Source organism: Plantibacter sp. Mn2098, assembly GCF_049319745.1.
Classification (GTDB): domain Bacteria; phylum Actinomycetota; class Actinomycetes; order Actinomycetales; family Microbacteriaceae; genus Plantibacter.
In genome coordinates this window covers 1-112,472 of sequence record NZ_JBMOUH010000002.1, presented here as the reverse complement: position 1 = coordinate 112,472, position 112,472 = coordinate 1, and the positions used below count along the sequence as shown (strand labels likewise).

General features: G+C 67.7%; 111 protein-coding genes, 1 pseudogene and 2 riboswitches (1 of these 114 running past the window's edge). Of the genes and pseudogenes, 87 read left to right on the top strand and 25 right to left on the bottom strand.

Features of this window, described 5'->3' with window-relative positions; genetic code table 11:
* On the top strand, positions 1-1,268 hold the 3' portion of the coding sequence (locus ACL9RL_RS03335; protein WP_422778796.1) for a glycerophosphodiester phosphodiesterase family protein. It extends 604 nt beyond the left edge of the window; only the last 1,268 of its 1,872 coding nucleotides appear in the window; the start codon falls outside the window, past its left edge; it ends in the stop codon at positions 1,266-1,268.
* Between the two features lie 25 nt (positions 1,269-1,293).
* Here the strand turns inward: ACL9RL_RS03335 and ACL9RL_RS03330 are convergent, their stop codons facing one another.
* Both ACL9RL_RS03330 and ACL9RL_RS03325 read right to left on the bottom strand, forming a co-directional pair.
* Positions 1,294-1,629, bottom strand: a complete 336-nt coding sequence (locus ACL9RL_RS03330) for a hypothetical protein (protein WP_422778795.1) — start codon at positions 1,627-1,629, stop codon at positions 1,294-1,296.
* A 144-nt stretch (positions 1,630-1,773) separates the two neighbouring features.
* The gene (locus ACL9RL_RS03325) at positions 1,774-2,235 is read right to left on the bottom strand and encodes an SRPBCC family protein (protein WP_422778794.1); all 462 of its coding nucleotides are present in this window, start codon (positions 2,233-2,235) and stop codon (positions 1,774-1,776) included.
* Between the two features lie 166 nt (positions 2,236-2,401).
* Between ACL9RL_RS03325 and ACL9RL_RS03320 the strand changes: the two genes are divergently transcribed.
* Positions 2,402-2,851 (top strand): helix-turn-helix transcriptional regulator, encoded by a 450-nt coding sequence (locus ACL9RL_RS03320; protein WP_422778793.1) that lies wholly within the window; start codon positions 2,402-2,404, stop codon positions 2,849-2,851.
* Between the two features lie 10 nt (positions 2,852-2,861).
* Entirely contained in the window at positions 2,862-3,272 is a 411-nt protein-coding gene (locus tag ACL9RL_RS03315; RefSeq protein ID WP_422778792.1) for a VOC family protein, read from the top strand.
* 337 nt (positions 3,273-3,609) lie between these two features.
* On the opposite strand, the gene ACL9RL_RS03310 is transcribed toward ACL9RL_RS03315, so the two are convergent.
* Positions 3,610-3,855, bottom strand: a complete 246-nt coding sequence (locus tag ACL9RL_RS03310; protein WP_422778791.1) for a ferrous iron transport protein A — start codon at positions 3,853-3,855, stop codon at positions 3,610-3,612.
* A gap of 147 nt (positions 3,856-4,002) precedes the next feature.
* The gene (locus tag ACL9RL_RS03305; RefSeq protein WP_422778790.1) at positions 4,003-5,505 is read right to left on the bottom strand and encodes an SDR family NAD(P)-dependent oxidoreductase; all 1,503 of its coding nucleotides are present in this window, start codon (positions 5,503-5,505) and stop codon (positions 4,003-4,005) included.
* Between the two features lie 124 nt (positions 5,506-5,629).
* On the opposite strand from ACL9RL_RS03305, the gene ACL9RL_RS03300 reads away from it, so the two are divergent.
* Positions 5,630-9,247, top strand: coding sequence for an SNF2-related protein (locus tag ACL9RL_RS03300; RefSeq protein WP_422778789.1), 3,618 nt, complete (start codon positions 5,630-5,632; stop codon positions 9,245-9,247).
* Between the two features lie 53 nt (positions 9,248-9,300).
* Here the strand turns inward: ACL9RL_RS03300 and ACL9RL_RS03295 are convergent, their stop codons facing one another.
* Positions 9,301-10,278, bottom strand: coding sequence for an SDR family NAD(P)-dependent oxidoreductase (locus tag ACL9RL_RS03295; RefSeq protein WP_422778788.1), 978 nt, complete (start codon positions 10,276-10,278; stop codon positions 9,301-9,303).
* Positions 10,279-10,370: 92 nt separating this feature from the next.
* On the opposite strand from ACL9RL_RS03295, the gene ACL9RL_RS03290 reads away from it, so the two are divergent.
* Complete coding sequence (locus ACL9RL_RS03290) at positions 10,371-11,345, top strand: arsenic resistance protein (protein ID WP_422778787.1); 975 nt, start codon at positions 10,371-10,373, stop codon at positions 11,343-11,345.
* A gap of 205 nt (positions 11,346-11,550) precedes the next feature.
* Here ACL9RL_RS03290 and ACL9RL_RS03285 read toward each other — a convergent pair whose 3' ends face one another.
* On the bottom strand, positions 11,551-11,823 hold the full coding sequence (locus tag ACL9RL_RS03285) for a hypothetical protein (RefSeq protein WP_422778786.1): 273 nt from the start codon (positions 11,821-11,823) through the stop codon (positions 11,551-11,553).
* Positions 11,824-11,977: 154 nt separating this feature from the next.
* Positions 11,978-12,077: riboswitch (glycine riboswitch) on the top strand.
* A riboswitch (glycine riboswitch) is annotated at positions 12,078-12,180 on the top strand. It abuts the riboswitch before it with no gap.
* A gap of 83 nt (positions 12,181-12,263) precedes the next feature.
* Between ACL9RL_RS03285 and ACL9RL_RS03280 the strand changes: the two genes are divergently transcribed.
* Entirely contained in the window at positions 12,264-13,661 is a 1,398-nt protein-coding gene (locus ACL9RL_RS03280) for an L-serine ammonia-lyase (protein ID WP_422778785.1), read from the top strand.
* 8 nt (positions 13,662-13,669) lie between these two features.
* On the opposite strand, the gene ACL9RL_RS03275 is transcribed toward ACL9RL_RS03280, so the two are convergent.
* Positions 13,670-14,842 (bottom strand): hypothetical protein, encoded by a 1,173-nt coding sequence (locus ACL9RL_RS03275; RefSeq protein ID WP_422778784.1) that lies wholly within the window; start codon positions 14,840-14,842, stop codon positions 13,670-13,672.
* Between the two features lie 310 nt (positions 14,843-15,152).
* Here ACL9RL_RS03275 and ACL9RL_RS03270 point away from each other — a divergent pair, with 310 nt between their 5' ends.
* Positions 15,153-15,512 carry a hypothetical protein gene (locus ACL9RL_RS03270; RefSeq protein ID WP_422778783.1) on the top strand — a complete coding sequence of 120 codons (360 nt, stop codon included), beginning with the start codon at positions 15,153-15,155 and terminating at the stop codon, positions 15,510-15,512.
* A gap of 43 nt (positions 15,513-15,555) precedes the next feature.
* Here the strand turns inward: ACL9RL_RS03270 and ACL9RL_RS03265 are convergent, their stop codons facing one another.
* The 3 genes from ACL9RL_RS03265 to ACL9RL_RS03255 form a co-directional block, all read right to left on the bottom strand.
* Positions 15,556-16,449, bottom strand: coding sequence for an SDR family oxidoreductase (locus tag ACL9RL_RS03265; protein WP_422779206.1), 894 nt, complete (start codon positions 16,447-16,449; stop codon positions 15,556-15,558).
* A 104-nt stretch (positions 16,450-16,553) separates the two neighbouring features.
* The gene (locus tag ACL9RL_RS03260) at positions 16,554-16,769 is read right to left on the bottom strand and encodes a hypothetical protein (RefSeq protein WP_422778782.1); all 216 of its coding nucleotides are present in this window, start codon (positions 16,767-16,769) and stop codon (positions 16,554-16,556) included.
* Entirely contained in the window at positions 16,766-17,044 is a 279-nt protein-coding gene (locus ACL9RL_RS03255; RefSeq protein ID WP_422778781.1) for a DUF2795 domain-containing protein, read from the bottom strand. The genes ACL9RL_RS03260 and ACL9RL_RS03255 overlap by 4 nt, the downstream gene beginning before the upstream one ends.
* 170 nt (positions 17,045-17,214) lie before the next feature.
* Here ACL9RL_RS03255 and ACL9RL_RS03250 point away from each other — a divergent pair, with 170 nt between their 5' ends.
* Together ACL9RL_RS03250 and ACL9RL_RS03245 are read left to right on the top strand one after the other, a co-directional pair.
* Positions 17,215-17,643, top strand: coding sequence for a DUF1761 domain-containing protein (locus ACL9RL_RS03250; protein ID WP_422778780.1), 429 nt, complete (start codon positions 17,215-17,217; stop codon positions 17,641-17,643).
* Positions 17,643-18,470 (top strand): SDR family NAD(P)-dependent oxidoreductase, encoded by an 828-nt coding sequence (locus ACL9RL_RS03245; RefSeq protein ID WP_422778779.1) that lies wholly within the window; start codon positions 17,643-17,645, stop codon positions 18,468-18,470. Before ACL9RL_RS03250 ends, ACL9RL_RS03245 begins: the two co-directional genes overlap by 1 nt.
* A 62-nt stretch (positions 18,471-18,532) precedes the next feature.
* On the opposite strand, the gene ACL9RL_RS03240 is transcribed toward ACL9RL_RS03245, so the two are convergent.
* Together ACL9RL_RS03240 and ACL9RL_RS03235 are read right to left on the bottom strand one after the other, a co-directional pair.
* On the bottom strand, positions 18,533-19,495 hold the full coding sequence (locus ACL9RL_RS03240) for an aldo/keto reductase (RefSeq protein WP_422778778.1): 963 nt from the start codon (positions 19,493-19,495) through the stop codon (positions 18,533-18,535).
* A gap of 46 nt (positions 19,496-19,541) precedes the next feature.
* Positions 19,542-20,585 carry a helix-turn-helix transcriptional regulator gene (locus ACL9RL_RS03235; protein ID WP_422778777.1) on the bottom strand — a complete coding sequence of 348 codons (1,044 nt, stop codon included), beginning with the start codon at positions 20,583-20,585 and terminating at the stop codon, positions 19,542-19,544.
* Positions 20,586-20,707: 122 nt separating this feature from the next.
* Here ACL9RL_RS03235 and ACL9RL_RS03230 point away from each other — a divergent pair, with 122 nt between their 5' ends.
* The 3 genes from ACL9RL_RS03230 to ACL9RL_RS03220 all read left to right on the top strand — a co-directional run bounded on the left by ACL9RL_RS03230 (position 20,708) and on the right by ACL9RL_RS03220 (position 22,801).
* Positions 20,708-21,160 carry a VOC family protein gene (locus ACL9RL_RS03230; RefSeq protein WP_422778776.1) on the top strand — a complete coding sequence of 151 codons (453 nt, stop codon included), beginning with the start codon at positions 20,708-20,710 and terminating at the stop codon, positions 21,158-21,160.
* Positions 21,161-21,351: 191 nt separating this feature from the next.
* A complete protein-coding gene (locus tag ACL9RL_RS03225; protein ID WP_422778775.1) occupies positions 21,352-21,549 on the top strand; it encodes a hypothetical protein in 198 nt (65 codons plus the stop codon).
* A 253-nt stretch (positions 21,550-21,802) separates the two neighbouring features.
* Positions 21,803-22,801 (top strand): SDR family oxidoreductase, encoded by a 999-nt coding sequence (locus ACL9RL_RS03220; RefSeq protein ID WP_422778774.1) that lies wholly within the window; start codon positions 21,803-21,805, stop codon positions 22,799-22,801.
* Here ACL9RL_RS03220 and ACL9RL_RS03215 read toward each other — a convergent pair.
* Complete coding sequence (locus ACL9RL_RS03215; RefSeq protein ID WP_422778773.1) at positions 22,798-24,438, bottom strand: AMP-binding protein; 1,641 nt, start codon at positions 24,436-24,438, stop codon at positions 22,798-22,800. The genes ACL9RL_RS03220 and ACL9RL_RS03215 overlap by 4 nt on opposite strands.
* 187 nt (positions 24,439-24,625) lie before the next feature.
* Between ACL9RL_RS03215 and ACL9RL_RS03210 the strand changes: the two genes are divergently transcribed.
* On the top strand, positions 24,626-25,528 hold the full coding sequence (locus tag ACL9RL_RS03210; RefSeq protein WP_422778772.1) for a hypothetical protein: 903 nt from the start codon (positions 24,626-24,628) through the stop codon (positions 25,526-25,528).
* A 117-nt stretch (positions 25,529-25,645) separates the two neighbouring features.
* Here the strand turns inward: ACL9RL_RS03210 and ACL9RL_RS03205 are convergent, their stop codons facing one another.
* The 3 genes from ACL9RL_RS03205 to ACL9RL_RS03195 form a co-directional block, all read right to left on the bottom strand.
* Positions 25,646-26,419, bottom strand: coding sequence for a DNA-formamidopyrimidine glycosylase family protein (locus tag ACL9RL_RS03205; protein ID WP_422778771.1), 774 nt, complete (start codon positions 26,417-26,419; stop codon positions 25,646-25,648).
* Between the two features lie 71 nt (positions 26,420-26,490).
* On the bottom strand, positions 26,491-31,317 hold the full coding sequence (locus ACL9RL_RS03200; protein ID WP_422778770.1) for an ATP-dependent helicase: 4,827 nt from the start codon (positions 31,315-31,317) through the stop codon (positions 26,491-26,493).
* A gap of 52 nt (positions 31,318-31,369) precedes the next feature.
* Positions 31,370-32,014, bottom strand: a complete 645-nt coding sequence (locus ACL9RL_RS03195) for an alpha/beta hydrolase (protein ID WP_422778769.1) — start codon at positions 32,012-32,014, stop codon at positions 31,370-31,372.
* Positions 32,015-32,204: 190 nt separating this feature from the next.
* Here ACL9RL_RS03195 and ACL9RL_RS03190 point away from each other — a divergent pair, with 190 nt between their 5' ends.
* The gene (locus ACL9RL_RS03190) at positions 32,205-32,774 is read left to right on the top strand and encodes an NUDIX hydrolase family protein (RefSeq protein ID WP_422778768.1); all 570 of its coding nucleotides are present in this window, start codon (positions 32,205-32,207) and stop codon (positions 32,772-32,774) included.
* Between the two features lie 131 nt (positions 32,775-32,905).
* Here the strand turns inward: ACL9RL_RS03190 and ACL9RL_RS03185 are convergent, their stop codons facing one another.
* From ACL9RL_RS03185 to ACL9RL_RS03165, 5 genes are all read right to left on the bottom strand, one after another.
* Positions 32,906-33,313 (bottom strand): DUF3052 domain-containing protein, encoded by a 408-nt coding sequence (locus ACL9RL_RS03185; RefSeq protein WP_422778767.1) that lies wholly within the window; start codon positions 33,311-33,313, stop codon positions 32,906-32,908.
* Between the two features lie 157 nt (positions 33,314-33,470).
* A complete protein-coding gene (locus tag ACL9RL_RS03180) occupies positions 33,471-33,962 on the bottom strand; it encodes a GNAT family N-acetyltransferase (protein WP_422778766.1) in 492 nt (163 codons plus the stop codon).
* A gap of 244 nt (positions 33,963-34,206) precedes the next feature.
* Positions 34,207-35,802: a DEAD/DEAH box helicase gene (locus tag ACL9RL_RS03175; RefSeq protein ID WP_422778765.1), complete on the bottom strand. Its 1,596-nt coding sequence runs from the start codon at positions 35,800-35,802 to the stop codon at positions 34,207-34,209.
* Positions 35,803-36,175: 373 nt separating this feature from the next.
* Positions 36,176-36,370 (bottom strand): hypothetical protein, encoded by a 195-nt coding sequence (locus ACL9RL_RS03170; RefSeq protein ID WP_422778764.1) that lies wholly within the window; start codon positions 36,368-36,370, stop codon positions 36,176-36,178.
* A 9-nt stretch (positions 36,371-36,379) separates the two neighbouring features.
* Positions 36,380-36,682: a hypothetical protein gene (locus tag ACL9RL_RS03165; protein WP_422778763.1), complete on the bottom strand. Its 303-nt coding sequence runs from the start codon at positions 36,680-36,682 to the stop codon at positions 36,380-36,382.
* A gap of 141 nt (positions 36,683-36,823) precedes the next feature.
* Between ACL9RL_RS03165 and ACL9RL_RS03160 the strand changes: the two genes are divergently transcribed.
* The 4 genes from ACL9RL_RS03160 to ACL9RL_RS03145 are packed head-to-tail and all read left to right on the top strand — an operon-like array spanning position 36,824 to position 38,788.
* Positions 36,824-37,300, top strand: a complete 477-nt coding sequence (locus ACL9RL_RS03160) for an EVE domain-containing protein (RefSeq protein ID WP_422778762.1) — start codon at positions 36,824-36,826, stop codon at positions 37,298-37,300.
* Between the two features lie 38 nt (positions 37,301-37,338).
* Positions 37,339-37,974 (top strand): 2-phosphosulfolactate phosphatase, encoded by a 636-nt coding sequence (locus ACL9RL_RS03155; RefSeq protein ID WP_422779205.1) that lies wholly within the window; start codon positions 37,339-37,341, stop codon positions 37,972-37,974.
* A gap of 9 nt (positions 37,975-37,983) precedes the next feature.
* On the top strand, positions 37,984-38,286 hold the full coding sequence (locus ACL9RL_RS03150; protein ID WP_422778761.1) for a DUF427 domain-containing protein: 303 nt from the start codon (positions 37,984-37,986) through the stop codon (positions 38,284-38,286).
* 52 nt (positions 38,287-38,338) lie between these two features.
* Positions 38,339-38,788 (top strand): DinB family protein, encoded by a 450-nt coding sequence (locus ACL9RL_RS03145; RefSeq protein WP_422778760.1) that lies wholly within the window; start codon positions 38,339-38,341, stop codon positions 38,786-38,788.
* Between the two features lie 61 nt (positions 38,789-38,849).
* Here ACL9RL_RS03145 and ACL9RL_RS03140 read toward each other — a convergent pair whose 3' ends face one another.
* From ACL9RL_RS03140 to ACL9RL_RS03130, 3 genes and pseudogenes are all read right to left on the bottom strand, one after another.
* Entirely contained in the window at positions 38,850-39,425 is a 576-nt protein-coding gene (locus ACL9RL_RS03140) for a DUF1697 domain-containing protein (RefSeq protein WP_422778759.1), read from the bottom strand.
* A gap of 112 nt (positions 39,426-39,537) precedes the next feature.
* A pseudogene (locus ACL9RL_RS03135) lies at positions 39,538-40,014 on the bottom strand (SprT-like domain-containing protein); the annotation flags it as partial.
* An 88-nt stretch (positions 40,015-40,102) separates the two neighbouring features.
* Entirely contained in the window at positions 40,103-40,954 is an 852-nt protein-coding gene (locus tag ACL9RL_RS03130; protein ID WP_422778758.1) for a spermidine synthase, read from the bottom strand.
* Between the two features lie 412 nt (positions 40,955-41,366).
* On the opposite strand from ACL9RL_RS03130, the gene rpoB reads away from it, so the two are divergent.
* From rpoB to ACL9RL_RS03115, 3 genes are all read left to right on the top strand, one after another.
* Entirely contained in the window at positions 41,367-44,858 is a 3,492-nt protein-coding gene (gene rpoB, locus ACL9RL_RS03125; RefSeq protein WP_422778757.1) for a DNA-directed RNA polymerase subunit beta, read from the top strand.
* A gap of 45 nt (positions 44,859-44,903) precedes the next feature.
* Entirely contained in the window at positions 44,904-48,785 is a 3,882-nt protein-coding gene (locus ACL9RL_RS03120; RefSeq protein WP_422778756.1) for a DNA-directed RNA polymerase subunit beta', read from the top strand.
* Positions 48,786-48,999: 214 nt separating this feature from the next.
* On the top strand, positions 49,000-49,887 hold the full coding sequence (locus ACL9RL_RS03115) for a hypothetical protein (RefSeq protein ID WP_422778755.1): 888 nt from the start codon (positions 49,000-49,002) through the stop codon (positions 49,885-49,887).
* A 29-nt stretch (positions 49,888-49,916) separates the two neighbouring features.
* On the opposite strand, the gene ACL9RL_RS03110 is transcribed toward ACL9RL_RS03115, so the two are convergent.
* The gene (locus ACL9RL_RS03110; RefSeq protein WP_422778754.1) at positions 49,917-50,738 is read right to left on the bottom strand and encodes an amidase domain-containing protein; all 822 of its coding nucleotides are present in this window, start codon (positions 50,736-50,738) and stop codon (positions 49,917-49,919) included.
* Between the two features lie 286 nt (positions 50,739-51,024).
* On the opposite strand from ACL9RL_RS03110, the gene ACL9RL_RS03105 reads away from it, so the two are divergent.
* The 66 genes from ACL9RL_RS03105 to rimI all read left to right on the top strand — a co-directional run.
* Complete coding sequence (locus ACL9RL_RS03105) at positions 51,025-52,092, top strand: hypothetical protein (protein WP_422778753.1); 1,068 nt, start codon at positions 51,025-51,027, stop codon at positions 52,090-52,092.
* Positions 52,093-52,103: 11 nt separating this feature from the next.
* Positions 52,104-52,595 carry a DUF6121 family protein gene (locus ACL9RL_RS03100; RefSeq protein ID WP_422778752.1) on the top strand — a complete coding sequence of 164 codons (492 nt, stop codon included), beginning with the start codon at positions 52,104-52,106 and terminating at the stop codon, positions 52,593-52,595.
* 85 nt (positions 52,596-52,680) lie between these two features.
* A complete protein-coding gene (locus ACL9RL_RS03095) occupies positions 52,681-53,322 on the top strand; it encodes a hypothetical protein (protein ID WP_422778751.1) in 642 nt (213 codons plus the stop codon).
* A 225-nt stretch (positions 53,323-53,547) separates the two neighbouring features.
* Positions 53,548-58,065 (top strand): FtsK/SpoIIIE domain-containing protein, encoded by a 4,518-nt coding sequence (locus tag ACL9RL_RS03090; RefSeq protein ID WP_422778750.1) that lies wholly within the window; start codon positions 53,548-53,550, stop codon positions 58,063-58,065.
* A gap of 155 nt (positions 58,066-58,220) precedes the next feature.
* Positions 58,221-58,511: a WXG100 family type VII secretion target gene (locus tag ACL9RL_RS03085; RefSeq protein WP_422778749.1), complete on the top strand. Its 291-nt coding sequence runs from the start codon at positions 58,221-58,223 to the stop codon at positions 58,509-58,511.
* A 103-nt stretch (positions 58,512-58,614) separates the two neighbouring features.
* Entirely contained in the window at positions 58,615-58,911 is a 297-nt protein-coding gene (locus ACL9RL_RS03080; protein ID WP_422778748.1) for a hypothetical protein, read from the top strand.
* A 10-nt stretch (positions 58,912-58,921) separates the two neighbouring features.
* The gene (locus tag ACL9RL_RS03075) at positions 58,922-60,577 is read left to right on the top strand and encodes a hypothetical protein (RefSeq protein ID WP_422778747.1); all 1,656 of its coding nucleotides are present in this window, start codon (positions 58,922-58,924) and stop codon (positions 60,575-60,577) included.
* A gap of 2 nt (positions 60,578-60,579) precedes the next feature.
* Entirely contained in the window at positions 60,580-61,083 is a 504-nt protein-coding gene (locus tag ACL9RL_RS03070) for a hypothetical protein (RefSeq protein ID WP_422778746.1), read from the top strand.
* Complete coding sequence (locus tag ACL9RL_RS03065; RefSeq protein ID WP_422778745.1) at positions 61,080-61,841, top strand: hypothetical protein; 762 nt, start codon at positions 61,080-61,082, stop codon at positions 61,839-61,841. The genes ACL9RL_RS03070 and ACL9RL_RS03065 overlap by 4 nt, the downstream gene beginning before the upstream one ends.
* A complete protein-coding gene (locus ACL9RL_RS03060; protein WP_422778744.1) occupies positions 61,816-62,670 on the top strand; it encodes a PP2C family protein-serine/threonine phosphatase in 855 nt (284 codons plus the stop codon). Before ACL9RL_RS03065 ends, ACL9RL_RS03060 begins: the two co-directional genes overlap by 26 nt.
* A gap of 11 nt (positions 62,671-62,681) precedes the next feature.
* Positions 62,682-64,025, top strand: coding sequence for an FHA domain-containing protein (locus tag ACL9RL_RS03055; RefSeq protein WP_422778743.1), 1,344 nt, complete (start codon positions 62,682-62,684; stop codon positions 64,023-64,025).
* Between the two features lies 1 nt (position 64,026).
* Complete coding sequence (locus ACL9RL_RS03050; RefSeq protein ID WP_422778742.1) at positions 64,027-65,724, top strand: protein kinase domain-containing protein; 1,698 nt, start codon at positions 64,027-64,029, stop codon at positions 65,722-65,724.
* A gap of 60 nt (positions 65,725-65,784) precedes the next feature.
* Positions 65,785-66,504, top strand: coding sequence for a hypothetical protein (locus ACL9RL_RS03045; RefSeq protein ID WP_422778741.1), 720 nt, complete (start codon positions 65,785-65,787; stop codon positions 66,502-66,504).
* A gap of 71 nt (positions 66,505-66,575) precedes the next feature.
* On the top strand, positions 66,576-71,834 hold the full coding sequence (locus ACL9RL_RS03040; RefSeq protein ID WP_422778740.1) for an Ig-like domain-containing protein: 5,259 nt from the start codon (positions 66,576-66,578) through the stop codon (positions 71,832-71,834).
* A 58-nt stretch (positions 71,835-71,892) separates the two neighbouring features.
* A complete protein-coding gene (locus ACL9RL_RS03035; protein ID WP_422778739.1) occupies positions 71,893-72,861 on the top strand; it encodes an AAA family ATPase in 969 nt (322 codons plus the stop codon).
* Entirely contained in the window at positions 72,858-74,210 is a 1,353-nt protein-coding gene (locus tag ACL9RL_RS03030; protein WP_422778738.1) for a DUF58 domain-containing protein, read from the top strand. The genes ACL9RL_RS03035 and ACL9RL_RS03030 overlap by 4 nt, the downstream gene beginning before the upstream one ends.
* A gap of 11 nt (positions 74,211-74,221) precedes the next feature.
* Positions 74,222-76,711 carry a transglutaminase domain-containing protein gene (locus ACL9RL_RS03025; RefSeq protein WP_422778737.1) on the top strand — a complete coding sequence of 830 codons (2,490 nt, stop codon included), beginning with the start codon at positions 74,222-74,224 and terminating at the stop codon, positions 76,709-76,711.
* Positions 76,712-76,767: 56 nt separating this feature from the next.
* The gene (locus ACL9RL_RS03020; protein ID WP_422778736.1) at positions 76,768-77,406 is read left to right on the top strand and encodes a spermidine/putrescine ABC transporter substrate-binding protein; all 639 of its coding nucleotides are present in this window, start codon (positions 76,768-76,770) and stop codon (positions 77,404-77,406) included.
* Positions 77,407-77,501: 95 nt separating this feature from the next.
* Positions 77,502-78,710: a hypothetical protein gene (locus ACL9RL_RS03015; protein ID WP_422778735.1), complete on the top strand. Its 1,209-nt coding sequence runs from the start codon at positions 77,502-77,504 to the stop codon at positions 78,708-78,710.
* 325 nt (positions 78,711-79,035) lie between these two features.
* Positions 79,036-79,410, top strand: coding sequence for a 30S ribosomal protein S12 (rpsL, locus tag ACL9RL_RS03010; RefSeq protein ID WP_347867121.1), 375 nt, complete (start codon positions 79,036-79,038; stop codon positions 79,408-79,410).
* Complete coding sequence (rpsG, locus tag ACL9RL_RS03005; protein ID WP_422778734.1) at positions 79,410-79,880, top strand: 30S ribosomal protein S7; 471 nt, start codon at positions 79,410-79,412, stop codon at positions 79,878-79,880. Before rpsL ends, rpsG begins: the two co-directional genes overlap by 1 nt.
* A gap of 93 nt (positions 79,881-79,973) precedes the next feature.
* Positions 79,974-82,088 (top strand): elongation factor G, encoded by a 2,115-nt coding sequence (fusA, locus tag ACL9RL_RS03000; RefSeq protein WP_422778733.1) that lies wholly within the window; start codon positions 79,974-79,976, stop codon positions 82,086-82,088.
* A 138-nt stretch (positions 82,089-82,226) separates the two neighbouring features.
* Positions 82,227-83,417: an elongation factor Tu gene (gene tuf, locus ACL9RL_RS02995; RefSeq protein ID WP_422778732.1), complete on the top strand. Its 1,191-nt coding sequence runs from the start codon at positions 82,227-82,229 to the stop codon at positions 83,415-83,417.
* Between the two features lie 175 nt (positions 83,418-83,592).
* The gene (locus ACL9RL_RS02990) at positions 83,593-83,808 is read left to right on the top strand and encodes an antitoxin (protein ID WP_422778731.1); all 216 of its coding nucleotides are present in this window, start codon (positions 83,593-83,595) and stop codon (positions 83,806-83,808) included.
* Positions 83,809-84,394: 586 nt separating this feature from the next.
* Positions 84,395-84,703, top strand: a complete 309-nt coding sequence (gene rpsJ / locus ACL9RL_RS02985; RefSeq protein ID WP_022895514.1) for a 30S ribosomal protein S10 — start codon at positions 84,395-84,397, stop codon at positions 84,701-84,703.
* Positions 84,704-84,725: 22 nt separating this feature from the next.
* Positions 84,726-85,382, top strand: a complete 657-nt coding sequence (gene rplC, locus ACL9RL_RS02980) for a 50S ribosomal protein L3 (RefSeq protein WP_422778730.1) — start codon at positions 84,726-84,728, stop codon at positions 85,380-85,382.
* A gap of 4 nt (positions 85,383-85,386) precedes the next feature.
* A complete protein-coding gene (gene rplD / locus ACL9RL_RS02975) occupies positions 85,387-86,052 on the top strand; it encodes a 50S ribosomal protein L4 (RefSeq protein ID WP_422778729.1) in 666 nt (221 codons plus the stop codon).
* Positions 86,049-86,348 carry a 50S ribosomal protein L23 gene (rplW, locus tag ACL9RL_RS02970; RefSeq protein WP_422778728.1) on the top strand — a complete coding sequence of 100 codons (300 nt, stop codon included), beginning with the start codon at positions 86,049-86,051 and terminating at the stop codon, positions 86,346-86,348. Before rplD ends, rplW begins: the two co-directional genes overlap by 4 nt.
* Before the next feature lie 28 nt (positions 86,349-86,376).
* Complete coding sequence (gene rplB, locus ACL9RL_RS02965) at positions 86,377-87,216, top strand: 50S ribosomal protein L2 (protein ID WP_422778727.1); 840 nt, start codon at positions 86,377-86,379, stop codon at positions 87,214-87,216.
* A 12-nt stretch (positions 87,217-87,228) separates the two neighbouring features.
* A complete protein-coding gene (gene rpsS / locus ACL9RL_RS02960; protein WP_064296700.1) occupies positions 87,229-87,510 on the top strand; it encodes a 30S ribosomal protein S19 in 282 nt (93 codons plus the stop codon).
* A gap of 26 nt (positions 87,511-87,536) precedes the next feature.
* Positions 87,537-87,932, top strand: a complete 396-nt coding sequence (gene rplV, locus ACL9RL_RS02955) for a 50S ribosomal protein L22 (RefSeq protein WP_422778726.1) — start codon at positions 87,537-87,539, stop codon at positions 87,930-87,932.
* Positions 87,932-88,720 (top strand): 30S ribosomal protein S3, encoded by a 789-nt coding sequence (gene rpsC / locus ACL9RL_RS02950; RefSeq protein WP_422778725.1) that lies wholly within the window; start codon positions 87,932-87,934, stop codon positions 88,718-88,720. Before rplV ends, rpsC begins: the two co-directional genes overlap by 1 nt.
* Before the next feature lie 2 nt (positions 88,721-88,722).
* The gene (gene rplP, locus ACL9RL_RS02945; RefSeq protein ID WP_422778724.1) at positions 88,723-89,142 is read left to right on the top strand and encodes a 50S ribosomal protein L16; all 420 of its coding nucleotides are present in this window, start codon (positions 88,723-88,725) and stop codon (positions 89,140-89,142) included.
* Positions 89,142-89,483: a 50S ribosomal protein L29 gene (rpmC, locus tag ACL9RL_RS02940; RefSeq protein WP_422778723.1), complete on the top strand. Its 342-nt coding sequence runs from the start codon at positions 89,142-89,144 to the stop codon at positions 89,481-89,483. Before rplP ends, rpmC begins: the two co-directional genes overlap by 1 nt.
* Positions 89,484-89,485: 2 nt before the next feature.
* Entirely contained in the window at positions 89,486-89,806 is a 321-nt protein-coding gene (gene rpsQ, locus ACL9RL_RS02935; RefSeq protein WP_422778722.1) for a 30S ribosomal protein S17, read from the top strand.
* Positions 89,807-89,841: 35 nt separating this feature from the next.
* On the top strand, positions 89,842-90,210 hold the full coding sequence (rplN, locus tag ACL9RL_RS02930) for a 50S ribosomal protein L14 (RefSeq protein WP_056008123.1): 369 nt from the start codon (positions 89,842-89,844) through the stop codon (positions 90,208-90,210).
* 3 nt (positions 90,211-90,213) lie between these two features.
* Positions 90,214-90,573 (top strand): 50S ribosomal protein L24, encoded by a 360-nt coding sequence (gene rplX / locus ACL9RL_RS02925; protein ID WP_422778721.1) that lies wholly within the window; start codon positions 90,214-90,216, stop codon positions 90,571-90,573.
* Positions 90,573-91,157, top strand: a complete 585-nt coding sequence (gene rplE, locus ACL9RL_RS02920; protein ID WP_422778720.1) for a 50S ribosomal protein L5 — start codon at positions 90,573-90,575, stop codon at positions 91,155-91,157. Before rplX ends, rplE begins: the two co-directional genes overlap by 1 nt.
* Positions 91,158-91,309: 152 nt before the next feature.
* Complete coding sequence (rpsH, locus tag ACL9RL_RS02915) at positions 91,310-91,708, top strand: 30S ribosomal protein S8 (protein WP_422778719.1); 399 nt, start codon at positions 91,310-91,312, stop codon at positions 91,706-91,708.
* Between the two features lie 6 nt (positions 91,709-91,714).
* A complete protein-coding gene (gene rplF / locus ACL9RL_RS02910) occupies positions 91,715-92,251 on the top strand; it encodes a 50S ribosomal protein L6 (protein ID WP_422778718.1) in 537 nt (178 codons plus the stop codon).
* A 2-nt stretch (positions 92,252-92,253) separates the two neighbouring features.
* Complete coding sequence (gene rplR / locus ACL9RL_RS02905) at positions 92,254-92,613, top strand: 50S ribosomal protein L18 (RefSeq protein ID WP_422778717.1); 360 nt, start codon at positions 92,254-92,256, stop codon at positions 92,611-92,613.
* A complete protein-coding gene (gene rpsE / locus ACL9RL_RS02900; RefSeq protein ID WP_422778716.1) occupies positions 92,610-93,314 on the top strand; it encodes a 30S ribosomal protein S5 in 705 nt (234 codons plus the stop codon). The genes rplR and rpsE overlap by 4 nt, the downstream gene beginning before the upstream one ends.
* On the top strand, positions 93,314-93,499 hold the full coding sequence (rpmD, locus tag ACL9RL_RS02895; RefSeq protein ID WP_422778715.1) for a 50S ribosomal protein L30: 186 nt from the start codon (positions 93,314-93,316) through the stop codon (positions 93,497-93,499). Before rpsE ends, rpmD begins: the two co-directional genes overlap by 1 nt.
* Positions 93,499-94,125: a 50S ribosomal protein L15 gene (gene rplO, locus ACL9RL_RS02890; RefSeq protein ID WP_422778714.1), complete on the top strand. Its 627-nt coding sequence runs from the start codon at positions 93,499-93,501 to the stop codon at positions 94,123-94,125. The genes rpmD and rplO overlap by 1 nt, the downstream gene beginning before the upstream one ends.
* A 93-nt stretch (positions 94,126-94,218) precedes the next feature.
* Positions 94,219-95,544: a preprotein translocase subunit SecY gene (gene secY / locus ACL9RL_RS02885; RefSeq protein ID WP_422778713.1), complete on the top strand. Its 1,326-nt coding sequence runs from the start codon at positions 94,219-94,221 to the stop codon at positions 95,542-95,544.
* Positions 95,541-96,176, top strand: a complete 636-nt coding sequence (locus tag ACL9RL_RS02880) for an adenylate kinase (RefSeq protein ID WP_422778712.1) — start codon at positions 95,541-95,543, stop codon at positions 96,174-96,176. The genes secY and ACL9RL_RS02880 overlap by 4 nt, the downstream gene beginning before the upstream one ends.
* Complete coding sequence (gene map / locus ACL9RL_RS02875) at positions 96,157-97,029, top strand: type I methionyl aminopeptidase (RefSeq protein WP_422778711.1); 873 nt, start codon at positions 96,157-96,159, stop codon at positions 97,027-97,029. The genes ACL9RL_RS02880 and map overlap by 20 nt, the downstream gene beginning before the upstream one ends.
* A gap of 29 nt (positions 97,030-97,058) precedes the next feature.
* Complete coding sequence (locus tag ACL9RL_RS02870; protein WP_422778710.1) at positions 97,059-97,949, top strand: aminodeoxychorismate lyase; 891 nt, start codon at positions 97,059-97,061, stop codon at positions 97,947-97,949.
* A gap of 204 nt (positions 97,950-98,153) precedes the next feature.
* Positions 98,154-98,375 carry a translation initiation factor IF-1 gene (gene infA / locus ACL9RL_RS02865; RefSeq protein ID WP_017885304.1) on the top strand — a complete coding sequence of 74 codons (222 nt, stop codon included), beginning with the start codon at positions 98,154-98,156 and terminating at the stop codon, positions 98,373-98,375.
* 82 nt (positions 98,376-98,457) lie between these two features.
* Positions 98,458-98,571 (top strand): 50S ribosomal protein L36, encoded by a 114-nt coding sequence (gene rpmJ / locus ACL9RL_RS02860; protein WP_021759549.1) that lies wholly within the window; start codon positions 98,458-98,460, stop codon positions 98,569-98,571.
* A 146-nt stretch (positions 98,572-98,717) separates the two neighbouring features.
* Positions 98,718-99,092 (top strand): 30S ribosomal protein S13, encoded by a 375-nt coding sequence (rpsM, locus tag ACL9RL_RS02855; RefSeq protein ID WP_422778709.1) that lies wholly within the window; start codon positions 98,718-98,720, stop codon positions 99,090-99,092.
* Between the two features lie 42 nt (positions 99,093-99,134).
* Positions 99,135-99,533, top strand: a complete 399-nt coding sequence (rpsK, locus tag ACL9RL_RS02850; RefSeq protein WP_055821293.1) for a 30S ribosomal protein S11 — start codon at positions 99,135-99,137, stop codon at positions 99,531-99,533.
* 127 nt (positions 99,534-99,660) lie between these two features.
* Entirely contained in the window at positions 99,661-100,650 is a 990-nt protein-coding gene (locus ACL9RL_RS02845; protein WP_422778708.1) for a DNA-directed RNA polymerase subunit alpha, read from the top strand.
* 50 nt (positions 100,651-100,700) lie between these two features.
* Positions 100,701-101,252 carry a 50S ribosomal protein L17 gene (gene rplQ, locus ACL9RL_RS02840; RefSeq protein WP_422778707.1) on the top strand — a complete coding sequence of 184 codons (552 nt, stop codon included), beginning with the start codon at positions 100,701-100,703 and terminating at the stop codon, positions 101,250-101,252.
* Between the two features lie 186 nt (positions 101,253-101,438).
* Positions 101,439-102,470, top strand: coding sequence for a GNAT family N-acetyltransferase (locus ACL9RL_RS02835; protein WP_422778706.1), 1,032 nt, complete (start codon positions 101,439-101,441; stop codon positions 102,468-102,470).
* A 31-nt stretch (positions 102,471-102,501) separates the two neighbouring features.
* The gene (gene truA, locus ACL9RL_RS02830; RefSeq protein WP_422779204.1) at positions 102,502-103,434 is read left to right on the top strand and encodes a tRNA pseudouridine(38-40) synthase TruA; all 933 of its coding nucleotides are present in this window, start codon (positions 102,502-102,504) and stop codon (positions 103,432-103,434) included.
* A gap of 356 nt (positions 103,435-103,790) precedes the next feature.
* Positions 103,791-104,237 (top strand): 50S ribosomal protein L13, encoded by a 447-nt coding sequence (gene rplM / locus ACL9RL_RS02825; protein WP_422778705.1) that lies wholly within the window; start codon positions 103,791-103,793, stop codon positions 104,235-104,237.
* Positions 104,238-104,268: 31 nt separating this feature from the next.
* Positions 104,269-104,754: a 30S ribosomal protein S9 gene (gene rpsI / locus ACL9RL_RS02820; RefSeq protein WP_422778704.1), complete on the top strand. Its 486-nt coding sequence runs from the start codon at positions 104,269-104,271 to the stop codon at positions 104,752-104,754.
* 22 nt (positions 104,755-104,776) lie between these two features.
* Positions 104,777-106,138, top strand: coding sequence for a phosphoglucosamine mutase (glmM, locus tag ACL9RL_RS02815; RefSeq protein ID WP_422778703.1), 1,362 nt, complete (start codon positions 104,777-104,779; stop codon positions 106,136-106,138).
* Positions 106,139-106,295: 157 nt separating this feature from the next.
* On the top strand, positions 106,296-107,249 hold the full coding sequence (gene coaA / locus ACL9RL_RS02810) for a type I pantothenate kinase (protein ID WP_422778702.1): 954 nt from the start codon (positions 106,296-106,298) through the stop codon (positions 107,247-107,249).
* A 77-nt stretch (positions 107,250-107,326) separates the two neighbouring features.
* Positions 107,327-109,174, top strand: a complete 1,848-nt coding sequence (gene glmS / locus ACL9RL_RS02805; RefSeq protein WP_422778701.1) for a glutamine--fructose-6-phosphate transaminase (isomerizing) — start codon at positions 107,327-107,329, stop codon at positions 109,172-109,174.
* 71 nt (positions 109,175-109,245) lie between these two features.
* Positions 109,246-109,605 (top strand): holo-ACP synthase, encoded by a 360-nt coding sequence (locus ACL9RL_RS02800; RefSeq protein WP_422778700.1) that lies wholly within the window; start codon positions 109,246-109,248, stop codon positions 109,603-109,605.
* Positions 109,602-110,783, top strand: a complete 1,182-nt coding sequence (alr, locus tag ACL9RL_RS02795; protein WP_422778699.1) for an alanine racemase — start codon at positions 109,602-109,604, stop codon at positions 110,781-110,783. Before ACL9RL_RS02800 ends, alr begins: the two co-directional genes overlap by 4 nt.
* Complete coding sequence (gene tsaE / locus ACL9RL_RS02790; RefSeq protein WP_422778698.1) at positions 110,780-111,262, top strand: tRNA (adenosine(37)-N6)-threonylcarbamoyltransferase complex ATPase subunit type 1 TsaE; 483 nt, start codon at positions 110,780-110,782, stop codon at positions 111,260-111,262. The genes alr and tsaE overlap by 4 nt, the downstream gene beginning before the upstream one ends.
* Before the next feature lie 9 nt (positions 111,263-111,271).
* Positions 111,272-111,889: a tRNA (adenosine(37)-N6)-threonylcarbamoyltransferase complex dimerization subunit type 1 TsaB gene (gene tsaB / locus ACL9RL_RS02785; RefSeq protein WP_422778697.1), complete on the top strand. Its 618-nt coding sequence runs from the start codon at positions 111,272-111,274 to the stop codon at positions 111,887-111,889.
* Positions 111,886-112,472: ribosomal protein S18-alanine N-acetyltransferase (gene rimI / locus ACL9RL_RS02780; RefSeq protein ID WP_422778696.1), on the top strand; the 587-nt coding region annotated here is incomplete at its 3' end. The genes tsaB and rimI, both read left to right, overlap by 4 nt.

The window sequence follows — 112,472 nt, the reverse complement described above, 5'->3', positions numbered from 1 at the left end:
ACCTCACGGGGGCGGGCGCTGCGGCGGGGGAGGGGACTGCCGCTGGCAAGGGGCCGCGAACGGGCGCCGACACAACGATCCTCGGCGCGATGCGGCACAGTTTCTCCCGCACCTGGCGGTTGCAGGGGTGGCTCGCCGTGGTGATCGTCGGGACGGGGGTCGCGGCGACGGTGGTCGTCGCGGTCGCAGCGGCCATCGGACTCGTTCCCGTGCTGGTCGGTTCTGGCGCCGGGGCCGGAGCAGCCGGCGCGACTGGCGCGACCCTCGCCGTCCTCGACATCGTCCGCTTCCTCGCGACCGGCATCGGTGCCGCATTCCTCTCCTTCGTCTTCGTCGCCGTCGACCGGATCAGCGACGGCGAGCCGGTCGCCATCGTCAGGACCCCGGCGACGGGACGCGGTGCACACATCGCCGTCGCCGTCATCGTCACCGCTGCGGTCCTGCTCGCCGTGCCCCGCGTCATCGAGAGCGCCGACGCGGCACCCGCTCCGGGAGCCGCTGCGTCGACGGCCGTCATCGCCCACCGCGGGTACACGGCCGGCGGGGTGGAGAACAGTCTCGAAGCGTTGCAGGCCGCCGCTGCCGCCGGCGCCGACCGCGTCGAACTCGACATCCAGGAGACCTCTGACGGCGGATTCGTCGTCATTCACGACGTGTCGCTCGCCAGACTCGCCGGCGACCCGCGATCGGTGTACGACCTTACCGAGGCGCAGGCGTCGGCGATCACGATCCGTCAGGACGGGTTCACCTCCCACATCCCCACCTTCACCGAGTTCGTCGCCGAAGCCGACCGGCTCGACATGCCCTTGCTCGTCGAGGTCAAGCCGCACGGCCGCGAGCGATCCGGATTCGCGGCGCGCGTCGTCGAAGAGATGAACCGCCTCGATCCGGCGCACCGCGACATCGTGCAATCGCTCGACCGTGGGCTCATCGAAGAAATCGCCGCGATCGATCCGCTGCGGCCGACGGCGTTCGTGGTCGGGCTCCAACTGGGCGATCTGCCCCAGAGCGCAGCCGGTGCGGTCGTCATCGAGGACTGGTCCTACTCGGATTCGATGCTGTCGGTCGCGCACCAGGCGGGGCGCGGCCTGTATGTCTGGACGGTCGACGATCCCCAACTGATCGGCGACTACCTGGCGAGGGGCGTGGACGGGATCATCACCGACGAGGTGGCATCCGCCGTGACCCAGCGTCGTCTGCAGAGCGCGATCACCAACCCGGTCAGCATCTATCTCAAGCAGGTGTCGCGGCTCATCCGCGTCGGCTGAACTGGGCGTGCGCGTGGGCTCGTGGTCAGGTCCGCGATGCCTGCAAGCTGCCGCGGAGGAACGGGAGCCACGGTGCGCGGTAGACGAGTGACACTGGGGCGGCGGAATCTGTCTTTGTATTCACGTCCGCGTCGGCCCCCGCGACCGTCGCGCTCGCCTCGCCGAACCGCCACATCCGGTTGTAGAGGTAGACCTCGATCGTCGTCGCGTCCGGGGACCGGAGCTGCCAGGTGCCGGTGCCCCACTGCGCGGGATGCCCGCGCCCCTCGAACACGACCGTGGGCTTAGGGAACCAACCGAGCCAGGGCTTCCTGAGGGTCAGTTCGATTCTGCGGGGCGACGCATCGGCGTTGGGGGTCACGGACTCAGCATATGGGGCGCCGGATGCTGGCAGAGGCGGGCGGGCGGTGGGCGGCCCATCGGCCGGCACCTAGGCTGGCTCTTCGGCCGACACCTCCTCCGGGCAGCGGCTTACCGACGCGCGACGAAGCCGCAGTCGTCTCGATCAGCGCTTCGCGAGCTCCCGTTCGATCCCGCTGAAGACTTCGCCCTCGCCCTCCAGGATGCGCGGCAGGAGGCCCGTTGCGAGCAGGGCCCACGGCAACAACTGCTGCGGGAACCGGCCGGCGAAACTGGCGCCGAACACGAGCCGGTCGATCACGAGCGTCCCGCCGTCGACCGCTTGCAGTGTGTACCCGGACGTCTGGGTGATGCCGCGTTGGCGCCCGCGCATCCGGTATCTGGTGGGGAACTCCGCTTCGATGACGGTCCACTCGACCCGGTCATCGTCGCACTCCGGGCCGTGCTGCTCCACCCACCGCTCCCCGACGGCTCCGACGAACGATGCGGGCCCCTCGATCGTGACCGGGTGATCCTCGAGCTGGATCCGCGGGTCGACGAGCAGCCGCCAGATCTCGGCAGGTTCGGCTGCGAAGGTCTCACTCGTCTCGATGCTGCGGTATGCCATGCGTTCCCCCGTCGGTCGGTCCAGGTCTGTCCCGGCCGCCGTCGATCGGTGGCAGCCGTCTCGGTCGATGCCGGTTGGAGCCGACATCGCGCCTCCAGCAGTATGCCCGGAAGCACCGTCATCGATCCAGGTGCTCCGCCGGGAATCTGGTGGTACCGTCGAGCACATGACCCCGGAGGATCTCGCCGATCTCGCGCATCTGCGTCGTGCGCGCGACCTCATCGACCGCGAGTTCGCCCGCCCGCTCGACGTGCCGACGATCGCCAGACGCGCCCTTATGTCGCCGGCGCACTTCTCCCGCCGCTTCAAAGCCGCATACGGGGAGACGCCGTACAGCTACCTCATGACCCGCCGCATCGAACGCGCGATGGCGATGCTGCGTGCCGGGACGAGCGTCACCGACGCATGCTTCGCCGTCGGCTGCACCTCGCTCGGATCGTTCAGCTCGCGCTTCAGCGAGATCACTGGGGAGACGCCGACCGCCTACCGGGCGCGCACGCATGAGGCGGTCGTCGCGATGCCGGCGTGCGTCGCGAAGGTGACGACGCGGCCCGCGCGTGGCGAGGCGCGTCCATCGAGCAGGAATCGAGAAGCGACGCCTGGCAGCGCTGCTTAGAGTTGCTGCCATGAGCATTCAACTGCAGTACGTGAACATCACGGTCAACGACACCGATGAGGCGGTCGCCTTCTACCGCGACGCCCTCGGCTTCGAGGTCCGCAACGACGTCGCCTCTGGCGGCTTCCACTGGATCACCCTCGGCAGCGCCGCCCAGCCGGGCATCGAGATCGTCCTGTCGACGCCGCACGCCGGCCGGTCCCAGGCCGACGGCGACGCGCTCCAGGAGCTCCTCACGAAGGGCGTCCTGCCGAACATCGTGTTCCGCACCGACGACCTCGATGCGACATTCGAGCAGGCTCGTGCGGCCGGTGCCGAGGTGTTGCAGGAGCCGATCGAACAGCCGTGGGGTCCCCGCGACTGCGCGTTCCGCGACCCCTCCGGCAACCTCGTGCGGATCTCGCAGGCGCCTGCGGCCTGACGTCCGACATCGCCGCTCGTCCCCGAGCCGAGAGTACTGACGCCACCGTCATAACTCCTTCAAATCGCACCGGTTGATCGATGCCTTCCGCGGAATTCCGCGGATCTGCCGTCGGCGCGGGGTCGAATTGAAGGAGTTGTGACGATCTGGCTGCGGATCCGAGAGAGGGGCCGAAGCGTCGCGGATGTTCGCAATTCCGGAACTCTGAAGCAGTTTGTGACCCCTCGGGGCCGAAATCCGAGGATTTTCGCGAAATCGGCTTGAGAGTTCCGGAATTCTGGACAGAGGACAACCAGTGGGGGCCGGTGGGCGAGGGGATAGGAGCGGGGCGGGCGAGCTAGCGCGGGAGCGGGGGACGACGCGTGCGCGGGGCAGGTGGCGGCGGCACCGGCTTGGCTGCGATGACGGCGGCGAGCTGGACGGTCGCAGGACCGCGCTTCGTGTCGATGACGCAGACCGAGGCGTCGCAGGACAGCAGATCGCCGAGTGCGTCGGTCGCCCCGTCGCCGAGGTGATACCTGACCACAACGCGGGTACCGATGTCGGCGGCACGCAGGTACGCGACAGCGTCAGCTCCCAGCACGGTCAGCTCCCAGACCGACGGCGCTCAGCACGTCAGGGCTCAACACGTCAACGCCCAACACGTCAACGCTCAGCACGGCGGTGCCCAGCTCGGTGAGGCGAACACGTGCGTACTCAACACATCGGCGGCGGGCATCGGCGGCGCGCGTCACCAGGAGGACGGCGCGTAGTCCTTGAGGAAGACGCCGAAGAGCTCCTCGCCGGCCTCGCCGCGGACGATGGGGTCGTAGACGCGGGCGGCGCCGTCGACGAGGTCGAGCGGTGCGTGGAAGCCCTCCTCCGCGAGGCGCACCTTGGTGGGATGAGGCCGCTCATCGGTGATCCAGCCGGTGTCGACGCTCGTCATGAGGATGCCGTCCGTCTCGAACATCTCCCGTGCGCTCGTGCGCGTGAGCATGTTGACGGCGGCCTTCGCCATGTTCGTGTGCGGGTGTCCCGGACCCTTGTATCCGCGCCCGAAGACGCCCTCCATCGCGGAGACGTTGACGACGTAGGTGTGCTTCGACGGCGATGCTGCGAGCTGGGGCCGCAAGCGGCTCACGAGGATGAACGGCGCCGTCGTGTTGGCCAGCTGCACCTCCAGCATCTCGAGCGGATCGACCTCTTCGACGTTCTGGGTCCAGCTGTTGACGTGATCGTGGTCGGGGAGGAGGCCGCCGGCGTCGATCGCCGTTCCAGCGGCCAGACGCTCGAGCGAGGACGAACCGGCCGACATCGCCGCCTCCGTGAGCGCCTCGGCCTTGGCGGCAGCGGCCGCGAGGATCGGGTGCGCGGAGACGGAGGCCGCGAGCGACAGCGGGTGCTGGTCGTTCGTGTGGCCGAAGGTGACGAGCTCGGGGAGCGGGCCGTCCGGCAGCGGAGCGAGCTCGGCGTCGACGAGCGGCTGGTAGGAGCCCTTCGTGCGGCGGACGGTCTGCGCGGCGTTGTTGATCAGGATGTCGAGTGTGCCCTGCTCCGCGACCGAGTCGGCCAGCGCGATGACCTGGGCCGGGTCGCGGAGGTCGATGCCGACGATGCGAATACGGTGCAGCCAGTCCGCGGAATCGGGAAGGGCGGAGAAGCGGCGGACGGCGTCACGTGGGAAGCGGGTCGTGATCGTCGTGTGCGCGCCGTCGCGGAGGAGGCGGAGGGCGATGTACATGCCGATCTTGGCCCGGCCGCCCGTGAGGAGCGCGCGCTTCCCAGTGAGGTCGGTGCGTGCATCCCGCTTCTTGTGGCTCATGGCCGCGCAGTCAGGGCAGAGCTGGTGGTAGAACGCGTCGACGAGCGTGTACGGCTGCTTGCAGATGTAGCAGTTGCGCGGCACGAGGAGCTCGCCGGCGACGGGCGCCTCCGTGCTGGTAGAGAGCGGGATGCCGCGCGTCTCGTCGTCGATGCGGTCCGGTGCGCCCGTCGCGGTGGCGGCGATGACGGCGCGATCGGCGTCAGCGATGGCCGCCCGCTTGCCGAGGCGGCGCTCCTTCTTGACCGCCTTGAACATCTTGGCGGTCGCACGGCGGACCGTGATGTAGTCGGGGTGCTCCTCGTCCATGCCGGCCATGTACTCGAGGACGCGCAGCGTGGTCTCGAGATCGGTGGCGTCGATGCCGGCGCCGAAGTCCTGGACGGACTCTGGAACGGACTCGGAAGCGGCGTCGGGCGAGGAAGTCATTGCTTCATTCTACGATCCCGCGGTGCGGGCGGGATCGGGGCCGCGGGCTGTGGACAGATCGTGATCCATCCACAGGCGACGGGCAGGGGTCGACGTGTCGGCCTCGCGTGAGAGCATGGGGAACATGCCAGCCGAAGCCTCTCCACTCGTCGATGTCACCGACATCGTCCGGATGGTGGGGCGCGCGGCGTTCGACCGCGGACGGCACTACGCCAAGGACGGCAACGTCACTGCTGTCGACTGGGACCCGGCCACCGAGCGGGTCACCGGACGCGTGTTCGGGACGGCGATGCTGCCCTACATCTGCCACATCAGCCTCGGTCCGCAGGTCAATGGGTTCGCCAAGATCGTCCGGAGCGACTGCGACTGCCCTATGATGGGCGATTGCAAACACGTCGCGGCGACGCTCCTCAGCAGCAACGCCGCCCGCCTGCGAGAAGAGGGGAGCACCGACAGGTGGACGCTCCCGGGGCGAGCGGCCGGTCGGGGAACGGCGGGCACAGCCGCGCGCGCCGCCGCTGATTCGCCCGAGTTCGCCGCAGCGCTCGACGACCTCGCGGAGCGCATCCAGGCGAGGCGTCCGCTGTACAGCGGCGATCACGATCCGGATCCGCTCGACTTCTCCTCCGCCAGGGCGATGACGGGGTGGGCGGAAGACCCTCTGCCTGAGCCGGAGCCGCCCAGTTGGCGCACCGTCGTCGGCGCTCTTGCCGCATCACCGGGAACCGGGAGGCCGGCCCAGACGACACCCATGGGGCTGCAGTTCGAGGTCAGGGAGATGTCCCCACGATCAACCGAGCGGTGGCGCGGACCCACGACGGTCACCGCGAAGGGGGAACCTGATCCGTTGCTCGCGCGGAGGCTCGCGGTCCGTCCGGTCATCCGCAAGGAGACGGGGAAGTACGTCAAGGCGAACGTGACCTGGGCGTCGTTCGCGCATCAGAGCAACCGCCTCGGTTTGATGCCGGAGCACCATCGGTGGTTCACCCAGTTCCAGGCGCTGCACCGCGCCACCCGCGGTGCGTACACCGGGCAGGAGAGCGACTGGCTCTTCCTGGACGACTTCCACAGTCCCATCCTGTGGCATCTGCTCGCGGAGGCGGCCGAGATCGGCGTCGCCCTCACGGTCTCCGGCAACGGCAAGGGCCGTGTGACCGTCGCAACAGACGCGACGGTCAGACTCGATGCAGCGGTGGACGACGACGGCACGCTCGTCCTGTCCCCGGCCACCTCCGTCGACGGCCTCCCCGTGGACCCGTCCACCTCCGGCACGATCGGCGGCCACGGCCTCTACAGCTACCGCCTCGCTCCAGAGGTGGACATCGTCATCGCGCCGACGACGTCGCCACTGACCGCTGAGCAACGCGCACTGCTCGGCCCGACGACGCCGACGACGGTGCCGCCGGGGGAAGTGGAGGAGTTCCTCGTCGACTACGTGCCGAAGCTCCGCCGCGCGATCGAGCTGACGAGCGACGACGGCTCGCTGCCGCTGCCCGAGATCGTCCCTCCCGTCCTCGTCCTGACCGCGGCCTACGGCGCGAAGCACGCCCTGCAACTCGACTGGTCCTGGGTGTACGCACCCGATCAGGCCGTCGCATACGTGCCGGTCGACCGCCTGGGCGCACCGGCAGCGGACGGCGACGACGAGGTGCTGCGTGACGTCCGAGCCGAACTCGAGGTGCTCGAACGGGTCGGGGAAGCCCTCGACGCCGCCGCCGCGCTCGCCGCGCACGATGCTGCCGAAGGCGCGGCTCCGCTCGTCGGATTGACCGACCGGCCGGGCCCCACGAACACGAGCCCGTCCGTCGCCTGGCCGCCGTCCGGCCGGACGAACCTCCGTGGATACGACGCCGCCGTGTTCAGCGAGCACACCCTCCCGGTCATCCAGGGGGTCGACGGCGTCAGGGTCGACATCGTCGGCACCCGCCCGGAGTACCGGGAACTGCGCGGAGACCCCCACCTCACGATCACGACGGTCGAAAGCGATCAGCGGGACTGGTTCGACCTCGGCATCGTGGTCAACCTCGCCGGGTACCGCATCCCCTTCGGGCCGCTGTTCAAAGCCCTGTCCAAGGGCGAGAAGAAGCTGCTCATGGTGGATCACACCTATCTCTCGCTCGACCATCCGTCCTTCGACCGCCTCAAGGAACTGCTCGAAGAGGCCGGGGCGCTCCGCGAATGGGAGGCCACCGGCCCGAAGATCAGCCGGTACCAGGCGAGCCTGTGGGACGAGTTCGAAGACCTCGCGGAGGAGACGGTCCAGGCGGTCGCCTGGCGCGACGCCGTCGCTGGACTCAACGACCTCGAATCGGTCCCGGAGACACCGATCCCGGTCGGGCTCGATGCGAGCCTCCGCCCATATCAACTCGAGGGATTCCACTGGCTCGCGTTCCTCTGGGAGCACCGGCTCGGTGGCATCCTGGCCGACGACATGGGGCTCGGCAAAACGCTGCAGGCGCTCGCGCTCATCGCGCACGCTCGGCAGACGAGTGAGCCGGAAGCGCCGCCCTTCCTGGTGGTCGCACCCACATCGGTCGTGTCCAACTGGCTCGCCGAAGCGGGCAGGTTCACGAGGGAGCTCACGGTCCGGACAGTCTCCACAACGGAGGCGAAGGGCAGGACGAGTCTCGCCGAGATCGCTGACGGCGCCGACATCGTGGTGACCAGCTACGCGCTCTTCCGCCTCGACACCGAGCGATACCGTGCCATGAACTGGTCCGGGCTCATCCTCGACGAGGCCCAATTCGTCAAGAACCACCGAGCCAAGCTGCACGAGTGCGCCATGGCCATCGACACCCCGTTCAAGCTCGCCATCACCGGCACGCCACTCGAGAACGACCTCATGGAGCTGTGGTCGCTGTTCGCCGTCGTCGCCCCCGGGCTCTTCCCCTCGCCGCACCGATTCGCCGAGCGATTCGTGCGCCCCATCGAGCGGGAGATCAACACGGTCCTGCTCGCGACGCTCCGCCGGCGGATCAGACCGCTCATGATGCGCCGGACGAAGGAGCTCGTCGCCCCGGAGCTGCCGCCGAAGCAGGAACAGGTCCTGTACGTGGATCTCGCGCCGAAGCACCGCAAGCTCTACGACACGGTCCTCCAGAAGGAGCGGCAGAAGCTCCTCGGGCTCATCGAAGACCTCGATCGCAACCGGTTCATCGTGTTCCGATCCCTCACGCTGTTGCGGATGCTGAGTCTCGACGCGACCCTCGTCGACGAGGAGTACGCCGGCATCCCGTCGAGCAAGCTGGACACACTGCTGGAACAACTGGACGATGTCATCGCAGAGGGGCACCGCTCGCTCGTGTTCAGCCAGTTCACGACGTTCCTCAAGAAGGCAGCCGAACGGCTCGACGCGCAGGGCATCGCCTACGAGTACCTCGACGGTTCGAGTCTGCGCCGCCCGGAGATCATCGAGCGGTTCCGCGGCGGTGACGCGCCCGTGTTCCTCATCAGCCTCAAGGCCGGCGGGTTCGGCCTCAACCTGACCGAGGCGGACTACGTGTTCCTGCTCGATCCGTGGTGGAACCCCGCCTCGGAGTCGCAGGCGATCGATCGGACCCATCGCATCGGCCAGACCGGCAACGTGATGGTCTACCGGCTCGTCGCCCGCGGCACGATCGAGGAGAAGGTCATGGCGCTCAAGGAACGCAAGTCGAAGTTGTTCGACGCCGTCCTCGACGACGACGCCGTCTTCAGCAGCTCCCTCTCAGCCGATGACATCCGCGGGCTCCTCGAGGCTTAGGCGCCTCGACGAGCCCGCGGAGTGCCGGAGATCAGCCGCAGATCAGCCGCAGATCAGCCGGCGAAGGCGTTGACGCCGGTGCGCTCCGCCGACAGCGCCCAGAGACGTTCCGCCTCAGCCGGATCGATGGCGTGCGCCGAGACCCCCGAGGCCGGGGCGACGGCCTCCGCAGCCGGCACAGCGACCTCGACGTCCTCCAGGAACAGCCCGCCGAGCCCGTCGAGTTTCGGCGACGTCGCAGCCCACACCTGGGTCGCTGCACCCTGCTCCGGCGACTTGAATGCGGGGTTCGTCGGATTGCCGTCCTCATCCATCCAACCGGCGGCGACCATCTCCTGGCGCGGGAGGTGCCGCTGCAGTGGCGTGAGGATCCCGCCGGGGTGCACCGAGAACGCGCGGACGCCCTCCGCCTTGCCCAGCTCGTCGAGCTGCAGGGCGAACAGGGCGTTCGCGGTCTTCGCCTGCCCGTACGCCGCCCACTTGTCGTAGCCGGTGGTGAAGTCGATGTCGTCCCAACGGATGGCGGAGCGATGGTGCGCCGACGAGGAGGTCGCGATGACACGAGACGACCCGCCCTTGACGACGGCCGGCCACAGCAGGTTGACGAGGGCGAAGTGTCCGAGGTGGTTCGTGGCGAACTGCAGCTCCCAACCAGGACCGACGCGAGTTTCCGGGGCGGCCATCACACCGGCGTTGTCGATGATGATGTCGATGCTGCGGCCAGAGGCCAGGAACCGCTCGGCGAACGCGCGCACGCTCGCCAGGTCGGAGAGGTCCATCTCGTCCACCTCGACGTGTTCTGCGGATCCGTCGATGTCCGCGAGCTCTTCGCGGGCGGCTTCGACGCGGCGTGCGGGGACGACGACGTCTGCGCCGGCGCCGACGAGCGCACGGACGGTCTCCTTGCCGAGGCCGGAGTATCCGCCGGTCACGATGGCGAGCTTGCCGGTCAGATCGATGCCCTCGAGGACCTCTGCGGCCGTGGTCGAAGCGTCGAATCCGGAGCCGATGCGGTGTTGTGTACGTGTCATGTCGGCCAGACTACGACTTCGAGCGCACTCGCAGTCAACGGGTTTGCGGGCGACGGAAGGCCGCAGGGTTCGGCAGTCCCTAGGCTGTGGGGATGCAGCGGATCGTCACATGGTGGGACCGACGGCAGATCCCGCTGTATCTCGCGGCGATCGTCCTCGGTGGGGTCGTCGGCCTCGTCGCGCCGTCGTCCGCGCCCGGGCTCGCGGCATCGATCAATCCCGCGCTCATCCTGCTCCTGTTCGCCACGTTCCTCGGCGTGCCGCTCACGATGATCGGCCGTGCGTTCCGGGACGGGCGCTTCTTCGTCACGGTGCTGCTGGTGAACTTCGGGATCGTGCCGATCGTGGTGTTCGGACTGTCGCGCTTCGTGACCGACGACCGTGGCTTGCTCATCGGTGTCCTGCTGGTCCTGCTGACGCCGTGCGTGGACTACGTCATCGTGTTCACTGGCCTCGCCGGCGGTGCGCGGGACCGGCTGCTCGCGGCGGCGCCCGTGCTGATGCTGCTGCAGATCGTGCTGCTGCCGGGCTATCTCTGGCTGTTCGCCGGTGCCGACGCCGTCGCGCTCGTGGAGGTCGAGCCGTTTGTGGAGGCGTTCCTGCTGCTCATCGTGGTGCCGCTCGTCGCGGCTGCGATCGTGCAGGCGGTGGCCGGGCGATCCGCGATCGGTGCAGGCATCATGCGGGTGATGGAGGGCGCGATGGTGCCGATCATGATGCTGACGCTCGCGGTCGTCGTCGGGTCGCAGATCGCCGCGGTGGGTGAACAGGCGGTTGCCCTGTTGCGGGTGGTGCCGCTGTTCGTGGCGTTCCTCGTGGTGATGGTGGTCGTCGGTGCGCTCGTGTGGCGCCCGGCCCGACTCGACGCGCCGGCCGGGCGGGCACTCGTGTTCAGCGGTGCGACGCGGAACTCGCTGGTGGTGCTGCCGCTCGCGCTCTCGCTGCCGACGTCGCTCGCGATCGCTCCGCTCGCGGTGGTGACGCAGACGCTTGTGGAACTCGTCGGCATGGTGGTGCTCGTGCGGGTGGTGCCGAGGATCGTGGGCCCTTCGAGACCCGGTCGCTGAGCGTGACCCGGTCACTGAGCTTGTCGAAGTGACGACTGCGCGGGGTCGGGCCCTTCGACAAGCTCAGGGACCGGGGGTGACGACTGCGCTGGTTCGGGCCCTTCGACAGGCTCAGGGACCAAGTCCGGTCGCTGAGCGAGACCCGGTCACTGAGCTTGTCGAAGTGTCGACAGGCCCAGCGACCGGGCCGGACCGGGCCTGAGCGCTAGTGCTTGTGGTGCCCGTGATGCGGGATCTGGCTCTCGTCTGGACCGGGGTTCGTGATCGTCGCGGTCTCCTCGGCCTCCGCGTCGTCGATCGCTTCGTCGTGCGGGCCGGGGTTGTTGATGCTCGGGTTGGCGAGCGCCGCCTCGTCGACGGCTTCGTCGTGCGGGCCGGGGTTGTTGATGCTCGCGTTCGTGAGCACCGCCTCGTCGACGGCTTCGTCGTGCGGACCAGGGTTGTTGATGTCTGCGTTCTCGAGGTTCTGATCGCTCATGTCGACTCCTTCGTCGCCCGCGCATCAACGTCGGCTCCAGCAGCCGCCGATCGTACGGGTCTGGCACCAGGCTAGAGCGTCGCCAGCGGGACTTCCAGGCATTCTCCGACTCTGCACGATCGTGTATCGTGCACAGCACAACATCACACGCCTTCGAGCAGCTGCGGGAGAGTTCCGTCCTGCATCATCGGGCGGGCGCCGTAGGAGCAAATCCTCCCCGGGAATCTCTCAGGCCCCTGTACCGCAGCAGCTCGGCGACTCTGGAAAGCAGTGACGATCTCGTCGCTCACCGACGGTGCAAGCGTTCTCCCGCCAGGGGATCGCGGAAACTCTCAGGTCCGATACAGAGCGGGGAGGGACTCGACCATCGGTCGCGCACCAGCGCGCCACAGCATCGGAGTTCCCATGACCAACGCACCAGCATCCCGGGTGGCGGCAGCATGACCATCAGCGTGTTCGACCTGTTCTCGGTGGGCATCGGTCCGTCGAGTTCGCACACGGTGGGGCCGATGCGCGCCGCATCCGTGTTCGTCGACGACGTCCGTGACGCTGGTGTCCTCGATGCGGTGGCCGCGCTCGACGTCGACCTGTACGGTTCGCTCGCCGCGACGGGACGTGGACACGGCACGATGACGGCTGTGCTGCTGGGGCTGGAGGGGTACCGTCCGGAGGAGATCCTGCCGGAGGAGGTCGAGGAGCGTCTCGGGGCGCTCGCCGCGACGGGGACGCTGCGGTTCGGCCGCGGTGTCTCGCTGCGCTTCGCGGTCGACGACATCGCGCTGCACCCGTTGACGGTCCTCGAACGCCACACGAACGGCATGCGGTTCGCCGTGCGGGACGCTGTGGGCGAGGTGCTCCACGAGGCGGTGTTTTACTCGGTCGGCGGCGGGTTCGTGGTGCGGGAGGACGGGACGCCCGTTGCGAGGACTGGCCCGGTCGTGCCGGACGCCGCTGTGCCACTGCCGTTCCGCACGGCGGCGGAGCTGCTCGGCCACTGCCGGGCGGAGGGTGTGCCGTTCAGCGGGGTGATGCTCCGGAACGAGCTCGTCACGCGCTCGGAGGACGAGGTGCGCAGCGGGCTCCTGCACATCCGCGACGTGATGGAGGCGTGCAAGAACTCGAGTCTGGAACGCACCGGGCCGCTGCCAGGCGGTCTCGACGTGCGGCGACGCGCGCCGGCGTGGCACACCCGCCTGCGTGCTGAGGACCCGGATCGGGATCCGAAGTTCTGGCAGGAATGGGTGAACCTCGTGGCGCTCGCCGTCAACGAGGAGAACGCGTCGGGAGGCCGGGTCGTGACGGCGCCGACGAACGGTGCGGCCGGCATCATCCCGGCGGTCATGTTCTACGCCACCCACTACGGCCCCGGCATGGATGCGGCGACGCCGGAGCAGCGGGACGAGGTCGTCGTCCGGTTCCTGCTCGCCGCCGGTGCGGTCGGCGTCCTGTACAAGGAGCAGGCATCGATCTCCGGTGCGGAGGTGGGATGCCAGGGCGAGGTCGGCTCGGCATCGTCTATGGCGGCCGCCGGACTCGCCGAAGTCCTCGGCGGGACGCCTGAGCAGGTCGAGAACGCGGCCGAGATCGCGATGGAGCACAACCTCGGGCTGACGTGCGATCCGATCGGCGGGCTCGTGCAGATCCCCTGCATCGAGCGGAACGCGATCGCCGCAGCGAAGGCGATCAACGCCGCGAAGATGGCGCTCTGGGGCGACGGCACCCATCGGGTGTCCCTCGACGAGGTCATCGTCACGATGCGCGAGACGGGCCGCGACATGTCGTCGAAGTACAAGGAGACCGCGTTGGGCGGGCTCGCGGTCAACGTCGTGGAGTGCTGACTCTGCCCTCACGGCCGGGCGATGATCGCCTCCGCAGCTGCGATTGCGGCGTCGTGCGCCGAGACGGGTGAGTCCTGCAGAGCGTTCGTCGTGACGTCGATGCCCTGACCGTTCAGGCTGAAGAGCACCTGGCACTGCTGGTCGTTGACCCCGCACCACAGGATCGCGGTGTCCGAGGACGGCAGACCGGTGAGCTGCACGGCGGCCTGCGTGCTGCCGGTCGGGATGTTCGACAGGATCTTGGGCGCGATCCACGCGCCGCCGGGCACGGCCGTGATGGTGAGGGGTGCGATCACGGCGCTCGTTCCGACCGGGCCGTACACGCAGCCGAGGGCGCCGATGTCCTGTACAGCGACCGTCTGGACCGACGGCAGTTTCTGCGGTTCCTGCGCGACGTACCCGTCACCGGCATCGCCGTTGTCGCCGCCGAGCGCCGTCGCCGCGGCGTCGGTCGGGAGGAGCGCGTCACAACTGGAGGCGACCGGCTTCGCCGACGTCGGCGGGGTCCACGCAGGTGCGGGCTCGCCGGCGGACGCGAGTCGATCGAAGAGTGAGGTGAACGCGGGTGTCGCGTGTGCGAAGGTCTCGTCCGGCGACCCGAGCGACGTCGTTGTGAGCTGTGCGCCCGGGTTGTAGATCAGGATCTGCACCCAATTCGAACCGACGAGCGCGTTTGCGCGGCAGCCGATGTCGCCGCAGGATGCGAACGCCTTGGTCGTCCCGAAGTCCCGTGTGTCGGTCGCTTCCGCATCGTCCTGCCACCCGGGGTTCCAGGTGGACGCTGCGTCCGGGAGCACCTGGACGACCATCCGCGGCGCAGGGTAGGTTTCGGTCGTGATGGTCGGGCTGAAGTTGTCCGGTTCGACCGTCCACTGGCAGACGAGGCCGCCAGCGGCGGTGACGGCGATGTCGTCGAGGCTCGCGTGGTCTGCTGTCGAGGGCCAGGTGACGAGCGTCGCCGGTGCCCGCAGTGCCTCGGCGGCGTCCGTCGTGGAGACGAGGTCGTCGCAACCGAGCGGCAGTCGGAAGGTCGGGGCGGCGAGTTCCGAACTGGTGGATTCGGTCGTCGGAGCGCTGGAGGTCGGGCTGCTCTCGGGGGTGGTCGGCGCCGTGCACGCGCTCAGCAGGACCGCGAGGACGAGCGCCCCGCCGATGCCGATGCCGCCTCGGACAGCGAGCATTCCCCTCGATCGTGCAGCCGACATCGCAACCCCTTCGCCGTGGGTGCGTGTCGCACCAGGCACAAGCTGGCAGGACGCCCGACTCCCGCGCGAGCGTCCCGAGCGCGGGACAGCGGATTCCCAGCGGGTGCGGGAGTCGCGGTCGTTTCCGCCGACCGGGACCTGTTTCCGACATCTGTCGGCATCTTGTGGTGTCGGGTGCTCGAAGGCAACCCGACCCGTACGATTGGTCCGTGCCGAGAGGCTCACGCGCACGGTTGCGGGACGCATCCCGCGGCCGAGCGCCATTCCAACGAGTGAGGAACATCCCATGGGCAGACTGATCTACGGCAGCTCCGCGCGAGAGCTGGAACTGGACGACCGCACGCTCGCCCATGTCAAGTCGATCACGGTGATGAAGCTGCGCCGCAACGAGTCCTTCACGGTGTCGTGGCAGCGCGGGGAGGACTCCGGCGGCGGTCGCGTGTCGATCTGGGTGCACCCGTCGATCTCGCTGCAGTTCGAGTTCGACGACGAGAACCGGCCCGAGCTGAATCGCGCGTGGCTCGAAGCCATGATGCAGGAGGCCAACAAGACCGGCGACCTCCGCATCGGCCCGGAGGTCGACGACGCCGCGAACGGACAGGCTGCCGCGCACACGGGTTCGATCAAGACCGTCAAGCCTCGCTGACCGTCCCCGCTTCTGCGGCTCGGTCGCTTCTGCGGCCCGCCCGCTACGGCGTCGGCGAACCGCCGTTCACGTTGAGCGTCTCTCCCGAGACATAGCTCGATTCAGCCGAGGCCAGGAACACGTAGGCAGGGGCGAGCTCGGCCGGCTGACCGGCCCGTCCGAACGGCGTCGCCTGACCGAACGCCACGATCTTCTCCTGCGGCTGCCCGTCCGACACCTGCAACGGCGTCCAGATCGGTCCGGGAGCCACGGCGTTCACCCGGATGCCACGCTCGGCGAGCTGCTGCGCGAGTGACTTCGTGAAAGCGTTGATCGCCGCCTTCGTCGAGGCGTAGTCCACGAGGATCGGTGACGGATTGTAGGCCTGGATCGATGTTGTGTTGATGATCGTCGACCCGGGGCCGAGGTGCGGCAGCGCCGCTTTTGTGATCCAGAACATCGCGAAGACGTTTGTGCGGTACGTCTGCTCGAACTGCTCGTCGGACAGGTCCTCCAGCCGTTCGGAGTACACCTGCTTGCCGGCGTTGTTGACGAGCAGGTCGAGTCCGTCCAGCCCGTGCACCGCCTCGTGGACGAGTCGCCGGCAGAACTCCGGATCACTGATGTCGCCCGGTATCCCGATCGCCTTCCCGCCCGCAGCTTCGATGAGCGCGATGATCCGCTCGGCGTCCTCCTGCTCGGCCGGGAGGTAGGAGAGCGCGACGTCCGCCCCCTCCCGCCCGAACGCGAGCGCCGTGGCCGCCCCGATGCCGGAGTCCGCTCCCGTGACGAGCGCCTTCCGTCCGAGCAGTCTGCCCGTGCCGCGGTAGCTGTGCTCGCCGAGGTCGGCCCGTGGCTCCAGGTCCGCGTCGAGTCCCGGCTCCGGCTGGTGCTGCTCAGGCGGTGCGATCCGCTGGTAGCGCTTGGTCGGGTCGTCGAAGCTGTACTGGTCGATCACCATGTGATGGGCTGCTCCTCAGGGTCGTCGCGGCACCGGTGCGGGCCGCGTCAACCGAGGCTACGAGCGCGAGCGGCGGATGGGCGAGGGGTTGACAGCACACGTCAGTCGTTGCCGTAGAGCCGCGTGAGCGCGCGGTCGAGGGTGGGGAACACCCCGAGGTGCGCGTCGAGTCCGTCATGCACGTGGAAGCCGTCTGCGTCCTGGGTGACGACGCCCGCGACGTGGTCGGTGCCGGTGAAGCGGACCTCCCAGAGACCGGTGGAGGACGGGACGACGTCGAACCCGAATTCCTCGGGACCCGGGTGCCGCGTGGTCATGGCGGGCCGCCGACCGAACGGTTCCGATGGGCGGCCTCGATGGCGCGCAGGACGTGGAACGTCCCCTCGTAACTGTGCTCGGGCAGGGTGCGGAGCGAGTCGACGTCCGCTTGCGGGAGGCGGTCCTCTGCGGCGATGCGGAGGAGGTCCTCCCGCGTCGCAGGGTAGTCGATCGTACGGAGCGACGCGGCGAGTGCCGCGTCGACGCCGACGTCGAGTTCAACGTGCCCCGGTGCATCGGCAGCACCGGGAAATATGTTGGTGTCGGGGGACATGCCGCAAGTCTCGGATCAGGCGGCAGCGCGCGCCAGGTCTTGATTTTTCCTGCAGGTGGTGGATGGGTGCCGACCGAGCGTGCAGCGAACGGGGATTCCCCCTGCCATCGGCGCCGCCACGACGATACACTCGGACGCCCGCACCAGTTGCGGCGTCGAAAGGACCGGTCATGCTGGAGATCAACTACTGGACCGTACTGCTCGCGACCGCGTCGAGCATGGTCGTCGGATCGATCTGGTACACGCCGAAGGTGTTCGGCAACTACTGGATGAAGGCCGCGAACGTCACCCCGTCCGGCGACGCGAAGGACGCGATCCGTCCGATCCTCGTGACCGTCGTGGTGAGTTTCGTGACCGCGTGGGTGCTCTCGGCCGCCGTGTTCGTGGCGTGGAGCTTCTTCGGCGGCAGCTTCCTCGCCATCGCGCTCCTCACCGGCCTCGCCCTCTGGGCGGGATTCACCGCAGCGCGCTTCATCACCCACGACGCGTTCGACGGGAGACCGACGGGCCTGACGGTGCTGAACGTGGCGCACGAGTTCGTGACGATCATGATCATGGCGGTCATCATCGGCGTGTGGCCGCCGGCCGGATCCGTCTGATGGTCGGACGCACGATCGTCGTCACCGGGGCGAGCGACGGCATCGGCGCCGCCGCAGCTCGATCATTCCGGACGGCTGGCGAGCACGTCGTCGTCGTGGGGCGTTCACCCGCGAAGACACAGGCCGTCGCGGAGGAGATCGGTGCGGACTTCCTGCTCGCCGACTTCGCGGAGCTGGCCCAGGTCCGACGCCTCGCGGACGAGCTGCGCGAGCGGTACGACCGCATCGACGTCCTCGCCAACAACGCCGGCGGCATCTTCGGGGCCAGGACGACGACTCAGGACGGCCACGAGCAGACCTTCCAGGTGAACTACCTCGCGCCGTACTTCCTCACGACGCTCCTGCTGGATCGGCTGATCGCCTCCGAGGCGACCGTCATCAACACCTCGAGCGCCGCGAGTCGACTGTTCTCGAAGCTCGACATCACCGACCTCGACGCCGAACGGTCGTACCGGGCGACGAAGGCCTACGGCAACGCGAAGCTCGCGCAGGTGCTGTTCACGCGCGAACTGCAGCGCCGGCACGGGGCCGACGGGATCTCCGCAGCGGCGTTCCACCCCGGCGTCATCGCGACGAACTTCTCGAACTCGCCGGACGGCGCGATGCGGCTCATGTACGGGACCGCACTCGGCAGGCGGCTGATGACGACGCCCGTGGAGGGCGCCGACACACTGTTCTGGCTCGCCGAGACGCAGCCGGGCATCGACTGGACGCCTGGCGAGTACTACGCGAAGCGGGCCGTCGCACGATCCGGCCGGCAGGCATCGGACCAGGCGCTCGCTCGTGAACTGTGGGATCGCAGCGCGGAGATGCTCTCCGGCCACTGAGCGCTGCTGCCGCTGGCCACTGAGCGCTGCTGCCGCCGGGCACTGAGCGCTGCTGCCGTTGGTCACTCCGTGACGGGGCGTGGCCCTGCGACGAAGCGTGCGCCGAACCCGCCGGTCGGCAGGACCTCCGCGATGCGTGCCAGGTCGGCCGCGTCGAGCGTGACGTCCAGCGCCCCGAGGTTCTCCTCGACGCGGCGGGCCGAGCGTGTGCCGGGGATCGGGACGATGTGCTCGCCCCGCGCAAGGAGCCAGGCGAGTGCGAGCTGCGCGACGGTCGCGCCCTTCGACGCCGCCAGATCGGTCAGCTGCGCGGTCGCGGCGACGTTCTTCTCGAAGTTCCCCGGCTGCCAGCGCGCGTCCCTGCGGCGCAGGTCGTCCTCGTCGTAGTCCGCGGCCGGTTTCGCGGTGCCGGTCAGGAATCCGCGGCCGAGCGGGGAGTACGGGACGAACCCGATGCCCAGCTCGTCGAGCGTCGGGAGCACCTGCTCCACATCGCGCTCGAACAGCGAATACTCGCTCTGCAGCACCGAAACCGGCTGCACCGCGTGTGCGCGCCGGACGGTCTCGGCATCCGCCTCGCTCAGCCCGAAATACCTCACCAGACCGGCATCGATGAGTTCCTTCACCGTGCCGGCGACGTCCTCGATCGGCACCTCAGGGTCCACACGGTGCTGGTACAGCACGTCGATGTGGTCGACTCCGAGGAGGCGGAGACTCTTCGCGGCGACCTCGCGGATGTGCTCCGGTCGGCTGTCCCTGCCGTAGTCGGGGGTGAAGCCGAACTTCGTCGCGAGCACGATCTCGTCGCGGAAGCTCCGCACCGCTCGTCCGACGATCTGCTCGTTCTCACCCCAGCCGTAGAGTTCCGCCGTGTCGAAGAACGTCACGCCGAGCTCATGCGCCCGGTGGATCGCGGCGATGCCCGCCTGCTCGTCGCCCGGTCCGTAGGCGACGGAGATGCCCATCGCGCCGTATCCCAGTGCTGAGACCTCGAGGCCCTGCCGGCCCAGTGTGCGATGCTGCATGGTGTTTCCTCCGACCTGAATCCACCCGAGTGGGCGCAGAACCAATCTATGCCTGCGCCGCCCTGCGTGCCGTCGCGATGTTGCGCTCGCCGAGCCTGGCGAACGCCTCGGCGAGTGCCGGCGGGCCGACCACGTCGATTTCGGTGTCGAAGCGGCCGAGGGACGCGGCGAGGGCAGCCCAGGACCAGGAGCCGACCGTGTAGCGGCATCGATCGGCGCCGGCCTCCTCGACGATGCCGTCGCCGGCGAAGGGGAGCACAGCGCTCGCCGGCTGATGCAGGATGACGGTGCCGGTGCACGGCCAGGCGTCCACCCGGTCGGATCCCTTGAACCGGGCGGAGACGTACGCCCGCGCGTCGCCGCCCGGGATCTCCCGCGGCACGAATCTGGGGCCGCTCGGGGTCCGCGGGCTGATGCGGTCCGCACGGAAGATCCGCCACGCGTCACGGTCGAGATCCCAGGCGAGGAGGAACCAGCGGCCCTGGGAGGTGATGAGGTGGTGCGGCTCGACACGGCGGGGCGGGACTGGGTCGGCTGCGCCGGGTGTGGTGCGTGCGGCATCCGGGGCGCGGCCCTCGCCGGTGCTGCCTGCGTCGATGCGGCGGCTCGCATAGTCGAATCGGAGCACCTCATGGGCACGAACGGCGGCCGACAGCGCGATGAGCACCTCGGGTGGGACGGACGTTGCCTGGGCGTCGCCCGGGCGGGGGACCGCATCGAATTCGAGGATGTCGAGACGATGCTGCAACCGGGACGGCATCACCTGTCGAACCGTGGTGAGTGCACGCAGGGCTGCCTCCTCGATACCGGCACCCGTGACGGTCGCCGCCTGCAGTGCGAGCGTCAGCGCGACGACCTGTTCGTCGTCGAACAGCAGCGGGGGCAACTCATTGCCGGCGTCCAACCGGTACCCGCCGTCCGGCCCCATCGTCGCCTCGACGCGGTACCCCATCTCCCGGAGACGGTCGACGTCGCGCCGGACCGTGCGATGGCTGATCTCCAGCCGCTCGGCGAGGAGGGCGCCCGGCCAGTCCCGTCTGGTCTGCAGGAGCGACAACAGCGTGAGCAGCCGGGAGGTCGTTGTCGTCATGCCGCCAGAATACGTCGAATGGAGGACCGAAACTGTCCTAGACGGGTGTTTGAGTGGGTGTTGTCGGGAATCAGCCCGGCACGTGCACCATCTCTCACATCTCTCAGCACCGAGGAGCAGTCATGACCATCAAGACGACCACCCACCTCAACTTCCGCGGCGACGCCCGTGCGGCCCTGGAGTTCTACCAGTCCGTATTCGGCGGTCGGATCACCATCGCCAGTTATGGCGACTTCGGGATGCCAAAGGACGTCCCCGGCGCCGACAACGTCGTTTTCGGGCAGGTCGAGACCGACGAGGGCTTCCGCGTGATGGCCTACGACATCCCGGGGCCGGCCGGCGAATCCGCACCCGCGGCCGGTTCGACGCGTCGTGAGAACGGGACGACCGTCACGGACCAGCCGTTCTTCGTGTCCGTCCGTGGCGAGAGCCTCGACGAGGTCGAAGGGTACTGGGCGGCGCTGTCCGTCGGCGCGTCCATCGTCGAGCCGCTTGCCGCGTCCGCGTGGAGCCCCGGGTTCGGGATGCTCACCGACGGCTTCGGCGTGACCTGGATCCTGGACGTCGCGGCCTAGCCCGCGCTGCAGCCGGTCCCTGAGCTTGTCGAAGGGCCCGGTGTTGCAAGACGTCAGCCTCCCGGTCCCTGAGCTTGTCGAAGGGCGCCCTTCGACAAGCTCAGGGACCGGGCTTCGACGTGCGGAGTGGATGCCGGGCCCTTCGACAGGCTCAGGGACCGCGGGCCTCGCACGCCGCGTAGGCTGAAGCGGTGCCTGACGACTCGACCCCACGACGCGGACGCCCGGAATGGTTCGGGTGGCTGATCCTCGCTGGACTCCTCGCCGTCCTCGCGCTCGTCGCCCTGCTCATCGGCGGTCCGGAGACGCCCATCCTCTGGGGCATGGTGTCCGGCGTCCTCCTCTCGCTCGTGATCGCCGCCATGACGGCGTTCCGCTCCAAGCGCTGACACCGGGCGGAGCCCGTCCACGCCGTTCCGCAACCCCTTGAACAGGGGATGCCCCGGACGTATCGTTGGGCAACGCGGGTGGTCCTCGCCCACTCCTCGGTCTGAGCCAGGCATGGTGCCCTGGCCGAATGCATCGAAGAACCCGGGACGCCCACGGCGCGGGCGGTCAGGTCAGGGCGGCCGCCCGCGCTCCTTCCCCCAGGTGTCGTCGTGCGGCTTCTGTCGATGGGCGGTGGCATGCCAGGATGAGCGCATGAGTGCGAAACGAGTTCTGTTCCTGGGCGGCAGCGGCGTCATCAGTTCGGCGTGTGTGACGCGTGCGGTCGCGGCCGGGCATGAGGTGACGGTCCTCAATCGCGGGCGGTCCACATCGCGAGCCCTGCCGGACGGCGTCGAGGCGCTACAGGCGGATGTCGCCGACCAGGCGGCCGTCACCGGTGTGCTCGGCGGCCGGGACTTCGACGTCGTCGCACAGTTCCTCGCGTTCACGCCGGACCAGGTCCAGGCGGACGTCGCCCGGTTCAGCGGGCACACCGGCCAGTACGTCTTCATCAGCTCGGCGTCCGCGTATCAGACGCCTCCCGCCCGGATCCCCGTCATCGAGTCGACCCCGCTGCGCAACCCGGAGTGGCAGTACTCGCGGGACAAGATCGCCTGCGAGGACGTGCTGGTGGCCGCGTATCGCGATGCCGGCTTCCCCGCGACGATCGTCCGCCCCTCGCACACCTACGACCGGATGCTCATCCCCACGATCGGCCACTGGACGGACATCGCCCGCATGCGGGACGGCAAACCCGTCGTTGTACACGGCGACGGGACGAGCCGGTGGACCATCACGCACAACACCGACTTCGCCGTCGGGTTCACGGGGCTGCTCGGCCGACCGGACGCGATCGGTGAGGCGTTCCACATCACGGGAGACCATGCGCCGACCTGGAACGAGATCTACACCTGGATCGGGGCTGCGGCAGGCGTTGAACCGGAGCTCGTCCACGTGCCGTCGACGACCATCGCCAGGGCCCTGCCGCAGCTCGGACCGGGGCTCCTGGGCGACAAGGCGCACACGATGATCTTCGACAACAGCAAGATCAAGGCGATCGTGCCTGAGTTCCGCACGACGGTGCCGTTCTGGGTGGGGGCGGAGGAGATCGTCGACTTCTATGACCAGCACCCGGACCGACAGGTCGTCGATCCGGGGCTGGACGCGTCGTTCGATCGGCTCATCGCCGCGCAACTCGCGGTCGGAGCCTAAGCGCCGGAGGCCGTGGTCGGAGCCGCTGCCTCGGCCGCCGCCCGCGCCGCGGCCTCAGCGGTCCGCAGGTCCTTGCGCAGGATCTTCCCCGACGCGGACTTCGGGACGGCCTCGATGAACTCGACCCGTCGGATCTTCTTGTGCGGTGCGACGCGTTCCGCGACCCACGCGATGATCGCCTCCTCGGTCGGGGCGGTACCTGCCTGCACAACGAGGAACGCCTTCGGGACCTCCTGCCCGTCATCGTCCGGGACGCCGATCACGGCGGCGTCCGCGACCTCGGGATGCGTCAGCAGGAGCGCTTCCAGTTCGGCCGGCGCCACCTGGTAGCCGTGGTACTTGATGAGCTCCTTGAGCCGCTCGATGATGCGCACCGTCCCGTCCCCCGAGACCGTCGCGATGTCGCCAGTGTGCAGGAACCCGTCGGCGTCCAGGGTCTCCTTCGTGGCCTCGTCGTTGCCGAGGTAGCCCACCATGATGTTCGGGCCGCGGCAGAGGAGTTCGCCCGCGACGCTCACCCCATCCGAGCCGACCGCCGGATACTCGACCTCTTCGCCCGTCTCCGGGTCGATGATCTTGCAGTCCATGTTCGGCAGGGTCAGCCCGACCGAGTCGAGCGACATCCCGCGTGCGTCGAGTGGGATCGCGTGGCTCACGGGGCTCATCTCCGTCATCCCGTAACCCTGCCGGACCCGGCAGTGCAGACGTGCATGGACCGCGTGCGCGAGGGCCGCGTCGAGCGGGGCGGCGCCGGAGAAGACCGTGTGGATGCTCGTCAGGTCGTACTGGTCGACGAGCGGGTGCTTCGCGAGCGCCACGGCGATGGGCGGCGCGATGAAGATGTACGTGCAGCGGAAGTCCTGGATGATCCGCAGGAACTCGACGAGGTCGAACCGCGGCATCGTGATGAGGGACGCCCGCTTCGACAGCGCGAGGTTCAGGAGCACCGTCATCCCGTAGATGTGGAAGAAGGGCAGGACGGCGAGGATGCGGTCGTCCGGGACCATGCCGAGCTGCGGGCTCGACTGCTGCACGTTCGCGACGAGGTTGCGATGCGTGAGCATCACGCCCTTCGGACGGGCGGTCGTACCGGAGGAGTAGGGGAGGACGGCGAGGTGGGTCGCGGGATCGAATGACACGTCCGGGGCAGGCGTACCCTCGGAGAGGAGGTCGCGGAGGGATTCGTGGCCCTCGAACCCGTCGAGGACGATGATGCGGTCCTCGCCGATCCCTGCCTCCGCGGCCGCCGCCTTGGCCTGCTGGAGCAACGGCGACACGGTGAACAGCATCGTCGCCCTGGAGTCCCGCAACTGTCCGGCGATCTCCTCTGCCGTGTACAGCGCGTTGATCGTTGTCGCGGTCGCCCCCGCGCGGAGGATGCCGTGGAACACGACCGCGAACGCCGGGGAGTTGGGGGAGTGGAGCGCGATGACATCGCCGACGGAGGCCCCGCGGGCCGCGAGGGCGCCGGCGAGCGCGTTCACCTGCCGGATGAGCTGACGGTACGTCGTCTCAGCGCCTGAGCCTCCGTCCACGAGCGCGACCCGGTCGAGGTCGACGGCGCTGATCGAGCCGAACAGGAAGTCGTAGATGCTGAGGTCTGGCACATCCACGTCGGGCAACAGGCTGCTGAACACGAGTATCTCCTTTGACGTCGTGAGGTGAGGAGAGTCTATGCCGGTCTCCCGTCCTTTCCGCGAGGGGAGGCGCATTGTCCCCCGCGGGCTCCCTGGACGACGTTTCGCCTCCCCTCGCGGAAGCGGAAGCGGAAGCGACTGGGACGAGCTGGCCGGGACCGGGCGATGCCACGGCTAGGCTGGCAGCGTGAACGCACCAGCCCCCATCCTCGGCCTCCTGCTCGACGTCGACGGGCCGATCGCCAGCCCGATCACCCGCACGATCAACATCCCGAGCATCGCAGCAGACCTCGCGGCACTCGCCAACGCCGGTATCCCGATCGCCTTCAACACGGGTCGCAGCGATGCGTTCCTGCGCGAGGTCGTCGTCCCACCGCTGCAGGCCGCCGGCCTCGCGGACGGCGTCCGCCTCTACGGGATCTGCGAGAAGGGCGCCGTCTGGTTCCGGTTCACGGCTGACGGCATCGACGAACTCCGGGTCGACGAGACCGTCGCATTGCCGGAGGGATACCCGAAAGCGGTCGAGCGCATCGTCGACGAGCGCTACTCCGAGACCGTCTTCTTCGATTACACCAAGCGCGCGATGGTGTCGGTCGAGCAGCACCTCGATGTGAGCCCGGAGCAGTACGCGGCGGTCCGCGGACACTTCGACACGGAGGCGCGCACCGAACTCGCGAGCCACGGCGTCGGCGTCGAGCACGGCCACGACCGCTTCCCCGATGCGGCCGGGCTCGTGCAGTACCGCATCGACCCCACGATCATCTCCACGGACATCGAGTCCTCACGCCTCGGCAAGGACCTCGGCGCCGAGCGGGCGTTCGAACTCCTCGAAGTCGATGGGGGACCGCTGCCCATCTCCTGGCGCACGATGGGGGACTCCCGCACCGACTACGCGATGGCCGACTGGCTGCACGAGCAGGGTCACCCGGTTGCGCACGTCGACGTGCGGCCAGCGGACGGTGTGCCGGACAAGCCGTACCCGGTGCTCACCCACCCGACGCTCATCCACGACGAGGCCGGGGCGTTGTACCTGGCCAGGTGGGCTGCGATGGTGCGTGGTGAGGCGACGGACGACGACGAGGTTCTGTAGCGTCTGGCCCTTCGACAAGCTCAGGGACCGGTCCTCCCCGTCCGCCCCGGTCACTGAGCTTGTCGAAGTGCCCTCGCCCGGCCCCATCGCCCGGTCACTGAGCTTGTCGAAGTGCCCTCACCGCTGGCACGACGGACACCAGTAGGTGTCCCGCAACGCCGTCGGATCCGCCCCCAGCTTGCCGCGCTTGATGCGTGTGCCGCACCGCAGGCATCGCTGACCGTCCCTGGCGAACACCCACGTCGTCCGCCCCGGCCGGGTGTCTCCCGTTGTGACCCGCACCTGTCGGTCGCGGTTGGCCGTGATGAGCCGATGCCCGAGCCTGACGGCAGCGGGCAGGTCGACCTCCGCCGTCGGTGTGGTTGGCAGGATGCCGCGCAGGAAGCACAGCTCGTTGACGTACTCGTTGCCGAGGCCGGCGAGATTGCGCTGGTCGAGGAGCGCGACGTGGATCTCCCGCGGGTCGGATGCGAGCCGTTGGACCGCGACCGCCTCATCCCAGTTCGGACCGAGCAGGTCCGGTCCGAGCCACCCGAAATGCTCTTCGTCGTCCGCGGTGGGGAACAGTTCCACAACGCCCAGGTCGAATCCGACCGTGATCCACTCCCGCGTCTCGATGACCGCCCGCGCCTTCCAGGCCGGCTTCCGCCATCGCTCGCCCGGTCGGTAGACGTGCCACTGGCCCTCCATCTTGAGGTGGGTGTGGAGGGTGTCCGAGCCGATGTGGTGCAGCAGGTGCTTCCCGCGCGGGATGACGTCATGGATGATGCTCCCGGTGAGGTCGGCGGTCGCGTACGCCGGCACACGCAGGTCGAATCCGGTGACGATCTCGCCGCCGATCGCTTCGCGCAGTCGTCTGGCCGCCTGATAGATCGTGTCGCCCTCAGGCATGTTCGACCTCCTGCACCGTGGCCCCCGCCCATCGTGCCGACGTCGTCGTGCGGCACGTTCTGGACCTCAGCCTACCCACGGCGCAACCGGAGGCCGCGTGGCGTCTCCTGGAATCCGGCCGTTCGGAGGGCGACACCGGTCGGGGTGCCGAGGACGAACTCGCCGTTGACCTTCTCGACGGCGAGGTGCTCCACCCGCCCTGAGCGCACGGTCTCCGCGAGGGAGCGTCCAGCCGCTGCGAGCACCTGCTCGTCCGAGACGAAGGTGAGGACGGTCTTGCCGCCGCGTTCGAGGTAGTGCACGAGTGCGCCGTCGACGAGGACGACGAGTGCGCCGGCCTTCCGCCCGGGGCGATGCTTGACCCCGGTGACGTCTGCACCGGGCCACGAGAGTGCGGCGCCGTACGGGTTGGCCGGGTCGGTGGCGGCGAGTGTCACGGTGTCGAGGGCTGGCGTCTCGTCGGTCCTGGCGAACGTCCGCAGCCGGTCGACGGTTCCCGATGCGGAGAACTGTGCGCCGCCGAGCCGTTCGACGAAGTAGCCCCGCCGGCACCGCCCGTTCTCCTCGAAGCGGTTGAGCACGCGGTACGCGAGCGCGAACCCGCCGGCGACGCCCTCGTTCATGACGGACCCGCGTGTGACGACGCCGTAGCGCTCCAACAGCGTCTCGGCGGTCGCTGCGGCGCGGACGGTCGCGTCCTGTTCTGCGAGCGGGAGGATCGACCAGCGTCCGCCGAGCGTCGGCGTAGCGCGGGTGGCCATCGTGGGCCGTTGCATCGCCCGTCCGCGGTACATCCTCGCCCTGGGCGTCTGCCGTTGGACGCGGTGCGCCGATGTCCCGGTGCCCGTGCCGACGAGCGTGCGCAGTGGCGCGAAGGTGTCGTTGGTGATGAGGCCGCCCCAGACCAGTTCCCACAGGGCGTCGACCAGGACGGTGTCGTCCGTGGAGCCGACGGCTTCTGCGAGCTGCCGGAAGAAGTACGCGCCGCCGCCCCCGAGGGTCGCGAGGAGTTCCGTCTGCAGGGCGTCCGGCACGTGGTCTGCGGCGATCGGGAGGGTGAGCGGCGCGGTGTCCGAGAGGTGCAGCGCCACCCATCCGTCGTTCCCGGGCAGGGTTCCCCCACCGGACCAGACGACCTCGCCCGTCGCCGTGAGCTCGTCGAGCATGGCCGGGCTGTAGTCCGCGACGCGCGACGGCAGGATGAGCGACTCCCATGCCGATGCGGGAATATACGTCCCGGCCAGTTGATCGATCACCGCGGCGACGCCGTCGATCCCGCGCAGTGATCCGTTCACGTGCTGCCACGAGGGCAGGAATCTGGCGAACGCCGCCTGGTCGACGGGTTCGACCTCGTGGCGGAGCGCGGCGAGCGAGCGGATGCGCAGGCGGCGCAGGACCCCGGCGTCGCACCACTCCCCGGTGTCGCGTGGATCGGTCGACTGGTCACCCCGGCCGGCGGGGAGGAACTCGCCGCGGACGACACGGCCGGCATCGGCGAGCCGCGTGAGCGTCTGGAGGACCACGGCCGTTCCCAGCCCGAACCGTCTGGCTGCTTCGCCGGTCGTGAACGGACCGTGGGTTCTGGCATGCCTGGCGATGAGGTCCCCGAGCGGATCAGGCACCGGCTCGGTGAACGCGACCGGGATGCCGATGGGCAACGGCGTGCCGAGGGCGTCGCGCAACCGGCCGGCGTCCTCGATGACCGCCCAGCGGTCGACACCGGCGATGGGGACGCGGATGATGCGCTTCGAGCGGTCGAGGGTGGCGAGTGCGGCTTCGGCTCCCGCCAGATCCGGTGGGGCGTCAATCGCGCCGTCCGGGGACACCTGGAGCACGTCGAAGGTGCACCGATCGGCGATCTCTGCGGCCGTGAGCGGACCGAGGAGCCGCAACAGGTCGGTGACGCCCTCGACGCCCTTCATCTTGCGATCACCCGTCAGGCGTTGCAGTTCGAGCTCGGTCAGCTCGATGACGCCCGGGTCGAGCAGCTCCCGCAGCTCCACCCGTCCGAGCAGCTCGCCGAGCATCGTGCTGTCGACCGCGAGCGCCGCCGCCCGCCGCTCTGCCAGCGGGCTGTCGCCCTCGTACATAAACGCGCCGACGTACCCGAACAACAGGGAGCGGGCATAGGGCGACGGCTGGTCGGTCGTGGTCTCGACGATGCGGATCGTGCGTGCCTGCAACTCGCGGGCGATGGCATCGAGCGCTGGCAGGTCGTAGACGTCCTGCAGGCACTCGCGGACCGTCTCCAGGATGATCGGGAACGTCGGGAACTTGCGTGCGACTTCGAGCAGCTGCGCCGACCGCTGGCGTTGCTGCCAGAGCGGGGAGCGCTTCTGCGGACTGTAGTTGGGCAGGAGGAGCGCCCGCGCGGCGCACTCGCGGAATCGCGAGGCGAACAGTGCCGACCCGCCGACCTCCTGCGTCACGAGGGCGTCGAGTTCCTCTGGTTCGAAGACGAACAGTTCCGCGCCGGGCGGTTCCGATTCGGTGTCCGGCAGCCGGACGATGATGCCGTCGTCGCTCGCGATGGCCGAGCCGTCGACGCCGAGACGCTCCTGGACGCGTGCGCCCACCGCGAGCGCCCACGGTGCGTGCACACGCATGCCGTAGGGGGAATGCAGGATGACCCGCCAGTCGCCGAGCTCGTCGCGCGACCGTTCCACCACGAGCGTGGTGTCGCTCGGGACGACACCCGTCGCTTCCTTCTGCTCCCGGACATAGGCCAGGAGGTTGGTGACGGCTCGTTCGTCGAGGCCGGCGGCAGAGAGGCGTTCGACGGACGTGGTGCCGGTGGTGTCCAGGCCACGGACGAATGCGCCGATGGCCCGCCCGAGTTCCGCAGGACGTCCGATGCCGTCGCCCTTCCAGAACGGCAACCGCCCCGGTTGGCCGAAGGCAGGGGTCACGAGCACGCGGTCGTGCGTGATCTCCTGGATGCGCCAACTCGTCGCGCCGAGCGCGAAGACGTCGCCGACGCGGGATTCGTAGACCATCTCCTCGTCGAGCTCTCCCACGCGGGCCCCGGCCGACGCGGCCTCGCCCACCATAAACACCCCGAAGAGTCCGCGATCCGGGATGGTGCCGCCGCTCGTCACGGCGAGGCGTTGCGCGCCCGGCCGTCCGGTGAGGGTGCCGGCATCGCGATCCCACACGATGCGCGGCCGCAACTCGGCGAATTCGTCCGACGGGTACCGTCCGGCGAGGAGGTCGAGGGTCGCCTCGTACGCCGAACGCGGCAGGCCGGCGAACGGCGCGCTGCGCTTCACCGTGGCGAACCACGCCTCTGCGTCCAGATCGTCGAGCGCCACGGCCGCGATCGTCTGCTGGGCGAGGATGTCGAGCGGGTTCGCCGGGATGGAGATGGACTCGATGAGTCCGGCCTCCATCCGCTCAGTGGCGACGGCCGTGCTCACGAGGTCGGCCCGGTGCTTGGGGAAGAGCACACCCCGGGAGATCTCGCCCACCTGGTGGCCGGCGCGGCCGACGCGCTGGAGGCCGCTCGCGACGCTCGGTGGGGATTCCACCTGGATCACGAGGTCGACCTCGCCCATGTCGATGCCGAGTTCGAGGCTCGACGTCGCCACCACGCAGCGGAGGCGGCCGGACTTCAAGTCGTCCTCGATGCCGGCGCGCTGGTCCTTCGAGACGGAGCCGTGGTGGGCCCTCGCGAGGAGATGCTGCTCGCCGTCGGAGTCGGAGCCGGCGTCGGAGTCGCCATCGCGGTTCGCGGCGTTCGCTAGGGTGGTGGCCGACCCTCGCGTCTGACCGCTCTGCGCCATCAGCTGCGCGGGTGGCCGCCCGGCACCAGGGGAGACGAGCTCGGACTCCGTCATCCGCGCCTCGTAGATCTCGTTGAGTCTGGCGGTGAGCCGTTCCGCCAGGCGTCTGGAGTTCGCGAACACGATCGTGGACCGATGCGCGAGCACCCGATCGACGATGGCCTCCTCGACGTGTGGCCAGATGCTCCCGACCCGATCCTCCCCACCGCCGGCGCTGCCATCGCCGTTCGGGGTCGGACCGGTGAAGCCGCCGCCGGAGCCGGCCTCGTCCGGCGCCCCTGGGTTCGACATCCCGGCATCCGGATTGGTCATGTCGTCCACCGGGACGACGACGCGCAGGTCGAAGGTCTTCGCGGCCGGCGGCGACACGATCTCGACCGGCGCGAGGCCGCCGAGGAACCGGGCGACCTCCTCGGCCGGGCGGACCGTCGCCGACAGGCCGATGCGCTGCGCCGGGCGCTCCAGCATGGCGTCGAGCCGTTCGAGGGAGACGGCCAGATGGGCGCCGCGTTTGGTGGACGCGACGGCGTGGATCTCGTCGATGATGATCGTGTCGACGGTGGACAGTGTATGGCGCGCTGCGCTCGTGAGCATCAGGAAGAGCGACTCCGGCGTGGTGATGAGCACATCGGGCGGGTCCTTGACGAGTGCGCGACGGTCCGATGCCGGAGTGTCACCCGATCTGACGCCGACGCTCACGTGCGGCGGCTCGACGCCGAGCCGTCTGGCGGCTTGGGCGATGCCGACGAGTGGCGTCCTGAGGTTGCGCTCCACGTCGACGCCGAGGGCCTTGAGCGGCGAGATGTAGAGGACGCGTGTGCCGCGCGTTGGTGCTGCGTCGGCATCCGCGGTGGTGCTGTTGCTCGTGCCGCTGCTCCCGTGGGCGGCGGATTCCCGCTGACGTTGCTCGTCCTGCTGGTTCTGCGACATCAACCGGTCGATGGACCACAGGAACGCGGAGAGCGTCTTGCCGGAACCCGTCGGCGCGACGACGAGGGCGTGCGCCCCGCGGGAGATGGCGTCCCACGCGCCGGCCTGCGCCGGGGTGGGCGCGACGAATGCCCCGCGGAACCACTCGCGGGTTGCGGGGGAGAACCTCTCCAGCACGTCGCTCATGGGACCATCATCCCCGACCCCACCGACACACGGCCCCGAGTGGGCGAATCCGTCAGAGCTGGCGGTCGATGAAGGCGCGGATGTCCGCCAGCTCCTGCTCGCTCACCGAGTGGCCGAGGCCCTCATAGATGCGACCGGACAGGGTGGAGTGGGACGGCAGCCAGTCCGTGGTGCGGAACACGGCTGCTTCCGGGATGACCTGGTCCGTTGTGCCCCTGCCCCAGAACACTGGTGGCTTGCGCACGGCGAGGTCTGCGTCGCCGGCGACCTCCCCTGACGCGACGAATCCGGACAGCACAACGCCGTAGGAGAACCGCTCCGGCGCGAGCCGCATGAGCTGCAGCGTGAGCGACCCGCCCTGGGAGAAGCCGAGCAGACCGATTGATGTCGGCTGGACGTCGAGCGCGTCGATCCAGTCGAGCACGGCGCGGGCAGCGCCCGTGACGCCGACGGGTGACGGGTCGCCGGGGAGATCGAGCGGGTACCAGGAGTTGCCGTCGACCGGCCACGATGCACGCAACGGGGCACGGAGCGATGCGATGACCGGCTCGAGCGGAAGATACGCGGCGAGCCCGAAGAGATCGCCCTCGTGCGAACCGTAGCCGTGCAGCAGGAGTAGCAGAGGTCTGCCCTCGCGATCGGCCGGGGAGGCGGACCAGAGCACGGCGTCGGCGTCGATCGTCTGGTCGTCGGTCATGGGTTCCTCCCTGATGCGCGGTTCGTGACCCTCCATGGTCGCACGGGCCGCCGACGCGCCGTCATCCGTGTGTCGGAGGCCCCGGGGGAGGCCCCGGGGGAGGCTCCTCCACAGCGATCGCTTCCTGCGCGCTCTCCACCGATCGCGCGGTCGATGCCCGCTTCCGACCAGCATGGGGTAAGAAAGAACCATGAGCGTTCGCACACCTGACCCCACACCGGAGCCCGACCTGCCAGGGGACTCCAACCCGGGTTGGCTGTCGGACATGGAGCTCGAGCAGATCAGGCGCAGACTGCCCCTGCTGTACGTCGAGGCAGTGCCCGTCCGGGTTGACGGCGTCGGCGTCGTCACCGAGGTCGGTGTGCTGCTCAGGGCCACCGCGCTCGGAGAGATGACGCGCACACTCGTCTCCGGTCGGGTGATGTACGGCGAGACCATCCGCGACGCCCTGTTCCGTCACCTCGAGAAGGACCTCGGGCCCATGGCGTTCCCGTTGCTGCCGGCGTCCCCGGTGCCGTTCCAGGTGGCGGAGTACTTCCCGTTGCCCGGGCTGTCGCCGTACTCGGACGATCGCCAGCACGCCGTGTCCCTCGCGTACGTCGTGCCCGTCACCGGCACATGTGAGCCGCGTCAGGACGCCCTGGAGATCACCTGGATGACGCCGGAGGAAGCCAGCAGCGATGCGGTCGCCGCCGAGATGGAGGGCGGCCGAGGCACGCTGCTGCGTGCGGCACTCGCCTCCGTCGGTCGCCTGCGCTAGTCGAGTCGCGCTAGTCGAGTCGCGCTCTCCCGCGCCCATCGGTCTGCGGCAGCGCGATGCGCTCGCGGCACAGACCCGCGCTCATCACTCCGGAGCCCGGTCGCTGAGCTTGTCGAAGCGCGGACGCACCGCTACTGGCGCGTGCGATTCTCGATACGCCACACGAGTTTCAACGCCGACCAGTCCTCGCTGAGCGCCGCGACCTTCACATCGACCAGTCCGCGTTCGAGCGCGGTGTCCCGGATGAGGTTCTCCGTGACGTCGCTCACGTGGCCGGCGGCCTTCCGCGGCCACGCGATCCACAGCGCCCCGGCGGGGAAGACACGTTCGCGGAGGGAATCGATGTCGGTGAGGACGTCATCGGCGCTCGTCACGAAGGCGATGAGCACGTCGGCGGGCCCGTCGTCGGTGACGAGCGTCGCATCGGTCGGATCGGCATCGAACCGCCATCCGGCCGGAGTGCGATGCAGCGCGAGTCGCACACCCGGCTTGATCCCGAGCTTCTTCGCCTGAGGACTCCCCGAATAGCCGACGGTCATCGTCCGCACCTCCCTCGCCCAGCTCATCTGAGTGTGCACCAGCGCGATGCGCTCGCGCCAGCGCGGTGTGGGTGCAACCCGCGCTCGCGAGCGTGGGGCGCGCGTGCGCGAGCGCATCGCGCTCACCGCCGACCCCAGCGCGGCGTGGGGCACAACGTCAGCGGGTCAGACGGACCTCGTGGATTGTCTCGCCGAGGAACGGCTCGGTCCGGTCCCCGCCGTCCGGCGTGAAGCCGTTGCGCTCGTAGAAGCGGTGCGCACGCGGGTTGTCGGAGGCGACCCACAGGAATGCCGGCTGGGTGCCGATCGCCGCATCGAACAGCTGCTGCCCGATGCCGGTGCCGTGCCAGGCGTCGAGGAGGTAGATGAAGTAGAGCTCGCGTTCGTCCGGCTTGTCGTCGTCACGCGAGGGTCCTGAGCCGGAGAATCCGACGATCTCACCGTCGACGAGCGCGGCGAAGTGCGTGTACTCGGGACCTTGTGCAGCCCAGTGCGTCCACAGTTCCGCCATCCGGCGTGGGGAGAGCTTGGCGAGTGTGGCCTCGCTGATGAGGTGGTCGTAGGTCTCGTGCCAGCAGGTGGCGTGGACACGACCGAGTGATTCTGCATCGACGTCACGGATGGGTCGAACAACGGCGTTGGCGTTCATGCAGCGACCGTACCCCGGGCGCCCGCGCATCCAAAATCCGCCGGTTTCGGGAAATACGTGAGGCCAGCCGCAATACGCGGCTGGCCTGCAGTATTTCCTGAACACGGCGGATCAGGGGAAGCACACCGAGCAAGGCTCGACGAGCTGTGCACCCGACGATCCGGCTCAGCTCGATTCAGAAGCGGAGCGCCCGGGAGAACTCAGCACAGAGAGCTCAGCTCAGCTCAGCTCAGAGCAGCTCAGATCAGCTCTGCGCCCGACGGTTGGTGCGGGGACGCGAGGTCGATGCCGGAGCGCCGGAGTTCGACGCGTAGCCCGTGCTGTAGTGCGCACGGCTGCCGCCGGTCGACGCTGCAGCACCGTCGCGAGCACCGGAACGCGAGCCGCCCGAGCCACCTGAACGGCCCTGGCCCTGCGAGCCGCCGGAGCGACCGCCCTGCCCCTGTGCCGCACCGGAACCGCCGGAGCCACCGGCCGGACGACCGCCACGACGACCGCCGCCGCCCTGGCCGCCACGGCCTTCGCCGCCGCCCTGGCCACGGCCTTCTCCGCCACGACCGCCACCGGCGGAGTCGCCGCGGGCCGCACGCTTGCGCTGTGCGTTGGCGCCCTGCGAGCGACCGCCGCCCTGCGGCTCGGCCTGGCGCGGAGCCGGCTTGACGTACGCTGCGACCTCGCCGATGAGCTCGACGACGGGAGCCGACGTCGCGGTCACTGCCTGCGGGGTCACGGTGATGGCCGCCTTGCGGAGGAGGGACTTGAGGTCGCTCATCTGCGCGGGGAGCGCGATGGTGACGACGTCTCCGGCGCTGCCGGCGCGAGCCGTACGGCCAGAGCGGTGCAGGTATGCCTTGTGCTCGGTCGGCGGGTCGACGTGGATGACGAGCTCGACGTCGTCGACGTGCACGCCGCGGGCGGCGACGTCGGTTGCGACGAGGACCTTCGCGGTGCCGGCGCTGAACGCGGCGAGGTTGCGGTCACGGGCGACCTGCGACAGGTTGCCGTGCAGGTCGACGGCCGGGATGCCGGACTCGGTGAGCTTTTTGGCGAGCTTCTTGGCGTGGTGCTTGGTGCGCATGAACAGGATGCGACGGCCGGTGCCGGACGCGAGCGCCTGGATGAGGTCGTTCTTCGACTCGACGGACGGCGTCGTGAAGACGTGGTGCGTCATCGCGGCGACGGGGGAGTTGGCCTCGTCGACGGAGTGCAGCACCTCGTTCTGCAGGAACTTGCGCACGAGCTTGTCGACGCCGTTGTCGAGCGTCGCCGAGAACAGCAGGCGCTGTCCGCCGCGAGGCGTCTTGTCGAGGATGCGGGTGACGACGGGCAGGAAGCCGAGGTCTGCCATGTGGTCGGCCTCGTCGAGGACGGTGATCTCGACGGCTTCGAGGTTCACGAAGCCCTGCTTCATGAGGTCTTCGAGACGGCCGGGGCACGCGATGACGATGTCGACGCCGCCGCGGAGGGCCTCTTCCTGACGCTTCTGCGAGACGCCGCCGAAGATCGTGGTGGTCTTCAGACCGTACGCGTCGGCGAGCGGCTGCATCACGGCTGCGATCTGCGTCGCGAGTTCACGCGTCGGTGCGAGGACGAGGCCGAGGGGACGACCCGGGCGACGCTTGCCGCCGGCGAGTGCGCCGCCGAGGCGGGCAACCATGGGGATGCTGAACGCGAGGGTCTTGCCCGAGCCGGTCTTGCCGCGGCCGAGGACGTCGCGTCCGCCGAGGGTGTCCGGGAGGGTGTCGATCTGGATGGGGAACGCCGTGGTCTTGCCGTCCTTGGCGAGGGCGGTGACGATGGGCGCCGGGACGCCGAGGGCGTCGAAGGTGATGTCTGGCATGGTTGTGTCTTTCAGGCACGGCCGCGCAGGCAGACGAGCGGATGCCTGGTGGCAATCCGCTGGCGTCGTCGCTGCGTGGGGAGTGGCGAAGGCGCAGGATCGCGCATCCGTTCGCCGTATGAAGTGTCATCGACCCGAGATCCGTGGCGCTGCGTGCGGTTGGCGTTGTGCGGTTTGCACGGTGCGATCCGGCGCATCTCGGGGAGAGAGGGAGCGTTCTACGACGCAAGCGGTGGATACGCCCAGTGGCGCGGAACACCCGCAAGTGTTCCCAGTCTAGCGCACGGGGTGTGAGTTCGCTGGGGAACCCGGTTCCAGAAGCGGCGACGGTCGCGCGACCGAGGGCTGAACAGCGCGCCGATCTCGCGACGGATCAGACCGCCGTCTCGTCCTCCGGCAGCGGCGGGTCGAACGCCCACGTCGGTGCGAGGGCCGCGATGCGCGCCCCGCGCCACTGCCAGGTGGCCCAGAGCGGGTACCAGTAGAGCGGTGCGATCGAGCCCTTGATGACGAGCCGGTCCCGGTAGAGCGTTTTCGACGGATCGCCAGGCAGACGCGAGACCGCCATCTGATGGTCTCAGCCGGCGAGCTTGCTGAGCGGGCCGCTGACGGGCTCGCCGGAGTCGCGGAGGATGCGGACACCGTCCGGGCGCTCGATGAAGCTCAACCGGATGATCTGCTTGCCGAGCGGGACGGCGCCCGCCGCCTCCATCATGACCCGGTGGTCGCCCGGTTCCCAAGTGGTGGGGAAGCCAGTGGCGTCGAGCGATTCGAGGGCGATGAGGGGGCTGTACAGCTCTCGGAGGACCGTCGGCGATCGCAGTGCGCGCCAGGCGGCATCGGCATCGCAGTCGAGGACGAGCTTGAGCATCACGCGCATGACCTCAGTGTTGCACGGCACGCTCCGGACAGACAGGCCCCTGACGTGCAGGCCCGTGACGGGCAGGCCCCGGACCGCCAGGCTCCGGATGCGGAGCGGCGCCGAATACGCGCTGTCGGCGGAATGCGTTAGACAGGACACATGGCGATCCGGTACTGGCTGGGCGTGGTCCAACGCGATCACGTGCGCATCGCCGTGCGCGGCGGGTTCGCGCAGATCAACCACGGCCATCGCGCCGGCCTCGAACGCATGCGGGAGTCGGACGGCCTCGTCTACTACTCGCCCAGGGTCAGCACCCCGGACGGCGAGCCGCTGCGCGCGTTCACCGGCATCGGCCGGATCAGCGATGACACGGTCTATCAGGCGGACAAGCAGGCCATGTCCGGCAGCGAGTGGGCGCCGTGGCGCCGCCGGGTGGACTACGTGCTCGATGCGGAGGAGACCCCCATCCGTCCGCTCCGCAGCCTGCTCGATTTCACGAGTCTCAATCCCGACTGGGGCTATCAGCTCCGACGCGGGGTCATCGAGTTGACACGGCACGACTTCGAGCTCATCCGCAACGAGATGCGCCCCCGGGATCCCGATGATCGGCTGCGGTTCCCGGAGGAGCGGCGGTAGGCGCGGCCGGTCAGGGCGGCCGATACGATGGCTGGGTGATGCAGCCGATCCCCGTCCAGCCCCCGTTCGCCCAGACGAAGTACCAGGTCCGATTCGACTGGTCCGAGCACGGCGCCGGCCGGGTCGAACCCTCGGACGTCGCGGTCCTCGTGGACGTGCTGTCGTACACGACGTCGCTCGAGGTCGCGGCATCGACCGGCGGCTCGACCGTGCTGGACGAGGCGGACGACCCGCACAGCGGTGCAGCTGTCGCCACGGCGCTCGCCGCGACCGGTGCGATCGTGATTGCCGGGTGCCTGCGCAACCGCTCCGCTGTCGCGGATTGGATCATCGCGAAGCAGGCGGAGCTCGGCCGCCGCACGAGTGTCGTGGTCGTCGCGGTCGGCGACGTCGACGAGGCAGGCTCCGCCCGGTTCGCCGTCGAGGACCTGTTCGGCGCGGGGGCAATCATCGATGCGCTCGGCGCCCGCGGCATCGACTTCACCTCCCCGGAGGCCGCTGCCGCTGCGGCGGCGTACGACGGATTGCGGAACGGCGTCGGACACTTGTTGTCCGCGTCCGGGTCGGCTCAGCTCCTCGCGCAGACGGGCGACGCCGAGCTCGTGCAGCTCGCCCGCGAGGTCGACGTCTCGACGACGGTTCCCGTCCTGGACGGCGGCGAGTTCCGAGCGTAGGGTCGGGCTATGCGTGCATCACTGAACGGCAATGTCATCGCCGAGGCTCCCGATGAGGACCTCATCAAGATCGAGGGCAACTGGTACTTCCCGCCGTCGAGCATCGTGGAGGGTGCGCTCGCCGAGAGCCCGACGCCGTACACCTGCCCGTGGAAGGGCGTGTGCCAGTACTTCGATGTCTCCGTCGGCGGCGAGGTCGCCAAGGACCACGCCTGGTCCTACCCGAACCCATACGACGGCGCTGCGGAGCGCGTCGGCAAGGAGTTCGCGAACTACGTCGCCTTCGACCCCCGCGTGACGGTCGGCGCCTAGCATCGACGCCCTCGACCGGCCGAGGCCTCCCGAGCGCGGCGACGAACGCGCCATGCTCGAAGGATTCCTCGACCTCCAGCGCGCCACGATCGTGTGGAAGGCTCGCGGGCTGAGCGATGCCGATGCGGCCAAGCGGCTCCTCCCGAGTCTCACGACGGTCTCCGGGATGCTGAGGCACCTCGCCGACGTCGAGCGCAGCTGGTTCCGCGAGGACATGGACGGGCAGGAACAGGTCCCCGTCCACTACACCGACGACGATCCGGACGGCGATTTCCGGGTGAGCGGGCAGGACTCGCTCGAGGAGATCATCGTCGAGTACGAACTCGCCTGCGCTGAGTCGCGCGAGGTCGCATCCCGGTACGCCCTCGACGACCTGAGCGCGGCGGGGGAGGGTCGGTTCTCGCTCAGATGGATCATCCTGCACCTCATCGAAGAGACCGCTCGCCACCTGGGGCACGTCGACATCCTGCGCGAGCAGTTGGACGGGGTGACGGGGGAGTGAGCACGCTGGGACGGGCGCAGTCGGGGTGTCCGTGGCCGCGGTCCCGAGTGAGCGGCCGGCGCTAGAGGAGCTTGCGCAGCGTCCGCAGGTTGCGGGTCGTTGTGGTGGCCTTGTAGGTCTTCTTCGCCGATTCCTTGGCGAATGCGGTGTCGACGCTCATGCCCTTCGGCACCTCCCAGTACAGCACCCCGTCACCGGGCTGCACGCGGTCCGGCTGATCGTGGAGTGACGCGGCGAACGTGTTCAGGGCGTCGAGCGGATGCTGCTCTGAGCCGAACATGACGTACGGCTGCAGCTCGGCGGTCTCCGCCCAGGGGTAGGCGTCGACGACCGCGCGGAGGGCTCCCTGCGAGGTGAGGATGATCCACGCCTCGTAGCCGAAGGTGTCGGCGAGTGCCCGCTCGATCGACGTCTTGAGGCGGCGCGCGTCGGCAGCAGCACCCGGAGTGGTGCCCTCCGCCGTGAACAGGACGTTGCCGCTCGCCAGGACCGTCTTGACCTCGGTGAATCCGAGGCCCGTCATCATGGCGGTGAGCTCGGCGGATTTGACCGTGATGCCGCCGACGTTGACGCCGCGGAGCAGTGCCACCCAGCGCTCCGAGGAGCCAGTGGCCGGCTGTGCAGCCTTCGCAGCCATCTCAGGCCTCCTGCCCGAGCGGGTCGGCCGCCGCTGCTGCAGCGGTCGTGACCGCGCCTGTCGGAACCGAGGTCGCGCTGCCGGCCGCATCGGCCGTCCCGTCCGCTGCCGCCGCGCGCCTGCGCATGGCCGGGGTGACCTCGCGATGCTGCCAGGTCAGGACGTGCGCCGGATCGAACGAGCGGGAGCACTTGCCGCACGAGGTGGTCCTGGTGGGGCGACGATGGCGGTACAGGAGGTGGCCGGCCGGGCAGGTGCCGACCCACGGCGCCAGCTCGTCCGCGGTCTCGCCGTCGTGCAGTCTGGAGCCCTCGTAGCCGAGGTCGGCGGCGATGCGGCGCCACTTCTGTCCGTGGCCTGCGCGAGGGCCGGCGAGGGCGTGGGCGACCTCGTGCAGGAGGATCTGATGGATCTCGTCGTCCTCGTACCTGGCGGCGAGGTAGCGGGACACCGTGATGCGGTGGGTGGTGAAGTTGCAGAGGCCGGCACGGCGCTTGGCGTTGTCGAATCCGAACGTCCACACGGCAGGGTCGAGGTGCAGGGTGATGAGTGCCTGTGCCCACGCCGTGACCCGGCCGAGTTCTGCCATGTGGTCAGGGTACTCCGAGCAGCCGACATCGCCGCCCTTCAGGGCGACGGGGAACCGACGGCGTGTTGGAGGACGCCGTGTCGCAGGGCTACTTGCTGGAGAAGATGCCCTGCCCTGGACTCGGCGACGGGACGGCCGTCGCATCGGTCACGACGGAGGCTCCGGCGATGAAGTCGCGCAGTTCCCGCCCGGAGACCGATTTCGCCGGGTGCGGGCCGGCGGCCATCAGTCGCGGGAGGTAGTCGAGGGGGAGTTCGGTGTTCGAGCCGACCAGGACGACGTTGCCGAAGCGGCGGCCCTTCAGCACCTGGGTCTCGGCGAGGGCGGCGACGTGGGCGACCGAGGCCGCGAGGGTCGCCGCCTGTCCGCGGGCGAAGGCGAGGCCCTGGCCGTCTGCGACATTGACGACGATGACGCCGTCCGGGGCGAGCAGTTCGACGGCCGACGCGTAGAACTCGGTGCTGGTGACGTGAGCCGGTGTGTTCGCGCCGCTGAAGACATCGACGACGACGAGGTCGACCGTCCCGTGGAGGCCGGGCGGCAGCTTCGCGACGATCTCCCGCGCATCGCCGTACCGGACCCGGATCTGGGCGCGTTTGGGGAGCGGGAGGTGTTCGCGGACGAGTTCGACGAGCTCGCGTTCGAGTTCGATGACCTGTTGTCTCGACCCCGGCCTCGTCGCCTCGACGTAGCGCGGGATCGTGAGGGCGCCTGCACCGAGGTGGACCGCGGTGATGGGGCGGCCGGGGTCGCCGATCTCGTCGATGATGTGGCCGATGCGCTGCACGTACTCGAAGAAGAGCTCTGACGGATCGTCGAGGTTGACGTGCGACTGGGGCGTCCCGTCGACCACGAGTTGATACGTCCCCGGGACGAATCGATCCGCTTCGATCTTCGCGAGGTAGCCGCTGACGCCGAGTCGTACCTGTGCCTCGTCCATCCCCCAACCCTACTTCCCCGCCCTCCCGTCGCTCCGCTCGTCCACCCCGCCCATCCTGTCCATCCTGCCCAGCCCCCATCGAGCACAACTCCTTCAATTCTGACGCCGTCCGGATGCGGAACCGCGGAAATCCGCGGATCTGCAGAATCGGCGGTCCGGATTGAAGGAGTTACGCTCGTCGACGGGAGGGATACGGCGGACGTTATACCGGAGATTTGAAAAGTCGTCAAGGAAAGACTGGACACGCCGGGATTTCCGGCCTATAGTTGTTCTTTGCGCTCCCAGATCTTTCCTGCCTTCATATTGCGGTCGGCTTCGCGTGTACGGTTCACCCCGTCACCGGCTCGAATCTGTGAGTAACTCCACTGACGACCAGTAACTCGGCCCACAACAGGCCCCCGGAGGTTATCCCTTGGCTGCTGCGCGCAACGCATCCACCAACTCACCCAAGAACGGCCGCGGAGCATCCCGCCTCTCGTTCGCGAAGATCACCGACACGCTGACGGTCCCAGACCTTCTGGCTCTGCAGACCGAAAGCTTCGACTGGCTGGTCGGCAACGACGTGTGGAAGGCACGCGTCGCTGAAGCCACCCAGGCCGGCCGACAGGACCTGCCGACCAAGAGCGGCCTCGACGAGATCTTCGAGGAGATCTCCCCCATCGAGGACCTCGGCGAGACGATGCAGCTCAGCTTCGCCAACCCGTACCTGGAGCCGGAGAAGTACTCCATCGACGAGTGCAAGGAGCGTGGCAAGACCTACGCTGCTCCGCTCTACGTCGAAGCAGAGTTCATGAACCACCTCACGGGTGAGATCAAGACGCAGACGGTCTTCATGGGCGACTTCCCGCTCATGACCGAGCGTGGAACGTTCATCATCAACGGCACCGAGCGTGTCGTCGTCTCGCAGCTCGTCCGCAGCCCGGGCGTGTACTTCGAGTCCGCTCAGGAGAAGACCTCCGACAAGGACATCTTCTCGGCTCGCGTCATCCCGAGCCGTGGTGCATGGCTCGAGTTCGAGATCGACAAGCGCGACCAGGTCGGCGTCCGCATCGACCGCAAGCGCAAGCAGTCCGTCACCGTGTTCCTCAAGGCGCTCGGCATGACGAGCGAGGAGATCCTCCAGGAGTTCAAGGGATACGAGTCCATCGAGCTCACGCTCGAGAAGGACACCATCCTCACGAAGGAAGACGCCCTCCGCGACATCTACCGCAAGCTCCGTCCGGGCGAGCAGGTCGCTGCAGAGGCCGCGCGTGCGCTCCTCGACAACTTCTACTTCAACTCGAAGCGCTACGACCTCGCGAAGGTCGGCCGCTACAAGATCAACAACAAGCTGGGCCTCGACAAGCCGCTCAGCGACTCGGTCCTGACCGTCGACGACATCGTCGCGACGATCAAGTACCTCGTCGCCCTGCACCGCGGCACCACGACGCTGCCGGGCATCCGTGCCGGCAAGCCGGTCGACCTCCGTCTCGACACCGACGACATCGACAACTTCGGCAACCGTCGCATCCGCGCCGTCGGCGAGCTCATCCAGAACCAGGTCCGCACGGGTCTGTCCCGCATGGAGCGCGTCGTCCGCGAGCGCATGACCACGCAGGACATCGAGGCCATCACGCCGCAGACCCTGATCAACGTGCGCCCCGTCGTCGCCGCGATCAAGGAGTTCTTCGGGACCTCGCAGCTGTCGCAGTTCATGGACCAGAACAACCCGCTCGCGGGCCTCACGCACAAGCGTCGCCTCTCGGCCCTCGGCCCTGGTGGTCTGTCGCGTGAGCGTGCCGGCGTCGAGGTGCGAGACGTTCACCCGTCCCACTACGGCCGCATGTGCCCGATCGAGACCCCTGAAGGCCCGAACATCGGTCTGATCGGTTCGCTCGCATCGTTCGCGCGGATCAACTCCTTCGGTTTCATCGAGACCCCGTACCGTCGCGTCGTCGCCGGTCGAGTGACCGACGACATCGACTACCTGACCGCCATGGAAGAGGACGACTTCATCGTCGCCCAGGCCAACGCTCCGCTGAAGGCGGACGGCCACTTCCAGGAGGACCGCGTCCTGGCCCGTAAGAAGGGTGGAGAGGTCGACCTCTTCGCAGCCGAGGACATCGGCTACATGGACGTCTCGCCCCGTCAGATGGTCTCCGTCGCGACGTCGCTCATCCCGTTCCTCGAGCACGACGACGCGAACCGCGCACTCATGGGTGCCAACATGCAGCGTCAGGCCGTTCCGCTGCTCCGTTCCGACTCGCCGCTCGTCGGCACCGGTATGGAGGGCTACGCAGCCATCGACGCCGGCGATGTCGTCACCGCCGACAAGGCCGGTGTCGTCCAGGAGGTCTCGGCAGAGTCCGTAACCATCCAGCTCGACGAGGGTGGAACGCAGACCTACTACCTGCGCAAGTTCGACCGCTCCAACCAGGGCACGAGCTACAACAACCGCGTCATCGTCTCCGAGGGTGAGCGCATCGAGGCCGGCGAGGTCATCGCCGACGGTCCCGCAACGGAGAACGGCGAGCTCGCGCTCGGCAAGAACCTCCTCGTCGCGTTTATGACGTGGGAGGGTCACAACTTCGAGGACGCGATCATCCTCAGCCAGAACCTGGTGAAGGACGACGTCCTCTCCTCGATCCACATCGAAGAGTACGAAGTCGACGCTCGCGACACGAAGCTCGGCAAGGAGGAGATCACCCGTGACCTCCCCAACGTCAGCCCGGAGCTCCTGAAGGACCTGGACGAGCGCGGCATCATCCGCATCGGTGCAGAGGTCCGCCCAGGCGACATCCTCGTGGGCAAGGTCACGCCGAAGGGTGAGACCGAGCTGTCCGCGGAGGAGCGCCTGCTGCGCGCCATCTTCAACGAGAAGAGCCGCGAAGTCCGCGACACCTCGCTCAAGGTGCCCCACGGTGAAGCCGGCACGATCATCGCCGTCAAGGTGTTCGACGCACAGGACGGCGACGACGAGCTCGGCTCAGGCGTCAACCAGCGTGTGGTCGTCTACATCGCCCAGAAGCGCAAGATCACCGAGGGCGACAAGCTCGCCGGCCGTCACGGCAACAAGGGTGTCATCGCGAAGATCCTGCCGGTCGAGGACATGCCGTTCCTCGCCGACGGAACCCCCGTCGACATCATCCTGAACCCGCTCGGCATCCCCGGTCGAATGAACTTCGGCCAGGTGCTCGAGCTGCACCTCGGATGGATCGCGAAGCAGGGTTGGAACGTCGAGGGCAAGCCGGCCTGGGCCAAGAAGCTCCCGGCCGCCGCGCACTCGGCAGAGCCGAACACGAAGGTCGCGACCCCCGTGTTCGACGGCGCCTCCGAGGAGGAGATCGCTGGTCTGCTCGACTCGACCACCGTGACCCGTGACGGCGACCGCCTGATCGGTTCGAGCGGAAAGACCCGTCTGTTCGACGGTCGTTCTGGTGAGCCGTTCCCGGCTCCGGTCTCGGTCGGCTACATGTACATCCTGAAGCTGCACCACCTGGTCGACGACAAGATCCACGCACGCTCCACGGGTCCGTACTCGATGATCACCCAGCAGCCGCTCGGTGGTAAGGCGCAGTTCGGTGGACAGCGTTTCGGTGAGATGGAAGTGTGGGCCCTCGAGGCCTACGGTGCGGCATACGCACTCCAGGAGCTCCTGACGATCAAGTCCGACGACATCCTCGGCCGCGTCAAGGTGTACGAGGCCATCGTCAAGGGCGAGAACATCCAGGAGCCGGGCATCCCCGAGAGCTTCAAGGTGCTCATCAAGGAAATGCAGTCGCTGTGCTTGAACGTCGAGGTCCTCTCGGCCGACGGCACCGCGGTGAGCCTGCGCGACACCGACGACGACGCGTTCCGCGCCGCCGAAGAGCTCGGCATCAACATTTCCTCCAGGTTCGAGTCCTCGTCGATCGACGAGATCTAAGCCTGACCACTGTAGAGACTGACGAAACCTTTCATAGGAGATACATTGCTCGACGTCACAACTTTTGACGAGCTTCGCATTGGTCTGGCCACCGCAGACGACATCCGTGCCTGGTCGCACGGTGAGGTCAAGAAGCCTGAGACCATCAACTACCGCACCCTGAAGCCCGAGAAGGACGGTCTGTTCGGCGAACAGATCTTCGGACCCTCGCGGGACTGGGAGTGCGCCTGCGGCAAGTACAAGCGTGTCCGGTTCAAGGGCATCGTGTGTGAGCGCTGTGGTGTGGAAGTCACGAAGTCGTCCGTGCGCCGTGAGCGCATGGGCCACATCGAGCTCGCCGCCCCCGTCACCCACATCTGGTACTTCAAGGGTGTCCCCTCGCGCCTCGGCTACCTGCTGGACATGGCGCCCAAGGACCTCGAGAAGGTCATCTACTTCGCGGCCTACATGGTCATCGACGTGGACGAGGACGCACGCCACCAGGACATGCCCGGCCTTGAGAACGAGCTCCGCCTCGAGATCAAGACCCTCGGCGACCAGCGCGACTCGCGCATCGCAGACCGCCTGAAGAAGCTGGAAGACGACCTCGTCGTCCTCGAGGCGGAAGGCGCGAAGAGCGAGCAGAAGCGTCGCACCAAGGACGCTGCTGAGAAGGAGATGGGCCAGACCCGCAAGTCGTACGACGAGCAGATCGCCCACCTCGAGCGCGTGTGGGAGGACTTCCGCAACCTGAAGGTCGGCGACCTGAAGCCGGAAGACTCCGTGTTCCACGAACTGCAGGACCGTTTCGGCCTGTACTTCGAGGCGTACATGGGTGCAGAGGCCGTCAAGAAGCGCCTGCTGTCCTTCGACCTCGCTGCAGAGTCCGAGCTGCTCCACCACCAGATCGCGGAGGGCAAGGGTCAGAAGAAGATCCGCGCCATCAAGCGTCTGCGTGTGGTCAACTCGTTCCTCATCACCGGCAACTCGCCGGCCGCGATGGTCCTCGACGTCGTTCCGGTGATCCCGCCGGAGCTGCGCCCGATGGTCCAGCTGGACGGTGGCCGCTTCGCGACCTCCGACCTCAACGACCTCTACCGTCGTGTGATCAACCGCAACAACCGTCTGCGTCGTCTGCTCGACCTCGGCGCCCCCGAGATCATCGTGAACAACGAGAAGCGGATGCTGCAGGAGGCCGTTGACGCACTGTTCGACAACGGTCGTCGTGGACGTCCGGTCACGGGTACGGGTAACCGTGCGCTCAAGTCCCTCAGCGACATGCTGAAGGGTAAGCAGGGTCGGTTCCGTCAGAACCTCCTCGGCAAGCGCGTCGACTACTCCGGCCGTTCGGTCATCATCGTCGGCCCGCAGCTGAAGCTGCACCAGTGTGGTCTGCCCAAGCAGATGGCTCTGGAGCTCTTCAAGCCGTTCGTCATCAAGCGCCTGATCGACCTGAGCCACGCTCAGAACATCAAGGCCGCGAAGCGCATGGTCGAGCGCAGCCGTCCCGAGGTCTGGGACGTGCTGGAGGAGATCATCCGCGAGCGTCCCGTGCTGCTCAACCGCGCACCAACGCTGCACCGTCTCGGCATCCAGGCGTTCGAGCCTCAGCTCGTCGAGGGCAAGGCCATCCAGCTGCACCCGCTCGTGTGTGCTGCGTTCAACGCAGACTTCGACGGCGACCAGATGGCTGTCCACCTGCCCCTGTCGGTCGAGGCCCAGGCCGAAGCACGCATCCTGATGCTCGCTTCGAACAACATCCTGAAGCCGTCCGACGGACGCCCGGTCACCCTGCCGACGCAGGACATGATCGTCGGACTCCACCACCTGACCACGCTCAAGAGCGGTGTCGAGGGTGAAGGCCGTGCGTTCTCGTCCGTCGCCGAGGCGATCCTCGCCAAGGACCAGGGCTCGCTCGACCTCAACGCCAAGGTGCGGATCCGTCTGCACGACATCACCTTCGCTGAGGGCACCGGCCCTGAGGGCTACGAAGGCAGTGGCGTCGCACTCGTCGAGACCACGCTCGGTCGCGCACTCTTCAACGAGGCGCTCCCGGAGGACTACCCGTACTTCGAGGACATCGCGGACAAGGGCAACCTGTCGTCGATCGTCAACGACCTCGCGGAGCGTTACCCGAAGACCGTCGTGGCGGCGACCCTTGACAACATCAAGGACGCCGGCTTCCACTGGGCCACCCGTTCCGGTGTGACCGTCGCGCTCAGCGACGTCCTCACGCCGCCGAACAAGCGCGAGATCGTCGCGGGCTACGAGAAGCAGGCCGCGAAGGTCCAGAGCCAGTTCGACAAGGGTCTGACCACCGACACGGAGCGTCGCCAGGAGCTCATCAAGATCTGGACCGAGGCAACTGAGAAGGTCGCCGAAGCCATGCGCGCGAACTTCCCTGAGGACAACACCATCAACCGCATGGTGTCGTCGGGTGCTCGTGGTAACTGGCTGCAGATCCGCAACATCGCGGGTATGCGAGGCCTGGTGAACAACCCGAAGGGTGAGATCATCCCTCGCCCGATCATCTCCTCCTACCGTGAGGGCCTGTCGGTCGCCGAGTACTTCATCGCGACCCACGGTGCTCGTAAGGGTCTGGCCGACACGGCTCTTCGTACGGCCGACTCCGGGTACCTCACGCGTCGTCTCGTCGACGTCTCGCAGGATGTCATCATCCGCGAAGACGACTGCGGTACGACGAAGGGTCTCGAGCTCGCGATCGCGAACGTCGACAGCCAGGGCAACCTGGTCCGCGACCCGAACGTGGAGAACTCCGTGTTCGCCCGTTCGCTCGCTGCGGCGGCCGTCGACCCGAAGGGCACCGTCGTTGCCGAGGCCGGTGAGGACGTCGGTGACGTGCTCATCGACAAGCTCGTGTCCGCCGGTGTGGAGAACATCAAGGTCCGTTCCGTCCTGACGTGTGAGTCCACCGTCGGTGTGTGTGCTGCCTGCTACGGCCGCTCGCTCGCCACGGGCAAGCTCGTCGACATCGGTGAGGCCGTCGGCATCATCGCTGCACAGTCGATCGGTGAGCCGGGAACCCAGCTCACGATGCGTACCTTCCACACGGGTGGTTCTGCATCGGCCGACGACATCACGCAGGGTCTGCCCCGCGTGCAGGAGCTGTTCGAGGCTCGTACCCCCAAGGGTGCGACCCCGATCGCCGAAGCCGCCGGTCGCATCACGATCGACGAGAACGACAAGGCCCGCAAGGTCATCCTGACGCCGGACAACGGCGACGAGCCGGTCATCTACCCGGTGCTGAAGCGTGCAGTCCTCCTCGTCGAGGACGGACAGCACGTCGAGCTGGGTCAGAAGATCCACGTCGGTGCTGTCGACCCGAAGGAAGTCCTGCGCGTGCAGGGCGTCCGTGAGGTGCAGAAGCACCTCGTCGGTGGTGTGCAGGGCGTCTACCGTTCGCAGGGTGTCCCCATCCACGACAAGCACATCGAGGTCATCGTGCGCCAGATGCTGCGGAAGGTGACCGTGGTCGACCACGGTGACACCGACCTGCTGCCTGGTGAGCTCGTCGACCGGCTGCGCTACGCCGAGCTCAACCGCTCGGCCGTGTCGGAGGGCCGCCGTACGGCATCGGCTCGTCAGGAAGTCATGGGTATCACCAAGGCTTCGCTTGCGACCGAGTCGTGGCTGTCGGCCGCTTCCTTCCAGGAGACCACGCGTGTGCTCACGCAGGCCGCCATGGAAGGCAAGAGCGACCCGCTGGTCGGCCTCAAGGAGAACGTCATCATCGGTAAGCTCATCCCGGCCGGTACCGGTCTGCCGCGCTACCGCAACGTGATCGTCGAGGCGACGGAAGAAGCCAAGGCTGAGCGTTACCCGAACCGGATCTTCGGTGAGGACGGCGCGTTCAACGAGTCCGATCTGAGCTTCGTCGACTTCGACAGCTTCAGTTCCGACGACTTCACCCCCGGTAACTACAACTAGGGTGTAGCCGCATGATCGTGGGCCCGTCTGCTTCGGCAGGCGGGCCCATTGTCATGTCCGCGAGGTGAGGCATTCTGTCGTTCAGATGGCGATCGGGGGAGCGATTCACATCCCCTCGGCGAACGGGGGCGGGGCGGTGGAAACGCGTATCGTTTCGGAACGGAACGGAATGGGCGAGATTGCGCGGCACCTGTGGGGGAGGCATCCTGGGGAGATGAGCGATCCGCTGAATGATCCGTGGCAGGGACGACGACCGGTCGGCGATGGGTCCGGGCAGGGCGGGCAGACTCCTGGGACGCCTGATCCACAACCGGTGCAGCAGCCGGTGCAGCCGCCGGTGCCGCCGGTTCAGCCACCCGTGCAGCCGCCCGTGCCGCCGGTGCGGCCACCTGCGCCGCAGCAGCAGCCTCCGGCGCCCGGCGGCCAAGGGCCTCGTGCTCCCCGTAATCGCAGCCTGATCGCGCTCGGTGTGATCGCCGGGGTGCTCGCGATCGCGCTCGTCGTCGTCATCGGGCTCATCATCGGCGGGCAATTCAGCGGCCGTCCCGCAGCCGACGGCAGCGCGTCCCCGAGTACAACGGCGACCCCATCGACCGAGCCAACGACATCGCCGGAACCGACCACGACCCCGGCACCCGGACAGCTCGCCCGCCCGACCGACTGTCAGGCCCTCTACCCGGCCGGCTACATCCAAACGGTCGAGAACGAACAACGGTTCGCCTTCAACCCGGACTGGGCGAAGCCGCTGACCGACTGGATCGCGTCGAACGACGACTCCCTGAAGACCATGCTCCGTGGATCAGACCGGCTCACATGCATCTTCGTGAACCCGAACGGCGGGTCGGAGCGCGGTGTGGAGACGAACGTGGTCTCGGTGACCGAGGCCCAGGCGACGGCCGCAATCGACCGGATGAAGGCGGCGAGCTACTCGTGCTCGGACGACCACGGCGGGACGAGGTGTGTCATCGAGTGGAGCGGCGCAGGGAACGACGGCGGCGAGCAGCACTTCCTGCGCGACGGGCTGTGGGTCGCCACCAGATGGTCGAACACGACCTTGACCGGGTACACCACGACGATCATCGAGACGCTCTTCCCGAACTGATCCAGGCGCCGATGTTCCTCGGGTGCGGCCTAGTGGATGCTCCAGTAGTACACGGCAGCACCGGGGTGGTACGTGTGGATGGCCCAGTCCACCGAGCGGTCGACGGTGTCGTCGGTGTGCGCCGCATAGCGGATGTCGATGCCCGTGGCGGTGTGAGTCACAGCCGTCACGATGCCGGTGTGGTCGCGGTCGCCGCTGCGGTCCCAGTCGAACTGCACGATGTCGCCGACCTTGACCTGCGCGCGCTGCGTGTCGTCGAGCGCCGTTGCGAGCTTCGGGTGCTCGGAGAGGTAGTTCATCAGTGCGGTGGAGCTCACCCACGCCTTCGAGAAGTCGAAGTCGGATCCAGTGCCCGCTGCCCACCAATCGTCGGTCATCGTCCACCCGCGGGCGATGAGGCTCTGGCTGGCGAAGTTGGCGCAATCGTTGTCGTCGAGGGAGCCGTAGGCCTCCAGGTTGTAGCTGTTCCAGTGACCGTAGACGTACTGCATCTGTGCGGTCACCGCAGCGGAGAGGGCCGGGTCGAGGGGCGGCGCGATGCCGTCCCCCTCTCCGCTGGCCTCTGCGAGCTGGGCCGTGGCCGGAGCTGCGGCCGGAGCGGTGGCCGGATCGGCGGCCGCGGCCGACTGCGGCGTCGCGGCCGGGGGCGCCGTCGTGTGTGCGCTCGACTCGGTGTGCGTCGTCTCTGCGGCTGAGGATGCGCCCTCGTCGCCGTAGACGATGCCGACCACGAAGCAGGCGACGAGGCCCACTGCGGTCGCGGCCCCCACGATCTGTGCCCGTCGGCGTCGGACCGATCGTGGCACGACGGGCGCGCCGGCCGGGCGACGATGGGCGGTGGGCTGCTGCATGGGGAGGCTCCGTGGTGTGACTGGTCCAGGCGGGGCCGGACGCGATGATCGTGCGTTGTCGTCCTCCATCCGATCCGGTTCGGCTGTGCCGACCATTGCCATTCGACATGAATTCGGCCTGAATCCGATTTCCGGGCCCTCCAGCCGCGCGCGGGAAGCGATGCGAGGGCGCTCTCGGACTGAAATGCAAGTCCCCGGACGTTCAGCGCGGTTCCGCTGCAACCGGCCACTCCGTTGCTACAGTGTCGATCGAGGTGCCAGCACGGCGCCGAAGAAGGAGCGAATCATGAGCAACCCGACCCCTGAACCCGGTTCGTCGGATCGCCTCGAGGCGGACGCCGCCGCGCGTGATTCCGTGACCGGCGAGCAGCCGGCGGACGACGCCGCCACGTCGGCCGTCGAGACCGACGCGGCAGCACCCGTCGATGCCCCTCCTGCAGCTCTTCCAGCAGCAGCTCCCGTCATCGTCCCGGAGACCCACCAGGCTCCCGTCGCGGATCCGGCGCCCGCCGTCGACACCGCGACGACCCAGTTCACCCCCGCCGAGCAGACGGCCGCGCAGTACAACCCGGCGCAGCAGGCTCCGGCGCAGTACGTCCCGGCTCAGCAGGCATGGTCGGAGCCGGCCATCGCCCAGCCACCGGTCGAGCAGTTCGCTCCCGCGTCGGCGCCTGCCGAAGAGTTCGAGTCCCACCCGTACCCCGCAGCAGCCTACGTGCCCGTCGCAGAGCAGACGGCTGCGCCACTCGCGCAGCAGTTCGCGCCGGCGCAGCAGCAGTTCCCGTTGTACGTGCAGGCGCCTGAGCAGCCGAAGGATCGCGGGAACCGCGGGTTCGGCATCCTCATCGGCCTCCTCGGCACCGTCGTGTTCGGGGCGATCTACGCCGCGGCGGTCTCCGGACTGGCCCTCGCCTTCGGCGGCGGGGCGGGCGTCGGACGCTCGAATGACTTCGTCGAGATCCTCACGACGCTCGTGACCAGCTGGGTCTTCATCGGACCGGTCATCGCATTCTTCCTCGCCTGGATCATCGCGTCCGTCATCATCAACCGCGCCGGCTGGGTGCACTGGGTGCTCGGCGGTGTGCTCATCGGCCTGGTCACCTACCTCGCCTGGTTCGGCGGCCTGCTCCTCGAGCAGCGCGCCTGGACCCTCGGCGGAACGGCGACGCTGCGCCTCCTGCTCGACAACGCGTTCGCCTTCGGCCCGGTCGTCGCCTTCGTCGTTGCCCGTGAGATCCCGGTGTGGCTCGGCGGTTGGATCGCCTCGCACGGTCGCAAGGTCCGCGCCGAGAACATCGAAGCGCAGCGCGAGTACGAGCAGGTCCTCGAGGCCGGCCCCACCGTCGCGAGCTGAGTCGGCCCGAGATGTCCGGCGGCCCGACTCCTGCACGAGGGCCGTGGTGGGTCGCGCCGTTCGCGGTGGTCACCTACGTCGCGCTCGTGGTGTGCACGTTCGGGTTCATCAGTCTCCTGACGAACATGGACGTGCTCGACGTCCCAGGGCTCAATCCGGTCGTCGGCCCGATGATGGTGCTCGTCGCCACGGTGTACGTCGGCGGTGCGATCGTGAGTGAGTCTCGACGGGTTCCGCCGCGGGTCGAGATCTGGTTCGCCGTTGTGACGGGGGTCGTCGCGTGGTTCCTGTACGCGCTCACCGGCGCGGTGCTCGTCTGGTTCTCGTCCGGTGACGGCGGCCACGCGGCCATCCTGTTCGCCGGGACGATGGTCCGACCGTTCGCCATCTCGGTCGGGGTGCTCGCGGTCGTGGTCGTGCTGGCGGCCGCAGCCGTCGCCGCGAACGCCTCAGGGCATCCGCCGCGTCCGCGCTGGCCGTGGGAGCGTCGCGATACGCCGTGAAGCGCGTTGCGCCCGGACGTCGGGTGCGGGCGGTGCGGCATAATCGTGACCGGACGCCGCTCGGCGCTCACCTGGGGAGGCACGGATGGACGCAGCACGGATCGGGCCGCCGCCGGTGGGCGAGCCACCGGGCGTCGAACCGGTCGTACCAGCCGAACCGATCGCAGCCCCGCCCAAGATCGAGGTGCCGCCTGGGCTCATCGAGGGGCCTCCTGGGATGGCCGGGACGTCTGCCGCCGAACCGGTTGTGCCGGTTGTGCCGACGGTACCTGCCGTGCCGACCGTACCCGCTGCGCCGACCGTACCTGCCGTGTCGGCCGCGCCGGTTGTGCCAGCCGCGCCGGCCTCCTCGGCCGTGCCTCTGCCGGCCGAGCAGACCGTCATCGCGCCGCCGGCAGCGGCCTTCGGCCTCGAACTCCCCGACGGGAGCGTGATCCCGGTGGACGGCACGATCCTGATCGGCCGCAACCCGGCACCGCAGGCCCGGTACCAGGGGGCTGTGCTGCTGGCCGTCCTCGACCCGCGGATGTCGGTGTCGAAGACGCACACCGCCGTCGTCGCCGGGCGTCGGGCCGTGCACGTGACCGACCTGCACTCGACCAACGGAACCACCCTGACCACCGCAGGCGGTGCGGTGGTCGTCGTGCAGGCAGGGGAGAGCCTGCCTGCAGAGTCCGGCACCGTCATCGGTGTGGCGGAGTTCCCGATCCGGATCATCCGTCGGTAGCCCGCATCGTCCGCGGGCCGTTCCGGGGTGCTCGAATCAGGGAGCCGATGGGCAGTCCTCCCCATCGCGACCGATTGCTCGACTCGATACGCTAAACGCTCCCTCACAGGCACACCGGAACGGGCGCCTCTTCACAATCGGCGCCGTGCCGATCCCCGGTGGCGCGACCCTCGATAGTCTGATCGAGGTTCACACCAGCGATCGCGAGCCGACAGGGGATCAAGCATGCGCATCAAGCTCACACTCACGAGGCCGTCCGGGACCGCTGACGACATCGTCGTCACAACGGACGCCGCGGCGAGCATCGCAGAGGTCGCGAGCACGATCGCCAGGGTGGATCCACATGGGCCGGACTCCGCATCGGCGGAGTTCACGCTGCACGCACGACTCCCCGGGTCAGGCGAGACGCTGCCGCTGCCGCCCGAAGCGCCCATCGGTGAGGCCTGGGTCGGCTCAGGCGCCGTCATCGAGCTCGCGGACGCCGGCGTCTACTATGCCGCTGCTCGTACGGGACATGCCCCCACCATCGCGGTCGTACGGGTTCTCGTCGGACCGGACGCCGGTCGTGAGTTCACGCTCCCGGCCGGCAGCTGGACCATCGGACGGGACCCGGCGTGCGACATCGTCCTGACCGACCCGCTCGTGTCGAAACGCCACGCGCGCGTCGAGGTCGGAGCGGAGCTCGAGGTCATCGACCTCGGAGCCGCCAACGGCGTTGTGGTGGACGGCGGCATCGTGCAGCGGGTGAAGGTCACGGACCGCGAACACCTGCTCATCGGCGACACAGAGGTCGAACTCGCCTTCGCGGACACCGTCGCACGGACCGGCACGGTCCCGAAGGCCGGGCCCGTGTTCCACAACCGCTCACCGCGCGTCGAGCAGCGGTACGCCGGAGCAGCATTCGACGGCCCGGAGCCGCCGAGCGAGAAGGAGGCGCAGCCGTTCCCGCTGCTGGCCATGCTCGCACCGGTGCTCGTCGGCGGGGCGATGTTCTTCGTCACCCGCAGCCCGTTGTCGCTGCTGTTCATCGCGCTGACGCCGCTCATGCTGATCGGGAACTACTTCACGAGCCGGGGCCGCAACAAGCGAGCGCTCAAGCAGCAGATCGCCGTGTTCGAGCAACGGCTCGACGCGCTCCGGGAACGGCTCACCGCTGAACGGGCGGTGGAACACGACGTGCGGATGCGCGAGGCGCCATCCACCGCCGATGCGCTTTCTGCCGCCCTGCAGCGGGGCCCGCTGTTGTGGACGCGCAGGCCGGAACACTGGTCGTTCCTCAACGTGCGCCTCGGCGTCGGCTCGATGCCGTCGCGCAACAGCATCACGACGCGCAGCCGCGACGGCTATCTGCCCGAGTTCCAGACCCGACTCGAAGCGGTGCAAGCGGAGTTCGGCACGGTCGCGGACGTTCCCGTCATCGACAATCTGTTCGATGCCGGCGCCCTCGGCGTCGCCGGATCACCGACGAGTGCAGGAGGCGCGGTGAACTCGATCCTCGTGCAGCTCACGGCACTGCATTCCCCGGCCGAGCTCGTCATCGCCACGATCGTGTCGCCCGCGTGGTCGTCGACGCTGTCGTGGGTCAAATGGCTGCCACACACGTCGTCGCCTCACAGCCCGATCGACGTCAATCATCTCGCCAACAGCGCTGCGAGCGGTGGGACGTTGCTCGCAGCGATCGAGGAGCTCGTCGCGCTCCGACTCGCCGACGCGAAGAACCGGACGAGCCGTCGCGGCGCGCTCGCTCCGGACCGGGCGGTGCACGAGCGGGCAGCAGAGGTCGGGTCGACGTCGAAAGACGATGACGGTACGAAGGCGCCGGTACCGGCTGTCGTCCTGCTCATCTCCGACGACGCGAGCGTGGATCGCGCCAGGCTCGTGCAGCTCGCGGAGTCCGCTGCCGACGCCGGGGTCTTCCCGATCTGGATCGGTACCGACGTGCCGTCGCTCCCGGCAGTGTGCCGCACCTTCCTCGCCCTGCCAGAGCCCTCGGCAGGGGTCGATGCCCCGGCCACGGTCGGCCTCGTCCGGCTCGGACACACGATCACCGATGCCCGTCCCGAGTTCATCGACCAGACGACGGCGCTCGACTACGCGAGACGAATGGCCTCGGTGATCGATGCCGGCGCGCTCGTCGAGGATTCGAGTGACCTTCCTCGCTCCGTCTCCATGGTCACGCTCCTCGGCTCGGACCTCGCAGCCTCGAGCGACGCGGTCATCGACCGTTGGCGACAGAACTCCTCCATCCACGACCGCACCCCGGGTGCAACGCCGAAGCAGCGCAGGACCGGCCATCTGCGCGCCATCGTCGGATCCTCCGGCATCGATGCGATGCACCTCGACCTGCGCGCCCAGGGACCGCACGCGCTCGTCGGCGGCACCACCGGTGCCGGCAAGAGCGAGTTCCTGCAAGCCTGGGTGCTCGGCATGGCCGCCGAGTACAGTCCGGACCGGGTGACGTTCCTGTTCGTCGACTACAAGGGCGGCTCCGCGTTCGCCGATTGCGTCTCGCTCCCGCACTGCGTCGGTCTTGTGACCGACCTCAGCCCCCACCTCGTGCGCCGCGCGCTCACGAGCCTGCGGGCGGAGCTGCGCTTCCGCGAGCACCTCCTGAACCGGAAGAAGGCCAAGGACCTCCTCGAACTGGAGAAGCGAGGAGATCCCGACAGCCCGCCGGCGCTTGTGCTCGTGATCGACGAGTTCGCTGCACTCGTCGGCGAGGTGCCGGAGTTCGTCGACGGCGTCGTCGACATCGCTCAGCGCGGACGCTCGCTCGGCATCCACCTCATCATGGCGACGCAGCGTCCGGCCGGCGTCATCAAGGACAACCTGCGGGCCAACACGAACCTCCGCGTCGCACTGCGCATGGCTGACGAATCGGACAGCCAGGACGTCGTCGGCGTGAAGGACGCCGCGCACTTCGATCCAGGGGTGCCCGGTCGCGCCATCGCGAAGACCGGCCCAGGACGCCTGACCGCGTTCCAGTCCGGATACGCCGGCGGCTGGACGAGCGACGAACCGGAGCGATCGGACATCCAGGTCGCCGAGCTGCGCTTCGGCGGCGAGTCCCGTTGGGAGGAACCGGCGGGTTCCGACGCCATGTCGGACCGCGACCCCGGCCCCACAGACCAGCAGCAACTCGTCTCACGCATCGTCGAGGCGTCCTCCGCGGCGTCGATCCCGCCGCCCAGGCGTCCGTGGCTCGATGAGCTCACGGCCGTATACGACCTCGCCAAGCTCCGCCAGCGCACCGACCGGGAGCTCCTGATCGGCGTCGCGGATGTGCCGGAGCAGCAACTGCAGCTTCCCGTGTACTTCCGACCGGACGTCGACGGACACCTCGCCGTGTTCGGCACGGGAGGCACCGGCAAGAGCACAACGCTCCGCACGCTCGGTATCGCAGCAGGCATCACGCCGCGTGGGGGCCCGGTGGATGTCTACGGCCTCGACTTCGGCACAGGGAGTCTGCGGATGCTCGAAGCCCTTCCGCACGTCGGCAGCATCATCCCCGGCGACGACGCCGAGCGGGTGGTCCGCCTGCTGCGCATGCTGCGGGAGCTCCTCGACGAACGAGGCCCGAAGTACGCCGAGGCGAATGCCGGCACGATCGAGGAGTACCGTTCCATCACCGGCGACCACGGCGAGCGGAGGATCCTCGTTCTCCTCGACAACTACCCCGGCTTCCGTCAGGAGTACGAAGCGACGACAGGCCGTTCGGTCTGGTACGCCGTGTTCCAACAGATCCTGGCGGAGGGGCGCCCGCTCGGCATCCACATCGCGTTGAGCGCCGACCGCGCAGGATCCGTTCCCACCTCGGTCACGTCCGCGGTGCAGAAACGTGTCGTGCACCGGCAGGCGGACGACACCGGCTACGCCGTCCTGGACGTGCCGAACGACGTGTTGTCCGCAGCCTCGCCTCCTGGCCGCGCCATCGTGGACGGCCTCGAGGTGCAGGTCGCCGTGCTCGGCGCGTCATCGGTCGTCGCGGAGCAGTCGCGCGCCGTCGTCCGCCTCGCAGAAGCGATGGCGACGACCGGACGCGCGCCGGCAGCCGTCGTCGGCAGTCTCCCGCGCGAGTACACGCTCGCAGAACTCGCAGCGTCAACAGACGGCACACCGGCGTTCGCCATCTCCGACGAGCACCTCGGGCCGATCGGGTTCGAGCCCTCAGGTGCGCTCATCGTCGCCGGACCGCCGGCCAGCGGTCGGAGCAACGCGCTCGCCGTGTTCGCCCAGGTGGCGTCACGCTCCATCCCACGAGCCCAGCTCTACTATTTCGGCAACCGGCGCTCCGCGCTCGCTGGCTCGCCCCTGTTCGCTGCGACGAGCACAACGATCGACGGCGCGGCCGAGCTGGCGAGGGAGCTGCTGCCGCGCATCACGGACCCCGACGAGCAGTCGCACATCGTGGTCATCGTCGAGGCGATCGCCGAGTTCCTCACGACCACGGCGGATACGCCGCTCGTTGAACTGATCAAAGCGGTCAAACGCAGCGATCACCTGATCGTCGCGGAGTCCGAGACGGCCAGCTGGGGATCGTCGTGGCCGCTGCTCGGTGAGCTCAAGACTGCGCGAAGGGGGCTGCTGCTCCAACCGGACATGATGGACGGCGACACGATCCTGCGCACCTCCGTGCCACGAGCAGCGCGCTCGGAGTTCCCGGTCGGACGCGGATACTTCATCGCGTCGGGCAAGGTCGCCAGAGTCCAGTTGCCGCTCGCTCCGGACGTGCCGCAGGCCTGAGCGTTGCGCGTCTGCGGTCGCCGACGACGTGGGCGGGTGCCGGCCGATGGGTACCACATGGGGAGTCCTCCCCATCGCGTCAGGCACGACCACCGGTTACCGTGGAATCCGTGAAGGCCCCTCGGGGCGTATCAACCCAACGAAGGAGCATTCCCATGGCGAACATCAACGTCTCGTACGACGAAATCCGCACCACAGCACAGCGTCTCCTCACCGGACGTGAAGAGCTCACGCAGAAGCTGCAGGAACTGCGCTCCGTCGTCGACAACCTCGTCAGCGCAGGCTTCGTGACCGACCAGGCGTCGAAGGCCTTCGACTCGTCCTACCAGCAGTTCACGACCGGAGCCACGCAGACCGTGAGCGGACTCGAAGGACTCTCGACCTACCTCACGAACGCGGCGAACACGCTCGAGCAGACCGACCAGCAGCTCTCAGCCGGCCTCTGATCCGCCTTCGCATCCGGCCGCGCGTCGACATCGCGCGGCCGGAACGCCGGACTGGCAGACGGCCGGCCGGCTCCCACACTGAGCACGCTCGAAAGGACAGCACGTGGTCGACCTGAAACTCGATCTCGACCAGCTCGGATCCCTCGCGGCCGACCTGAAGTCGGTGTCGAAGACGTTCACCGGAACCGAGATCAGCAGCGACGTGCTCTCACAGGCCGTCGGCCACGACGGGCTCGCGGGCAAGATCCAGGCGTTCGCGAACAAGTGGGACGACAAACGCGTCGAGATGACCGAGCGCGTCGACACGGTCGCACGAACCGTTCAGGCGATCCACGACGCGTTCATCGAGGTCGACAAGAACATCGCCGCGACCGCGCCGAGCAACACGAACGGCAACTGAGGAGCCCCGGATGACCACGCTCACCGCGCTGCCGGGCAACCCGGACACGATCGTCGCCCACGCGACCAGATACCTCGACACGGCGACGGCGATCAACGACGCCGCCCACGACCTCATCGACCTCGCAGACCGGACGACGAGCATCAGCAAAGCCGTCGACAAGGTGCGCTCGCTCGCAGACCAGGTCGCCGGCGACATCATCAAGGCTCGTACGCGCTATCAGGCCACCGCCGAGGCGTTGCTCCAATACGCCCCGAAGCTGCGCAGCGCCCAGGACGCGGCATCGTCCGCGATGATGGCGGCCAACAGCGCCGGCGGTGACCTCGGCCACGCGTCGTACCTGCAGAACTACTACCACGAGCGTGCGCTGATGCCGGGTCCGGACCAACCGGAGGACACGCAGAAGTACACCCAGGCCAAGCGCCAGGTCGAGCACCTGCAACAGCAGATCGGCAGCGCTCAGTCCGCGTACTCGCAGGCGGTGGCCGACCGGGACCGCGCGGCGGAGATCGCGATGGGGCAGATCGACGACGTCGTGCGTGACAGTCCGCTCAACGACACCTTCTGGGACAACCTCGCGGGCATCAAGCGCGGTTTCGACGACTGGTTCGACAAGGTCATCGCGCCGATCCTCGAAGGCATCCTCGACGCGCTCAAGGTCGTTGTGCGCGTGCTCGCAGCGCTCGCGGCGGCAGTGATGCTCCTCGCGAACCTGCCGTGGACGCTGCTCGCAGCGGGGATCGGACTCTTCGGCTATCTCACCGGGAACGAAGCCCTCATCGGCGTCGCGATGGCACTCCTCACCCCGATGATCGCCGGATGGGTGTACGCGTCGATCTTCACCGCGGCCGGCACGCCGAAGGTCACGCCGCGGCAGCAGCCTGGCGACGTCGTCTTCCGGAACACCGACGACAAGGACGCCTACCAGACGCTCTTCACCGACCAGGCGGTCATCGACGAGCTCGGCATCGACGACACCTCGGGTGTCATCCAGGTCACCAAGGTCATCGGCCCGGACGGCACGGTCAGCTGGCGCGTCCAGGTGCCGAGCACCCAGTACTGGAACCTGCCGTGGGACCTCACCTCCGGCCCAAACTCCCTCGACGGCAACCTCGCCGCGAAGCTCTCACCCGGCCGCGAGTCCCAGCTCAAGGCCGCCGTCATCGAGGCCATGCGCCAGGCAGGTGTCGGGCCGGGAGAAGCGGTGATGCTGTCGGGCTTCAGCCAGGGCGGCATCGTCGCCGCGAACCTCGCAGCCGACGAGAGCTTCCGCACCATGTACAACGTCAAGGCAGTGGTGACGGCCGGCGCTCCCATCGGCGACGTCTCGATCCCGGCATCGGTCAATGTGATCTCCTTCGAGCACACGGGCGACGCCGTGCCGACCCTCGACTACGGCGCGACGAACCCTGACCGCAGCAACTGGGTCACGGTGCGCGACACCGCCGCGAACGGCGACACCTCCGTCTCGAGCCACAATGCCGCGCTGTACGCTCGGACTGCCTCGGACTATCTCGACCCGAGCGACCCGATGCTGTGCGACACCCGGGGCAAGTCCACCGGCGACCCGGCGCACGACGCTGCGCTGGCGCAGATGGTGCAGGAGAACCAGCGGTTCTTCGTCGGGACCGAGGCCAAATACCGCTATGAAGCAGTGAACGGATGACGATGAGCATGATCTCCACCAACCGAGCAGTCGCCGCAGCAGTCGTGGCGGCAGCGCTGCTGCCGGTGCTGACCCTGACGGGCTGCGCGCCGAAGACCCCGGACACCGAGCCGATCCGCGATCAGATCGTGCAATTGAACGGCGTCGAGGGCGCTTCCGTGCGGATGACCAAGTCCGGGCTGCCCACCAACCGGACCGTTGACGTGCAGCTGTTCGTGCAGTCGGCGGAGAGCGTCGACCTCCCGAAGCTGCTCGAAGGGGCTCTCGAAGCGGCGTGGACACGCAGCGACGTCGAGCCGTCCTCCGGCGTGAAGGTCGCGGTGATCGTTGGCGAGGACCCGACGAAGCGTGTGGAGTACTTGGAGAACGTGACGACGCTGCCGCTCGGGCAAGCGGCGACGGCGCTCGGCTTCGGGACAGACGAGTACAGCGACTTCGATCGCTTCATCTCCGTGTGGAAGAACGGCATGGTTGCCCACTACGGCGAGTGGAAGCCGGCGTCGTGACCGACAGCGCCGACAGCGGGGCGGACGAGACGGCGACGCCGTCGACCGACACCGCGATTCCCGCACCCGCGCTCCGGTTCCCAGGAATCTGGCATGCGATGCCGCTCGACGGCAGCGACGCTGCACGGCAATCGCGTCGAGCGGTCGCGAGTGCGCTCGCGGGCACCGGTGACGAGCGTGCCCAGGCACGCGCCATCCTCGATCAGCGCCTCGCACGTGCTGCCGAGTCGGCAGGCGACCTCGGCGGGCGTCGCCTCTTCCTCGCGGAACAGGTGACGGACGGTGTGCCTGTCACGGCGGCACTCACCGAGATCCTCGTCGACGCGAAGATGAGCCCGGCGATCGGAACGGCCGCCAGTGAGGTGATGGACGTCCTGTTGGAGGGCTTCCGGCACACGGACGATCCCGAAGCAGCCGACGGCGAACGATTCACGATCGGCGACGCGGAGGTCTTCCGACGGGTCAGCGTGCAGGTGGACGACGGCGGCGTGCGCAATGTGAGCGAACTCGGTGACGTCGAGCCGGTCGTGATCGAATTCTTCCGTTCGCTCGGACTGCCCGAGGACGGGGCTGTGCCGTCGACGAGCACCCTGCGCGTCGAGTACTGGGTGACCGTGCCGACGACGAAGCGTGTGCTGCTGTTCTCCTTCGCCACTCCGTTCGCCGAGTTGCGCGAGCCGCTCGTCAACCTGTTCACCGCCATCGTCTCGACGCTCGAGTGGATCCCGGCGGATGGCACGGCGCCCACCGCGGACTGAACCGGCCGTGCAGACCATCGAGACGGCACGATCCGTGCACACGATCCGCAGCGAGGGCAGCAGCGATGTCGGCCTCAAACGCGCCGTCAACGAGGACACCTTCTACGCCGGGGCGCCCGTGTTCGTCGTCGCGGACGGTATGGGCGGACACGAACGTGGCGACGTCGCCAGCCGGGAACTCGCTGCGGCGGTGCAGCGCGGCATCCCCATCGGTAACCCGACCACAACGGAGGCGGTGGTGACGACGATCGTCGCCGCCAACTCGGTCATCAGGGACATCCCGACCGCCGGTGGGGTGATCGGCACGACCGTGGCGGGTCTCGCTCTCGTGACGCTCTCGCCGCAGACGGACAGCCACTGGATGGTCTTCAACGTGGGCGATTCGCGTGTGTACACCTGGACGGACGCCGAGCTGCGCCGGGTGACGGTCGATCACTCGGCCGTCCAGGAACTCGTGGACGCCGGACGCATCACAGAAGCCGAAGCGGCCGTGCACCCCGACCGCAACATCGTGACGAAGGCGATCGGCGTCGACGTCGGCATCGACCCCGACGTGTGGCTCATGCCGGCCGTCGGCCACCAGACGTTCCTCCTCTGCTCTGACGGCCTCACCGGTGAGCTCCCTGACGCCCGGATCGCCGAGATCCTCGGGGGTGGGCTCGTCGGGGCCGCCGACCGACTGGTGCGTGAGGCCGTCGCAGCCGGCGGCCGCGACAACGTCACAGCACTGCTCGTCGACGCACGTTCCTCGTCCACGGAGGAGGCCGGGCCCGGATACGTCGACGGAGACCATCTCGGGTATCTTGAAGAGACGATGCCACGAACCTAGGAGGGTGGGCCGTGCACTCGTACGACTCTGAGCCCGCCGGATTCCGGCGCCTGCTCGCACTCGCTGCCGCGAGACGTGTCGTCCTCGTCGACTGCGACGGGGACGGGACCCTCGCCGCTGCGCTCGCCGAATCGATCGGTGAGGACACGGCGCTCGCCGTTGTGCTCGACCGCCTGGCTGTGGACGGGCTCGCTCAAGCGCCGTCGTTCGCCGTCGCGGCGTGGGATGCCGACGGCGTGACGGTCGTGGTGCGGGGCGATGTCATCGCACTCGTGTCGTCGCCGGCGGGGGAGACGGTGCAGTCCGCCCCGGCTGCGACGAGTTGGACGGAGTCGAGACACGCGGGGGCAACGGCGGTCACGCTGCGCGGCTCCGCCGCGAGTGCCGTCATCGCACCGGCGTTGCCGATCTCGTCCGGTGCGGTCTGGGCGTCCTCGATCACCGCGCTGCTCTCGGTGCGGGACGGCGCAGCTGTCGCCGGAGTCGATGCTCCCATCGCCTCGCCGCCGGTCGCGGGCGTTCCGACGGCGGTCGAGCAGGCTCCGGCCACAGTCGTTCCTGCTCCGGCTCCGGATCTCACCCCAGCCGCCTCAGACTCGGAGTCGGAGTCAGACTCGGACTCGGAGTCGGCCTCGCAACCGCTGCAGACGACCGCTCCAGAAGAGACGCAGTTCTTCTTCGACGATGACGGATCGGACACCACCGTCGGCGCAGAACCGGCAGCGTCGGGAGAGCACACGGAAGCCGGCTACGACTACCTCTTCGGACAGACGGTGGTCCGCCCGGTCGGTGCGGCGGCCGTGCCGGACGAAGCGGATGACACCGAGCCCTCCCCGGGCCATGCCGCAGCCGATGCAGCGAAGCCGAGCGCCGTCGAAACTCCTGCTGAACCGGCCGAACCACTCGAACCGCTCGAACCACTCGGCGACCACGACGGCCACACGATCTTCGCGGAGGACCTCGCAGCACTCCGCGCGCGCACTGGCGTCGAGCCCGCACAGCGGCCGGCCGCTCCGGTCGCCGCCCCGCGGTACTTCCTCGAACTGCCGGAGGGCAGGCGTCACTCGCTCGACGTCCCGATCGTGATCGGGCGTGCACCGAGCGTCTCGCAGGTGCCGGCATCGGTCGTCCCAGCGCTGGTGACGGTGAGCGGTGAGGACGTGTCACGCAGCCACGTGCGCGTCGGCGTCGAGGGCGGGACGGTCGTCGTCACCGACCTCCACTCCCGCAACGGCACCCAGGTGGTCCTGCCAGGCAAGACGCCGCAGTCGCTGCGTCCTGGCGAGGGCACCCCGGTCATCGTCGGAACCGTCATCGACCTCGGCGGCGTCCTGCTGCGCGTCCGGGAGGGTTGAGGTGCGTCGCACACCCTCCACCCCGCCGCAGATCCCAGGGCTCCGTTTCGAGCGCCTGCTCGGATCTGGCGGCTTCGCCGACGTGTTCCTGTACGAGCAGCAGCTGCCGAAACGGCAGGTGGCCGTCAAAGTGCTGCTCGCCGAACACCTGAGCGATCAGACGCGCGAGGCGTTCGTCGCCGAGGCGAACCTGATGGCCCAGCTGTCCGCGCATCCGTACATCGTGACGATCTACACGGCCGACGTCGCGCCGGACGGGCGCCCCTACCTCGCGATGGAGTACTGCGCAGGACCGAGCCTCGCGGAACAGTACAAGACGCGACGCTTCAGCGCGGCTGACGCGCTGCGCACCGGCATCCGGCTGGCGAGCGCCGTTGCGACCGCCCACGCGGCCGGCATCCTGCACCGCGACATCAAACCGGCGAACGTCCTGACGAACGCGTACGGTTGGCCGGCATTGACGGACTTCGGCATCTCCTCGACGGTCGAACTCGACCTCCCTACTCAGACGATCGGCGCGATCGCCGACGCCGACGGTGCGTCCGGGACGAGCGGGTCGCAGTCGGTCGGCATGTCGATCCCGTGGTCTCCAGCCGAGATGTTCGACGACGCCCCGAAGCCGGACGTGCGTTCCGACGTCTTCTCGCTCGCCGCGACCGTGTACACGCTCCTCGCTGGTCGGACGCCGTTCGAGGTGCCAGGGCAACCGAACGGGGCAGCAGATCTCATCAGTCGCATCGAGCGCGGAGCGGTCACCCCGCTCGGTCGAGACGATCTGCCGCGTTCGCTCGTCGCGACGCTCTGGCGCGGTCTCTCCCGTGAGCGTGCGGATCGCTTCGAGACGGCGGTCGACTTCGCGAGGGCGCTGCAGCGCGTCGAACTCGAGTTGTCGTTCGCGCCGACGCCGATCGACGTCCCCAATCTGGTCCAGACACCGCATCAGCCGAGCCGCGCCCAAGGCTCAGGTGCCGGTGCTGACGAGACGAAGGTCCGATCGGTTCAGACCATCGATGCGCAGCCGGTCGGACGCGCCGATCCGTCGGCCGATGCCGCCGGGGCAGCCGTGGCCGCCTCCGTCCAGCAGGCGTCGGCCGCCGCTGCGGCGACCGTCGTCCGTGGCGCGATCCCGGTGGTCTCGCCCGCTGCTCCCGACGAGACGGTCAGACGGAGGACTCCGCGGGAGGAGACCCCGTCCGAGGACCGCGATCAAGATGGCACGTCATCGACGCCGCCCAGCGCCGCGCGCGCTCGGAGGCCCATCGGCTCCACGACCAAGTGGTCGCTCATCGCCGCGGCCGTTGTGGTCGTCGCGGGCGGTGTCACAGCGGGCATCGTGCTCCCGTCGCTCGCTCCGGGCACCGCTTCGACGGCGAGTCCTGGCGCATCGACGACGCACGCCGCGGCCTCCGGCGCGCCGATCCAGCTCGATTCCGTCCCGGCCCCCGAGCAGGTGAGCGTCGACCCGTCCGCGGACGGCACGTCCGTGACCTTCACCTGGAAGAATCCGGAACCGGTCGATGGCGACCGATTCGTGTGGCAGCGGACCGACGGCCGGAAGGATGCGAGGAAGACGCCGACGACCGAGCCGACGGCGACCGTGACCGATGTGGTGCCAGGGCAGAACGTCTGCATCGAGGTGTTCACCGTCCGCGGAGGGGTGACCTCGGCAGCAGGACTCGAGACCTGCTTGCACGGGTAGGGGACGGATCGGCCCGGACGGGCGTGGACGACGAAGGATGAGACCGCTGAGGGGGAGCGAATGAGTGTGCAGATCGAATTCTGCGGCGAGGTGCAGACGGTCCGGGAGGGGACGCCGTTCCTCATCGGACGGGAAGGCGACCTCGTTGTGGACGATAATCCGTTCCTCCACCGCACCTTCTTGAGCATCACCCAGGAGGGCGGCCTGTGGTGGCTGTCGAACATCGGCAACGCCCTCTCGGCCACCGTGACCGACACAACCGGGAACGTGCAGGCGTGGCTGGCCCCCGGCGCCAGGCTGCCCATCGTCTTCCCAGAGCTCCAGGTGCTCTTCAGCGCAGGCACCACCACCTACGACTTCACGATCTCCTCGGATCGCGAGTACTTCACGCCGTCGCAGTTCGCGACGACCGATGCCGGAACGACGACGGTCGGCCCGATCCATCTGACCAGCAGCCAGCGACTGCTCATCGTCGCGCTCGCCGAGCAGGTGCTGCGGCAGTCCTCGCCGGGTCGTGGCGAGATCCCCGCCTCCGCAGCAGCGGCGAAACGGCTCGGCTGGAGCCAGACGACGTTCAACCGCAAACTCGACAACGTCTGCGACAAACTCGACAAGTTCGGGGTGCAGGGACTGCGCGGCGGGCCGGGCAAGCTCGCGACCGGTCGGCGCGCCCGCCTCGTCGAGTACGCCGTTTCGACACGTCTGGTGGACGTCAACGACCTGCCGCTCCTCGATCGGGAGCAGTCTGCATCGGCGATCCAGCCGGGGACGGCGATCTGACAAGTGTTTGTTAGAGTGGTGCCCGGTCACGGCCGGGGTGAGTCGTTTGACCGTTCATCGGGTGGGGGATCGTGAGTACGTTCAGCGGCTGGTTGCGCAAACGGAAGACCGCTGCAACCGTCACGGCACTCGCGATCGTGATCGGCGTCCCGGTGACCGCCGCCATCGTCCACCAGGGATTCCCGGTGACGGAGGTCGATCTCTCCGCGCGCGACGTGTGGGTCACGAACGGCGAGTCATTGCTGGCCGGGCGTCTGAACAAGCAGATCTCCGAGCTGGACGGCGCCGTCGCGACCGCATCGAACAACACCGACGTGCTGCAGAACGGCGATGACGTCTTCCTGCAGGACAAGGCCCTCTCCTCGCTCGAACGCATCGATCCGGCTTTTACGAGTCTCGTCCAACGGGTGAGCTTGCCTGCAGGAGCTGATGTCGCGTTCGGCGGGCATCGGATCGCCGTCGTCGCGGGGGAGACGGGCAAGCTGTGGTCGGTCGACACGGCGGGTGAACTCCGGTTCGACGCGGTGAAATCGAAACCGGTCGCGACGATCGGCAAGAGCGGGCAGGCGGTGGTCACCTCGGAGGGGACGATCCTCGCCGTTTCGCCGTCGAAGCGCCTGCTGTACCGGGTCGCGACCGATGGCGCCGTGAGCTCGAGCGCCCTTCCTGCACTCGACGAGTACCAGTTGAGCGCTGCGGGCGAACAGGCGATCGTCCTGGACGTCAAGAAGCACGTCCTCGTCCGTGAGGACGGCTCGGTGACGAAGCTCCCCGGTACGCCGCTCAAACTCCAGCAGCCCTCCGCGGCCGACGACGCGGCCGTCGTCGCGACGGGCGCCGGCCTCATGAAGGTGCCGTTGCGCGGTGGCGACGTGGAAGAGGTCGACGCCGACATCACGACTCCGGCGACGACCCCGGACGAGGTGACGGCACCCGTCTACCTCGACGGTTGTATGCACGGCGCGTGGGCGGCAGCGAGCCGATACGCGGCCGAGTGCGACGGGCAGCGTCCCGTCACCCCAGAGATCACCCCGGCGACGGTCGGCCAGCAACTCGTGTTCCGCGTCAACCGCTCGGTCGTCGCGCTCAACAACGTCCAGTCCGGCAACGCCTGGCTCGTGCAGTCGAACATGCGACTCGTCGACAACTGGGACGAGGTGACACCGCCGCAGCAGGACAATGGCGAGGAGGGCGACGAGAAGGCGTCGGAGCAGTCGTTCGAGGACACGCTCGCGGACCGCACCGACGTCAACCGCCCGCCGATCGCCCGCGACGACGACTTCGGCGTCCGCCCGGGTCGTACGACCGTGCTCCCGCTGCTCGACAACGACTCCGACCCGGACGGCGACGTCCTCGTGATCCAGAACCACGGCGACATCCCGGCCGAGACGGGGCGGCTCGAAACGATCGACGGCGGCCGTGCGCTCCAATTCACACCGGCCGAAGGGTTCACCGCCGGGACCACGTCGTTCCGCTACGCCGTCAACGACGGCAGGCCTGGCGGCGTCGCCGAGGCGAACGTCAACATCACGATGCGGCCGCCGGAGGTCAACGAAGCGCCTGTCTCGCATCGAGAGGCCGCCGTCTCCGTCGAAGCCGGCCAGACGGTCAGCTACAACGTGCTCACCGACTGGCGGGACCCCGACGGAGACGACATCTTCCTGCAGTCGGCATCGCCGGCGTCAGGCGATGTGGTGCGGTTCACCCCGGACGGGTTCGTCACCTTCACGCACACCTCGCCGGAGATGGGCCCGCGCGACGTCAAGTTCGTGGTCTCGGACGGCGTCAACTCAGCGGAGGGCACGCTCAAGGTCGACGTGCAACCGGCCGGTGCGCTGAACCCCATCGGCACCCCGGACTACGTCTCCACCTTCGTCGGCGAGCAGGCGCTCGTCCTGCCGCTCAAGAACGATCAGTCGCCGTCCGGCGCCCCGCTCTCCCTGCTCGGCGTCGAGCCGTTGCAGGGCGGCATCGCGGTCACGCCGTCGCTCGAGAAGCAGTCGGTCACGGTGTCGGCCGGGGAACCGGGCAGCTACTACCTGAAGTACACGCTCGGCGCGGGCATCGCGTCGAGCATCGGCCTCATCCGAGTGGAGGTGCGGGAGAAGCCGGACGGCATCGCCCCGCCCATCCCGGTCAAGGACACCGGCTACCTGCGGCCGAACGAGACCATCACGATCCCCGTGCTCGCGAACGACGTGTCCCCGAGCGGTCAGGTCCTCGCGGTGCAGTCCGTGACGGTCCCGGACGAGTCGAAGGCGCTTTCGGTCGAGGTGCTCGGCAGCGCCGTCGTCCGGGTGTCCTCCTCGACCCCGTTGACGAGCCAGTTGCAGTTCACGTACACCGTGTCGGATGGGACGGGGACGGCGGAAGCGGCCGTGACGATCGTGCCGGTGCCACCGCTCGCGAAGCATCAGGCCCCGGTGGCGAACGACGATGCGGCGGTCGTGCGCGTCGGCGACATCGCCAACGTCTCCGTGCTCGCGAACGACTATCACCCGGACAGTGCAGCGATGACCGTCGACCGCGAGCTCGTCGAAGCGCCGTCTGCGGGGCTCGCCTTCGTCGACGGCGACCGCGTCCGATTCCAAGCGCCGACGGAGCCGGGCACGTACACCGCGACGTACCGGGTGACGGACACCTTCGGCGAGGCCGACACCGCGACCATCACGTTCAACGTGGTCGGCGAGGACAAGAAGAACAACCAGGCTCCGGTTCCCCAGGTGCTCACCTCTCGTGTGTTCGCCGGTGCGACGGTGACGGTCGACGTGCCGCTCGACGGGCTCGACCCGAACGGCGACTCGGTCGTGTTCGACGACATCGCATCCGCCCCGTTGCTCGGTCGGGTGATCTCCACGACGAGTACCTCGTTCATCTACCAGGCGTCGCCGGAAGCGTCCGGGACGGACACCTTCCAGTACCGGGTGCGCGACACCTACGGCGCCGTCGCCGTCGCGTCCATCAAGATCGGTGTCATCGGACGCCCAGCAGTCGACGGGCAGCCGAACGCCGTCGACGACTACATCGAGGTCCAGCCGGGCAAGGTCGCATCCGTCCCCGTGTTGGAGAACGACTCGGATCCGAACGGGTATGCGCTCAAGACCTCGCCGAAGCTCCTCGCCGTCGACGACGGTGTCACGGCGGAGGTGCGGAAGAACCGCGTCATCGTGCACGCCCCTGCGGACGAAGGGTTCTTCACCGTCCGGTACGAGGTCACGAACGGCAAGGGCGGCGTCGACAGCGCGTTTGTGCAGATCAACGTCACGAAGGACGCAAAACCGCAGTACCCGAGCGCGCAGGACACCGTGCTCGAGGACAGCGACGTCGTGGGGAAGGCGACGGTCGACGTCGACGTCCTGAAGGACGCGCAGAACCCGGGCGGACTCATCGACGACCTCGTGCCATCGCTCGAAGGCGCGAACGCGTCGGCCGGTTCCGTCCGTGACGACGGCAAGATCCGGGTGACCCCAGGGGAGCGTCGGCAGGCGATCGCGTATCGGCTGACCGATCCGGTGACGAAGCTCAGCGGTGCGGCGTTCATCATCGTGCCGCCGGCCACCGACGGCATTCCGCCGCACCTCAAGGCGAACCTGCCCGAACAGATCGTCAAGGTGAACGAGACCAGGCAGTGGAAGCTGTCCGAGTTCGTCGAGTCCTCCTCCGGCGCAGAGGTCACGATCGGTGACAAGGACTCCGTCACCAACTTCAAGGGCAACGGTTCGTCGAGCTACGTGGACGAGAAGACGATCACGTTCACACCGGCCCGTGACTACCGTGGCCCGGCCTCCGTCACCTTCGAGGCGACGGACGGCAAGCTCAGCAAGCTCCTCACGCTGCCGATCACGGTGGGTGATCCGAACCTGGAGGACGTCCCTCCCACGTTCACCCCGCCCGACATCCTCATCGAGGCCGGAGAATCGCCGCTGACGATCGACCTGCGCACGTCGAGCAACCACCCGAACCCGCGGGTGCTCGCGGCGCTGACGTACTCGGGCATGTCGGCCGCGACCGGCGGTGTCCAGGCATCGTTGTCCGGGTCGCAGGTGACCGTCTCCGCGCCGCTCGGGACCCAGCCTGGGACGGCGACGACGTTGAGTTTCACCGTCGGCTACAAGGAGTTCCAGGTCCCCGGATCCGTCAACGTACGGGTGGTGTCCTCGACGAGACCGCTCGCCCGGCCGGCCGACGACATCGTGCAGGAGGGCCGCAAGAACAAGGCCGAGACGATCGACGTCACGGCAAACGACCTCAACCCGTTCCCGCAGACGCCGCTCAAGGTGCTCGACGCCACGGTGGAGAGCGCCCCGGCCGGCGGGGCGAAGGCCGTCGTCGAGAACAACAAGGTCGTGGTGACGCCCGGACCGTCCAAGAGCGGGACCGTGAGCGTCGTCTACACCGTGCAGGACGCGACCCTCGATCCTGCGCGGCGCGTGAAGGGACGTGTGACGGTCATCGTCAAGGACGTCCCCGATGCGCCTGGCATCCTGCGGACCAGGTACGAGAGCGGCAGGATCTTCGTCACGGTCGAGGGCTCGAAGGCGAGCAACGGTGCACCGATCGAGTATCACACGGTCTCCCAGGACGGCACCAACGGCAAGCAGTGCACGCCGGGAAGCGAGTGCATGTTCCCGTCCAAGAACGGCACCTCGTACACGTTCACGGCGACGGCTACGAACTCGGTGGGTGAGAGCCAACCGTCCGCCGGCGTCAGCGTGACGTCGTACGGTCAGCCATCGGCGCCTCGTGGACTCAACCTGTCGGCCGGAGGCCGGGCGCCGACAACCCTGACCGCGAGTTGGAGCGCGCCAGAGGACGACGGCGGTGGGATCACCGGCTACACCTGGCAGGTCCGTCAGGGCTCCGGGGTCGTCGCCGGTTCCACGGTCGGCTCTGGCACCACGCGCGTCACGGTCCCCAATGCCGGTGTCGGCAGCTACGAGCTCTACGTCACCGCGATCGGCCATGGCGACAACAACAACGGCCCGACGGCCGGCCCCGCCGGTGCGAGCGTGCAAGCTCCGGACCCGACCGGCACGATCAGCAAGGGCACCGGTCCCATCACCTGCATCAGCGACGGCAAGGTCGGCTGCTACAAGGTCGTCGTCAACTGGTCCAACATGGCCCCCGGCAACTACCGCATGGTCGTCCTGCTCAACGGTTCCGAAATGCGGAGCGTGGTGAACCGCACCATCGCGGCCACCGACGGCCAGCAGTTCGAAAGCCACCTCGGCATCCTCCAACCCGGTGACACCGTCGCCGTCAAGTTCACCAGCAACGGCGGCGAATGGGTCCTCGGATCCATCAGCGGCTCGACCTGGAACAGCCGCTGACCGCGGCGCCGTCCGCACGATCTCCCTGACCTCCCACAGAACGGAAGCAGAACGCATCATGGCAGTCACGCAAGAGCAGGCCGACTGGTTCGCCGACGCCTTCGGCAAACTCGTCGACAACGTCGAGCAGGCCATCCTCGGCAAGGACCACGTCATCCGTCTCGTCGTCACGGCGATGCTCTCAGAGGGCCACGTGCTGCTCGAGGACTATCCGGGCACCGGCAAGACCGTCCTCGCGAAGGCGCTCGCCAACACCCTCGACGGTACGAGTTCGAGGATCCAGTTCACCCCCGACCTGCTGCCGTCCGACGTGACCGGGGTGACGATCTACGACCAGGGCAAGGGCGAGTTCGAGTTCCACAAGGGGCCGATCTTCGCGTCGATCGTCCTGGCGGACGAGATCAACCGTGCATCGCCGAAGACGCAGTCGGCGCTCCTCGAAGTGATGGAGGAGGGCATCGTCACGGTCGACGGCACGAGCTACGAGGCTGGCAAGCCGTTTATGGTCATCGCCACGCAGAACCCGATCGAGCAGGCCGGCACCTACAAGCTGCCGGAAGCGCAGCTCGACCGCTTCCTGATCAAGACGACCCTCGGGTATCCGGATCGCGCCACCTCCGTGAGCCTCCTGCTCGACGCCTCGAACCGGGCGCGTGCCACGAACGTGCATCCGATCATCGGTTCCAGCTCGGTCGTGACGATGGCCCAGCTCGCATCCGACGTCCACGTGGACCAGAGCATCCTGGAGTACATCGCAGACCTGACCGCTGCGACGCGCACCGACAAGGACGTCGCGCTCGGCGTGAGCATGCGCGGCGCGCTTGCGCTCGTGCGGGCGGTCAAGACCTGGGCCATCTCGCAGGGACGGACCTTCGTCACACCCGACGACGTCACCGCCCTTGCGAGCGCTGTGCTCGCGCACCGCATCATCATCGACCCGGAGTCGGACTTCGCGGGCGTCACGGCGGAGGACGTCGTTGCGAGGGTCATCGTCGGCATCGAACCACCGGCGTACCGCGCGGCATGAGTGTGACCGATCAGCCCACGATGGCGCAGGAGGATCCGCGGCCGGAGGGCGTGCAGGACGAATCCGGCACGGCCGAGCCCGGCGGCGGCTCCGCACGCACGAACGGCCCCTCCGTCTCTGGGGTGCTCGGTGGTGCGTGGCGTACCGTGGCGCAGGTGGTCGGTCCGTGGCTGCGGGTGCTGTGGTCGTTCATCCATCCCGTCGTCGCGGTGGTGAGTCCGCTCGGTTGGGTCGTGCTCGGCGTCGGTTTCGTCGGCACCGTCGTCGGGGCCGTCCTGGGCTGGTCGGAACTCCTCTTCATCGGGCTGGTGCCGCTCGCGGCCGTGCTCGTATCGGTGCTGTTCCTCTTCGGTCGATCGACCTTCTCCGTGTCGATCCACCTCAATCCGACGCGCGTCGTTGTGGGGGAGCGGGCGATCGGTCAGGTGCTCGTGCGGAACCCCGGATCACGAGCGACGACCCCGACGAGGCTCGAAGTCCCGGTGGGGCACGGCATGGCCGAGTTCGCGATGCCGGGGATCCCGGCCGGAGGCGAGCACGAGGAGCTCTTCGCCGTGCCAACCAACCGTAGGGCAGTGATCCTCGCCGGCCCTGCGGTGTCCGTGCGCGGCGACCAGCTCGGCCTGCTGCGCCGCGAGGTCCGCTGGACGAAACCGGTCGAGCTGTTCGTCCACCCGGTCACGACCCGTCTGCATCCGACGGCCGCAGGACTCATCCGCGACCTCGAAGGGCAGATCACCAAGAAGATCACGAACACGGACATCTCCTTCCACGCCCTCCGTGGGTACGTGCCGGGGGACGACCGCCGATACATCCACTGGCGCTCGTCGGCCAAGACCGGGCAGCTGATGGTGCGCCAGTTCGAGGAGTCCAGGCGGTCGCAGCTCACGATGGTCATGACGACCGATGCGCGGTACTACGCCGATGCGGACGAATTCGAACTGGCCGTCTCGCTCGCGGCGTCGATCGCAACGCAGGTCATCGTCGACCAGGTGCAGATCAGCGTGGTGACGGACCAGTTCGCCCTGCGGACCCACACCGTGACCTCATTCCTCGACGACAGCTCCCGGCTGCAGCTCGTCAACGACCTCCACAGCACGCCGCGCACCTTCGCACGGGAGATGACGAAGCGGCTGCCGGCGCCGAGTGTCGTCATCGTGCTCGCGGGGTCCAGGCTCGCCGCTCCCGAGTATCGCGGCATCCAACGTCTGTTCGGCCCGGACGTGAACGTCTTCGGCATCAGAGTCGATGCAGGCGCGCGTCCATCGATCACCGAGGTCGCCGGCATGTCCGTGATGACCGTCGGCGCGCTGGGCGACCTCAACAAGGTGATGGCGAGGGCGCTGTGAGCGAGCGCACGGTGAGCGCGTCCGTACACCCTGATCGCGCCGGTGCGCCGACGGCTGCCGATGTCGACGTGCAGGGGATCGTGCCGACGTTCGTCGCGCCGTGGCCGCTGCCCGGCCGTTCCTGGATCGATCTGGCGGTGCTGTTCGTGCTCGGCGGCATCGCGGTGTTCGGCTTCGGCGCCGCGCTCGCTGGCACGGGATTCCTCGTGGCGGGGCTCGGCGGTCTGGCGCTCGGCATCGCCGTCGGCGTCCTGTCGCACGCTCTGCGGATCGGCGCGCTCCTGACGGCGCTCGTGACGATCGCGGCGTTCTTCCTCTTCGGGAGCGCCATCGCGATGCCAGCAGCGGCGACCCTCGGCCTCCTACCGAACCTCACCACCCTCGGTGGACTGGCCGTCGGTTCGGTGTTCGGCTGGAAGGATTTCGTCACCCTCGCGACGCCGCTCAGCGCGCCGGCGTACATCATGACGCTGCCGTATCTCGCGGCGCTGCTCGTCGGTGTCGTCGGTTCGGTGCTCGCGGTGCGATGGCTGCCCAGGCGTCCGCAGATCGCGGTGCGGTGCGCGGTCGTCCTGCTCGGTCCCGTCGTGCTGTTCGCCACAGTGGTGCTGCTCGGCACGTCCTCGCCCTATTTCGCTGCGCTCCGTGGTATCGCGTTCGCGGTCATCGCGCTCGTGTGGTTGGGTTGGCGACCGGCCGCGGGCCGCGGACGGAACGTGGCCGCCTCCGCGTCTGCCGTGCTGCGTCGACAGAAGGTCGTCGGCGTCGCAGCCGTCGCCGGTATGGCCGTCCTGATCGGCGGAGGTGTCGCCGTTGTGACGACGCCGGCCGCTTCGGACCGATATGTGCTGCGCGAAGTGGTCACCCCGCCGTTCGACCCCTTCGACTATCCGAGTCCGCTGTCCGGATTCCGCACGTACACGAAGGACCTGGACCAGACGCCGCTGTTCACCGCGACCGGCCTGCAACCGGGGGACCGCCTCCGGCTCGCCGCCATGGACAGCTACGACGGCAAGCTGTGGACGGTTGCAGGCCCGTCCACGGCGACGGACGGCTCAGGGGCGTTCGAACTCGTCGGTTCGACGCTGCCGCAGCCGGACCTCGTGACCTCGGGTGGGCGCCGCGACGTCACGATCGACGTCGCCGGGTACCAGGACATCTGGATGCCTGGCGTCGGATACCTGTCGACGCTGCAGCTCGACGGGAAGACGGCCGAGAACGCGGAATCCGTTCGGTACAACGCCGAGAGCGGAGCGGCAGTTCTGACGACGGGCCTCGCGAAAGGCGATCGGTTCGAAGCGACCGCTGAAACCCAACAGGTGCCGTCGGACACGACACTCGCGTCGACCCCGACCGCGCAGCTCGATCTGCCGCCCGTGACGAATGTCCCGGATGTGGTCGTCGCGAAGGCTTCTGAGCTCGTCGGGTCAGAGACGGCGCCGATGGCGCAGCTGCGCGCCATGGAGCAGAGCCTCCGCACGACCGGCTTCCTCAGCCACGGGCTCGCGTCGGATGCGTCGCCGTCGAGAGCCGGGCACGGAGCAGACCGCATGGCGGAGCTCTTCACCCGCACGCCGATGGTCGGCGACCAGGAGCAGTACGCCTCCGCGTTCGCGCTGATGGCTCGATCGCTCGGCTACCCTGCGCGCGTGGTGATGGGCTTCGCTCCCAAGGTCACGGAGGGGCAGCGATCGGTCACGGTCACCGGCCACGACGTGACGGCGTGGGTCGAGGTCCCGTTCGAAGGCTACGGCTGGGTGTCCTTCTCGCCGACCCCGGACGACACCGAGATCCCGCAGGACCAGGACCCCAAGCCGAAGACCGAGCCACAACCCCAGGTCAGGCAGCCGCCTCGGTCGGACAACCTCGACGACAGCCTGCTGACCGACGCGGCGATCGACGACGGCGACGACGAGGACAAGAAGGATCCGTTCGCCGTGCCGGTCTGGGTGTGGTGGGCGGCCGGGATCGTCCTGGTCCCGCTGGCGCTCTACGTCGTCCCGTTGCTGGCGGTCGCGGCGGCGAAGCGCCGACGAGTGCGGAGGCGTCGTGACCACGGCACCGGCGATGCCCGTGCAGCCGGCGCGTGGGACGAACTCGTCGATCGGTACGCCGAGCTGGGGTACACGATCCCGCTGCGGGTGACCCGGAGCGGGGTCGCGACGTCCCTCGGCGAGCAGTCGGTCGCAGTCCGGGATGCGGACGATCCGCTCGTCGCGCCGGAGGACTCGGTGCCCGGTACGAGGACGGATGTGCTCGGTGACGGGCTGCGCGATCTCGCCAGACGCGCAGACGCCGCGGTCTTCTCCGGCGAGGACGTCCCGCCAGAGGCGGCTGAACGCCTGTGGACGGAGACGGATGCGCGATCCGCCGCCGCGCTGGCCGAGGTCGGCTGGTTCCGGCGTCGTCTGAGCTCGTTCCGGTACCGGTCGGCTCGCACGGTGCGCTCCGTGCTGCGGGTGCCTGAGCGGCTCTCGAAGCGGATCGAGCCGAAGGAGTGACCGGCCCGTGTCCCGGTGTTCCCGCTTCGAGCGGTGACCGGGTACCGTAAGGGAGCATGGAGCGCTCGCTCGAGACCACGGTGGCCCAGGCAGTCGATGCCTGGCTCCGGTGGCTCCCCAGGTGGCACCCCTCGACGCATCGTGGCCGGACGAGGGTCTGTCGTCGCTGCCTCGGATCCCCGGTGCTCGCGGCCGCCGGCATCGCCAGTGACGTGCCGCACGCGGTGCAGCACGGCCTCGCGACCCGGATGAAGACGATCGTCGACCACGCCGTCGCCGACTACACCGAGCGCAACCTGCCGCTCCTCGGCGCGGAACTGCGCGATGCGGACGCCCGCGCGGCGCTCACCCCCTATCGTCCGGGTGAGGGCCTCGACCCGGAGTTCGACGGGCTGCAGCTCGACCCCGATCCCGATCCGGAGCAGCCGTATCTCTTCACGCTCGCCGAGCTCGGCTCCGACCGGCCGGCAGCAGCAGCGCCTCCGCCGCTGTCGGAGGAGGCGAAGCAGGCGCTCCGCACGGAGATCGGCCTGGCGGATGCGTGCGCGAACGAGACGGGCCGACGGGTGTGCGAGATCCTCATCGAGCACCGGGTCCGGATCCACGACGGCATCGCGCGCTACGTCGAGCCGCAGATCACCGCGCTGCTCGACGACCTCGCCCTCGAACTCGATTCCCCCCGATCTCCGTGGTGAACTTCCAGGGCGCTCCGTCGGTTTGGCCGATCGAATCGATCGCACTAGCGTAGAACACCTGGTACTCCAGGTACTCAGTTCCGATACTGGTGACGATGAGGGGATTCGACATGCAGCACGACGATGAGGGACACGAGTTGCCGGGGGAGTCGACACTGGGGCCTGCGCCGAGTGAATCGGCACAGGGCGGGTCCACACAGGGTGAGTCCACACAGAGCGAGTCCACACAGAGCGGGTCCACACCGAGTGAGTCCGCACCGGGTGGGAACAGGCTGGGTCGGGGCGGACTCGTCGCCATCATCGCGGCTGCGACCGTGAGCGTCCTCGCCTTCGCAGCCGTCGGCGTCGGCGTGTCCGTCGGTGCAGCACTCCACCGTCCGCAGGTGCAGGTCGAGCGCTACCTCGACGCGGTCCGCGCCGGTCACATCGAGGACGCCCTCGCCATGACGAGGACGCAGGTGGACGCGTCGGACGTGCTCCTCACCGACGATGCGTATGCGGCGGCGAGCGAGCGGGTCACCGCGTACCGGATCACGAAGACCACGCTGGCCGGCAAGCTCGCCAAAGTGACGGCGAGCATCTCGCTGGGGACCGAATCGTTCACGCAGGACTTCACCCTCGAACGCGGTGCCGCGAAGAGCGGCCTGTTCTTCGACACCTGGTCGCTCAAGGCCCCGGAGTTGTCGACGCTCGTGATCGACGAGGCGATGCCTGGCGGCGCGGAGATCCGCATCCCCGGCGTCTCTGCGGAAGCGTTGCACGATGCGGCATCGGAGCTCGAGGGCCTGCGTGCGTTCCCTGGCGTCTACGAGGTGTCGATCGAGGACAACGAGTGGTTCGAGGTGCAACCCGTCGACGGAGTCGTCGCGGGGTTCGGGGGAGTCGCGACCGCCACCTTGACGGCGACGCTGACGGCGGCGGGGCACACGGAAGCCGAGCGGGCGGTCAACGCCTACATCGACGGCTGTGCGGCATCGACCGAGCTCGTGCCGGCCGGCTGCGGGTTCGGGCTGAGGACCGAGGGCTACACGGCGTCCGACATCCGGTGGAGTCTCGATGCTCGTCCCGTCGTGGCGATCGAGGACCACAACGGCGTGCTCGCGGTGACCGGTGTCACGCCCGGCTACCTGTCGATGACCTGCACCGGCACGAAGCCGGATGGCACGGTCGGCCTCTGCACCAACGTGGAGCCGGTTGAATTCTCGGTGAACGGCTACATCCTCCGGTTCGGCGACGCCGGAGCCGAATTCCTGCCGAACCTGTTGCAGTCACTGCTCCCCGAGGAGCCGGGCGCACCGGCCTGACCAGGCCCGTTCCCTGGGAACGAGGCGGCGATTGTTTGACCGGGCTGGCAGCAGCGGCTAACATTGTTTGGGTGTGCGCTTTGCCGTGCGCTCTCGTGGTGCCCGGGTTCGCAAGATCCCACACTCACGAGTGCACCGGCATCAATCACACATGGGTAGGCCCGGAACCATCCGGGCGCCCCCACGGCATAACCCACCATTTCACGGCACGGCGCTCTTGCGCTGTGCTGGTGGGTCCATATGACCTCGCGTTTCGGGAAACCGATTCACGAATGCTGATATTCAGTACCGCTGTCACCGTGCAGTAACCATCAAGGAGCAAGTAGTGCCAACCATTCAGCAGTTGGTTCGGAAGGGCCGCAGCCCCAAGGTCACCAAGACCAAGGCGCCCGCCCTGAAGAGCAACCCGCAGCAGGCGGGCGTGTGCACGCGTGTGTACACCACCACCCCCAAGAAGCCGAACTCGGCGATGCGCAAGGTCGCCCGCGTGAAGCTGCGCAACGGCACCGAAGTCACCGCGTACATCCCCGGTGAAGGCCACAACCTCCAGGAGCACTCGCTGGTCCTGGTCCGTGGCGGTCGTGTCAAGGACCTCCCCGGCGTTCGCTACAAGATCGTCCGTGGCGCTCTCGACACCCAGGCTGTCAAGAACCGCAAGCAGGCTCGCAGCCGCTACGGCGCGAAGATGGAGAAGAAGTAATGCCTCGCAAGGGTCCAGCTCCGAAGCGCCCCGTTGTCGCCGATCCCGTATACGGCGCACCCATCGTCAGCCAGCTCGTCAACAAGATCCTTCTTGATGGCAAGAAGGGCCTCGCAGAGCGCATCGTCTACGACGCACTCGAAGGCGTTGCAGCCAAGAACGGCCAGGACGCCGTCGTCACCCTGAAGAAGGCGCTCGACAACGTGCGCCCCACGCTCGAGGTGCGCTCGCGTCGTGTTGGTGGTTCCACCTACCAGGTGCCGGTCGAGGTCAAGCCTCACCGCGCCAACACCCTCGCCCTGCGTTGGCTCGTGAGCTACGCGAAGGGTCGCCGCGAGAAGACCATGACCGAGCGTCTCCAGAACGAGATCCTCGACGCGTCGAATGGTCTCGGTGCAGCCGTCAAGCGTCGTGAAGACACGCACAAGATGGCCGAATCGAACAAGGCGTTCGCTCACTACCGCTGGTAGTCGGCGCCCGATGAGGAGGCCGACCGCGCAAGCGTCGGCCTCCTCATCTCTGAGAGTTTCAGCTCCAATCCACCCAATTCCCGGAGGAACCCCGTGGCACAAGACGTGCTCACCGACCTGAACAAGGTCCGCAACATCGGCATCATGGCCCACATCGACGCCGGAAAGACCACCACCACTGAGCGCATCCTGTTCTACACGGGCGTCAACCACAAGATCGGCGAGACCCACGACGGCGCGTCGACCATGGACTGGATGGCTCAGGAGCAGGAACGTGGCATCACGATCACGTCCGCTGCAACCACCTGTTTCTGGGACAAGAACCAGATCAACATCATCGACACCCCCGGTCACGTCGACTTCACGGTCGAGGTGGAGCGTTCGCTCCGCGTCCTCGACGGCGCAGTCGCAGTGTTCGACGGCAAGGAGGGCGTCGAGCCCCAGTCCGAGACCGTCTGGCGCCAGGCCGACAAGTACGACGTCCCCCGCATCTGCTTCGTCAACAAGATGGACAAGCTGGGCGCCGACTTCTACTTCACAGTCGACACCATCATCAACCGCCTCGGCGCGAAGCCGCTCGTGATCCAGCTCCCCATCGGTGCCGAGTCCAACTTCGAGGGCGTCATCGACCTCGTCGAGATGCGTGCACTCACCTGGCGCGGAGACGCGAAGGGTGACGTCGAGATGGGCGCCAAGTACGCCATCGAGGAGATCCCCGAGGACCTCAAGGAGAAGGCTGCTGAGTACCGCACCGCTCTCCTCGAGACCGTCGCGGAGACCGACGACGCACTCATGGAGAAGTACTTCGGTGGCGAAGAGCTCACCGTCGCCGAGATCAAGGCTGCGATCCGCAAGCTCACGGTCAACAGCGAGATCTACCCGGTCCTCTGCGGCTCGGCGTTCAAGAACCGCGGCGTTCAGCCCATGCTCGACGCCGTCATCGACTACCTGCCGTCGCCGCTCGACGTCCCCGCCATCGAGGCGCACGACGCTCGCGACGAGGAGAAGGTCGTCCTCCGCCACCCCGACGCGACGGAGCCCTTCACGGCTCTCGCGTTCAAGGTCGCCGTCCACCCGTTCTTCGGTCGTCTGACCTACGTTCGCGTGTACTCCGGTCGCCTGGACAGCGGTGCGCAGATCATCAACTCCACCAAGGGCAAGAAGGAGCGCATCGGGAAGATCTTCCAGATGCACGCCAACAAGGAGAACCCGGTCGACTTCGTCACCGCCGGCCACATCTACGCGGTCATCGGCCTGAAGGACACCACCACCGGTGACACCCTGTCCGACCCGAACGAGCAGGTCGTCCTCGAGTCGATGAGCTTCCCGGAGCCCGTCATCGAGGTCGCGATCGAGCCGAAGACGAAGGCCGACCAGGAGAAGCTCGGCACGGCCATCCAGAAGCTGGCCGAAGAGGACCCGACGTTCCGCACCGAGCAGAACGTCGAGACCGGCCAGACGGTCATCAAGGGCATGGGTGAACTCCACCTCGACATCCTCGTCGACCGCATGAAGCGCGAGTTCAACGTCGAGGCCAACGTCGGCAAGCCGCAGGTCGCGTACCGCGAGACCATCAAGCGCAAGGTCGAGAAGCACGGCTACACGCACAAGAAGCAGACGGGTGGTTCTGGTCAGTTCGCAAAGATCCAGTTCGACCTCGAGCCGATGGAAGTCACCGCGGACAAGACGTACGAGTTCGTCAACGCCGTCACCGGTGGCCGCATCCCGCGCGAGTACATCCCGTCGATCGACGCCGGTTTCCAGGATGCACTCCAGGTCGGCGTCCTCGCCGGCTACCCGATGGTCGGCGTCAAGGCCGTCCTGACCGATGGTGCAGCGCACGACGTCGACTCCTCGGAGATGGCGTTCAAGATCGCTGGTTCCATGGGCTTCAAGGAAGCAGCGCGTCAGGCCAACCCCGTCCTCCTCGAACCGCTCATGGCGGTCGAGGTCCGTACTCCTGAGGAGTACATGGGCGACGTCATCGGCGACTTGAACTCCCGTCGTGGACAGATCCAGTCCATGGAAGACGCCTCCGGCGTCAAGGTGGTTCGCGCCAACGTACCCCTCTCGGAGATGTTCGGATACATCGGCGACCTTCGGTCGAAGACCTCTGGTCGTGCCGTGTACTCGATGACCTTCGAGAGCTACGCGGAGGTCCCGAAGGCTGTGGCTGACGAGATCGTCCAGAAGAACAAGGGCGAGTAGTCACTCGGTCCTTCTTGCGGTTCGGCTGGGTGGAACAAACACCCAGCCGGATCGCGTAACATAAATACAAATCCCTGCAGCGTGTCGGGCACTCAATCGTGCCTGGGGCTCTGCGCTACGTCCTGAGGAGGACCCACAGTGGCCAAGGCCAAGTTCGAGCGGACCAAGCCGCACGTCAACATCGGAACCATCGGTCACGTCGACCACGGCAAGACCACGCTCACCGCAGCGATCTCGAAGGTTCTGGCAGACAAGTACCCGTCCGCCACGAACGTTCAGCGCGACTTCGCGTCGATCGACTCGGCTCCGGAAGAGCGCCAGCGCGGTATCACGATCAACATCTCGCACGTCGAGTACGAGACGCCTGCTCGTCACTACGCGCACGTTGACGCCCCGGGTCACGCCGACTACATCAAGAACATGATCACCGGTGCTGCTCAGATGGACGGCGCGATCCTCGTCGTCGCCGCAACTGACGGCCCGATGGCGCAGACCCGTGAGCACGTTCTGCTCGCCAAGCAGGTCGGCGTCCCCTACCTGCTCGTCGCGCTGAACAAGTCCGACATGGTCGAGGACGAGGAGATCCTGGAGCTCGTCGAGCTCGAGGTTTCCGAGCTCCTCGCTTCGCAGGGCTTCGCTGAGGACGCACCTGTCGTTCGCGTCTCGGGCCTCAAGGCTCTCGAGGGCGACGAGAAGTGGGTTCAGAGCATCCTCGACCTCATGGAGGCCGTCGACAACAACGTTCCCGACCCCGTGCGTGACAAGGACAAGCCGTTCCTCATGCCGATCGAGGACGTCTTCACGATCACCGGTCGTGGAACCGTCGTCACGGGCCGCGCCGAGCGTGGCACGCTGGCCATCAACTCCGAGGTCGAGATCGTCGGCATCCGTCCGACGCAGAAGACGATCGTCACGGGTATCGAGATGTTCCACAAGCAGCTCGACGAGGCATGGGCCGGCGAGAACTGTGGTCTCCTGCTCCGCGGCACGAAGCGTGAAGACGTTGAGCGCGGCCAGGTCGTCGTCAAGCCGGGTTCGGTTACGCCGCACACGAACTTCGAGGGCACCGCGTACATCCTGTCCAAGGATGAGGGTGGGCGTCACAACCCGTTCTACGCGAACTACCGTCCGCAGTTCTACTTCCGCACCACCGACGTCACCGGCGTCATCACGCTGCCAGAGGGCACCGAGATGGTCATGCCTGGCGACACCACGGAAATGACCGTTGAGCTGATCCAGCCCATCGCCATGGAAGAGGGCCTCGGCTACGCCATCCGCGAGGGTGGCCGCACCGTCGGCGCCGGCACCGTCACGAAGGTCCTCAAGTAGGTTCCTTCTGCGGCAGGCCGACATCGGTCTGAACGTGCTGTTGTGAAGGGCCCGGAGCATCTGCTCCGGGCCCTTTGCCGTGCCCGGAAACATTCGGTCATGCTGTACTTCCGGCTGGCAGAGGGTGCAGAATGTCCACACGATCGCATGGGGCGATCAACGAAGGGGATTTCGCATGGGACTCGACGACCTCGTCAACAAGGGCAAAGCGCTTTTCGAGGAGAACAAGGACAAGATCGACGAGGCGCTGCACAGCCAGCAGGCCGAGGACATCAGCGACAAGGTGCTCGACGGCGCGGCCGACATCGCGAACAAGGTCACCGGTGACAAGTTCTCCGACCACGTGGAGAACGCGCGCAAGGCTGCCGACGGAGCGGTCGGCACCGAGTAGCGACACCCGCGCAGCAGCGCACGCGCTTCGGCGCACGGCAGGGGTCCGGCATCAGCCGGGCCCCTGCTGTCGTTCCGCCTCAGACTCCGCGAGGGAGGGCGCTCCGGCGGGGTGAAACTGCGAGCTGGATGGCAGTGTTCGAGGCGCGACACGCCCGGGTTGCATGCACCATGAATCCGTGGCAGACTAGTCCAGTTCAGTATTCCGGACGGCCGCGCTCTGCGCTGCCCAGGTCGGATCACTGCCAGGCAGTACATAGGCGCTCTCAGATGTGTTCGCACAGCGTGGGATCGAGCCTAGGTCGCGGGTAGCAGAACAGCCAACTCATCAACACCCCAACCGGTCTCGCCTTGTGCGCGCCCGGACGGAGACCGGCCACAAGCCGGGATGGGAAGGGACGAGGACCAGCAGGTCGAAGCGGGACACCTCTGCGCGAGCAGAGCCCACAAGACCCTGGCCTTTGACAGAAGAACAGTGGTGCGACAGCAGTAGTGCCAATGGCGTGGAGCAACTGAACGTTGCAAAACGCATTTAGCGCGTCCAATGCGAACAATACGTATGACGCTAGACAGAGAGTGAGTCACACATGGCGGGACAGAAGATCCGCATTCGACTTAAGTCGTATGACCACGAGGTCATCGACACCTCGGCGCGGAAGATCGTTGACACGGTCACGCGCGCCGGTGCAACGGTGGTCGGCCCAGTGCCGCTGCCGACGGAAAAGAACGTGGTCGCAGTGATCCGTTCTCCGCACAAGTACAAGGACAGCCGGGAGCACTTCGAAATGCGCACCCACAAGCGTCTGATCGACATCATCGACCCGACCCCGAAGGCAGTGGACTCGCTCATGCGTCTCGACCTGCCGGCGGACGTCAACATCGAGATCAAGCTCTGAGCCGGATAGGGGACACGAACTAATGTCTACTACTGACAAGACCAGCAAGGGTCTGCTCGGCACGAAGCTCGGCATGACTCAGGTGTGGGACGAGAACAACAAGCTCGTTCCCGTGACCGTGATCGAAATCACCCCGAACGTCGTCACCCAGGTGCGCACGCCAGAGGTCGACGGCTACAACGCCGTCCAGATCGCCTACGGCCAGATCGACCCCCGCAAGGTCAGCAAGCCTGACGCGGGCCACTTCGAGAAGGCAGGCGTCACGCCTCGCCGTCACGTCACCGAGATCCGCACCGCGGACGCTTCCGACTACTCACTCGGTCAGGAACTCGCGGTCGACGGTGTGTTCGAAGCCGGCCAGAAGGTCGACGTCGTCGGCACTTCGAAGGGTAAGGGCTTCGCCGGTGTGATGAAGCGTCACAACTTCAAGGGAACCGGCGCATCGCACGGTGCACACCGTAACCACCGCAAGCCGGGCTCCATCGGCGCCTCCTCGACCCCGAGCCGTGTCTTCAAGGGCATGCGCATGGCCGGTCGTATGGGTGGCGAGCGCGTCACCGTGCTGAACCTCCGCGTTCACGCCATCGACGCCGAAAAGGGCCTGCTGCTGGTCAAGGGTGCCGTTCCCGGCGCTCGTGGCCGCATCGTATTCGTTCGCACCGCAGTGAAGGGAGCGTAGTTTCATGGCTACCGCTACTCTCGACGTGCTCGACACCAAGGGCAAGAAGGCCGGCACTGTCGAGCTTCCTGCTGAGGTGTTCGACGTCCAGACCAACATCCCGCTCATCCACCAGGTGGTCGTTGCTCAGCTCGCAGCTGCTCGCCAGGGAACTCACAAGACCAAGCGTCGTGGTGAGGTTTCCGGTGCAGGCCGCAAGCCGTTCAAGCAGAAGGGCACCGGTAACGCCCGTCAGGGCTCCATCCGCGCTCCTCAGATGACCGGTGGTGGCATCGTCCACGGTCCAGTGCCCCGCGACTACTCGCAGCGCACCCCCAAGAAGATGATCGCCGCCGCTCTCCGTGGTGCTCTCTCCGACCGCGCACGCGGCAGCCGTCTCCACGTCGTGGACTCGTTCTCCGTCGCAGACAAGCCGTCCACCAAGTCGGCTTCCGAGTACCTGACGACCGTCGCTTCCTCGAAGCACGTCCTCATCGTCCTCGAGCGCAGCGATGACCTCAGCCGCCTGAGCCTTCGCAACCTTGCGAACGTGCACGTGCTGAACCACGACCAGCTCAACGCATACGACGTGCTCGTCTCCGACGACATCGTCTTCACCAAGGCCGCCTTCGAGGCGTTCGTCGCCAGCAAGACCGGCGTACAGGCCGCAACTGAGGAGGTCTCGGCATGACCGCGATCAACAAGGACCCGCGCGACGTCATCATCGCACCTGTTGTCTCCGAGAAGAGCTACAGCCTGATCGACGAGGGCAAGTACACCTTCCTGGTGGACCCCCGCTCGAACAAGACCGAGATCAAGCTCGCCATCGAGAAGATCTTCAGCGTCGAGGTCGCATCCGTCAACACCCTGAACCGTCAGGGCAAGACGCGCCGCACCAAGTTCGGTGCCGGCAAGCGCAAGGACACCAAGCGCGCGATCGTGACGCTCAAGTCCGGTTCCATCGACATCTTCACGGCTGTTGGCTAAGACGGCCGGGAACGAAGAGGAATAAGAAATGGCTATTCGTAAGTACAAGCCCACGACCCCAGGTCGTCGCGGTTCGTCTGTCGCGGACTTCGCGGAGATCACCCGTTCGACCCCGGAGAAGTCGCTGCTTCGTCCGCTGTCGAAGACCGGTGGTCGCAACAACCAGGGCCGCATCACGACCCGTCACATCGGTGGTGGCCACAAGCGCCAGTACCGTGTCATCGACTTCCGTCGCAATGACAAGGACGGCGTGAACGCCCGCGTTGCTCACATCGAGTACGACCCCAACCGCACGGCACGTATCGCGCTGCTCCACTTCGTGGACGGCACCAAGCGCTACATCATCGCTCCGAACAAGCTGAGCCAGGGCGACATCGTCGAATCCGGCCCGAGCGCGGACATCAAGCCGGGCAACAACCTGCCGCTGAAGAACATCCCCACCGGTACGGTCATCCACGCGATCGAGCTGAAGCCGGGCGGCGGCGCCAAGATGGCCCGCTCCGCCGGTGCATCGGTTCGGCTCGTCGCCAAGGACGGCCCCTACGCGCAGCTCCGTCTGCCGTCGGGTGAAATCCGCAACGTCGACATCCGCTGCCGCGCCACGATCGGCGAGGTCGGCAACGCCGAGCAGTCGAACATCAACTGGGGCAAGGCCGGACGCAAGCGTTGGTTGGGTGTCCGCCCGACCGTCCGCGGTGTCGCGATGAACCCGATCGACCACCCGCACGGTGGTGGTGAGGGCAAGACCTCCGGTGGACGCCACCCGGTCAGCCCGTGGGGCCAGAAGGAAGGCCGCACGCGCCACCCGAACAAGGAAAGCGACAAGCTCATCGTTCGTCGTCGTACCGCCGGCAAGAAGCGTAAGTAGGAGTAAGAGAAGATGCCACGCAGTCTCAAGAAGGGCCCCTTCGTCGACGACCACCTGCTCCGCAAGGTTGTCACCGCGAACGAGGCCAACAACAAGAACGTGATCAAGACCTGGTCGCGCCGCTCGATGATCATCCCGGCCATGCTGGGTCACACCATCGCGGTGCACGACGGTCGCAAGCACATCCCGGTGTTCGTCACCGAGACCATGGTTGGGCACAAGCTGGGCGAGTTCGCCCCCACCCGCACCTTCCGTGGCCACGTGAAGGACGACAAGAAGGGCCGTCGCCGCTAACGCGGTGACGTGAAGGAGGAAGAGAAATGGTGGAGTCGATCGCCCGCGTGCGACACATCCGCGTCACCCCCCAGAAGGCCCGTCGTGTCGTCGCGCTCATCCGCGGCAAGCAGGCTCAGGAGGCCTTGGCCATCCTGAAGTTCGCACCCCAGAGTGCAAGCGAGCCCATCTACAAGTTGGTTGCTTCGGCCATCGCGAACGCTCGCGTCACGGCTGACAAGGACAACCTGTTCCTGGACGAGCAGGACCTGTACGTCTCGAACGCCTACGTCGATGAGGGTGCAACCCTCAAGCGTTTCCGTCCGCGTGCACAGGGCCGCGCGTTCCGCATCCTCAAGCGCACCAGCCACATCACCGTCGAGCTCTCGACGCCCGATGAGGCCAAGGCCGCTGACAAGGCATCCAAGAAGGTGAGCAAGTAATGGGTCAGAAAGTCAATCCATACGGCTTCCGTCTGGGAATCACCACCGACCACGTGTCGCGCTGGTTCTCCGACAGCACGAAGAAGGGTCAGCGTTACGCCGACTTCGTCGCCGAGGACGTCAAGATCCGTCGCCTGCTGGCGACCTCGCTCGACCGTGCCGGCGTCAGCCGCATCGAGATCGAGCGCACCCGTGACCGCGTCCGCGTCGACATCCACACCGCCCGTCCGGGCATCGTGATCGGTCGTCGTGGCGCCGAGGCCGAGCGCATCCGCGCCGACCTCGAGAAGCTCACGAGCAAGCAGATCCAGCTGAACATCCTCGAGGTCAAGAACCCAGAGGCCGACGCTCAGCTCGTCGCTCAGGGCATCGCCGAGCAGCTCTCCGCACGTGTGGCCTTCCGCCGCGCGATGCGCAAGGGCCTGCAGGGCGCCCAGCGCACCCCTGCAGTCAAGGGTGTCCGCATCCAGGTCTCCGGCCGCCTCGGCGGCGCCGAGATGAGCCGTTCCGAGTTCTACCGCGAAGGCCGTGTGCCGCTGCACACGCTCCGCGCGAACATCGACTACGGCTTCTACGAGGCGAAGACCACCTTCGGCCGCATCGGCGTGAAGGTCTGGATCTACAAGGGCGACATCACCAACAAGGAGCTTGCTCGCGAGCAGGCCAACCAGAAGTCGACGCGTCCGGAACGCCGCGACGGTGGCGACCGCCCCCGCCGCAACGCGGGCCCCAGCAGCGCCCCCAAGGCAGCTGTCGAGGCTCCGGCCGCAGCAGGAGTTGAGGCATAACCATGTTGATCCCACGTAAAGTCAAGCACCGGAAGCAGCACCACCCCGGTCGCAGCGGCCAGGCAACCGGTGGCACCAAGGTGTCGTTCGGCGAGTTCGGCATCCAGGCACTCAGCCCCGCGTACGTGACGAACCGTCAGATCGAGTCCGCTCGTATCGCCATGACGCGTCACATCAAGCGCGGCGGCAAGGTGTGGATCAACATCTACCCTGACCGTCCGCTGACCAAGAAGCCCGCCGAAACCCGCATGGGTTCCGGTAAGGGTTCACCCGAGTGGTGGGTCGCGAACGTCAAGCCGGGTCGTGTGCTGTTCGAGGTCGCCGGTGTCGATGAGACCCTGGCCCGCGAAGCGCTCACCCGCGCAATCCACAAGCTGCCCCTCAAGGCACGCATCATCAAGCGCGAGGAGGGCGACGCATAATGGCGATCGGATCCAAGGAGCTCACCCCAATCGAGCTCGACACCTTTGAAGACCAGCGCCTCCTCGAGGAGCTCCGCAAGGCGAAGGAAGAGCTGTTCAACCTGCGCTTCCAGTCGGCTACCGGCCAGCTCGAGAACCACGGCCGCCTGCGCGCCGTGAAGCGCGACATCGCTCGCATCTACACGGTCATCCGTGAGCGCGAGCTCGGCATCCGTGCAACGCCGACCGTCGAGGTCGTCGAGGCGAAGGCCGAGAAGAAGACGAAGAAGGCGAAGGCAGCTCCGGCGTCGGAAGACACCGCTGCAGCCGAGGCCGCTGAGACCGAAACGAAGGAGGCCTAGACATGGCTACCGCCACCGACAAGGCCGCACAGGGCCACGAGTCGTCTGAGCACGACGTCAAGGACGTTTTGGCTCGCGGCTACCGCAAGACCCGCCGTGGTCTCGTGACCAGCGACAAGATGGACAAGACCATCGTCGTCGAGGTCGAAGACCGCGTGAAGCACCCGCTCTACGGCAAGGTCATCCGCCGCACCTCCAAGGTGAAGGCGCACGACGAGACGAACTCCGCCGGCATCGGCGACCTCGTTCTCATCAGTGAGACCCGCCCCACGAGCGCTACCAAGCGCTGGCGCCTCGTCGAGATCCTCGAGAAGGCCAAGTAGGCCCCGCCTACTTTCGTATTCAGGAAGAGTGAAGAATGCTTCAGCAGGAATCTAGAGTCAAGGTCGCCGACAACACCGGCGCCAAGGAACTCCTCACCATCCGCGTTCTCGGTGGCTCCGGCCGTCGGTACGCGGGCCTCGGTGACACCATCGTCGCGACCGTCAAGGACGCGATCCCCGGTGGCAACGTGAAGAAGGGTGACGTCGTCAAGGCCGTCATCGTCCGCACGCGCAAGCAGACCCGTCGTCCCGACGGTTCGTACATCAAGTTCGATGAGAACGCGGCAGTGATCCTGAAGGCGGACGGGGACCCCCGTGGCACCCGCATCTTCGGGCCGGTCGGTCGTGAACTTCGTGACAAGAAGTTCATGAAGATCGTCTCGCTGGCGCCGGAGGTTATCTAAGTCATGGCAAAGATCAAGAAGGGTGACCTGGTTCAGGTCATCACCGGGGCCAAGCAGGACCGCGGCGGAGACCGCGGCAAGCAGGGTCGCGTCATCGAGGTCCTCTCCGAGCGCAACCGCGTCATCGTCGAGGGCGTCAACTTCGTCACCAAGCACACCAAGGTCGGCCAGACCCAGCGCGGTACGAAGACCGGTGGCATCGAGACCGTCGAGGCCTCGATCCACATCTCCAACGTCGCACTCGTCGACCCGGAGACCAAGGGACCGACGCGCGTCGGCCACCGCAACGAAGTCGTCGTGAAGGACGGGGTCGAGAAGACCGTCCGCGTTCGCTACGCCAAGAAGTCAGGTAAGGACCTGTAATGACCGACACTGAAGTGGGAACTGGCAAAATCCAGCCCCGTCTCAAGCTCAAGTACCGCGCTGAGATCCTTCCGCAGCTGCAGAAGGACTTCGGCTTCACGAACGTGCACCAGGTGCCCGGTCTCGTGAAGGTCGTCGTCAACACCGGTGTGGGCGAGGCAGCCCGTGACAGCAAAGTCATCGACGGCGCTGTTTCGGACCTCACCAAGATCACCGGCCAGAAGCCGCAGGTCACCAAGGCACGCAAGTCCATCGCACAGTTCAAGCTGCGCGAAGGTCAGCCCATCGGCGCTCACGTCACGCTTCGTGGCGACCGCGCCTGGGAGTTCCTGGACCGCCTGATCAACCTCGCACTGCCCCGTATCCGCGACTTCCGCGGTCTCTCGGACAAGCAGTTCGACGGCAACGGCAACTACACCTTCGGTCTCCAGGAGCAGTCAGTGTTCCACGAGATCGATCAGGACAAGATTGACCGCGTCCGCGGTTTCGACATCACTGTCGTCACCACGGCGAAGAACGACGAAGAGGGTCGCGCGCTGCTCAAGCAGCTCGGTTTCCCCTTCAAGTCGGCGGACAACCAGTAACACCTGTAAAATCAGCACGGCCCGTCCGGTCCTCGGGAAACCGAGGACCGGGCACCACCGGCCCCGTGAATTTCGCGGAGTCGGTTCAACCACCACAGGTCGGCACCCTTGCACAGGATGTCGAAACCTGGTGAACAAAGGAATCACACGACATGACCATGACAGATCCGGTCGCAGACATGCTGACCAGACTGCGGAACGCGAACTCGGCGCACCACGACACCGTGTCCATGCCCCACTCCAAGCTCAAGGTGAACATCGCCCAGATCCTCAAGGCGGAAGGCTACATCGCCGCTTACGAGGTCACTGACGCGACCGTCGGACAGACGCTCACCCTGTCGCTCAAGTTCGGCCCGAACCGTGAACGTTCGATCGCCGGCATCAAGCGCGTCTCCAAGCCCGGCCTCCGGGTGTACTCGAAGTCCTCCGAGATCCCCAAGGTCCTCGGTGGCCTCGGCGTTGCGATCTTGTCCACCTCCAGCGGCCTCCTGACGGACCGCCAGGCCGAGAAGAAGGGCGTGGGTGGGGAAGTCCTCGCCTACGTGTGGTAGCCAGTCATGTCCCGTATTGGAAGACTTCCCATCGACGTGCCCGCAGGCGTGACCATCGACGTCAACGGCCAGGCCGTCTCCGTCAAGGGTCCGAAGGGTGAGCTCCAGCTCACCGTCGCGAGCCCCATCGAGGTCAAGCTCGAGGACAACCAGATCCTCGTGACCCGTCCGGACGACGAGCGCGCTTCGCGTTCGCTGCACGGCCTCACGCGTACCCTGCTCGCGAACCAGATCATCGGTGTGACCCAGGGCTACACCAAGGGCCTCGAGGTCGTCGGCACCGGTTACCGCGTCGCTCAGAAGGGCACCGCGGTCGAGTTCGCCCTCGGCTTCTCGCACCCCGTCACCGTTGAGCCGCCTGTTGGCATCACGCTCACGGTCGAAGGCAACAACAAGCTCACCGTCGCCGGCATCGACAAGCAGGCCGTCGGTGAAGTTGCTGCCAACATCCGCAAGATTCGTAAGCCTGAGCCCTACAAGGGCAAGGGTGTGCGCTACGCCGGCGAGGTCGTTCGTCGCAAGGCCGGAAAGGCTGGTAAGTAAGCATGGCTCGTCCAACAAAGACTGCCGCACGTGGCCGCCGTCACCTGCGTCTGCGCAAGAAGATCGAGGGCACCGCGGTTCGTCCGCGCCTCGTTGTCAACCGCTCGGCCCGCCACGTCTTCGTGCAGGTCGTCGACGACTCCAAGGGTCACACGCTGGTCTCCGCTTCCACCATGGAAGACGGCCTGCGCACCTTCGAGGGTGACAAGACCGCCAAGTCCCGCAAGGTCGGCGAGCTGATCGCCGAGCGCGCGAAGGCTGCCGGCATCGAAGATGTCGTTTTTGACCGTGGAGGCAACCGCTACGCAGGTCGCGTGGCAGCCATTGCCGATGGTGCTCGAGAGGGCGGATTGAACCTGTGAGCGAAGAAATCAAGGAGCAGAAGGTGGCCGAGACGGCTGTCTCAGAAACTGCGCCAGCAACGGCCACCGAGCCCACGGCTGACCGTGAGCCCCGCGAAGCCCGTCGTGGCGGTCGCGAGCGCAACCCGAATCGCGATCGCGGTAGCCGCGACAGCGAGAAGAGCCAGTTCCTGGAGCGCGTCGTGACCATCAACCGTGTGTCGAAGGTGGTGAAGGGTGGTCGTCGCTTCAGCTTCACCGCTCTCGTCGTCGTCGGTGACGGTAACGGTCTCGTCGGCGTCGGATACGGCAAGGCGAAGGAAGTCCCGCTCGCGATCTCGAAGGGCGTCGAGGAGGCGAAGAAGAACTTCTTCCGCGTCCCCCGCGTCGGTTCGACGATCCCGCACCCCACCCAGGGTGAGGCTGCAGCAGGCGTCGTCCTGCTGCGTCCGGCCGCTGCCGGTACCGGTGTTATCGCCGGTGGTCCGGTCCGCGCCGTCCTGGAGTGCGCTGGCATCCACGACGTGCTGAGCAAGTCGCTCGGTTCGTCCAACACGATCAACATTGTGCACGCCACCGTCACGGCGCTGAAGCAGCTCGAGGAACCTCGTGCCGTTGCAGCCCGTCGTGGTCTCGAGTTCGACGCGGTCGCTCCGGCCCGTCTGCTGCGTGCCGAAGCAGAAGCTGTCAAGGCTGCTGCTGAAGCGAAGGTAGGTGCTTGATGGCCGGGCAGTTGAAGGTCACGCAGATCAAGTCGAAGATTAGTGAGAAGCAGAACCAGCGCGACACGCTTCGCAGCCTGGGTCTCAAGCACATCGGTGATGTCGTCGTCCGTCCGGACGACTCGCAGAACCGTGGCTATGTGAACACTGTTGCTCACCTGGTAAAGGTTGAGGAGATCGACTAATGGCTGACAAGAAGGAAACCTCGGCCGAGGAGACCGCCCCGAAGAGCACCGCCAAGGCTGCTGACAAGGCGCCTGCGGCTGCAAAGGCTACGAAGGCCGCCCCCAAGGCGTCCGCCAAGGCTGAAACCGCTGAGAAGGCCCCCAAGGCCGCTCCCAAGGCCAAGAAGGCTGACGTCGCGCCCAAGCGCGAGCAGGTCCTCAAGGTGCACCACCTCCGCCCGGCTGCCGGCGCGAAGAAGGACCGCACCCGTGTTGGCCGTGGTGAAGCGTCCAAGGGTAAGACCGCTGGTCGTGGTACCAAGGGCACGAAGGCGCGTTACAGCGTCCGGGTCGGCTTCGAGGGTGGGCAGATGCCGCTGCACATGCGCACCCCGAAGCTCCGCGGGTTCAAGAACCCGTTCCGGGTCGAGTACCAGGTCGTCAACCTCGAGAAGCTCGCCGAGCTGTACCCCAAGGGTGGTGACGTCACCATCGGTGACCTCGTCGCCAAGGGCGCAGTCCGGAAGAACGAGAAGGTCAAGGTTCTCGGAAACGGCGACATTGCGGTTAAGCTGACTGTTGCAGTTGACAAGGTCTCGAGCTCCGCTGAGCAGAAGATCGTGGCAGCTGGAGGCTCCGTCAAGTAGCCTCCGGGCCGGCTCCGCACAGGAGCACACCCGGGTGGTCGGTTTTCGCCGGCCACCCGGGCCGACCTTGCAACATCTCACAGGAGGCACTTTTTGTTCAGCGCCATCGGGCGGATCTTCCGTACACCTGACCTTCGTCGGAAGATCGGGTTCACCCTCGGGATCATCGCCATCTACCGGCTGGGTTCGTTCATTCCCGCGCCGTTCGTGAACTTCCCGAACGTGCAGCAGTGTCTCGCGAACCAGCAGTCCAGCACCTCCGGGTTGTACGAACTCGTCAACCTGTTCAGTGGTGGTGCGCTGCTCCAGCTCTCCATCTTCGCGCTGGGCATCATGCCCTACATCACCGCGTCGATCATCGTGCAGCTCTTGCGCGTGGTCATCCCTCACTTCGAGACGCTGCACAAGGAAGGCCAGTCCGGTCAGGCTCGCCTCACGCAGTACACGCGGTACCTCACAATCTTCCTCGGTGTGCTCCAGTCCACCACCCTCATCACGGTCGCCAAGAGCGGCGCGCTGTTCGGGAACCAGGGCGGCGTCTGCGCCGACCTGATCACCGCACAGGGCGGCACCTGGTACGGCATGCTGCTCATGGTCATCACCATGACGGCCGGAACCGGTCTGGTGATGTGGATGGCAGAGCTCGTCACCGAGCGCGGCGTCGGCAACGGCATGTCGCTCCTCATCTTCACGTCGATCGCTGCGACCTTCCCCGGCTCGCTCGGCGCGATCTGGACCGCGAAGGGCCCGGAGGTCTTCCTCCTCGTGCTCGCCGTCGGCCTCGTCATCGTCGGCCTCGTCGTGTTCGTCGAGCAGTCGCAACGACGCATCCCCGTCCAGTACGCGAAGCGCATGGTCGGGCGTCGCACCTACGGCGGCAACAACACGTACATCCCCATCAAGGTCAACATGGCCGGTGTGGTGCCCGTGATCTTCGCTTCGTCGATCCTGTACCTCCCCGCGCTCATCGCGCAGTTCAACCAGCCCGCCACCGGCACTCCTGCGCCGTGGGTGCTCTGGATCCAGCAGTACCTCACCAAGGGCGATCACCCGCTCTACATGCTGATGTACTTCCTGCTGATCGTCGGGTTCACGTACTTCTACGTCGCCATCACCTTCAACCCGGAGGAAGTGGCCGACAACATGAAGAAGTACGGCGGCTTCATCCCCGGCATCCGTGCCGGGCGTCCGACGGCCGAGTACCTCGACTACGTGCTGACGCGTGTCACCCTGCCGGGCTCCATCTACCTCGGTCTGATCGCACTGCTCCCGCTTGTGGCTCTGGCCCTCGTCGGGGCGAATGCGAACTTCCCATTCGGTGGCGCATCGATCCTCATCATCGTCGGTGTCGGTCTCGAGACGGTCAAGCAGATCGACTCGCAGCTGCAGCAGCGTCACTATGAAGGCCTCCTTCGATGAGCACCACCGAGGCCACCGGCGCAACGGCTGCCGAGCCGCTGGGGCGGAAGCCCCGGCTGCTCATCGTCGGGCCGCCCGGCGCAGGCAAGGGCACCCAGGCCGCCGTGCTCGCCGAGACCTTCGGGATCCCCGCGATTTCGACCGGAGACATCTTCCGGGCGAACATCAAGGAGGGCACGGAACTCGGCAAGCAGGTCCAGGCGATCGTGAGCACCGGCTCGTACGTGCCGGACTCGCTCACGAACGAGATCGTCCGCGACCGCCTCTCGCAGGCCGACGCCGCTGAGGGCTTCCTGCTCGACGGCTACCCGCGCACGACGGACCAGGTCGACGCGCTCGATGCGCTCCTGGCTGCCGACGGCAACCGTCTCGACGCGGTCGTGCAGCTCGTCGCGGACACCGACGAGGTCGTCGCGCGTCTGCTCAAGCGTGCTGCCGAGCAGGGCCGTGCAGACGACACCGAAGACGTCATCCGCCACCGCCTCGGCGTGTACGAGCAGGAGACCGCTCCGCTCATCGCGCTGTTCACCGAGCGTGGGCTCGTGTCGGCCGTCGACGGCCTCGGCACGGTCGACGAGGTCACGGAGCGCGTCCGCACGGCGCTCGCCTCGCGTGGCATCCTCGTCGGCTGACGTGGGCATCTTCCGCGGCAAGCCGTCCATCTACAAGACGCCGTCTGAACTCCGCGCCATGGTCGCACCCGGATTGGCCACGGGCGCGTCGCTCGACGCGGTCAGGGCCATCCTGGCGCCTGGTGTGACGGCCCTCGAACTCGATCGCGCTGCCGAAGCCGCGATCATCGCGCTCGGCGGGCACTCGAACTTCAAGCTCGTCCCCGGCTACCGCCACACGATCTGCGCGTCCGTGAACGACGACGTCGTGCACGGCATCCCGGACGACCGACCGCTCCAGGCTGGCGACATCGTCTCGATCGACAGCGGTGCGGAGATCGACGGCTGGAACGGCGACTCCGCCATGACGCTTGTCGTCCCGGACGCAGGCCGTCCGGAACTCGTCTCCGAGCGTGAGCACCTCTCATCGGTCACCGAGAATTCGCTCTGGGCCGGCGTCGCACGCCTCGCCGTCGCGAAGCACCTCAACGAGGTCGGCGATGCGATCGAGGAGTTCATCGAAGAGAACTCTCCCGAGGGTCGGACCTACGGGATCCTGACGGACTACGTCGGGCACGGCATCGGCCGGACCATGCACGAGGCGCCCCCGGTGTTCAACTACCGCGTCCGCCAGCGCGGGCCCGAGGTCAAGCCGGGGCTCGTCGTCGCGATCGAACCGATGGTCGTCGCAGGCGATGCGGAGACGTTCGTCCGCGAGGACGAGTGGGCGGTTGCGACGGTCGACGGTTCCGTCGGGGCGCACTGGGAGCACAGCGTCGCCGTGCACGCCGGCGGCATCTGGGTGTTGACCGCTGCAGACGGCGGAGCGGCAGGACTCGCCCCGTTCGGCGTCACCCCCGTGCCGATCGCCTGAAGCCAGGGGATCGCGGGTAGAGTCGCAGCATGGCCACCCCCATCGTGCTCCTGATCGATGTGCTCGCGGCAGACGCGACGCCCTCCGACGCGGAACTCCGCGCCACCATCCGTTCCGGCGGTGACGGGACCGGAGCGCTCAGCGTCTTCGACCTGAGCGCCTCGCGCGGAGACGGCGTGTTCGAGACGCTCGGTGTGGTGAACGGCGCCGCGCAGTCGATCGACGCCCACGTGGAGCGGTTGGCCTCCTCGGCGGCCGCACTCGACCTGCCGGCGCCGAACGCCGCGCAGTGGCGTGAAGCGATCTCACGGATCGTGGCGCTTCTGCCCGCTACGGGGCAGAGCTCGATCAAGCTCGTCCTCAGCCGCGGCGTCGACGGCTCAGGGGTGCCGACGGCCTGGATCGCCGGCATCGGCTCGTCCGGCTTCCCGGAGCGTGAGACGGGCGTCCGCGTCGTCCTGCTCGACCGCGGATATGCGAGCGACGTGCAGGAGCGGTCGCCGTGGCTGCTCGCCGGAGCGAAGACGCTCTCCTACGCCGTCAACATGGCGGCCATCCGGGAGGCGAAGCGCCGCGGGGCGGACGACGTGCTCTTCGTCAGCAGCGACGGGTACGTGCTCGAGGGGCCCACCTCCACCGTGGTCGCGCGGATCGACGGCGTCTACGTGACCCCGCCCGCGTCGAGCGGGATCCTCCCTGGCACGACCCAGCTCGCACTGTTCGAGCACCTGTCGGAGTCGGGATCGACCGTCGACTACCGGATGCTGCGCCCGGAGGATCTCGCATCGGCAGACGGGATCTGGCTGCTGTCGAGCGTCCGATTGGCCGCCCCGGTGTCGGAGATCGACGGGGCTCCGGTCCCGATCGACCACCAGGCGACAACCGCGATCAACGACGCGTTGCTCGCTCGCACCGACTGAATCCGCCGCGGCGTGCACGAGGCCGGCCGACGACCTCGATCCGACACGCCCGGAGTTGCTCGAACGCGGAAACATAGCATAAGATTGACCCTTGGTGCTTTCTGCACGCCTTCAGCGTGTCCACCTGCACGGTGGCGGACTCCGGTCCGTGTGCACCATCCACCCGCACGACCAGCACAATCAACCTTTAGCGACAGTGAGGCTATGGCCAAGAAAGACGGCGTCATCGAGATCGAGGGCCAAGTGGTCGAGGCTCTGCCCAACGCGATGTTCCGCGTTGAGCTGACCAACGGACACAAGGTACTTGCCCACATTTCGGGCAAAATGCGTCAGCACTACATCCGCATCCTCCCGGAGGACCGCGTGATCGTGGAACTGACCCCCTACGACCTGACCCGTGGTCGGATCGTTTACCGCTACAAGTAGGACGTGCTGTAAGTAACGGCCGAACGCGCCGCGACCACCCGGTCGCGGGGCTCCGGCACGACGACAGCGAAAAGAGAGAACCATGAAGGTCAAGCCCAGCGTCAAGAAGATCTGCGACAAGTGCAAGGTCATCCGTCGCAACGGTCGAGTGATGGTCATCTGCGAGAACCCGCGCCACAAGCAGCGCCAGGGCTAATCGCAGACCTGCATCACCACAACTGAACACGAAACTGGCAGTTCCAGAACCCGAACACACACCTGTGTGAACGGGGGACACCTCGGGTCGGAGGCCCGGGCACCGGAACTGCTCCACACCTCCACAAACTCCTAGGAGAAGCCACCATGGCACGTCTCGCCGGCGTAGACATCCCACGCGACAAGCGCGTGGAAGTTGCACTGACGTACATCTACGGTGTTGGCCGCACGAGGGCACTCAAGACCCTCGCTGACACCGCCATCAGCGGAGACATCCGCGTGAAGGACCTCACCGACGACCAGCTCGTCGCGCTCCGCGATTACATCGAGGGCAACTACAAGGTCGAGGGTGACCTGCGCCGTGAGGTCGCAGCTGACATCCGCCGCAAGGTCGAAATCGGCTCGTACCAGGGCATCCGCCACCGTCGTGGCCTCCCGGTCCGCGGCCAGCGCACCAAGACCAACGCTCGTACCCGCAAGGGCCCGAAGCGCACCGTAGCCGGCAAGAAGAAGGCTCGCTAGGCCTCGCCCTAGCCGCCTCGCCTCAAGGATTCAGGAGAAATCATGGCAGCACCTAAGTCGGCCGTACGGAAGCCGCGCAAGAAGGAAAAGAAGAACATCGCCGTGGGCCAGGCCCACATCAAGTCGACGTTCAACAACACGATCGTCTCGATCACCGACACCACCGGTGCGGTCATCAGCTGGGCTTCGTCCGGTGGCGTCGGCTTCAAGGGTTCGCGTAAGTCGACCCCGTTCGCCGCACAGCTCGCCGCAGAGTCGGCTGCGCGTCAGGCGCAGGAGCACGGCATGAAGAAGGTCGACGTGTTCGTTAAGGGACCCGGCTCCGGCCGCGAGACCGCGATCCGTTCGCTGCAGGCCGCTGGCCTCGAGGTCGGTTCGATCAACGACGTGACGCCCCAGGCTCACAACGGTTGCCGTCCTCCCAAGCGTCGCCGCGTCTAATTCATCGGTGATCCGCGATTCGGCTCCGTCCTGGTGACGGGGCCGAGTCGCGGCCCAGCGGACACAACTCAATACCTCGACATCGCAAGTGTCATATAGCGGACACTTAGCCGAAAGGAATTCAATAGTGCTCATCGCACAGCGTCCCACGCTCACCGAAGAAAACATCTCGGAGTTCCGCAGCCGGTTCATCATCGAACCGCTGGAGCCTGGCTTCGGGTACACCCTCGGGAACTCGCTTCGCCGCACGCTGCTGTCCTCGATCCCGGGTGCAGCGGTCACGAGCATCCGTATCGATGGTGTGCTCCACGAGTTCAGCACGATCCCCGGTGTGAAGGAAGATGTCACCGAGATCATCCTGAACATCAAGGGTCTCGTCGTCTCCAGCGAGCACGACGAGCCGATCACCGCCTACCTCCGCAAGACGGGTGCAGGCCAGGTCACGGCTGCTGACATCTCGGCTCCGGCCGGTGTCGAGGTCCACAACCCAGAGCTCGTCATCGCCACGCTCAACGACAAGGCGAAGTTCGAGCTCGAGCTCACCATCGAGCGCGGCCGCGGCTACGTGTCGGCGACCCAGAACCGCAACGAGTTCAGCGAAGCCGGCCAGATCCCGGTCGACTCGATCTACTCGCCGGTCCTGAAGGTCACCTACCGTGTCGAGGCGACTCGTGCCGGTGAGCGCACCGACTTCGACCGCCTCGTGGTCGATGTCGAGTCGAAGCCCGCCATCACCCCGCGCGACGCGATCGCATCGGCCGGCCGCACGCTCACCGAGCTGTTCGGTCTCGCCCGCGAGCTGAACACCGCGGCAGAGGGCATCGAGATCGGTCCTGCACCGGTCGACGCCGTCCTGCCCGGCGAGCTCTCGATCCCCATCGAGGACCTCGACCTGTCCGTGCGCTCCTACAACTGCCTGAAGCGCGAGGGCATCAACAACGTCAGTGAGCTCGTCGCCCTCTCGGAGACGCAGCTCATGAACATCCGCAACTTCGGCCAGAAGTCGGTGGATGAGGTTCGCGACAAGCTGACCGAAATGGGACTCTCGCTCAAGGACTCGGTTCCCGGGTTCGACGGCGCCCACTTCTACAGCGGCTACGACGACGAAACCGTCTGATCCAGTTCCGCGCTCCACACTGACGACTTCCAACCTGAAGAGAGACAACAATGCCTACTCCCACCAAGGGACCCCGCCTCGGAGGCGGCCCAGCCCACGAGCGTCTGCTGCTCGCCAACCTGGCGGCTGCACTGTTCACGCACAAGCGCATCCAGACCACCGAGACGAAGGCCAAGCGCCTCCGTCCGCTGGCTGAGCGCCTGATCACCTTCGCGAAGCGCGGCGACCTGCACGCTCGTCGTCGGGTGCTCGCGACCATCACCGACAAGAGCGTCGTCCACGAGCTCTTCACGGAGATCGCGCCCCTCGTCGCCGACCGTCAGGGTGGCTACACGCGCATCATCAAGACCGGCTACCGCAAGGGTGACAACGCTCCGATGGCAGTGATCGAGCTCGTTCTCGAGCCTGTCACGCCGAAGGCGAAGCCGGCCAAGTCCGCTGCGAAGCACGCTGCTGCTCCGGTCGAGGAGCCCGTTGTCGAAGCTCCCGCCGAGGCAGAGGTCGAGGCTGAGGCTGCCGTCGAGGCGACCGAGACCGACGCTGCAGCGGTCGACGCTGCCGACGAGGCTCCGGAAGCTGCTGCGGAAGCAGAAGCCAAGTAGCACCAGACTCCACCAGCATCACCGTACGAACCCCGTCGTCCTCCTGGGCGGCGGGGTTCGTCGTTTCCCCAGGACGGTGGAGTTCCGTGCTGGTGCGAAACGGAATGCTGGATGGGGCGTCGTTCGGGTGCGCGGGTTTCAGCGCCCGCACATTCAGGCGAAAACCCACTGATCTAGGCTGGATGTATGAGTGAGCACAACGGCACCCTGAGCCAGCGCGTGCACGCGCCCGACACGGTCACGATCCCGTCGCATCCCGACATCGCGACCTGGCGGCCGGCGACGACCGACGACATCGAGATCCTGCTGGAACTGCATCTCGCGATCGGCCCCGTCGACCACCCGGAGTTCGTGGTGAGCCGCGAGGACGTCGCCGACGACTTCGCCGACGAATCCATCGACATGGCGCTCGACAGCCTGCTCGGCTTCACCGCCGATGGTGTGCTCGTCGCCAACGCAGAGGTCTCCCTGCACCCCGACCACAGCACGCGCATCCAGTCCCACATCGGCGGCGGCGTCCATCCCGAGTGGCGAGGGCGTGGCATCGGATCGGTTCTGCTGGAGTGGGCGCAGCAGCGCTCCCAGCAGCAACTCGCATCGCTCGACCTCGATCTCCCCGGCTGGTCAATGGGCTACGTCGACGAGCGGAACGCGGACGGCAAGCAGCTGTTCGCCGACGCCGGTTTCCGCGTCGCGCGCTACTTCACCCACATGCAGCGTGTGCTCGCCGATGAGATCCCCGTGCTCCCGTCGCCGGCTGGGCTGCGGGTCATCGGCTACACGCCCGAATACTCGGACCGGACGAGGCGTGCACGGAACGACTCGTTCCGCGACCACTGGGGCAGCCTCGCGACGCCGGCCGAGCGGTGGGAACAGTTCGTCGGCGGACCCCGGTTCCGCAACGACCTGTCGATCATCGCCGTGGACGAGAACGATGACGTCGTCGGCTTCGTGCTGACCGAGGTCGATGAGGAGGACTGGGCCGCGCAGGGGTTCACGGGCGGCTACATCGCGCTCGTCGGCATCGTCCGCTCCGCTCGCGGCAAGCGTCTGGCACCGGTCATGCTCTCCGAAGCGCTGCGTCGTCAGCAGTCTGCCGGGTACGAGCGAGCGACCCTCGAGGTCGACACCGAGAGTCCGACGGGAGCGCTCGGTCTGTACGAGCGCATCGGCTTCACGGCCACCACGCGGGAGGTCGCGTTCGTCCGTGAGTACTGATTCACCGGTCGATCCGGCTTCGGCGTCGGCCATGTCCGTCGCGGATTCCGGTACTGAGATACCAATTCGTTCCGCAACGCATCGTTATCGTCTGGACATCGCCTACGACGGGACCGACTTCGCCGGCTGGGCGATCCAGCCGCGCCTGCGGACCGTGCAGGGCGTCCTCGAGAACGCGTTCGCGAAGATGCTCAGCAACACCGGCGAGCCCCCTCGGCTCGTCGTCGCAGGGCGGACCGATGCTGGAGTGCACGCAGCGGGGCAGGTCGCGCACGTCGACCTCACCGAGGAGCAGCTCGTCAAGCTCGCCAGGCGACACGAGCGACGCCTGATCGAGGGGGAGGGCGTGCCCGTCACGACCTTCGTCGAAACCGTCGGTGAGATGATCGCCCGTCGGATCAACGGCTTCCTCGGGGTGTATCGCGATGTGGTCATCCATCGGGCGACGCCTGCCGACGACGGCTTCGACGCCAGGTTCTCCGCCGTGTGGCGGCGGTATCGGTATCGGATCGCCGATGAGGAGTCAGCCAAGGACCCGATGGCGAGAAGGTCGACGACGTGGGTCTCGACGACGCTCGACGTCGACCGGCTGAACGCGGCCGCGGAACTGCTGGTCGGGCTCCACGACTTCGCGGCGTACTGCAAGCCGCGCGCCGGGGCGACGACCATCCGGACGCTCGAGCGGTTCGCCTGGCATCGCGAATCGGACGGTGTGCTCGTGGCGTCGCTGCAGGCCGATGCCTTCTGTCACAGCATGGTGCGCTCGCTCGTCGGGGCGTGCGTCGCGGTGGCCGAGGGACGGGTCGACGAGGCGTACCTCATCCACCTGCGCGACGGCGGTGTCAGGACGGACGACTTCCGGGTCATGCCGGCGAGGGGGCTCACGATGGTCGAGGTCGGCTATCCGGAGGTCGGCCTCCTCTCGGCTCGGGCGTCCGCGACCCGCGCCCGACGCGCCCTCTGATCGAGCACAACTCCTTCGATTCTGAGCCGGCTCGATCAAGATCCCCGGAGTTCCGGGGGTTGGGTCAACGGCGACCTTCGGATTGAAGGAGTTGTGCTCGATGGGGGCAGGGGTGTGCGGGGGAGCGGGAGCGCTGGCGGGGGCGTGGGGAGCGGGAACGCTGGCACGGAGGGGTGGGGCGCAGGGCGAGCTCAGATTGACGGGCGTGTCGCCATCGCGTAGGCTTGCTCGTTGGTGCCTGCGCCTTCTGCGGTGCGGTACCCGAAGTTGAGCCCTCCACCTCGGGCGTTCCCCTCGGAACACCCAACGGAGTGGGATTCACGAACAACCAACTCCGACCAGAAAGCAGCACTATTGTGACGCGCACATATTCACCAAAGGCCAGTGAGATCCAGCACGACTGGATCATCATCGACGCCGCCGACGTGGTCCTCGGCCGCCTCGCCAGCCAGGCTGCAGCGCTCCTGCGCGGCAAGCACAAGGCAACCTTCGCACCGCACCTCGACATGGGTGACTTCGTCATCATCGTCAACGCGGACAAGGTCGCCCTCACGGGCTCCAAGGCCCTCCAGAAGAAGGCCTACCGCCACTCGGGCTACCCGGGCGGCCTCACGGCAGTCACGTACTCCGAACTCCTCGAGAAGAACCCGGTTCGCGCCGTTGAGAAGGCGATCCGCGGCATGCTGCCGAAGAACACCCTCGGTGCCAACCAGCTGAAGAAGCTCAAGGTCTACACCGGCGGCGAGCACCCTCACGCAGCTCAGCAGCCCAAGCCGTTCAACTTCGACCAGGTCGCCCAGTAAGCGCGCCGGACTAGATAAAAGGATTCCTACAGTGGCGAAGATCGCAGATTCCATCGAAGAAACCCCGCAGAGCTACTCGACCGAGACGCCTGCTGAAGCAGTTGTCACCGCGCCTCGCGCGGTGCTGAGCGTTCCCGGCGCAGCCGTGGGCCGTCGCAAGCAGGCAATCGCCCGCGTGCGCCTCGTCCCCGGCACCGGCGTCATCACGGTCAACGGCCGTACGCTCGAGGACTACTTCCCCAACAAGCTGCACCAGCAGCTGATCAACGACCCGTTCACGATCCTCGATCTGGCCGGCGGCTACGACGTCATCGCACGCATCTCCGGTGGTGGCCCCTCGGGCCAGGCCGGCGCACTGCGTCTCGGCATCGCTCGTTCGCTCAACCAGATCGACGAAGAGAACAACCGCGCAACCCTGAAGAAGGCCGGCTTCCTCAGCCGTGACGCTCGCGTCAAGGAGCGCAAGAAGGCCGGTCTCAAGAAGGCTCGTAAGGCTCCGCAGTTCTCCAAGCGCTAATCGCGCCTGGTCTGGAGACTCCATGCCTCAGCTGTTTGGTACTGACGGCGTTCGCGGCCTCGCGAACGCCGACCTGACGGCGGACCTCGCTCTCGGCCTTGCTCAAGCCACCGCACTGGTGCTTGGGCAAGGCCGAAGTGCTGAGGCACGTCGTGCCGCAGGGAAGCGCCCCGTCGCCGTGCTTGCACGCGACCCGCGCATCTCCGGCGAATTCCTCTCGGCCGCCGTTGCGGCCGGCCTCGCCTCCTCCGGCGTCGACGTCCTCGAAGCAGGCGTCCTCCCGACCCCGGCGACGGCGTTCCTGATCGCCGACATCGACGCCGACTTCGGCGTGATGATCTCGGCGTCCCACAATCCAGCTCCCGACAACGGGATCAAGATCTTCGCCCGCGGCGGCACGAAGCTCCCCGATGTGGTCGAGCAGCGCATCGAGGACTACCTCGACAAGCCGAAACTGGCACCCACCGGCGGCGACGTCGGGCGCATCCGTCGCTTCGCCGATGCTGAAGACCGGTACGTCGTGCACCTGCTCGGCAGCCTCCCGCACCGCCTCGACGGCCTCCACGTCGTCCTCGACTGCGCCCACGGTGCAGCAGCCGGTGTGTCCCCGGAGACGTTCCGCGACGCAGGGGCCAAGGTCACGGTCATCGGCAACGAGCCCAACGGCGTCAACATCAACGACGGCGTCGGCTCGACCCACCTCGACCTCCTCGCGAAGGCCGTGCTCGAGCACGGTGCTGACGTCGGCATCGCCCACGACGGCGACGCCGACCGTTGCCTCGCGGTGGACGCGGACGGCAACATCGTCGACGGGGACCAGATCATGGCCATCCTCGCGGTGTCCATGAAGGAGCGCGGCAAGCTCAAGGACGACACGCTCGTCGCGACCGTCATGAGCAACCTCGGTCTGCACGTCGCCATGAAGGCGAACGGAATCACGGTCCTGCAGACGAAGGTCGGCGACCGCTACGTCCTCGAAGCGATGAACGAGCAGGGCTACTCGCTCGGCGGTGAACAGTCCGGTCACGTCATCATGAGCGAGTTCGCGACGACGGGCGACGGCATCCTCACCGGCCTCCACATCGTGAGCGAGATGGCTCGCACAGGCAAGACCCTCGCGGAGCTCGCGCAGGTCATGCGCGTCTTCCCGCAGATCCTCGTCAACGTGACGGGTGTCGATCGGGAACGCCTCGCAGGCGACCAGGGTGTTGCAGACGCCGTCGCCGCTGCGGAGGCTGAGCTCGGCGAATCCGGACGGGTGCTGTTGCGCCCGAGCGGCACCGAGCCGCTCATCCGCGTGATGGTGGAAGCGGCGGACCAGCCGACGGCGGATCGCCTCGCGCACGCCCTCGCCGACGTCGTGCGCACCAGACTCGCGGTCTGAGCACCTCGAACCACACCGAACGGCGCCCGGCTCCCTGAGCCGGGCGCCGTTCGTCATCCTGGCCGGGCAGGCGAACTTCTCCGTCCAGGCCGGGGCAGCTCTCGATGACGCACCCGCTCGCGCATCCGGGTGTCGTGCGTTGTGGAAGAGTGTACGCATGACTTCGACAGCGACCGGGGCGACCCAGGGACAGGCTTCCCCGTACGTTGAGATCGACCGTGCGGAGTGGGCGCGCCTCGCCCCGTCTGCGAGCCTGCCGCTCAGCGAGAAGGACGTCGTCCAGATCCGCGGGCTCGGAGACCGCCTCGACATGCGTGAGGTCGAAGAGGTGTACCTGCCGCTCAGCCGGTTGCTGAGCCTGTACGCGAAGAACACCCAGGACCTCAGTCGTGCCACGAGCCAGTTCATCGGCGACCACGGCTACCGCACGCCCTTTGTCATCGGCGTCGCCGGGTCCGTCGCGGTCGGGAAGTCGACGATCGCCCGCCTCCTGCGCGAGCTGCTGTCGAAATGGCCGGACACCCCGCACGTCGAACTGGTCACGACCGATGGCTTCCTCTACCCGAACGCTGAGCTCGAGCGCCGCGGGATCATGGCTCGCAAGGGCTTCCCGGAGTCCTACGACCGCCGTGCGCTGCTGCGGTTCATCACCGATGTGAAGAGCGGCGTCGAAGAGGTCCGCGCGCCCTTCTACTCGCACCTGCGATACGACATCGTGCCGACGGCGCAGGTCGTCGTCCGCCGGCCGGACGTGCTCATCGTGGAGGGCCTCAACGTCCTGCAGCCCGCGGCGGCGCCCAACGGCCTCGCGGTGAGCGACCTGTTCGACTTCAGCATCTACGTCGACGCCCGCACCCGCGACATCGAGGCCTGGTACGTTGAGCGCTTTATGGCGTTGCAGCAGGGCGCGTTCTCCAACCCGAACTCCTACTTCAACGTGTTCGCGGAACTGTCCGAGGAAGAGGCCCGCGAGCGAGCCTACGGGTATTGGAAGGACATCAACGAGCCGAACCTGCTCGACAACATCCGGCCCACGAGATCGCGGGCGAAGCTCGTGCTGCGCAAGGACAGCGACCACACGGTCTCCTCGGTGCTCTTGCGGAAGCTCTGACGCGCCGGGGAGTGCGCTTCGCGTCCCACCCGGATTCGCTCGGATGCCTTCCAAATTCCCGCGGCTAGGCTGGCTGGATGTGTGGAATCGTGGGTTACGTTGGCGACGACAAGACGGTTGACGTCCTGCTCGGCGGATTGAAGCGACTCGAGTACCGCGGATACGACTCCGCCGGCATCGCCGTGCTCGACGCAGCGGGTGCATTGCACACCCGGAAGCGGGCCGGAAAGCTCGCCGTCCTGACCGGGGACCTCGAAGCGAACCCCATCGCGAGCGGTTCGACCGGCATCGGCCACACCCGCTGGGCGACGCACGGCGGCCCGACCGACCGCAACGCGCACCCGCACCTGGGCGACGACGGCAAGCTCGCCCTCATCCACAACGGCATCATCGAGAACTTCGCCGACCTCCGCGACGAACTCCTCGCGGACGGCTTCACCTTCGAGAGCGAGACGGACACCGAGGTCGCCGCGGTCCTCATCGGCCGCGAGTACCGCGCGACCGGCGACCTCGTCGAGGCGTTCCGCCGTGTAGTCAGCCGCCTCGACGGCGCGTTCACGCTCCTGGCCATGCACCAGGAGATGCCCGGCGTCGTCGTGGGCGCCCGCCGCAACTCGCCCCTCGTCATCGGCCTCGGTGACGGGGAGAACTTCCTCGGCTCCGACGTCGCGGCATTCGTCGAGTTCACCCGTCGCGCCGTCGCCATCGGTCAGGACCAGATCGTCACGATCACCCCGTCCGACGTCGTCGTCACCGACTTCTTCGGCGCGCCGGTGGAGACCGAGCCGTTCGAGGTCCAGTGGGACGCCTCTGCCTCCGACAAGGGCGGCTGGTCGAGCTTTATGGCGAAGGAGATCAGCGAGGAGCCCGAGGCCGTCGCCAACACCCTCCGCGGGCGCATCGCGGACGGTCAGGTCGTCATCCCGGAGCTGAGCGGACTCGACGAGCTCTTCCGCGACATCAACCGCGTCGTCATCATCGGCTGTGGCACCGCGGCGTACTCCGGTCTCGTCGGCACGTACGCCATCGAGAAATGGGCAGGCGTCCCCGTCTCCGTCGAACTCAGCCACGAGTTCCGATACCGTGACCCGGTCATCGACGCCAAGACCCTCATCGTCTCCATCAGTCAGTCCGGCGAGACCATGGACACGCTCATGGCCGTCCGGTACGCACGCGAGGCCGGTGCGAAGACGCTCTCCATCTGCAACACGCAGGGCGCCACGATCCCGCGCGAGTCCGACGCGGTCGTCTACACGCACGCCGGACCAGAGGTCGCCGTCGCGTCCACGAAGGCGTTCGTCGCCCAGGTCGCAGCGATCTACCTCTTCGCGTTGCACCTCGCCCGCGTCCGCGGTGCGCAGTCGCCTGAGGTCCTGGCCGAGCAGGTCGCCGAGCTGAACGGCATCCCGGACAAGATCGCCAGCATCCTCGGCGCCTCCGAGAAGATCGCCCAGCTCGCACACTGGATGGCCGACACGCGCGCCGTCCTGTTCCTCGGCCGTCACGTCGGCTACCCGATCGCGCTCGAAGGCGCGTTGAAGCTCAAGGAACTCGCGTACATCCACGCGGAGGGCTTCGCCGGCGGCGAGCTCAAGCACGGCCCCATCGCGCTCATCGAACCGGGCCAGCCCGTGTTCGTCGTGGTGCCGAGCCCACGCGGTTCAGCGGTCCTGCACCCGAAGGTCGTCTCCAACATCCAGGAGATCCGCGCCCGCGGCGCCCGCATCATCGCGATCGCCGAGCAGGGCGACGCAGCCGTGCTGCCGTTCGCCGACGAGGTCATCCAGATCCCGCTCGCCGCACCGCTGTTCGAGCCGATGCTCGCCGTCATCCCGCTGCACATCTTCGCGATGGAGCTCGCCACGGCGAAGGGCCTCGACGTCGACCAGCCGCGGAACCTCGCGAAGTCGGTCACGGTCGAGTAGCGAGCCACCTGGTGTGAGGTGGCCGTCGGGTCCGACGGCCGCAGCGCAACGCGTCGCCGTAGAGTAGAAGCATGATCATCGGCATCGGCGTGGACCTCGTGGACCTCGCCAGGTTCGAACGTGCCGTCACCCGCACTCCCGGCCTGCTGGAACGACTCTTCGTGCCGGTCGAGCGAGAGCTGCCGCTGCGTTCACTCGCCGCGCGGTTCGCCGCGAAGGAGGCGCTCATCAAGGCGCTCGGCTCCTCCGACGGCATCCGCTGGCAGGAGATGGCCGTCGTGAACGGGCCAGAGGGCAGTCCGGACTTCGTCCTGACCGGGTCGACGGCCGATGCGGTCGCAGCGCGCGGCATCACGAGCCTGCACGTGTCGATGTCCCACGACGGCGGTGCCGCGATGGCATTCGTCGTGGCGGAAGGAGACCCGAGATGACCGAGGGGCAGCACGAGCGGCCGCAGCCAATCGAGGTCCGACCGACCCGTGAGGCGATCGTCGACCTCGACGCCGTGCGCGCCAACATCGAGACCGTCCGCCGGTTGACCGGGACCGACCAGCTCATCGTTGTGGTGAAGGCGGATGCGTATGGCCACGGCGCCGTCCCAGTGGCGCGCGCTGCTGTCGAGGCCGGTGCCGATCGCCTCGGTGTCGCGGACATCCGTGAGGGGCTCGCGCTGCGCGACGCCGGCATCACAGGGCCGATCCTCGCGTGGCTGCACGGGCCGGACGCGGACTTCGCCGCGGCGCTCTCGGGCGACATCGAGCTCGGGGTGTCGTCGGTCGAGCAGTTGCGCGCCGTCATCGCGGCCCAGCAGGGCGATGCGGCAGCGGCGGTGCAACTGAAGCTGGAGACCGGCCTCAGCCGGAACGGTGCCTCTGTGAGCCAGTGGCCGACCCTCTTCGCTGAGGCGGCCGAGGCAGAACGCGCTGGCCTGATCCGGGTCGTCGGCCTGTTCAGCCACGTGTCCAACGCCTCACCGGAGGACGATGCCGCCGCCGCGCGGGTGTTCGAGCAGGGGCTCGACGCCGCTCGGGCGGCCGGGCTGACGCCGGAGACGACGCACCTCGCCGCGTCCGCGGCAGCACTCGCGCTCCCCGCGCTGCGGTACGACACCGTGCGGGTCGGCGTCGCCGTATACGGACTGTCGCCGTTCGAGCCGGACGCCTCCGCCGACGGATCGAGCACGTTCACAGCGGCCGCCCTCGGACTGCGTCCGGCCATGACGCTCCGCGCCACGGTCGCGGCCGTGCGGCGGGTGGAACCCGGGGCTGGCGTCTCCTACGACTACACCTACCGCACCGACCGCCCGACGAACCTCGCGCTCATCCCGCTCGGCTATGCCGACGGCATCCCGCGTGCTGCCTCCGGTCGTGGACCGGTGGTCATCGGCGGACGTCGGTACCGGGTGTGCGGCCGCATCGCGATGGACCAGTTCGTCGTCGACGTCGGCGATGACGACGTGCGGGTCGGAGATGACGCCGTCCTCTTCGGGGACCCCTCGACCGGTGCGCCGGCCGTCGAAGAATGGGCAGAGGCCGCAGGGACCATCAACTACGAGATCGTGACGCGCATCGGACCGCGGGTGACGAGGACCGTTCGGGAGGCGCGATGAGCGGCATCGGAGACCGCACCGTCGACATCGGCACCCCTGAGGACATGCATGCGCTCGGCCTGGAGATCGGTCGGGCGCTCACCGCGGGCGACCTGCTCGTCCTGACCGGGCCGCTCGGTGCGGGCAAGACCACGCTGACCCGCGGCATCGGCGAGGGGCTCGGCGTGCGTGGGCCGGTCACGAGTCCGACGTTTGTGCTCGCCCGCACCCACCCGAGCCTCGTCGGCGGGCCCCCGCTCGTGCACGTCGACGCGTATCGGCTCGGTTCTGCGCTCGAACTGGACGATCTCGACATCGACTTCGCCCGCTCAGTGGTCGTTGTGGAGTGGGGTGCTGGAATGCTCGACGGCGTCGTCGACCACTGGACCGACGTCGTGATCGACCGGCCGACGGGCGCCGACGCCAGCTCGCAGGCGGAGACCGTCGAGGGCGAAGAGCCCATCGAGACGCGGCGCGTCACCATCACGCGTCGCGGGTAGGCTGGACCAGTGCTGTTGGCCATCGATACGTCCGCGGGTTCGAGTGTCGCCATCACGGACCCGGTCCGTGGGGTGCTCGCCGAACACACCTCGCCTGACACCATGCGTCACGCGGAGGTCATCGGGCGGCTGATCAGCGACTGCCTCGCCGATGCCGGCATCCGAGTCGACGAGCTCGAGGGCGTCGTCGCCGGGATGGGGCCCGGCCCGTTCACCGGGCTGCGCATCGGCATCGCAGCCGCCCGCGCGTTCGCCATCGGAGCCGCCATCCCCGTGCTGCCCGTCGTGAGCCATGACGCCATCGCCCTCAGCGCCTACCGTTCCGGACACGAGGGGAACCTGCTCGTCGTCACCGATGCCCGCCGACGGGAGCGATACTGGACGGCCTACGCAGGGCTCGACGCCGCCGGTCTGCCCATCCGACTCGACGGGCCGGGCCTCGGCAAGCCGGACGAGCTCCCGCACCAGGACCTGCCGCGCCTCGACGCAGAAGCGGTCTCTGCCGCGTCCCTCGGCGCCGTCGCAGCGCTCCTCGTCGCCGGCGGGCACGACCTCGCATCGGACGAGCCGCTCTACCTGCGCTCGCCGGACGTCACACTGTCCACCAAGAAGCGGGTGACGGGATGACCTGGCTGCTCCGCCGCGCCGGCGACGCCGACCTGGACGCCATCATGGCGATGGAGCGATCCGTGTTCACGTCCGACGCCTGGTCCGACGACATGATGCGCTCGGAGCTCGCGTCGCCGCACGGGTATTACCTCGTCGCGACGGACGCAGACGGCGACGGGACCGAGCTCGCCGGGTACGCGGGGCTGTTCGCGCCATCGAAGTCGAACGACGCCGACATCCAGACGATCGCCGTCGCACCGTCCGCCCGCGGGCGGGGCCTCGGCCGGTTGCTGATGCTCTCGCTCATCGAGCGCGGCCGGCAGCAGGGCGTGACACAGGTGTTCCTCGAAGTGCGGGCGGACAACCCCGTCGCAGGAGGCCTGTACACGAGCCTCGGATTCGAGGAGCTCGGCATCCGGCCCGGGTACTACCAGCCGGACAACGTGGACGCGGTCGTGATGCGGCTCACGGTGCTGCCCCAGGAACCGGCGACCACCGGTGTCGAGGCGCCTGGTGGTGCCGCTGTGCCTGGAGCTGCTGCGGTGCCTGGAGCTGCTGCGGTGCCTGGAGCTGCTGCGGTGCCTGGAGCTGCTGCGGTGCC

What these genes read in the sequence shown, in the direction of transcription:
- ACL9RL_RS03315 (WP_422778792.1), top strand. Translation starts at nt 2,862, where the DNA reads ATGAGCATTCAACTGCAGTACGTGAACATCACGGTCAACGACACCGAT.
- rpsS (WP_064296700.1), top strand. Translation starts at nt 87,229, where the DNA reads ATGCCACGCAGTCTCAAGAAGGGCCCCTTCGTCGACGACCACCTGCTC.
- ACL9RL_RS03020 (WP_422778736.1), top strand. Translation starts at nt 76,768, where the DNA reads ATGGAGCGCTCGCTCGAGACCACGGTGGCCCAGGCAGTCGATGCCTGG.
- ACL9RL_RS03035 (WP_422778739.1), top strand. Translation starts at nt 71,893, where the DNA reads ATGGCAGTCACGCAAGAGCAGGCCGACTGGTTCGCCGACGCCTTCGGC.
- ACL9RL_RS02835 (WP_422778706.1), top strand. Translation starts at nt 101,439, where the DNA reads ATGAGTGAGCACAACGGCACCCTGAGCCAGCGCGTGCACGCGCCCGAC.
- ACL9RL_RS03190 (WP_422778768.1), top strand. Translation starts at nt 32,205, where the DNA reads ATGAGCGTTCGCACACCTGACCCCACACCGGAGCCCGACCTGCCAGGG.
- ACL9RL_RS03150 (WP_422778761.1), top strand. Translation starts at nt 37,984, where the DNA reads ATGCGTGCATCACTGAACGGCAATGTCATCGCCGAGGCTCCCGATGAG.
- rpsQ (WP_422778722.1), top strand. Translation starts at nt 89,486, where the DNA reads ATGGCTACCGCCACCGACAAGGCCGCACAGGGCCACGAGTCGTCTGAG.
- ACL9RL_RS03015 (WP_422778735.1), top strand. Translation starts at nt 77,502, where the DNA reads ATGAGGGGATTCGACATGCAGCACGACGATGAGGGACACGAGTTGCCG.
- ACL9RL_RS03250 (WP_422778780.1), top strand. Translation starts at nt 17,215, where the DNA reads ATGCTGGAGATCAACTACTGGACCGTACTGCTCGCGACCGCGTCGAGC.
- ACL9RL_RS03205 (WP_422778771.1), bottom strand. Translation starts at nt 26,419, where the DNA reads ATGCCTGAGGGCGACACGATCTATCAGGCGGCCAGACGACTGCGCGAA.
- ACL9RL_RS03165 (WP_422778763.1), bottom strand. Translation starts at nt 36,682, where the DNA reads ATGCGCGTGATGCTCAAGCTCGTCCTCGACTGCGATGCCGATGCCGCC.
- rpsG (WP_422778734.1), top strand. Translation starts at nt 79,410, where the DNA reads ATGCCTCGCAAGGGTCCAGCTCCGAAGCGCCCCGTTGTCGCCGATCCC.
- ACL9RL_RS03090 (WP_422778750.1), top strand. Translation starts at nt 53,548, where the DNA reads ATGCGCATCAAGCTCACACTCACGAGGCCGTCCGGGACCGCTGACGAC.
- ACL9RL_RS03030 (WP_422778738.1), top strand. Translation starts at nt 72,858, where the DNA reads ATGAGTGTGACCGATCAGCCCACGATGGCGCAGGAGGATCCGCGGCCG.
- ACL9RL_RS03075 (WP_422778747.1), top strand. Translation starts at nt 58,922, where the DNA reads ATGACCACGCTCACCGCGCTGCCGGGCAACCCGGACACGATCGTCGCC.
- ACL9RL_RS03195 (WP_422778769.1), bottom strand. Translation starts at nt 32,014, where the DNA reads ATGACCGACGACCAGACGATCGACGCCGACGCCGTGCTCTGGTCCGCC.
- ACL9RL_RS03160 (WP_422778762.1), top strand. Translation starts at nt 36,824, where the DNA reads ATGGCGATCCGGTACTGGCTGGGCGTGGTCCAACGCGATCACGTGCGC.
- rplF (WP_422778718.1), top strand. Translation starts at nt 91,715, where the DNA reads ATGTCCCGTATTGGAAGACTTCCCATCGACGTGCCCGCAGGCGTGACC.
- rplV (WP_422778726.1), top strand. Translation starts at nt 87,537, where the DNA reads ATGGTGGAGTCGATCGCCCGCGTGCGACACATCCGCGTCACCCCCCAG.
- coaA (WP_422778702.1), top strand. Translation starts at nt 106,296, where the DNA reads ATGACTTCGACAGCGACCGGGGCGACCCAGGGACAGGCTTCCCCGTAC.
- rplX (WP_422778721.1), top strand. Translation starts at nt 90,214, where the DNA reads ATGGCAAAGATCAAGAAGGGTGACCTGGTTCAGGTCATCACCGGGGCC.
- rpsK (WP_055821293.1), top strand. Translation starts at nt 99,135, where the DNA reads ATGGCAGCACCTAAGTCGGCCGTACGGAAGCCGCGCAAGAAGGAAAAG.
- ACL9RL_RS03290 (WP_422778787.1), top strand. Translation starts at nt 10,371, where the DNA reads ATGCAGCGGATCGTCACATGGTGGGACCGACGGCAGATCCCGCTGTAT.
- rplP (WP_422778724.1), top strand. Translation starts at nt 88,723, where the DNA reads ATGTTGATCCCACGTAAAGTCAAGCACCGGAAGCAGCACCACCCCGGT.
- ACL9RL_RS03045 (WP_422778741.1), top strand. Translation starts at nt 65,785, where the DNA reads ATGAGTGTGCAGATCGAATTCTGCGGCGAGGTGCAGACGGTCCGGGAG.
- rplR (WP_422778717.1), top strand. Translation starts at nt 92,254, where the DNA reads ATGGCTCGTCCAACAAAGACTGCCGCACGTGGCCGCCGTCACCTGCGT.
- ACL9RL_RS03260 (WP_422778782.1), bottom strand. Translation starts at nt 16,769, where the DNA reads ATGACCACGCGGCACCCGGGTCCCGAGGAATTCGGGTTCGACGTCGTC.
- ACL9RL_RS03220 (WP_422778774.1), top strand. Translation starts at nt 21,803, where the DNA reads ATGAGTGCGAAACGAGTTCTGTTCCTGGGCGGCAGCGGCGTCATCAGT.
- ACL9RL_RS03280 (WP_422778785.1), top strand. Translation starts at nt 12,264, where the DNA reads ATGACCATCAGCGTGTTCGACCTGTTCTCGGTGGGCATCGGTCCGTCG.
- ACL9RL_RS02880 (WP_422778712.1), top strand. Translation starts at nt 95,541, where the DNA reads ATGAGCACCACCGAGGCCACCGGCGCAACGGCTGCCGAGCCGCTGGGG.
- ACL9RL_RS03140 (WP_422778759.1), bottom strand. Translation starts at nt 39,425, where the DNA reads ATGGCTGCGAAGGCTGCACAGCCGGCCACTGGCTCCTCGGAGCGCTGG.
- truA (WP_422779204.1), top strand. Translation starts at nt 102,502, where the DNA reads ATGTCCGTCGCGGATTCCGGTACTGAGATACCAATTCGTTCCGCAACG.
- ACL9RL_RS02800 (WP_422778700.1), top strand. Translation starts at nt 109,246, where the DNA reads ATGATCATCGGCATCGGCGTGGACCTCGTGGACCTCGCCAGGTTCGAA.
- ACL9RL_RS03255 (WP_422778781.1), bottom strand. Translation starts at nt 17,044, where the DNA reads ATGTCCCCCGACACCAACATATTTCCCGGTGCTGCCGATGCACCGGGG.
- ACL9RL_RS03325 (WP_422778794.1), bottom strand. Translation starts at nt 2,235, where the DNA reads ATGGCATACCGCAGCATCGAGACGAGTGAGACCTTCGCAGCCGAACCT.
- ACL9RL_RS03130 (WP_422778758.1), bottom strand. Translation starts at nt 40,954, where the DNA reads ATGGACGAGGCACAGGTACGACTCGGCGTCAGCGGCTACCTCGCGAAG.
- rplW (WP_422778728.1), top strand. Translation starts at nt 86,049, where the DNA reads ATGACCGCGATCAACAAGGACCCGCGCGACGTCATCATCGCACCTGTT.
- rpsJ (WP_022895514.1), top strand. Translation starts at nt 84,395, where the DNA reads ATGGCGGGACAGAAGATCCGCATTCGACTTAAGTCGTATGACCACGAG.
- rpsM (WP_422778709.1), top strand. Translation starts at nt 98,718, where the DNA reads ATGGCACGTCTCGCCGGCGTAGACATCCCACGCGACAAGCGCGTGGAA.
- ACL9RL_RS03180 (WP_422778766.1), bottom strand. Translation starts at nt 33,962, where the DNA reads ATGAACGCCAACGCCGTTGTTCGACCCATCCGTGACGTCGATGCAGAA.
- alr (WP_422778699.1), top strand. Translation starts at nt 109,602, where the DNA reads ATGACCGAGGGGCAGCACGAGCGGCCGCAGCCAATCGAGGTCCGACCG.
- ACL9RL_RS03245 (WP_422778779.1), top strand. Translation starts at nt 17,643, where the DNA reads ATGGTCGGACGCACGATCGTCGTCACCGGGGCGAGCGACGGCATCGGC.
- rpmD (WP_422778715.1), top strand. Translation starts at nt 93,314, where the DNA reads ATGGCCGGGCAGTTGAAGGTCACGCAGATCAAGTCGAAGATTAGTGAG.
- rplQ (WP_422778707.1), top strand. Translation starts at nt 100,701, where the DNA reads ATGCCTACTCCCACCAAGGGACCCCGCCTCGGAGGCGGCCCAGCCCAC.
- ACL9RL_RS03230 (WP_422778776.1), top strand. Translation starts at nt 20,708, where the DNA reads ATGACCATCAAGACGACCACCCACCTCAACTTCCGCGGCGACGCCCGT.
- rplB (WP_422778727.1), top strand. Translation starts at nt 86,377, where the DNA reads ATGGCTATTCGTAAGTACAAGCCCACGACCCCAGGTCGTCGCGGTTCG.
- ACL9RL_RS03100 (WP_422778752.1), top strand. Translation starts at nt 52,104, where the DNA reads ATGTCCGGCGGCCCGACTCCTGCACGAGGGCCGTGGTGGGTCGCGCCG.
- tsaE (WP_422778698.1), top strand. Translation starts at nt 110,780, where the DNA reads ATGAGCGGCATCGGAGACCGCACCGTCGACATCGGCACCCCTGAGGAC.
- rpmC (WP_422778723.1), top strand. Translation starts at nt 89,142, where the DNA reads ATGGCGATCGGATCCAAGGAGCTCACCCCAATCGAGCTCGACACCTTT.
- rpsC (WP_422778725.1), top strand. Translation starts at nt 87,932, where the DNA reads ATGGGTCAGAAAGTCAATCCATACGGCTTCCGTCTGGGAATCACCACC.
- rplO (WP_422778714.1), top strand. Translation starts at nt 93,499, where the DNA reads ATGGCTGACAAGAAGGAAACCTCGGCCGAGGAGACCGCCCCGAAGAGC.
- ACL9RL_RS03115 (WP_422778755.1), top strand. Translation starts at nt 49,000, where the DNA reads ATGAGCGATCCGCTGAATGATCCGTGGCAGGGACGACGACCGGTCGGC.
- ACL9RL_RS03285 (WP_422778786.1), bottom strand. Translation starts at nt 11,823, where the DNA reads ATGAGCGATCAGAACCTCGAGAACGCAGACATCAACAACCCTGGTCCG.
- rpsH (WP_422778719.1), top strand. Translation starts at nt 91,310, where the DNA reads ATGACCATGACAGATCCGGTCGCAGACATGCTGACCAGACTGCGGAAC.
- rpmJ (WP_021759549.1), top strand. Translation starts at nt 98,458, where the DNA reads ATGAAGGTCAAGCCCAGCGTCAAGAAGATCTGCGACAAGTGCAAGGTC.
- ACL9RL_RS03110 (WP_422778754.1), bottom strand. Translation starts at nt 50,738, where the DNA reads ATGCAGCAGCCCACCGCCCATCGTCGCCCGGCCGGCGCGCCCGTCGTG.
- ACL9RL_RS03060 (WP_422778744.1), top strand. Translation starts at nt 61,816, where the DNA reads ATGGCACGGCGCCCACCGCGGACTGAACCGGCCGTGCAGACCATCGAG.
- glmM (WP_422778703.1), top strand. Translation starts at nt 104,777, where the DNA reads ATGCCTCAGCTGTTTGGTACTGACGGCGTTCGCGGCCTCGCGAACGCC.
- ACL9RL_RS03270 (WP_422778783.1), top strand. Translation starts at nt 15,153, where the DNA reads ATGGGCAGACTGATCTACGGCAGCTCCGCGCGAGAGCTGGAACTGGAC.
- ACL9RL_RS03085 (WP_422778749.1), top strand. Translation starts at nt 58,221, where the DNA reads ATGGCGAACATCAACGTCTCGTACGACGAAATCCGCACCACAGCACAG.
- ACL9RL_RS03295 (WP_422778788.1), bottom strand. Translation starts at nt 10,278, where the DNA reads ATGACACGTACACAACACCGCATCGGCTCCGGATTCGACGCTTCGACC.
- infA (WP_017885304.1), top strand. Translation starts at nt 98,154, where the DNA reads ATGGCCAAGAAAGACGGCGTCATCGAGATCGAGGGCCAAGTGGTCGAG.
- ACL9RL_RS03300 (WP_422778789.1), top strand. Translation starts at nt 5,630, where the DNA reads ATGCCAGCCGAAGCCTCTCCACTCGTCGATGTCACCGACATCGTCCGG.
- ACL9RL_RS03170 (WP_422778764.1), bottom strand. Translation starts at nt 36,370, where the DNA reads ATGGCGGTCTCGCGTCTGCCTGGCGATCCGTCGAAAACGCTCTACCGG.
- ACL9RL_RS02990 (WP_422778731.1), top strand. Translation starts at nt 83,593, where the DNA reads ATGGGACTCGACGACCTCGTCAACAAGGGCAAAGCGCTTTTCGAGGAG.
- ACL9RL_RS03185 (WP_422778767.1), bottom strand. Translation starts at nt 33,313, where the DNA reads ATGACCGTCGGCTATTCGGGGAGTCCTCAGGCGAAGAAGCTCGGGATC.
- ACL9RL_RS03275 (WP_422778784.1), bottom strand. Translation starts at nt 14,842, where the DNA reads ATGCTCGCTGTCCGAGGCGGCATCGGCATCGGCGGGGCGCTCGTCCTC.
- rplN (WP_056008123.1), top strand. Translation starts at nt 89,842, where the DNA reads ATGCTTCAGCAGGAATCTAGAGTCAAGGTCGCCGACAACACCGGCGCC.
- ACL9RL_RS03175 (WP_422778765.1), bottom strand. Translation starts at nt 35,802, where the DNA reads ATGCCAGACATCACCTTCGACGCCCTCGGCGTCCCGGCGCCCATCGTC.
- ACL9RL_RS03240 (WP_422778778.1), bottom strand. Translation starts at nt 19,495, where the DNA reads ATGCAGCATCGCACACTGGGCCGGCAGGGCCTCGAGGTCTCAGCACTG.
- rplC (WP_422778730.1), top strand. Translation starts at nt 84,726, where the DNA reads ATGTCTACTACTGACAAGACCAGCAAGGGTCTGCTCGGCACGAAGCTC.
- ACL9RL_RS03200 (WP_422778770.1), bottom strand. Translation starts at nt 31,317, where the DNA reads ATGAGCGACGTGCTGGAGAGGTTCTCCCCCGCAACCCGCGAGTGGTTC.
- ACL9RL_RS03320 (WP_422778793.1), top strand. Translation starts at nt 2,402, where the DNA reads ATGACCCCGGAGGATCTCGCCGATCTCGCGCATCTGCGTCGTGCGCGC.
- ACL9RL_RS03155 (WP_422779205.1), top strand. Translation starts at nt 37,339, where the DNA reads ATGCAGCCGATCCCCGTCCAGCCCCCGTTCGCCCAGACGAAGTACCAG.
- ACL9RL_RS03105 (WP_422778753.1), top strand. Translation starts at nt 51,025, where the DNA reads ATGAGCAACCCGACCCCTGAACCCGGTTCGTCGGATCGCCTCGAGGCG.
- ACL9RL_RS03235 (WP_422778777.1), bottom strand. Translation starts at nt 20,585, where the DNA reads ATGACGACAACGACCTCCCGGCTGCTCACGCTGTTGTCGCTCCTGCAG.
- ACL9RL_RS03305 (WP_422778790.1), bottom strand. Translation starts at nt 5,505, where the DNA reads ATGACTTCCTCGCCCGACGCCGCTTCCGAGTCCGTTCCAGAGTCCGTC.
- ACL9RL_RS03095 (WP_422778751.1), top strand. Translation starts at nt 52,681, where the DNA reads ATGGACGCAGCACGGATCGGGCCGCCGCCGGTGGGCGAGCCACCGGGC.
- ACL9RL_RS02870 (WP_422778710.1), top strand. Translation starts at nt 97,059, where the DNA reads ATGGCCACCCCCATCGTGCTCCTGATCGATGTGCTCGCGGCAGACGCG.
- ACL9RL_RS03145 (WP_422778760.1), top strand. Translation starts at nt 38,339, where the DNA reads ATGCTCGAAGGATTCCTCGACCTCCAGCGCGCCACGATCGTGTGGAAG.
- rplE (WP_422778720.1), top strand. Translation starts at nt 90,573, where the DNA reads ATGACCGACACTGAAGTGGGAACTGGCAAAATCCAGCCCCGTCTCAAG.
- ACL9RL_RS03070 (WP_422778746.1), top strand. Translation starts at nt 60,580, where the DNA reads ATGAGCATGATCTCCACCAACCGAGCAGTCGCCGCAGCAGTCGTGGCG.
- rplD (WP_422778729.1), top strand. Translation starts at nt 85,387, where the DNA reads ATGGCTACCGCTACTCTCGACGTGCTCGACACCAAGGGCAAGAAGGCC.
- glmS (WP_422778701.1), top strand. Translation starts at nt 107,327, where the DNA reads ATGTGTGGAATCGTGGGTTACGTTGGCGACGACAAGACGGTTGACGTC.